Here is a 115,343-nt window from a genome sequence, read left to right as displayed (position 1 = left end):
TACAACACCCTCTCCGCCTCGGTGCCGGTCTCCCAGAACGTCATCAGCGGCGGCGGCGCCGGCAGCGACAACACCTCCATCTGGCTGGTGGTGTGGGGCGAGAACTCCATCTTCGGCATCTACCCCAAGGGGAGCAAGGCCGGGCTCCAGCACGACGACCTGGGGCTCCAGGACGTGACCGACGCCAACGGCGGCTTCTACCGGGCCTACAAGGACTGGTGGCAGTGGAAGAACGGCCTGGTGGTCAAGGACTGGCGCTATGCCGTGCGCATCTGCAACGTGGACGTGTCCAACCTGGTCACCGAATCCTCGGCCGCCGACGTGATCAAGCTGATGATCAAGGCGACCCACCGCATCCCGTTTTTGACCATGGGCCGGCCGGTGTTCTACGCCAACCGCACCGTGCGGGAGATGCTGGACATCCAGGCCCTGGCCAAGTCGTCCAACGTCCTGGCCATCCGGGAGGCGGCGGAACAGTTCAAGACCACCTTCATGGGCATCCCTATCAAGACCTGCGACCAGTTGTCGCTCTCCGAGGCTGCGGTGGCGTAACCGGAGAAAGCAGAAGGACCAACATCCGCCACAGAGGCACAGAGGTTCACAGAGAAAGGCAAAAACATTTTTAGGTAAAACCATCATCAATAGTCGTTGATTTTGTGTGCCTTACTTCTGGTTTTCTCTGTGGCTCTGTGTCTCTGTGGCAGATTTTCATTTTCCCGAAAGGAGCTTCACATGATTCTCGACAAGACCCTTGAACTCAGCCTGGCCCAGGCCGTGACCGCCACTGCCCTGTCCACCAATGTCATCGACATGGCCTCGGCCCGCAATATCGGCGGCGGGGAGGGCCTGTTCCTCTACATCCGGGTCGGCGCGGCCGCTGCCGCCGCCGGGGCCGCCACGGTCAATTTCCAGCTCCAGACCGACAGCAGTCCCGCCATGGGCGCGGCCGTCACCGTGCTGGATTCCGGCGCCATCCCCAAGGCCGCCCTGGCGGCCAACACCGCCCTGAAGTTCCGGCTCCCCTCGGCGGCCTTCAAGCAGTTCCTGGCCCTGAACTACCAGGTCGCCACCGGGCCGCTCACCGCCGGGGATTTCTCGGCCTGGATCTGTTCGGACGTGCCGGACAACACCCAGTATTCCGGCGGCTACGTCGTCGGCTAGGTTTTCATGGGACTTATGGGACTTATAGGACTTATGGGTCTCATAAGTCTCATAAGTCCTATTTGTCCCATAGGTCCCATAGAGCCTTTAAAGGAGCCCCCATGCACGACATACAGCTCAACACCGCCACCAGCATCATGGTGCGCATGATCGATTCCATGGATCATGTCTCAGGCCTGACCGGCCTGGCCCCGGAGGTCTCCGTCTCCAAAAACGGCGGCGGCTTCGCGGCCATCTCCCCGGTGGTCACGGAACGGGGCCTGGGCTGGTACAACATCGACCTGGCGGCGGCCGACTGCGACACCCCGGGGGAGTTGGTGGTCATGGCCCAGGCCGTTGGCGCCGATCCGGGCATCAGCATCCTCTACGTGGTGGAATACCTCTCCGCCAGCATCTCCGAGGTGTCGATCTGCAACATGGCCCTGGCGCGCTGCGGGGTGACCCTGTTCATGGAGTCAGCGACGGAGGCGAGCCAGCAGGCGAGCGTGTGCAACCTGTTCTACGTGCCGGTGCGGGACCGGGTCCTCCAGGCCTGGCCCTGGCAGTTCGCCCGCAAATATGTCCTGCTGCAGGAGTTGGGTTCGCCCCCCTCCTGCTGGCAGTACCGCTACCACTACCCGTCCGACTGTCTGAAGGTGCGGCGGCTCGTGCGGGCCGGGGAGCGCGGGCAGGCCGTGGGGGCGCCGGTCCCCTTCGAGATCGGGGAGGCGGAGGCGAGTGCGGCCCGCGCCATCCTCACCGACCTGCCGGGCGCCGAGGCGGAGTACACCGCCCGGATCACCGACGTCGCCCTGTTTCCGCCCTCCTTTGCCTCGGCCCTGGCGTGGGCCCTGGCGGCGGAGATCGCCATCCCCCTGACCACAGACCTGAACCGGGCGCAATTGGCCCAGAGGATGTACGCCCAGGCCCTGCTGGAGGCGGGGGCCGACGCCCTGAACGAGGGGCGGACCGGGGACGAAGCGGAGAGCGATTTCATCAAGGCGAGGAGGTAGGCCATGGGAACCGGTATCCCCCAAACCACCTTTACCGCCGGAGAGCTGGCCCCGTCCCTGTACGGGCGCGTGGACCTGGCCCGCTACCTGACCGGGCTCAAGACCTGCCGCAACTTCCTGGTCATGCAGTACGGAGGCGTGGCCAACCGCCCCGGCACCCGCATGCTGGCCGAGGTCCGGGACAGTTCCAAACGCTCCCGGCTGATCCCCTTCCAGTTCTCCACCACCCAGAGCTATGTGCTGGAGTTCGGGGACCGCTGCATCCGCGTCTTCATGGGGGACAGCGGCGCCCAGGTGGTCTACCCGGCCGGAGCGGCGAACGAAGGGCAGCCGGTGGAGATCGCCGCCCCCTGGGGCGAGGCCGACTTGCCGCTCCTCAAGTACACCCAGTCGGCGGATGTGCTGACCCTGTGCCATCCCGAGTACAAGCCTCGCCAGTTGTCGCGGCTGAGCCACTACGCCTGGACCCTGGAGGAGTTCGCCAACGTCAACGGCCCCTTCGAGGACATCAACGTGGACGACTCCGTCACGCTCTATGTGTCGGCCGCCACCGGCAGCATCAAACTGACCGCCTCGGCCGACCTGTTCACGGCGGCCAACACGGGGCAGCTCCTGTATATCGAGCAGGCCCCCACGGAGTTCATCAAGAAGTGGGAGGTGCAGAAGGCCTACGGACTGAACGAGGTGATCCGGGCCGGAAGCAACTACTACAAATGCGTGGCCGCCGGCACCTCCGGCACCGTCAAACCCTCCACCCTGGAGGGGATCGAGTACGACGGCAGCCCCGGCGCGGGGTGGCAGTACCAGCACTCAGGCTTCGGCATCGTCAGGATCACCGGGGTGACCTCGGCCACCGTAGCCACCGCCACGGTGGTCAAGCAGCTGCCCAGCCAGATCGTGACCACCACCCTGACCAAGGCCGTGACCTCCGTGACCCTGGCGACCGGCTCCGGGTCGGACCACCTGGACGTGGGCTGCGCCAACCACGGCTTCGCCAACGCCGACACCATCACCGTATCCGGGGTCACGGGCATACCGGAAGCCAACGGCACCTTCCAGATCACCGTGGTGAACGGCAACACCTTCACCATCCCGGACACCACCACCACGGGGAGCTACAGCGGCGGCGGCACGGCGGTCAAGGCGCTGACGGCGGTGCCCACCTACAAGTGGGCCTTCGAGGCGTGGAGCGGCGACAACGGCTATCCCGGCGCCACCGCCTACTACCAGCAGCGCCAGATCTTCGCCGGCAGCGGCGGCAGGCCCCAGACCCTGTGGGGGAGCCGGACCCAGGGGTACAAGGATTTCGGGGCCGGGGTGCCGATCCTGGACGACGACGCCTTTTCCTTCACCATCGCCAGCCGCCAGGTGAACGAGATCCGCCACATCGTGGAGTTGACCGAACTGTTGCTCATGACCTCCGACGGGGTCTGGACCCTCAAGGGGTCCCAGGACGGGGTGCTGACCCCGGCCAGCGCCAACACCAAGCGCCAGGGGGCCTACGGCTCGTCCCACGTCCCGCCCGTGGCCATCGGCCCCAGCGCCCTGTACGTGCAGACCGGCGGCTCCCAGATCCGGGGCATCGGCTATTCCTTCCAGGACGACGCCTATATCGGCAAGGATCTGACCGTCATGTCGGCCCACCTCTTCCGGGGCAAAGAGGTGCGGGAGTGGGCCTACCAGTGCCTTCCCTTCTCCTGCGTCTGGGTGGTGCAGGACGACGGCAGCCTGCTGGGCTTCACCTATATGCAGGAGCAGGAGATCGCGGGGTGGCACCGCCACGATTCCGGCAACGGCGTCTTCGAGTCGGTCTGCTCCGTGGCCGGGGGGGCGGAGGATTCGGTGTTCTTCATCGTGCGCCGCACCGTGGGCGGGGTCGCCAAACGCTACATCGAGAAACTGGCCACCCGGACCTTCGGGGGGATCGAGGACGCCTTTTTCGTGGATTCCGGCCTGAGCTACGACGGCCGCAATTCATCCGCAACCACCCTGACCATCTCCGGCGGGGTAGGGTGGAACGAAACGGAAAGCCTGTCGCTCACCGCATCGACGGCGCTCTTCACCGCCGGGGACGTGGGGGACAAGGTTTCCTTCACCTGGCAGGATACGGTGTACAAACTGACGATCACCGCCCTCACCGGTCCCAACCTGGTGTCGGTGGCGCCGGACCGCACCATCCCCGCCCCGTTCCGGGCTACGCCCTTCACGTCGTGGTCCCTGGAGCGCAACGTGTTCGCCGGGCTTTCGCACCTGGAGGGGGAGACGGTCGCCATCCTGGCCGACGGCAACGTGCACGCCCCGCGCACGGTCCGCATGGGCGGCGTCACCCTGGATTACCACGCCGCGGTGGTGCACGCGGGGCTCCCTATAACCGCCGAGGTCGCCACCCTCAACCTCACGGTGCCGGGGCAGAACATCCTGGACAACAAGAAACTCATCACCAAGGTATCCCTCATCTGCGAGGCCTCCCGCGGGATCATGGTCGGCCCGGATGCGGCCCACCTGCGGGAGCACAAGGGCACGGTCCCCCTGGACGGGAAGGCCGCCCCCGCCGCCACCGGCACCTTCGAGGTGCTGATCCCGGCGGCCTGGGACAAGAACGGCACCATCACGGTGCGCCAGGCCGACCCGTTGCCCCTCGCCATCCTGGCGTTGATACCCGATGTCGTCATAGGGGGGAGTTGATGGAGCTACCGGCGGAAGTGTGGGAGATCGTCAAGATCTGTCTCAGCGTGGGCGGCGGGTACGTGCTGTTCAAGATCGACCGGAATCAGTCGGAACTGTTTTCCCGGTTGCGGGAAATCGAAACGAGTTTCGCCAAATTGCAGGGGAGGTGCGATGCGACCCATGTCAAAGCCAAAGCCTGAGATCGTCCCGGCCACAGACGGCCATATTCCGACCATAGCGGCCCACGTGCGCGACGCCGACCGGGCGGAGCTGTGGGGGGTCGGCTGCGTGACCCCCCTGGAGTGCCTGCGCTACGGCCTGGAGTATTCGAGGATGGCCCGGACCGGTCTCATGGACGGGGTGCCGGTCTGCATGTTCGGCGTGGTGCCGTCGTCCATCCTGGGCAACGTGGGGCGACCCTGGATGGTGGGGACGCACCACCTGGACGTGCATCCCTTCGTGTTCCTCCGCCGCTGCCGCGGGTGCGTCGCGGAGATGCGGGAGGGCTTCGAGCGGCTTGAGAATTATGTGGATGCGCGGAACCGGCGGGCGATCCAGTGGCTGACCTGGCTCGGGTTCGAGATAGACCCGGCGGCTGAAAAGCTCGGGCCGTTCGGGCTGCCGTTCTTTCGCTTCGGCATGGGGGGGTGCGATGATTATCAAGGCTAGTAGCGAACATATCGACATACTGACGAATGTGGCCGCCGATGTCCTGGCCGACCTGCCCAACTATGCGGGGGTGGAGTTCGACCGGGAGCACACGCGGCGCATGTTGGGGATCTATCTGGACCTGCCCGGCCTGGGCTGTTTCTTCGAGGCGGTGGACGGGGAGGTGGTCGGGCTGTTCATGGGCATGATCCACCCCCAATGGTTCACGCCCACTCTGGAGATGTCCGAGCTGATGTTCTGGGTCCGCGCCGATTACCGCGCCACCCCCCTGGCCCGGCAGCTCATGCGGGCCATGGAGACGTGGGCCGTGCCCAGGGGGGCCAGGAAACTCCTGGTCGCAGCGGCCTCCGGCTACGAAACGGCCAGGGTGGAAAAATTTTACAACCGCATGGGCTACAGGACCTGTGCGCTGATTACCTGCAAGGAGGCGTGACATGGCATCTATATCGGCCACAACGGCGGCAATCGTGGCGGCGGTGGCCACGGCGGCCTCCACGGCCACGGCGGCGTACAGTTCGGTCGCAGCCGGGGAGAACGCCAAAGAGGTTGCAGACTACAACGCCAAGGTGGCGGAGAACGCGGCCCGTGACGCCAACGAGCGGGGCGCGATAGCCGCTGCCGAGCAGCGTACCAAGGCGCGTCAGGTGATCGCCCGCCAGAACGCGGCCATGTCGGCGGGAGGGGTGGACGCCTCCACCGGCACCCCCCTGGACCTCCAGACCGAAACGGCCGGCGTCGGCGAGCTGGACGCCCTCAGGGTCGTCAACAACGCCCAGCGCCAGGCGGCGGGCTACAAGGCCCAGGCCGGGCTGGAGCAGTTCCGGGGAAACGCGGCCCGGACCGCCGGATATTTCGGCGCGGCGGGTTCGATCCTGGGCGGGGTGGGGAGCGCGGGGTATTACGGATCGAAGATGCAGTAATACCTGGAGGACCCTCTGGGACCTATAGGACCCAGGGGGTGGTTAAGGATTGTATGTGAAATGGGTCGCCACCAGAGAGCAGGAAAGGAGTGAAACCATGAACGACACCAGCCTTGCGGAACGCCTCTACGGAGCGACCGTGCCGACGGCCCCGGATGAGGGGAACGCCTCGATCCTGGGCGAGGCCGCGGTGGAGAAACCGCCCGTGGCGTCGCACGATGACGATACCGGCCGGATGACCGGTGCTGCGGACCGGGCCGACGCCCTGTTCCCCGAGGGGGGCGACGTGCCGGACAGCTTCGAGCCCATCGTCAACCCGGCCCTGGAGCCGCTGGCCCGTGAGGCCCGCATGAACGGGGACCATGAAGAGGCCCGGGCAATCGACCGCGCCATGAGGGAGTTGGGCAGCGTCTTCGGCGAGTACGCCGTGGGAGGGCAGCACGCCGCCGAAGTCATGGCCGAGGCGGGCGGCTTCCTGTGCCGGCAAAAGCCGGATGAGGCGATCCTCCGGGAACGGGCGGACACGGAGACCGCTCTCCGGGCGCGGTACGGCGCCGATTACGACGGGAACATCGCCGGGGCCCGGCGGGTGGTGGCCGAGATGGGCGCGCGGGTCCCCAACCTGCTGGACGCCCTGGGCCGGAGCGGCCTGGGCAATTCCCGAAAGGTCGTGGAGGCGGCCGTGGCTGCGGCCCGGCGCAAGGGGTACCTCCCATGATCTCCCTTCCCGAGGCTGCCCGTTGTTTCCCCTTCACCCCGGTGGCGCCGGAGGACGCGCCGCTTTCGGTCATGCGCTGCCACCCCGCCCCGGAAGGACGGCATGACCGCGACTACGACCCCTTCAGGGGGCATGGACAGGGTCTTACGGCGGGCGGTGCGCCGGAGACCGGGAGGGTAACCTGATGCAGGTGCCGAGATACGATAATCCCACGGTCCCCATCGGGCCGGTGGCCACTCCCCAGGCAACGCCGCTGGGGGCCGAGGCGTATGGGGCCGGGCTGACGAGGGGGATGGAGGCGCTCTCCCGGTCGGCATGGGATCTGGCCGACGGGATGCGGCGCACGGTGGACCAGAACTTCAGGATCGATGTCGCGTCGGATGCGCTGAGGACGAAGAACGATCTGCTGCTGGGCGACGACGGGGCACTGAAGACGCAAGGCACCGCCGCCCGCGACGTGGAGACCGGGGACGGCGGCAGGGTGCCGCTCGTGGATCATGTCCTCGGCAGCTATCGGGCCAAGAGGGACGAATGGCTGGAAAAGGCGGCCACGGAGAGCCAGAAACGGATCGTGGGGCAGGTATTCGACGAACATCTGCCCGACCTGGAATACCGGGTCATGAGCCATTCGGCCGCCCAGGAGGTGCAGGCCGCGGAGCAGAAGATGGCGGCGTTCACGGCGCAGCAATACGGGTTTGTGGCGGACAACCCCACCATGGACTCCATCCGGGAGGCCGCAAAGAACATACGCGGGGTGCTCGCCACGGACCCGACGTACCAGGGCATGGAGGAGACGGCGCAACGGGAATACGTCAAGGCCGTGGTGTCCCGGCTCCACGCCACGGCCATCAGGTCGTTATTGACGCAGGCCGGGACCGCCGACAACGGTGCGGTGGAGCAGGGGAGGCTGGCCGCGGCCGTGGGCATGTACCAGTCGTACTACGATGTGCTGGACGAGAGGGAGCGGGAAGAACTGGCCCCCCAAATGGCCCTTGCGGACAATTCCCTCCAGGCCGGCGGCATTGCCCGGAAGGTGTGGGACGCATACGCCCCCCAATCCCCCAACGATGCTTTCGATGCGGCTGCCGCCGCCGCGCGGGTCGATACGTTCGGGGCGAGCGGCGAAGCCACCCGGTTGGCAAAGGCGAAGATCGACCAGGAATTGCGGGACTACCGGGCCCGGATCGAACAGCGGACCCAGGCGGCGGCCGACGCGGTAAACGGCCTGATCCTGGACGGCAGGACCTACTCCCAGGTCTACGGCAAGGTGCTGGAACAGCGCGGCTCCATCCCGGACGACGCGGTGGAGAATATGGTCGGCTACGCCCAACGCCACTTCAAGATCGGCGAAGGGAAACCGAAGGCGAATATGACTGATTATGTCGTAAAGCTGGGCAGGCTGAAGGACTTTCAGGATGACTATCTGGCTGGAAAGTACGGACGTCTCACCCCTCAGCAGGCCGCGGCGCGGATGATGCCGACGCTCGGTGCACAGACGGACGGTGCAGTACGGTTCGTGGCAAGCGCCAACGCCGATCTCCCGAACGCCGCGTCGGCGGCCGGAAAACTGCGGGAGAAGCTTCAGTCGTTGCGGACTCTGGACCCGGACGGCACGGTCTATCCGGCATTGCGGGGCCTGGTCGGGGAGACCCCCGAGGCAAAGGGTAACCGGGCGCTGCTCCTGCAAAACATTATCGGCGACCTGGGTCTGGCGCGCGACAACCCCAAACCGGCGGACCTGGACGGGGTCATCGCGAAGAGCATCGCCGATTTCGTCGCAGCGCCCGGCTACTCCGGGGTAACGGAGAAGTCGCCCGGCGCGATCACCGACAAGGAGATACGGATTATGGACGATGCGGCACTGCGGGCCTTTGTGCGGCGGAAACTCACCATAGGGGGCGTTCCTCCCACGGAAGCGCAGCTTGCCGAGGGTATCCGGCAGGCACGGACGCCGAAGGGGAAGAGATAATGGCTCTCGACGATCTGAATGCATTTGCCGATCAGGTAAGCGACGGTAACCGGGACAAAACCCTGGCGCTGCTCAACCTGCAAAACGTTGCGGGCGCCAATGCGGACGCCTACGCCGGCTCCCTGGGGCTGTCCCGGCATACGCAGGTCCCGCCCGCGTGGTCCACCCCGGAGCTTCGGGCCGACGCCGAACGGAGGGCGGTGGCCTTCGACCCCGCCGTGGCGGATATGCCGCCCGTTACCGCCCGGTTCTTCGCCAACCCCGGCCATGCCGCCCTGGCCCATGACGATGTGGGAACGTTCCGGCAGATCGAGGAGTTGGCCCGGAACGGGTTCGGTTCCCGTAACGACGCCCCTTTGAGCCCCGGAGGGTCCCGGTCCACGTTGCAGTTCGGCACCGACCGCGACCGGGCCGAGGCGAATTACTTTGGGCGGGAATACGGGACCAAGCCCTTCCGGGCCATCCAGGGGGGCCTGGGCAAGCTGGCGACCAGGCTGGCCTTCCCGGCGGCGGCTGCGGTGGATGCGGTCAACGGCGACGACTATTACAAGGAGTTCGCCTCGCAACTCTATGACCGGTTCAGCCGGATTCAAGAGGGCTCCGCCGCCGACCCGTCCCAGACCTTCGGCGGCAGGGTGGTGCGCTCGGTCGAGGAACTGGTCCCCCTGGTGTTGTCCGGCGGGTTCGGCTTGGCCGGGGTCGTGGGGCAGGCCACCAACGACACGTACGACGGTCTGACCGCCAGGGGCGTTGATCCGGATACCTCTCTGGCCCTGGCCATGAAGTCCGGCATGACCGCCTATGCCATGACCAAGCTGCCGTTCGGCGGCGCTTCCCTTTCCAGCAGCCTGGTCAGGGGGGCGACGCTCAATCCGCTCTTCGGGGCCCTGGACCGGGGCCTGGAGAAGGCGGGGCTGAACTATGCGGGTTATGGCAAGCAGGCCGATGATATCGATCCGCTCGACCCAGGGACCATGGCCCACGACCTTGCCATGGGGCTCCTCTTCGGCGCTCATCACGCGCTCCAGACCGGGCGACCGATGGTCGGCGACAGCCTGATGGAGTCGCTGGTCCCGTTCTACGACCACTACCGGGCCGGGCGGCGGGCGGACGCGCTTGCCGGGATCGGCGCGGCCGTCCGGGACAGCAAGGCCAATAACCGCGCGCCTGAACTGGTGCGGCGGCATCTGGACGGCGTGGCCGCGGAACACGCCGGCATCGACAACGCCTATGTCCCGGTGGAGCGGTGGAACGATTTGTTTCGCTCGGCCGGGCTCGACCCATCCCGGGTGGCGGCAGAAAACCTCGCCAATCCCGAGGCGTACCGTGAGGCGCTCGCCACCGGCTCCGACATCGTGATTCCCTTCGGGGAGTTCACCGGAACGTTATCCCGGCTGGAACAGTACGGCGAATTGGTGAAGGATACCCGGCTGTCGCCGGGGGATAGCACCCAGCGCGAGGCCTCTGCCCGCGTTCAGGCGGTGAAGGAGAACGCCCACAAAAGCGGCGGTTTCGTGGACGCGCTGAAAAACATGATTGCCCGGTCGCAGGAGGCGGTCAAGGGTAACGAATCGTACAACAAGGTCTATGACGATCTGGTGAGCCAGCAGATGGGCATTGGTATGGAGCGCAGCACGGCGGAGCACAATGCCAGCTTGGTTGCCAACGCTTTCCGGGTTATGGGGGAGCGTGCCGGTGTCGATCCTTATGAGCTGTACTCGCATTACAATCTCAAGTTGGCCCGGCCTCTAGGCTCGGACCTTGCCGGCCGGATCGGCGCGGACGCGTCAATCGACCAGATGCTGGAACACTTGCGGGAAGGGGATATACCGAAGCAATCGGACGACCACCTGGAATTGATACGGTTGAAAGACCACTTGGATCGGTCGGGGATTGATCTCAACAGCATGGACAACCGGCAGGTGCGTGATCGCCTGAAAGGCCAGCAGGAGTTGTGGCAGAGCGAAGAACACCAGGAAAAAGTGCGCACTGTTCAGTCCGCAATAGATAAAATATTGAATGGAAGCGAGGAGGGCACAGCCTACGGATTACGGCCTGATCTTGAACAATATGGTGGTTCAAGCGATGTGTCTTTTTTATGGGGCGACGAGAAAAAAGGCATCCGGCATATTGGAGAAAAGCGAGGTGCTGATGTTGTTTGGCAGGTTATTCAAACTGTGATTAGTGGGAAAGTCACAAAATTTGTGAAAGGCAAAAAAAACGTTCACATAGTTGATGGAGATAGAGAGGCCGTGCTCTCTCTGGAAGAACACGGCCAGCAAAAGACGTGGCTATTAACCGGGTGGAAAATTGGAGAACCCGATGCCTCCGGCGAGGTTAGTACTCAATCCGGCGCTACGCAAGCCAGACCTACGTTTAGTCGTTCTGACCTGGGAGCGGGTTCTTTTAAATATCCCGCCACGTCGCGTGCAGAAAGTATTCTTTCCACCTTGGACTCAACGGCCAAAACCGATGGGGGGAATGGTTTAAGTATAGTTGGGGCCCCGGAAGATGTCAAGAAGCTGTATCAGGCCGGGCATAAGCCGGTTGCCGTGCTTACGGGCAAGGAACTGGGAGAGTTCGGGGATATCAAGGAGCTTCGTAAAGCCGCTTTCCAATGGTATCGGGACAATCTGCACGGCAAGCCAGTGGAACGTAACGACTTGGGCAGCATTGCCTTTACGCGCAAGGGCATTGAAGAGTTTAGCCATTTTGGGGCCGACCCGGCAAAAATCAAAATGGTTACCGCCCTGCGCGATATTATCCGGAACGGGGATTATATAGAGACTCAGAATTTGGACCATCCACGCCGGGACGGCATAATCAAGTTTCATGTCATTGAAGCGGATGTACGTCTTGAAGGAGAGATTAGAAGGTCAAGGGTGTTTGTCGGAGAAGACCGCAGGGGGAACAAATTCTATGAACTTTTCCCTGATGCAAAAGAGAATGATCGAAATAGAAACCGCCACAGGGGGCCCGAGATCAAGTCGGACGTTGCGGCGGCTTCTCTTGAGGGTGAAACCACCCTCAATCAAAGTATCTCAGATACTGCTAATGGTGTCAATATTCAATTTGTGCAGCCCGGTAAGGACAATGTCAAGCGCGGACTCACGTTGGCCCGCCCCATGGACTCGGCGCTGGACGGGGATAAAAGTGCACATGAATTCTGGCAGACAAAATATGGGGCCGACGGGGTTTCGAGTTTCGGTCCTGTCTGGCGCGACCTGAAACATGATGCCCTAAGGGCTGTCGAGAGATTGGCGAAGTACCGGACCGGCGAAGCGATCGCGGCCTTACATCATCCCGAGGTTGGGGATATCGATCTTGTGTGGGGGAAAGAAGGTTCCCTGGAAAAAGAATACGAGGATGGGTTTGGTTTTGCAAAAATCAGGATCAAACATCCCGAAGTTGCCGGCGACCTGCAAAACATTTTAGATACGACGTCGGTTGTGAGCAGGGGCAAAAACAGAATCCGTCTCGAATCGGACCAACATCGGGCCGTCGTCCGTCTGGATTGGGATGGAGAAGGAAAACAGTGGTTATTGACAGAGTTTGAAAAAGAAAAAGAGCCTGGCACTGGAAAGAGGACGGGCGCTTCCAGTAGTGACGAACCGGACTCTCCGATTCACCAGGCCCTAACTGATTTTATTATCGATTCAAAATCACGTGCTGTCAATGCACTTTTCCAGTCAGCCGTCAACCGCCTTGCCGCAGATGAGGTCAGGGAGTTGTATCAGTCGGATAAGCATCTGATCGAGCCGGCCGGTAATGAATCGGAGCGGTTTGGAGACGATAGCGCGTCATTGAGGAAGAAATCCTCCAAACGGGGTGCCGCGAGCAAAGTCACGGGCCGTTCGGAAGCCCCGGGCGAGGATGCAACCGCCCGCGGCCGGGGTGCGGCGCCAACGTCCGGTGATGCGGATATTCGGGCCTTGAATGACGCTGTCGGCCGGGAAGAAACCAGCGCATCGGGTACGCCCGCCAACAACGATTATATAAAAAAGGTCGTTACCGGTGTCCTTCATTCCGCGATTACGAGGATAAAAACCCCAGCCGACGCTGCCCACATAGCCTTTCCCCTTACCAAGCGGGCCCAAGAGGCGGCCATCGCCATCGTTACCGATGCAAAAGGCAACGTGCTCGGGATTATCCAGCATTCCACCGGCGCGATGGACAGCACCTCCATATCGCCGAGGGACCTGTTGGGGGTCGTACACGATTTCCCCGGCGCCGCCGAAGTCTGGTTCGCCCACAATCACCCGAACGGCGACCCCACACCGTCGCCTCCCGACCATGGTGCAATCTCGCTGCTGACCACGTTGCTGGACGGATCGGGGATCAAGTCGAGGGGCATGGTTGTCGTCGGCCAGACGGAAGGGGCGGTCTGGATGGAGGGGAAAGACAACAGGAGTGAGAAAATCCCGCTCAGCTCGTTGCAGACGGACAAAGAGCGCACGCAGAAAATAAAGACCTACGACAGGGAGATTGTCGCGTTACCGACATCGGAACAATTTGCCTATATCGAACACGTGATCGAGTACGCCCGATCGCACGGTGAAGGCGTTTCCGGGGTCATTGTCGTTGACTCCAGCGCCAGGCCGGTTTCTCTTGTCCCCATGTCCGTGTCTGAAATGGCCAAATTGAAGACCGGCAACCCCGCATCGGGTTCATCGGCAATCATGTCCGCCTTCCACAAGGGCAACGGCGTGGCGATGGTCCTGGTTATTCCCGGCCTTCCCGGCAGCCTTGCCGCGGCACGGAACATGATCTCGTTCGGCTCTCTGTTCGGTGCCCCGTTACTGGATGTCATCGAAATGAAGAACGGGATTTCATTCGTGGAAAGCGGCCGCATGCCAGAGGGTGTGGGCCACTTTTTCCAGAGCGCGGATGCCCCGGCATCCCACGATTTTGTTCCAGCGCCCGATGGAAGGTATGTTTTCGGTGAAATCACTCCCGAAATCGGAGCGGTTATCGGGAGACAGTCGGCACCTATACTTTTGCGCAACGGAGACGAGAAAGAAGGGAAGATCCACATAGAACGTCCCGAGAGGTTAAAAGAGTTACAGGCCGAGGGATATGATTCGGCGGAAAGCATGGTTGATGCGGTTGTTTCAGGCTGTGATGCCATCTACAAGGGACAGAGGGGAAATCTGTTACTGGTAAGAAAGGGAAGTAAGGATTCGGTTCTCTATATCCGGCTTGCCCCTTCGGCACACGGAGATTATTACGATGTCAAGACTGCCGTTGTAGCCAGGGATGACTTTTTTAAAAATAAAAACCCACTCTGGGAAAGGGCGCAGACCAATCAACCCGGTAACGGGTCCCCTTTGCGCGGTCTATCGGGCCAGAGTGGATCTATGGAAGCAATTCTCCACCAAAACAGCCCGATTGTCAAGCGCGGCTACATCCGTTTCGACAGCGACCGGAATTTCGAGATCGGTCTGCTGAAAGACGCCAACCTCTCCACGTTCATCCACGAATCGGGGCACTTCTTCACCGAGATCCTGGGCGACCTGGCCGAACGACCCGATGCCCCCCGGCAGATCAAGGAGGATTATGCCGCCCTGCTCACGTTTGCCGGAGTGGATTCCCGCGCCCATATCCGGACGGAACACCACGAGAAGCTCGCCCAGGCCTTCGAGGCGTACATCATGGAGGGCCGCGCCCCGAGTGTGGAGACGCGGTCCCTGTTCCGGCGCATGAAAGACTGGATGGTCGGCATCTACAAGGACCTGACCGCGCTGAACGTCCGATTGACCCCGGAGGTTCGGGAGGTGTTCGACCGCATGTCGGCAACCGACGCCGAGATCGGGCGGATACGCCGCATGCAGGAGATGAAACCGCTCTTTGCCACGGCCGGAGATGCCGGGATGCACCCTGCGGAGTTTGACCGGTACCGGGAGGATGCCGGGCAGGCGGGCGAACTGGCGAAGGAGGGGTTGCTTCGCACGTTGATGGCCGAGAAACGCCGGGAGCGGAAACCCTGGTGGCGGGACGAACAGGCCGCGCTCCGGGACGAGGCGACGGCAGAGGCCCAGGCCGGCCCGGTATATCGGGCGCTTCAGGAGATCCTCAAGGGCAGGGACTTTGCCGGGAACGTCACGCCGGGATTAAAGCTGGACCGGTCCGTTCTGGTGCGGATGTACGGCGAGGAATTCCTGAAACGGCTGCCGAAGGGGAGCGCCACGGACTACCTCTACGCAGTTGAGGGCGGGGCGCACCCGGAACTGGTGGCGGAGCGCTACGGCTTCAGTTCGGCCGACGAGATGATCCGCGCCATGTTGGCGGCACCGCCCTTGGGCAATGCCGTTGCCGCCGAGGCCGAGGCACGCATGAAGGATCGCCACGGCGACCTGCTGCGGGATGGCCGTATGGCCGGCGAGGCCATGAAAACTGTACACAACGACCAATGGGCCGAGGTGCTGCGGACCGAGATTTCGGCTCTGCACGGAAAGGGGAACAGGGATGGTGACGACGTTGCCGCCCCGCCGGTGGCGGTCTTTCGGCAGGCGGCACGGGAACAGGTCGGCGCAAAACCGGTCAGAACTATCGATCCGTTGCTGTACCTGGACGGTGGGCGCACGGCGGCGCGCGAGGCTCTCGACCTGTTCAGCAGGGGGGATTTCAGCGGAGCGGCGGCAGCCAGGACCCGCCAGTTGTTGAATCATTTTCTGTACAGCGAAGCGGTTGCGGCCCTGGATGAGGTTGACGCGATCCGGGCGGAGGCCGGGCGGATGTCTGCCGACGCCGGATCATTGTCAGTTGATGGCGTGCGGGAAATGTATCAGGCGGCCAAGCCGCCTGTCAGATTAACCGGCAAAGAGCTTGGAGATCATGGCGATGATCTCGCGGCGCTGCGTAAGGCAGCGGTTGATTGGTACCGGGAACATTTGCAAGTTAAAGAGCCAGCGCACCGGGATGATCTCGGAGAGATCGCATTTACCCGGAAGGGACGTAAAGAGGTTGAGCATTTCAGTGCTGATCCCAACAAGTTGAAGATGGTTCCGCTCCTGAGAGAAATCATTGAGTCAGGAGATTATGTAAGAGAAGAACAACCCGATCATCCACGAAAGGATGGCATTGTCAAATTTCACCTGATTGATGCTGATGTTGAGATGGCGGGAAAACTCTATCGGGTGCAGGTAGAAGTCGGAGAGGATAAGGCTGGCAATAAATTCTATGATCTTTTTCCTGATGCGGAAGAACATGAGCAAAAGAAAGCCTCCAAGCAGCGTAGCGGGAGAAAGAGTCCCGGTGAGCCTGGAGGCGATCCCGAAGGTGTTACCACCCTCTTTCAAAGTATTGCACCATCCTTCGGAGATGTCAATATCCGGATAGTACATCAGACCAGTGTAACCGTGGCGGAGACCGGCCCCATGGCCGACGCCGGGCTTGTCGTGCCGGGGCTGGCGGGAAGCCCCTTCCGGGAACAAATAGACGCGCTCCTTGCCCGCTTCGGCCTGGCCGACGCGCCGCTTGACGGACCACCCGCCCGGCGGGAAGGCCTGCGGCGGTTTCTTGACCACCTGCGGCGGGACGAGGGGATCGACCTGCCGGTCCCGGCCGCCGTTTTGGACGAGGGGCGCGGGGTGGTGAGTTACCGGGACCTGCCCATGGACGGACTGCGGGCCGTCTCCGCAACGCTGCACATGATCGGACATGCGGCGGGTGTGGTCAATACGGTTCGCAATGGTGGGGCCGGGATTGCACTGGGGGAGGCGAAACGCCAACTGGTGGAGCAGCTGAATGCCTCAATCCCCGCCGGGAATGCGGGCATCGTCGATGATCGCGCTCTGTTGTTTCTCGATCGGGTCGCGGAGCGTGCCCCGGAGATCCACATCCCCATTATCAGGATTGAAGCCCTTTTCGAGCGTATTGACGGGCACGCCGTTTCCGGGCCGTGGCACGACCTCTTCCGGAAGCCTTATGACACGGCCGCCAATCACCTGAACCGGGTCCGGGAGTCGATCTTTCCGGCTATCTTCGATCTGATAAAGGGTAAAGGCGTGGACCGGAGCCATGGCAAGATCTTTATGGAGAGACTGGGAAGCAGTCTGACCAAGGACGAGATCGTGGCCATCGCCCTGAACTGCGGCAATGAGCGCAACCTGGACCTGCTGATGCGGGGCGGTATCCGTTTTTCCCACGGCGGCGGCGCTCCCGGGCTGTCCCCGGACACGCTCCGGGAAATCCTGGGGCATTTGAGCGCCGATGAGATCGCGGTGGTGAACGGTGTCTGGAAGGCCATTGAGACGCTGAAGCCCGAGATGGAAGCGCTCGTGCGTCGGCAGGCCGGCACGGAGCCGGTCTGGATTGAAACCAGGCCGATCAGGATTGCCAACGGCATCCTGGAGGGTGGGTATTATCCGATCGTATTCGATCCGCACTACTCCGGCGATGGGGATTCGATACCCGATGCCGCGCTGCCGGGCCGGATGTTCCTCCGTGATGGGATGGAAGAGGTGGGTGTGGGGCCCCTCTCCCTTGATCTGGAGAGCGTCGTGGTCCGGCATCTGGACCGGGTCGCCATCCAGATCACCTTCGGGGAATTCGCCGCCCAGTCGAAGCGGTTGTTGAAGAACGCGGTAGTGAAGGAGGCAATCGTGGGCCGACTGGGGGGCCCGGCCCACAAGAATATGTTGGACTGGGTTGCTTACATGATCGAACAGGACACCCTGGGCCGCGATTCGTCCCGTTGGCTCGAGAATACCCGCAGGGCGCTGCTCACCAGCGTTTTTGCCCGCATCGTCGGCCAGAAGGCGGCCGACGCCGTGTCCGACATCACGACCAGCGCCTGCCGGGCCATGCAGAATATGGATGTGCCCCATGTGGTGCGCGGTGCGTTCGAGTACCTGCGTAATCCCGTGGCCGTGCACCGCTTCGCCGCGGAGGCTTCCGAGCACATGCGGCTCCTGAACCGCGAAATTGAACGTATCAGGGCCGAGGTCCGCGAGGGGGCGACCGGCAAGGGCGCGGTTATGGATGGCGTGCAGCGCTGGATTGTGGAAAGCCGGGCAGGGGCCGCCGGGGTCGCGGCCATGATGGTGTGGATCTCCGGCTACCGGGAAGCCCAGGCCAAGGGTATGGACGGTATGGAGGCGGTGCGCCGTGCCGACGAGGCGTTCCACATGATCCCTGACGCCTGCCGGGTCGGCGATCTGTCGACGAGCGCGCTCATCGCGAAAGCGCGGGAGATGGCCATGCTCATCGCCCCGGCCCTGGTTCGCTACGGCAATGATGTATCGGTCGGCCGACGTATCGCCAATCAAGGGGTGCTTGGCGCAAACCCTGCCGACGGTGTCGAGGCCTTCCTGTTCGGCATCGTGGCTGCCGGGATACTGAAGGAATCTCTGCATAGCCGCCAGCCTGATGCCGGCGACGCATTCCTGCCATGGTTTCTGGCGCACCTGCCTCCGATGGTCTTGGACACACATGTGGGTGAACCGGCCGGCCATGTGGAAGGGCAGATCATGGGGGAAGCGTCCGGCCAGCCCATAGCCGAAGCGGAAAAGGCCTTCTGTGAAGCTGCACGGTTTATGTCGAACGCCAGCCGCGGCAAAGGTGCCCCGGCAACAATCACTGCCCAATATCTTCACGATCTACTGACCGGGGACTACAACCCTGCCATATCCCGGAACCCGGCTACGGGTATTCTCTCCTACAGGAGGCACCAGTAATGACGGTATCCAGCACGGCCTGCACAGCGACGTTCACCGGCAAGGGCACGGCAGGGCCATTTTCCTTCGGGTTCAGGTTCCTGACCAACTCCGATATCACGGTGACCAAAACCAATTCCCAGGGTGCCTCGCTGGTCCTGATCGAGGATGCAAACTATACGCTGACCGGAGCGGCCGGATACGCCGGTGGGACGATCACGCTCAAGTCTCCCTTGGCTGTGGGCGAAACCTTGCAATTGGTGCGTACGGTGTCGGAGTTGCAACCGATAGACCTGCGCAACCAGGGCGGTTATTTCCCGGAGATCGTGGAAACCGCCCTGGATCGATTGACGATGGTAGTACAACAGCGAGGCGGCGGCAATGGGGGAAGCGGTTCGGATTCCGTTGTCTACCCCGATGTGTTCTATCCTTATGTCCTGTCCGGCATGGCCTTGAACTGGACGGCCGGAGGAACGGAACTCACCATCGGTGCGGGACGTTATTACTCTGACGGTCGGCTTATCGAGTTCACGGGAGCAATCATCGCCATCCAATCAGCGGGGTACATGGATATCTACCTTGATTCCGCCGGCGGTGTGGTGATCGAATCCGGGGACAATTACTGGAAGTTGGCCGGGTACGTGGACAAACTGAAGATCGCCCGGATCATCAACAGCGGCGTCAATACCATCCAGGGGGTTCTTGACTGGCGGGTGACCTCTCCCACACCAAAGCAGCCGGTGCAGGGGGCGTTTAACGCCGATTCGGTCATGCAGACCTTCGACATCCCGGCAACCATCGCCCCGTGGACGGCGAACGAAACCATCTTTTACGGCAACCTGCGCGAGAACAACGGCCGTATCTACCAGGCCTTCACCTACGGCGTGACCGGCGACAGCGCTCCAACGGGCATGCCCACATTTTGGGATGCAGGCCTTGGAGTCTTTGTCATCAACGATGGCGGTGTAAAGTGGGCTTATTTTGCCGACTCACCGTACAAGGGAGCTTTCCGCTACGGGCAGAACAACGGTGTCCTCTGGTACTTCGTTTTCAGCGGCCTCCTCTCCATTGCCGACTATAACCCCTCCAGGATCAAGGCCCTGCTCAACTGTGCGACAAAGCATATAGTCGTGCCGTGGCTTAGCGGAGTGGCCGTTGTTGTGGGCAGCAAGCGGATCGCGAACCACGGTGTTTATGAGTGCACCACGGCTGGCACCACGGGGGTAACGGCTCCCAACTGGACCGGTACCGGGATCAGCGACGGCACGGCGGTCTGGAAGTATCTTTTTAAGAATCCGGGCGATTACCCAAACTTTACCGGCGGGGAGATGATTGCAAGCGGAGATCTGCGCGTCGCCAACGGCGATATCTGGAAGGCGACAACGGCGGTCACCCGGGCGTGTGGCAGCACCTTGCCCAACAGATCGACCAACGCCACCAGCGGGACGTTCACGGATAGCGGGATAACGTGGACATGGTTGCGGGCGAACGCAGCCGGATGGAAATATTACTGGTATGACACCCATGCGGATATGAGCCAGTACCGCAACCCGGATTCCAATGATTCCTATGCCGCCATGTTCGTGGCCCTGGCCTGCGCCTATGTCAACAACACCATGGACTTTGCGTGGTTCGATGCGACGAACGCGGCCGGGGAGACCAATTACGCCACCATGAAGAACCTGATGTATTACAACGTCCTTACCCAGGTCAAGGGCTATACACCCTGGACGGCGACGGCCGCGGTAAAGGTCGGCGACGAATACACCGCCAACGGTAACACCTACCGCTGCATCCTGTCGGGGACCACCGGGGCGGCAGCGCCGTCGGGCACGATCTACGGGGCGATCATCGTGGACGGCAGCGCGCAATGGATGTACGTCAACCCGACCTACACCGGACTGACCAAAACCTTTCAGAACGATTTCACCGGGGATCATGCCATCTGGGGCACGTCCTACCTGATGGACAACTGCGAGGTGTACGCCGGGCTCCGGGCGTTGCTTGCCGAGATGACGGCGCGGGGCGATGCGGACACGGCCTATTATACCGCCTTCCTCGCTCCCCTGGCCGTGGGGATCGGTCTCTTTTACCAGACCTCAAGCAAGGAATGGAACTGGTCAACGACCAACCTGATACCCGATGAGATTGGCAGCGAATGGTATCCGTCATGTATGGCCGGGCTCTTCCCCGAGCTGTACCAGGTGCCGGTGGGCACCACCCCGGAGATCTACCGGGTGAAGTGGAACCACGGCTGGGAGAAGTTGGACCGGGATCAACCCTCCTGGTGGGGCCGCAACATCGATGCCTTTCCCACGCTCATGCCCGCCTACCTGGCGGTGCGCTACCGTGGTGAGGTCGGCAAGGCCCTGGAGGCGGTGGAGAAGGCAAAGCGCCTGCATCTGCGTCAGGGCTTCTCGCCTCTGGGCACCATGTTCATTGTGGATGCCGCCTTCATGATCGCCATCCAGCGTTTGGCAACCAATTCGGCCTATGCGACCGAGCAGGCCCCGGCCATCCTAGAGGCGCAACAGATGTTGAAGCTCGGGAGTTATTATCTGTGGATCGACAGCAGCGGCAACCTGCGTAAAAAGAACGGAAAACCGTCGGGATTGACGGATGGGACAATTATTTAAGGAGGCACACTATGGCAGATTTCAACGCAGCACACGCAAAGGCAATGGAGAACGAAGGCGGTTACGCCAACAACCCGGCCGACGCTGGCGGGGAGACCTATAAGGGTATTGCTCGCAAGTTCTGGCCGTCATGGAGCGGTTGGAGGTTTGTTGACGGCATAAAAAGTAAAGTCACAGCACAACCACATTTTGGGACTAGTGGATATTACGAGTGGGTAAAGCTTTTTAACTCGCTTCTAATACAGATCAACCAACTTCAGCGGTATGTTGTTGATTTCTACAAAGTCAATTTTTGGGACAAATACCGCCTGTCCGAGATCAACGATCAGGCCGTGGCTACCTGGCTCTATGACCACGTGGTTAATGGTGCGGCGCGGGGAATCCAGTGGCTACAGGAGGCCGCCGGCGTGGCGGCGGACGGCAAGATCGGTCCGGCCACCATCGCCGCGATCAACGCCGCCGACCCAGCGACGCTCCTTCAGGAGGCCGAGGACGTGGCCGCCTTTTACCGGCTGGACAAGGCCGCCGCAAACCCATCGCAGATCCAGTTCCTCCCATCGTGGCTTCGGCGTGATGGGGTATCAACGGAAGAGATCAACCAGGTTATGCAGGCAGTCCAAGGTGGTCTGACCTATGCAGAGGTCGCCGAGCTCAAGGAGATGATCAAAGCACGCGCATAAAGCGCATATCAATGCCGTGAGGCGTAACGGAGGCCATTATGAAATTTATCAGGGACATTCTGACCGGCATCGATGGCCGGACATATGACAATATCAGGGTGGGGATTGCCGCCGCTCTGGCAACTGTTATCGGGGCCGTTATCACTCAGTTATGGAAGGGTCAGCCGGTGGACCTGCTGGCTTTCGGCGGCGCGGTGGCCGCGATCCTGGGGGCCGGGGGCTTCGGCATTGGGCAGAAAGCCCGCACTGAGCCGGGAGGTGCGTCGTGACAGTAGCCACTATAGCCGCCTGGTTGTGGGAGAACAGGAAGGTTGTGGCCGAGGCGGCGGGGATCGCTGCGATAGTGAGTCTCATATGGTGGTTCGGCTTCCACGTGCCGGCCGAACGTGACCGGCTTCAAACGCAAAACCACGATCTCAAGGTGCAGGTTCAGGCCGCGCAGGGCTCGATAACATTACTGGGGGACATCCAAAATGGGAAACAAGCTGTCGACAAGGCCACGCAACAATGTATCAGTTCTATTCGTGCTCAACCGCGCCCTGCTCATCATGGCGTGCTCGTACCTGCTGGCCGGCTGCCAGACCTGCCCGCCGTGCGTCCGGCCCATACTGCCCACTGAACCGCAACCGGTCTTGACCGAGGTGGAAACCCTCGATCCTTCGGAGCCGGGGGCGGAATATTGCCTGTCCGATCAGGGGCGCATCGGCATCCTGACCAACCTGGAACTGTACCGGGGAGCCCTGGAGAAGTGCAACGCCACCATCGAACGCTACAATGCCATCATTACGCCAACGCAAGGGAAGGAAAAATGATTCAGAACTCGGCGTGGCGCGGCGTGCGCGGGAAGGGGATCACGTCCCGGATGTTGTCCATCCCGGTGAGGTACATGACCAACCGCTCGAAGCCCAGGCCAAAACCGGCGTGGGGGCAACTCCCCCAACGGCGGCTGTCCAGATACCACCAGAGCGGCTCCTGGGAGATGTCCATCTCGGTCATGCGCGCCGTCAGCCGGTCCAGCCGCTCCTCGCGCTGGCTGCCGCCGATGATCTCGCCCACCTTGGGCACCAAGAGGTCCATGGCGGCCACGGTGCGGCCGTCGCTGTTCTGGCGCATGTAGAAGGCCTTGATATCCTTGGGGTAGTTGAGGATGAACACCGGCCCTCCCACCACCTGCTCGCTCAGATAGCGTTCGTGCTCGGTCTGTAGGTCCAGCCCCCATTCCACCGGGAATGAAAAGTTTGTGCCCGACCGTTGGAGCCGTTCGATGGCGTCGCCGTAGTCCATGCGCACGAAGTCGGCCTCGGCCACCTGCCGGATGCGTTCCAACAGCCCCTTTTCAATATGCCGGTCGAAGAACGCCATGTCGTCGGCGCACTCCTCCAGGCTGAAACGGCACAGATAGCGGATGAACTCCTCGGCCAGTTCGGCGTCGTCGGCCAGGTCGGCAAAGGCCATCTCCGGCTCGATCATCCAGAATTCGGCCGCGTGACGCGGCGTGTTGGAGTTCTCGGCGCGGAAGGTGGGGCCGAAGGTGTAGATGTCGGAAAAGGCCAGGGCCAGGAGTTCTCCCTCCAGTTGGCCGCTGACGGTCAGACCGGTCCGCTGGCCGAAAAAATCCTGATCGAAATCGGGCGCTGCCCCGGCATCCAGGGTAGTCACCCGGAACAGCTCACCCGCGCCTTCGCAATCGCTGGCCGTGATGATCGGCGTGTGGGCGTAGAGGAAATCCCGCTCGGCAAAGAACCGGTGCACGGCCTGGGCCAGGCGCGAACGGAGGCGGAACACGGCCCCCAGGGTATTGGTTCTGGGCCGCAGGTGGGCGATGGTGCGCAGGTATTCGAAGGTGTGGCGTTTCTTCTGGAGCGGATAGGTGTCGTCAGCCTCGCCGACGATCTCGATGGCGGTGGCGTGCAATTCCCACTGCTGCCCGGCCGCCGGGGATTCCACCAGCGTGCCGTGCACCCGCAGGGCCGCGCCGGTGCCGAGGCGGCAGACCGCGTCGAAGTTTGCCAGATCCTTCCCGGCCACTACCTGGAGCCCGGCCATGTCGGAGCCGTCGTTCAGGGTTACAAAGGCCACCTCCCTGGAGGCGCGCACCGAGCGCACCCATCCCGCAACCGCGCATTCCCGGCCGTTTGCGCCGCCCGCCAGAAGTGTCCGTATCCGAGTCTTCATAGTTTATCGTTCCCCGTGTCATGTAAGTGCTTGTGTAGGATGATACGTGCAATCGGACACAGGTTCAAGCCCCTTGTTCGTTTGACCTGCCTGACCGCCCTGTGCTACATTGAAACCATGAAAACCGTGCTGATTATCCTGTTTGTAATGATGACGGCGCTTACCGTATCGGCGGCCAACAGCGAGAAAAACTTCGGCGGCGTCGGCATCGACGGCGTGGCCGCGCCCGACGGCGAGATTACGGTCAGGCAACTGGTGGCCGGTGGGCCGGCCAACATTGCCGGGATCAGGGTGGGGGACGTAATCACCCATATCGACGGCAAACCGACCCGGGGCAGCGATTTCCGGCAGATGGTTTACAAACGGCTGCGGGGGATCGCCGGAACCCCGGTCGTTTTAAAGGTACGGCGGTCGGGCGAGGAGAAGGAGTTGACCTTTACCTTGCAGCGACAGCAACTAATGGTCAACTCACCCAAGGAGAACAAACGATGATCAGGAAGATTGTAGCCGCTGTCGTGCTTACGCTGGCGGTGGCGTCCGGGGCGGTGGCCGCCGGACCGGCGACCCAGAGCAAGCTCAACCCCGTCAAGGCCCAGGAGGCCCGGAAGTACCCAGTGATCGTGCTCTATTCGGTATCCTGGTGTCCCCATTGCCGCGAGGCCAAGGAATACTTTGCCAAGAACAACATCCCCTTCACCAACCGCGATGTGGAGCAGGATGCCCAGGCTATGACGCTTCTGACCGGCAAGTACAAGAGCCAGTCCATTCCGGTGATTGTCCTGGGGGCAGGGCCGAACGAGGTCGTCATGCACGGTTTTTCCCCCGAGACGTTCCAGGCCAATCTCAGGAAGGCGCTGGCGAAGAAGTAGCAATAACGGAGAGAAGAATGATTTCGTCCGGGACGGGGTCTTTCATCTGGAGGACAAAGGCCGTGGCGGTCAACGTTGGTTGACCGTGCGGCCTTTTTTTGTGGAAAAAATGAAAAGACCGCCCGTCCGCTTTGCTCTCTCCGTCATGCCACTGACAAAAAGGTGATCTCATGAACCTGATTCAGCTTTTGCTCCCCCTGTGCGACAACGATGGGCACCCTTTCCCGCAATCGATGTATCTTCAGGTCAGGGACGGACTCGCCGAACAGTTCGGGGGGATAACTGCCTATGTCAGGTCTCCCGCCGAAGGGTTGTGGAAAGAGGGACTAAGCGACGCGGTAAAGGATGAAATCGTTATCTACGAAGTCATGGTAAGGGAAGTGGACCGCGAATGGTGGAAAGGGTTCAGGGAGAGGTTGGAGCGCCTTTTCAGGCAGGAGTCCATAGTCGTCAGGGCAATCCCCATAGAAATGCTTTGAGAATCCTGGCTCCATAGGGGGAGGGCACGCCGCCCCGGCGGAACGTAAGAACGGGGCACCTTATCGGTGGCGCGGGCGCGGCGATTCTCCGGGCTTCGTGCGGGAGGGCTGCCTTTTCGTCTGCTTATCGGTCGTCCGGGCGAGGGGGCGTCCTGCCGCCTCTGCGACTTTTTTTGTCGTACTGCGTGGTTTCCGGGGATGTCCGGTCGCCGCCAGGTCAGCCTTTGTCGTGCTGCGGGAAGGGTGTGGCTTCCTTATCTTCTGCGGTTCCGGCTGTGGTGCCTGCCCCGGATGGAGCAGCGCCTGCACCTCGGCCTCGGTCAGGTAGCGGAACTGGCCCGGCTTCAGCGCCCCGATCTCCAGGGAGCCGTAGCGCACCCGCTTGAGGCGCACCACGGAGAGGCTGACCACCTCGCACATGCGTCGCACCTGGCGGTTTCTTCCCTCATGGATGGTCACCGAGATCCAGTCGTTCTGGTCGCTGCTCTTCACCAACCGCACCACCGCCGGCGCGGTGACGCCGTCCTCCAGTTCAACCCCGCCCGCCATCCGTTTCAACTGCTGTTCCAACACTTTGCCGCGCACCCGGACGTGGTACTCCTTCTCCACCTCGTGGCGCGGGTGCATCAGGCGGTTGGCCCAATCACCATCGTTGGTCAGGAGCAGAAGCCCCTCGGTGTTGTAATCCAGTCTGCCCACAGGATAGACTCGTTCCTCCACACCCTTCAGCAGGTCGGTCACCAGGGGGCGGTCCTGGGAGTCCTTCAGGGCGGTGATGTAGCCGGTCGGCTTGTTGAGCAGGATATACAGATGCTTGGCGCTGAACTGGAGCGGCTTGCCGTCCACGGCGACGCGGTCCGCAGCCGGATCGGCCTTGCTCCCCAGTTCGGTAACCACCACCCCGTTGACCGTCACCCGGCCGCTTACGATCAGTTCCTCGGCGGCCCGGCGGGAGGTGATGCCGGCCTGTGAGATGAGTTTTTGCAGGCGTTCCAACATAGTCGTACCTCTTTAACGAAAACGGGGCGGTCAAGCCGCCCCTGTTAATCTTGCAAAATGCCTTTGCCGTGGAGGTTCACGGAAATAACTGGGACGAATGGGACTGATAGGACTTATGAAATCTCATCCCTTCAAGATTCGCCTTTCTCCGTGTCACCGTGTCTCTGTGGCGGATTCTGTTTTTCCCTGATCTACTCTATTCCACGCAGCGCGTCATGGCGCGGAATTTCCGGTAGCGCTGCTCCACCAGGTCGGAGGTAGTGAGCTTGTTCAACTCCGCCAGGTTGCGGGCAATGGCTTCTTTCAGGGTGGCGGCCATGGCTTTGTGGTCCCGGTGGGCGCCGCCGATAGGTTCGGTGATGATCTCGTCGATGACCCCCAGGCCGATGATGTCCTTGGCGGTTGGCTTGAGCGCCTCGGCGGCCTGCTCGCCCTTGGTGCCGTCGGACCAGAGGATGGCGGCGCATCCTTCCGGGGAGATGACGGCGTAGACGGAGTGTTCCAGCATCAGGATGCGGTCGCCCACGGCAATGGCAAGAGCTCCGCCCGAACCGCCCTCGCCGGTGATGCAGACGATGATCGGGGTGCGCAGGCTGGCCATCTCGCGCAGGTTGCGGGCAATGGCCTCGGCCTGGCCGCGTTCCTCGGCGCCGATGCCGGGGTAGGCGCCGGGCGTATCCACGAAGGTGATGACCGGCAGCTTGAACTGTTCCGCCATCTGCATCAGGCGCAGGGCCTTGCGGTACCCTTCCGGGTTGGGCATGCCGAAGTTGCGGTAGACCTTCTCCTTGGTGTCGCGTCCCTTCTGGTGGCCGATCACCACGACCGGCTGTCCGTCGAAGCGGGCCAGGCCGCCCACAATGGCGTGGTCGTCGCCGAAGTTGCGGTCGCCGTGCAGCTCCACGAATTCGGTAAACATGTTACCGATATAGTCGAGGGTGAAGGGGCGGTTGATATGGCGCGCCACCTGGGCGGTCTGCCAGCGGGAGAGGTTGGAGAAGATCTCCTTGCGCATCTCCTCCACGCGCCCCTCCAGGGTGGACACGTCGGCGCCGATATCCAGGCCGTCGGCGGCCAGGGCGTTCAACTCCTCGATCTTCTTCTCAAGTTCAACGATCGGTTTTTCGAATTCCAGATGAAACGGGGTTGCCATAATGACACCTCAATTGATTTTGCTTATAGGACCCATGAGTCCCATAGGTCCTATAAGTCCTATAAGGCCTTACTCGAAAGTGGCGGCATTATAGCCGAACAGTCGCTCCACTTCCAGCCTTAATTCATCAATGGCCATGACGCTCAAATCCGGCGGGAGCGGCATGGTCGCGCGGCTTCGCTCCGGTATGAGGAACTGGATGCAGGCCGGCACGCTTCCGTGGTAGCGCTGGATGATCGTCTTGAGGGCGTCCAGCCGCTCCACCGGCAGCTCATCCGTGCGCAGGGTGAAGCAGACCCGCTTGGTGGTCTGGGCGCGGGCCTCCTGGAGCAGCTTGATGTCGCCCGCCGGGCCGGGGTCGCGTTGGTGGCCTCCTCTGCGCCCGTTGTCGGCGCTGGGGCGGCTGACCAGGATCTTGGCGCCCTTCTCGGTCTTTTCCAGCTTGCCGGTCACCAGCAGCGGGTCATCGGATTTGAGCAGGCTGGAGGTTTCCACATAGGTGTCGGGGAACACGGTTATCTCCACCGAACCGGTCAGGTCCTCGATGGTGGCGAAACACATGCGATCTCCTTTTTTGGTGGGAATCTCGCGGAAGGCGGAGACAATGCCGCAGATCCGTACCTCGCAGCCGTCGGGCAGCTCGCACAGGTTGGCGATCTCCGAGTTGGCCAGGCGCTTGATGTCGTCCACGTAGCGATCCAGGGGATGGCCGGTGATGAGGAAGCCCAGGGCTTCCTTCTCGTAGGCCAGCTTTTCCTTGTCCGGCCACTCCGGGAGGTCGGGGAGGCGCATGCCGCCGTTGCCGTTGTTCTTCACCACCTCGGCGGTGTCGAACAGGGAAACCTGCGCGCTGGACTTCTCCTCCTGGATCTTCTGGCCGTAGGCCATGGCCTGTTCCAATCCCTCCATCAGGGGCATGCGGAAGGCGCCGGTGGAGTCGAAGGCGCCGCACTTGACGAGGGCCTCCAGCACCTTCTTGTTGGCGCGCCGCATATCCACCCGTTCGCAGAAATCGTAGATATCCCTGAAGGGGCCTTCGGCCCGCGCCTCCAGGATCGCCTCCACGGCGCCGGTGCCGATCCCCTTGACCGCTCCCAGGCCGAAGCGCATGGAGTTGCCCACCACGGTGAAGGAGAGGCCCGACTTGTTCACGTCCGGCGGCAGCACCTCGATCCCCTGCTCGCGGCAGTCGCCGATGCTCTTGACCACCTTGTCCGTGTTGTCCATGTCGCAGGTGAGGAGCGCGGCCATGAACTCCACCGGGTAGTAGGACTTGAGGTAGGCGGTCTGGTAGGCGATCAGGGCGTAGGCGGCCGAGTGGGATTTGTTGAAGCCGTATTCGGCGAATTTGGCCATGAGGTCGAAGATCGCCTCGGCTTTTTTCAGGTCCAGCCCCTGGGCCTTGGCCCCGGCCAGGAACGGCTCCTTTTCCTTGGCCATGACCGCCGGGTCCTTCTTGCCCATGGCGCGGCGCAGCAGGTCGGCGCGGCCCAGGGAATAGCCGGCCAGGGTGCGGGAGATCTGCATGACCTGTTCCTGGTAGACGATGACCCCGTAGGTATCCTTCAAGATCGGCTCCAGTTGGGGCAGGTCGTAGACCACCTTCTGGCGGCCGTGCTTGCGGTCGATGAACTCGTCCACCATGCCCGATCCCAGGGGGCCCGGCCGGTACAGGGCGCAGGCGGCGATCACGTCCTCGAAGCAGGAGGGCTTGAGCTTGACCAGCATCTCCTTCATGCCGCTGGACTCGAGCTGGAAGATGCCGGTGGTGTTGCCCGAGGAGATGAGGTCGTAGCTGGCCTGGTCGTCGTCCCGCAGGCGGGTGATGTCGAAGTTCGGGTCTTTACCCTCCCGCACCAGCTTGACGGCGTTCTGGATCACGGTAAGGTTCTTGAGCCCCAGGAAGTCGAACTTCACCAGGCCGACCATCTCCACGTACTTCATGGAGTACTGGGTGTTGATGGAACCGGTCTTCTGGTCCTTGTACACCGGCAGGAACTCCTCCAACTGCTGGGGGGCCACCACCACCCCGGCGGCGTGGGTGCCGGCGTGGCGGGCCAGGCCTTCCAGGCAGACGGCGGTCTCCAGCAGGTCCTTCACCTGGGGGTCGGCCGCCGCCATCTCCTTCAACTGCGGTTCCAGCTTCAGGGCCTTGTCCAGGGTCATGTTCAGATCGTCCGGCACCAGCTTGGCGATCCGGTCCACGTCCCCGTAGGTCATGTTCAGCGCCCGCCCCACGTCCCGCACCACGGCCTTGGCCTTCATGGTCCCGAAGGTGATGATCTGGCAGACCCGTTCCCGCCCGTATTTCTCCACCACGTACTGGATGACCTCTTCCCGGCGGTCCATGCAGAAGTCCACGTCGATATCGGGCATGGAGATGCGTTCCGGGTTGAGGAACCGTTCGAACAGCAGGTTGTAGGGCATGGGGTCCAGGTCGGTGATCTTGATGGAGTAGGCCACCAGCGAACCGGCGGCCGAACCCCTGCCCGGTCCGACCGGGATACCCTGGTTTTTGGCCCAGTTGATGAAGTCGGACACGATCAGGAAGTAGGCCGGGAACTGCATCTGCCGGATGCAGTCCAGCTCGATGCGCAGGCGGTCGAAGTAGGCCTGCTGCCGCTCCAGGGGCATGTCCGGGTACTTGTCCAGGATGGTGACCATGCGCTCCTTGAGCCCTTCCGTGGCCAACTGCTCCAGCATCTCGTCGTGGGTCTTGCCGGCGGGCGGCTCGAAGTGGGGGAAGAAGTATTCCTTGTTCAGGGGGAGTTCCAGGTTGCAGCGTTCGGCGATGGCCACGGTGTTGGCAACGGCCTCGGGTGCGTAGGAAAAGGCCTTGGCCATCTCCTCCGGCGACTTGACGTAGAACTCGTCCGCCGTGAACTTCATGTGGGTCGGGTCGCTCATGGTCTTGCCGGTCTGGATGCAGAGCAGCACCTCGTGGGCGCGGGCATCCTCCCGGTTCAGGTAGTGGCAGTCGTTGGTGGCCACGAGCGGCAGCGAAAGCTCGCTCGCCACCTCCAGCAGGCGCTTGTTGACCACATCCTGCTCGGCCAGGGTGTTTTCCTGCAACTCGATGTAGTAGCGGTCCTCGAAGACCTCGCCGTACCAGCGGGCCGTGGCCACGGCGTCTTCCATCCGGTTCCGGCCGCACTGCATGGCCACCTCGCCCTTGAGGCAGGCCGACAGGGCGATGAGCCCGCCGCTGTGTTCCTTCAGGATCTCCCGGTCGATGCGGGGGCGGTAGTAGAACCCCTCCTTGTAGCCGGCCGAGGTGAGGTAGGAGAGGTTCTTGTACCCCTCCATGTTCTGGCAGAGCAGGATCAGGTGGTAGGCCGCGTCGGAGATTCCCCGTGCCTCCTTGGAGAAGCGGGACTCGGGCGCCAGGTAGACCTCGCAGCCGATGATCGGTTTGATGTGGGCCTTCTGGCACTTGAGATAGAACTCCACCGCGCCGAACATGTTGCCGTGGTCCGTGATGGCCAGGGCCGGCATGTGATAATCCTCGGCCTTGTGGACCAGGTCTTCGACGCGGATGGCGCCGTCCAGCAGGGAATACTGGGTATGGAGGTGGAGATGGACGAAGGGCGGTGTTTCCATGGCAAGACCTTTTGAGAGCGAACAAGCGTTATTGACGAAGGGGAAGCGGAGCCGGATGCAAAAAAGAACGGGACCTCTCAAGAGTTCCCGTCCGGTGGTATGTGCGGATAGTATGCCCGGTTTTGGCCGGTACGTCAATCGGCAGTTAGTGCTTTTATTACAAGTAGATATGTGTAACTGGCCGGAATGCGGGCGTTATTTTTTGTTTTGTGTGGAACCTTGGCCTCAGGGCATGTTTTGTCGACGTATGGCCCCGCCCCGATTGGGTGCTGCATCAGAGGACGAACTTGTCCACCATCCCCCGGAGATTTTGTGATTCCTGGGCCAACTGCGCGGCGGTCGAGGTTGTCTCTTCCGAGCTGCGCACCATCAGTTTCGCGGCAGTGGTGATCTGATAGATGCTGCCGGAGATTTCGCCTGAAGTGGCCGCCTGCTCCTCGGCTGCCGTGGCGATCTGGGCGATCTGCGTGGAAACCGATGTCACCTTCTCGAGGATGGTCCCCAGGGATTGTTCCGCTTTTTTGACCGATGCCCCGCCACTCTCCGTCTCCTTGCCCCCGCTCTCCATAACCCTGACCGCCTGGGATGTTTCCGTTTGTATGGCCTTGATCATATCGCCAATCTCTTTTGTCGCCTTGGTCGTCCTTTCGGCCAGGGCGCGCACCTCGTCGGCCACCACGGCGAAACCGCGCCCCTGCTCGCCGGCCCGTGCGGCTTCGATGGCCGCATTCAGGGCCAGCAGGTTCGTTTGGTCGGCAATGTCCTCAATAGTGCCTATTATCGCGCCGATCTGCTCGGACTTGGCGCCGAGATTGCGGATGGAGAGAGCGGCATTGTTGACGATGTCCGTTATTGCAACCATCCCGGCGACCGCCTCATTGAAAACCGTGACCCCTTCCTGGGCTACATTCCCGGAATGTATCGCATCCTCCGCCGCCGAATAGCAACTTCTTGAAATCTCGTTGCTTGTCGCCGACATCTCCTCGGTCGATGTCGCCATGGTCGTGACGCGTTCCGTAATATCGCTGGAAATGTCCGTAACCTGGTTGGCTGTTGCGTGCAATTGCGCCGAAGCCGTGGCAACGTGTACGGCCGACGCCGCTATGGCATCGACCATGAGCCGCAAATCCGCCGACATATTGGACAGACTGCGGGAAATATCCCCGAAATCGTCCTTGGACGCCACCGTGATCTCCGCTTTGAAATTTCCGGCGGCCACGGCGCTTATTCCTTCATGGATGGCACCGACCGCCCTGCGGGTCGCGAAATAGAAGCCCGAGGCGATCCAGAGCGCCACAAGAAATATTACACTCACGATAACGAGGCGTGTGGTCATCCTGGAGCTGTACTTGTGTATTCTCGCCTCCAACAGGGAGTCGAGTTCGTTGCCGAGCGGTGCGTACGTCGCCGCCCCGTGCTGGATGACTGCGAGGCCCGGCGCAAGAACGGATTCGTCGAAAACAACCGAAGGGGCCAGCAAGGTCTTGTTGATCGCTTCCTCGAACTGCGCCGATGGGGATATGATCGATTGGATGGCGCTGTCCAGCTTGGTTTTGATGGCGGGCGTGACCTTGTACACCTTGGCCACATCCCCGGAAATGGCGTTCCTGAGTGCCGCAATCTGGCCGAGATAGACAATGAGCTGGGTTTTGTCGTCGGCGGAGAGGGTTTTGGCTGCCTCTATCCTGCGGACCAGGACGGTCACCCTCGATGTCGTATCCATAATGGCCGGCAGTCTGGTGGTGAGTATGTCCATCAGGTAGTAGCTGTCTATGTCCGGGTCCAACGTCAGGTTGGAATTGTCGGCAATATCCGCTATGGCCGCCACAACCGCATCGCCGATGGCGTCGATATTCCCGGTTTGCGCACCGCCGGCCTTTTGCAGCGCATCCAGCGCATCCTTCGAGAGCAGGCCGCCGTCAATCCCTTTGACGGAACCTTCGAATGCGGCGATATCCGTCTTGCCGCTGCCGTTCTGTCTCAGGCTTATCACGGAATCGAGCAGGCCGTATCCAAAGGGCATGCATTTCATGCCAAGCCGTTCTTTTCCCGAGAAATTGATATTCTCCCGTGTCTCCGCCACGAGGTAATACGACATCATGGCCAACGGTATTGTCATGATGACGATAAGAAGAAGTACCTTCTGGCTGATCCTCAACTGGGTCATCAAGTGAATTACCGGGGAAAATAACATGGCTGCGTACTCCTTCTCCCTTGGAATGACGACATTATGCCTATGACAGGTGGAAGCGTTCTTTCCGAATAGATTGTGTCCCATAGCCGGCTTCCGCGACATTACTACCGCGGGAGTTTTTGGACTCATGCACCGCCGCCAGCGGACAAAAAAAGAAAAAGGCGCCGTGGATTTGTAGTTGTCCGCGGCGCCTTTGCCAAAACTATAGGATTTTAATTTGCTTCAAAATAGCACGGAGATTTTAAGTGTCAAGAATGAAACGGATATACCTCAAAATAAATGGGCTAACAACTATTGCAAACTATTTTAGTAGGTTATAAACCTTATTAATATAATAAAGATTACTGTAAACTAGCAAAACGTATCCTGTGTACTCTCCGGCGCGCTTCTCCATCTTGTCGGGGAAGGCGTGGGGTCCGGTCACCTCACCTCCCACCGCCCGCCGGACACCTCCAGAAAGGCCGCCAACAGGGGCGAACAGTGACTCTCTCGCCGTTTGAGCAGGGAAAGGGAACGTTTGAGCATCAGCGGGCTTGCCACTTCCACAAGCAGGCCATACTCAAGCTCGCGGCGCACGGCTATACGCGACAGGCAGCTTACCCCGAGCCCCGAGGCGACGCCGTTCTTGATGGCCTCGGTATGGCCGAATTCCAGCGATATGGAATAGCCGATCCCTGCCTTCTCCATGGCGTCCTCGAAGATCTCGCGGGTGCCGGAACCTTTTTCGCGCATGATCCAGGGGGCCGATGCGAGCATGTCCGGCGTGACGGCCCGAACCCCGGCCCAGGAATGTTCCGGGCCCGTCACCACCACAAGTTCGTCGTCCTGCCAATGGACGGAGACCAGCCCCCTGCTGTGGCACGGTCCCTCGACGAACGCGATATCGAGGGAGCCGTTTTCCAGCCACTCCGCCACCTGGTGCGTGTTGCCCACCTGTAATTCCACCCTGGTCTTCGGATAGCGTTTGGCAAAGATTCCCAGCAGTGCCGGCAGCAGGTAATTCCCGATCGTGGTGCTCCCCCCCACCAGCAATTCACCCACCATTTCCTGGTCGCCATCGCCCTGGAGTTGGCGCTCGATGCGCTTGACGGCCAGAAGGACCTCGCGGGCGTCTTTCAGCAGCAAGCGCCCGCTGTCGTTCAGGAGGAGACGTCTTCCGGCCCGTTCGAACAGAGGGGTCGCGCTCATCTGTTCCAACTGCGACAAGGCCATGCTGACCGCCGATTGGGTCAGGAACAATTCCTCGCCCGCTCGTGTGACGCTGCCGGTGGCGGCAATCTTTTCGAATATCTCCAACTGTCGGAGGGATAATGACATTGTTCAATCCAATTGATGCTAAATATAAATATTATTCATTTTTATTTATATTCGGCTTTGTCTATAGTGTCAATATCTTCGTAGCAAAGGAGCCCGGTGTGAAAAACGGTAATCTCTTGAAAGCGGTGTTCTGGGTGCTGTTGGCGGTTTGTTGCTGGCCGGGGGTAAGCGCCCCCATTGCGCTGGTGGCAGGGATCACCTTCGGGATCGCGATCGGCAATCCCTGGAGCGCGACCACGTCCACCTGGAGCAGGCGCTTGCTGCAAGCCTCGGTGGTCGGCCTGGGATTCGGCATGAATCTGCCGGAGCTTCTTAAAACCGGCAAGGATGCCTTCCTGTACACCGCCGTCAGCATCAGCTTCACCATGATCGTAGGGTATCTGCTGGGCAGGTCGTTCAAAATCCCCCGGCGCACCTCAACCTTGATATGTTTCGGGTCCGCCATCTGCGGCGGCAGCGCCATAGCGGCCATGGCCCCGGTTATCAAGGCGGAGGCCGAGGAAACGGGCGTTGCCCTGGCCACGGTCTTCACCCTCAATTCCATTGCCTTGATCCTGTTTCCTCCCCTGGGGCACCTTCTCGGCATGGGGCAACGCCAATTCGGGCTCTGGTCCGCCTTGGCCATCCACGACACCAGCAGCGTGGTGGGGGCCGCGGCGGCCTACGGCGGGCTTGCCCTGGCCATCGGCACAACGGTCAAACTGACCCGGGCATTGTGGATCATGCCTTCCGCCCTGGTCGCCGCCTGGTTTACCAAGTCGGAGGGAAAGGTGAAGGTTCCGCTCTTCATCATCGGCTTCATAGCAGCCGCGGCCATCAAAACAGCGCTGCCCCAGTTCAATCAGGTCTGGAACCCGCTGAACGGCGTGGCGAAGCAGAGCCTGGTGGTTACGCTCTTCCTGATCGGCTGCGGCCTGACCAGGGAGGTCCTGGGCAGAACGGGCGTAAAACCGCTGGCTCAAGGCGTCATACTCTGGGCGATTGTGTCGGTAACGAGTGCAACGGCCATACTCATTGGCTGGATTAGCTGAAGCAGGCTACAACGGAAAGGGACATGCCATGAAAACCATCGACACCATCCTGTTTGCCACGGATTTTTCCGAAGTATCGGATTATGCCTTCGATTACGCCGCGACCCTGGCCACGACCTACGGCGCCCGCCTGGTCATCGTTCATGTGGTTGCCCATCAGGTGGATTTGCGGAATTTCTACGTGCCCGACGTCTCCTTCGACGAGTTGGACAAGCAGGTTGAGGAAGGGGCAAAAAGCAGAATGGCGGATTTTTGCGGAGGATTGACGGAGCGGTTTCCCGATGCAACGGCATGCGTGGTAATCGGGATACCCCACGAGGAGATTCTCAGGAAGGCCGCCGAGGAAAAAGCATCCCTGATCGTCATGGGCACTCACGGCCGGCAGGGGTTTGACCACTTCATCTTCGGCAGCACCGCGGAGCGGGTGGTGAAAACCTCTCCCTGTCCGGTGCTGACCGTGCGTCCGGTGCCCGCGTGAGAAGATTCCGGTAGTCCGCTGGGCGCGGACGGGTCGCGACCATCCCCGTGGTTGCGACCCGTGGCGCCGGAAGAACGGCCGACACCGTACCGTGCGTCATTTTTCCTGGGGGAGCCCGGCCCTCCGCCAACCGGCCATCTGCCCGGCGAGAAGCACCACGTTCCGGTAGCCGTACAGATTGAGCAATCCCTTTGCTATCTGGGCGCGGGGGCCAAGCTCGCAGGTCACCACCATCTCGGTGTCCCTGTCGGAAGGGAGGCGTGCCAGCTTCAGCAGGATCTTCCAGGTCGGGGCGTGGACTACTCCGGGGATGTGACCTTTGCGGAACTCGAAGATCGTGCGGACATCCACCACCGTCGGCGCTTTTTTCGTTTTCATGCGTTTCAGCAGTTCTTGCGGTTCCATTACCTCTCCTTTGTTGAAAATGTCTGTTTCAAACTGTTGCGTCACCCGGCCTGGCGCCCCAGGTCCCGGATTATCCGGTAGGCAAGCAGGGCAAAGGGCCAGGCGTGCCAGAACAGGTCGAAGATATCGATGGGCCGTTTCAGGGTTCCGGCCAGCAGCATCCTGATCTTCTCCACGATATGCGGCTGGGGATAGAACGGCGCAAAGCCGAGCAGCAGGACCAGCGGGATGAGAAACTGGTAGTCGAGCAATCTATTCATGATATCTCCCGCCCGTGAGGCCGTCAGGCCGGTCCGGCATCGTCCCCGCTGGTGATGTAATCCGGCGGCAATTCGCATTCCGCGGGGATCTGGAACGGTACCGGGTAACGGATTCCCGCCTTGTGGGTCGCCGCCAGCCCTTTTGCGGTGCGGCCCAGCCATTCGAAGGGGATGCCGACGATCAACTCGTGATCCTGGGTCATGGCAAAGCGCCGGTCTCCCATGCAGGGTATCTCCACCGTCGGCTCATTGGTCAGTTTTACCTGGGCAACGGTCCGGGAACAGACCCCCGCGTCCCCGGACGATTTCATGACGAACTCCCCGCCCTCCTGGTACAGGAAGGCCTGCACGAAGCGCATCGCCTGGGCCGAGTTCACATAGACCACGACCATATCGGGGGGCAATCCCTCGAAAGGGCGGGCCAGCGGGTAGGTCAGGACACCCGCGACGCCGGGTTCGACCCGCGGCATCAGTCTTTGCATGGCCGCCGCCGCCTCTTTGGTCTCCTGATAGATGCCCGCATTGACCGAACCGTCCAGGACCCGCTCCGGCGGGGGTATCATGCCGGCACAGGACGCTCCCAGCACACAATGTCCCGTCTCCGCCTCGGTCCAGGTCGACCAGGAATACATGCGGCTGTAGGCGATTTGCTGGCAAATCGCCAGACGCTTGCCGCGCACCTTGATCTTCAATCCTTCGACCTGCGCGGCATCACGTACCAGGTTGACGCCCACGGGGTGGGTGGCGGGGTTGACGGTTTCCTTTACCGTTGCCAGAAACTGTTCCATAGCGTCTCCGTTAGTTTGTTATGGGCACGTGCGTTTGCCGCTGCCGCAACGGCTCCGGTCAAGGCTGTTGCGTGGCAAATGCCGACTGCCTGACCACCATGTCAACCACGGGAAGGGGCGGCACCACCTTGAGCCCGTAGATTTTCTCCAGGTCGATGTCCTTGGGCACGGCGGCCAACAACGCCTCGGCAACCTTCTGGTCCGCCTGCCGGTAACGGAGTTTTACTTCCAGGGACAGCGATTTCGCATTTTCAGGGGCGGCAATCCCGTAATAGACGTCTTTGTAGCCCCGGGGTGGAATGGTGTCGTGCCGGGAGAAGGCGGTAACCACCCACGGGTCCACGGCAAAGTGAAAATTATCCCCCATGCCGTCGGAGTTGAAGATGCGGGTATCGTCGGGCAACGTGCCGTCGCTTTTGACCGCGCCGCTGGTCATGACGACCTTTCCCGTTTCGTCCTTTGCCGTGATCTCCAGCCACATCTGCCTGACATTGGTGAGCGATGTGGGCAGATTATGCCCCGCCCGGATGTTTTTGACGCGCACCCGGACCTCCGCCAGCCGTCCGTTCCGATACACCGGGGACAGCTCCAGGTCCCCTGCCGACTGCAAACGTTCCACCGCCATCTCGTACTGCTTCATCAGGATTTTCGCCTGATCGTTATCCCCTGCTTTCCTGGCGGCTCCGGCGGCAAGATAGGTCAACAGGTAGTTGGCCCCGCTGAAATAATGCCGGTACTCGCTCCGCTCCGGTTTTTTGAATTCTTCGGCGGAACGTTTGAATCCCTGGATATCCACCATATGGCAGTCCTGGCACATGATGTTCTTCTGGGCGTAGGGACCGTGTTTCCATTCGATGTACGTCGCTTCCAGGGGGAAGTGGGCGTCGTAGTGATAGACCTGGTGGCATGAGGCGCAGAGGTCGGCCTGAAGATGGAGCCCGGACTCGGCGCATTCATGGAACCCGCCGCCGCATCCGTCGTATGGCTTGATCGGGCCGCGTTTGACCAGTTGCACCCCTTCCTTGGTCTCAATGCCCGGCGTGAGGATGAAGGAGCCGTTTTCCGGTTCATGGGAGGGGGTCTGCCAGTGGGTGACCCCGCTGATGGAATGGCAGATGTCGCAGGAAACCCCGGCCAGGGCCATTTCACTCAGTCCGGCATTCCCCGGCCCCTTGATCTCACCCGTTACCATGCCGGCCGGGGAGTGGCACCCTTCGCACTGCCGCGTGATCTCGTGGCCGACCGCCTTTTTCGCTTTGTTGAGTTCTCCCAGGTAGACCGGGTCCCGGAACGCGAGGCTATGAACCGAACCGGTCCATTCCTTGTACTGCTTGACGTGGCAATCCTTGCAGACGCTTGGCGGGGTGAATTCGGCCCTGGATTTATTCCACGTGATGAGTGACGGATAGTAAGGATACAACGTCCGGTCAACATCGAAGACCGGCGAGGCGGCCAGCGCCGTCCCGGCGAACATGCCGAGCGCGAGGATCGCGACAAATGCTGCGGGGGCTTTCTTCTTCAGGTGCATGCTGGTCTCCTGGGCTGTGGTTCGCTGTGGTATGTTTCCGCTTCTCGCGTCGGCACCGGTATGGCTATGCCATTTTGGCGGTGATCTCGAACTCCGGCGGGTCCATGAGCACCCTTTTCACCGTGCAGAGGCTCGCCGCCTTGATGACGGCGTTCTGGTATTTTTCCGGGAAGCCGGGGGGGAGGTCGATCCCGATGGTTACTTTGGAGAGCCTCTTCTTTCCTTCCGCAGACGTGGAGAACTCCATCTTCTGGGTCAGCGCCAACCCCTCCGTGGCGATCTGCCGCTGTTGGCAGAAGCTGAGAACATAAATGCCGGCGCAGGTTCCGAGAGAGGCAAGGAAATAGTCGAAAGGGCTCGGCGCCGAGCCTTCTCCGCCGTCTTCCACCGGCTGGTCCGTGGGAACAAACCTGCCGTCGATCTCCGCAGTAACTTTCTTCCCGCCGGGGAAGGTGATCTTCAGTTCCATAACGACTCCTCGATGTTCACAATGATCCTCCGGGTTGAACCGGATATCTTTTCAGCGTCTCCATCCGGCCCATATGGGAACCCCGTTGTCGTCGCGGAGTTTGAGAAGCGCATCCCCTTTTTTGATCTCCGCCGCAATGATGGCCGGTTTTCCGGCAACCGTCACCTGCGAGCCTTTGACTTCGATCTTGTCACCTTTTCTGATCCCGGTCTCCAGCCGATCGATGAACCATGCCGGGCCCAGGTGGATTGAAACGGTTTCCTTGTCGGTCTTGAGCTTGAGGTGGATTCCGGTGCCCATCCCCTTCATAGGGGTCATCCGGTCCACGGAGACCACCTCGCCGCTCACGGTCTCCACGGTCGCCGGGTTGTACATCCGCTGGAATGAGCCCCCCATGCCCCAGCCGCCGCTGCCGCGCCCGCCCATGCCGGGCGCTGCGAAGGCCGTCATTGCCGCCGAAATCGAAACCGCCACCATAACGATCAGGAACGTACTAATGCGATTGGCTTTCATGGTATCCTCCTGTGCTGTTTTTGACTTTCACTCGCGTCCGTTGCGCCTCGCGCCGATGTTCTCCCCCGCCCCGGCGAATCCCTGCCCCATCGTATTCCGTCCGGCTAATATATTTACATATTGATATTTGAATATTGTTCTGGGTATACTAAAAAGCAGAGTAAATCAACCACTAAAATTCGCTTTCCCGTGCGCTGCCCGGCGCCGCCGTCTTCCGCGCTTTCACTGGCTTTGCCGTAACCGCGCGTCAGCGCCACGCCCGGTCGCTGGCGGCGGCGACATTACCTGCGACAAAGGAGGGACCCACCATGGAAACTGAAAGAAAGTGTCCCGAATGTCAGGGCACCATGTTCCTGCTGCCCGGTTGAGGCGGCCTCTTCTGGCGGTGCCAGAAGTGCGGATTCAGGCTTATGTACGAAAAAGGACAGGATGGCGAGTGCCGTTGTTCCTAGTTTTACCTCCGGAAGGTGACGGCGGTACGCGATCCCTTTGTTGATTATACCGCAAAAAATCGACTAAAGAGCGGACCCCTGAAGATCGTTCGGAATTAACGGCGAGGAGGTCGCCTTGACCTATGTGGATCTGAAAACGTCGCTCCAACTCTTCGGCCTTGGCGAACGCGCCTCCCTGAAAGAGATCAAGGCCCGGCACCGGGGTCTGGTAAAGCGCTACCACCCGGATACGGGCAAGGACAGCGACCCGGAGATGATACGCAACGTGAACGCCGCATATCAGGTGCTGCTGGATTACGTCAAGGAGTACCGTTTCTCCTTTGCCGAGGAGGAGTTTTACGAGCAGAACCCGGAAGAGCGCATCTGGCAGCAGTTCAAGACCGATCCGCTGTGGGGGGGAGGGTAGGGGCCGGGAAGAAGCCCCGGTGTTTCGAGGTTTGCCGGCCCGCCCCCATGCATGACGACCCGATGTGCGTCAGGGGCGCTCTATCAATTCGATGAACTCTTCCCGCTTGATTTCGTCCACGATCCAGGAGCAGGCGGCAAAGCAGCGATCACGGGTTTTGCCGGAAACAATCGCCAGCAGCACCGAATCACCGGCGCCGATTGTTCCGAGCCGGTGCACCACAAGAGCCTGGTTGAGCTGAAATTGCTCCTCCGCCTGGCGGGCAAGGGCGGCCAAACGGTCGTCACTGTCCGGAACAAGCGGTTTCAACTCGACGGTGGAAAAGTCCGGCACCTGCTTTCCCGGACGTTTCACCCGGCCGTGGTGCAGTACCACGGTGCCGGTGGTATCGGTCTCCCGCTCAAGAAAAGTGCGGTAAAGCTCCAGGTGGTCAAACGCCTCGGTCGTACAAAACGCGGTAATCACTTCAATGCTCTCCTCTCCCCGGTTTGTTGTCAACGGTGCGGAACGGACGCTGCCCTGTTCCTCATCCGGTGTCTCCGCAAAATATCATGTATTGCCGCAAAAATCCTTTCTAAAAGTCATCCGTCCCACACCATCCCCGTTTTGCGGCATCCCTGCCGTTACTGCAACTTGAAGAGCACGGGCATTATTATCTCGGCGGCCACCGGCGGGCGGGGAAAGGGAACGCACTGCCGGACCGTGTCCACGGCGCGGGCATCCAGAACCGGATAGCCGCTGCTCACCTTGACCTGCAGGGAGCGGACACTGCCGTTTTCGGCAACGACGAACGACAGCACCACCCTGCCGCTCCACCCCATGCGCAGGGCGGCCTGCGGGTAGACAAGCCTCCTGACGATCAGGTCGTGGATATAGGTATACTGCTCCTTCACATAGCGCTGTTGCGCCTTCTCCGCGGTGATCCGGCCATCCTCGCTTCCGGCGCCGTGCATGGCGGGGGTAGCCGAGGGTTCCAGGACGGTAACGACCTGATGCGGCGCTTCGACCACCGCCTGCGCCGTTACGGGGGCGGCGGGCGCCGGAGCCGCCTGGCGGCTGACAACCGGCGCCGGTTGCACCTGCGGCTCCGGCCTGACGCGAACCGGCCGTGCCGGAGATGCCGGTGGTGGAGCGGCCTGCAGGGGTGGGACGACCTGCCGTGCCCGGCTTTTCACCGCGGGCCGCTCGGGGGCCCGGTAGTTATTGAGCGTGAGATCAATAACTACCGGGGTGGTAGGCTTCGCGCTGTGCGCGCTGAAACTTACCAAAAACGCCACGAGCCCCACATGGGCTGCGAGCGAAATGATCAATTCCTTAAACGGCCTACTCATTGGGCTCCTCCGTCTGCATGCGGATTGCTGTTCCTCCCTTGCAGGCACCACCGCCGGCACGCGGCACACCTCTCTGCCGCCAAAGAACTCAGAATTTGGCGGTCAATCCGGCATAGAACGAGCGCCCCATACCGGGGACCGGAATGTTTGCCGGGATTGCGGTTCCCGACATGGTTGCGCCCTGACCGGTATAGACCCCTCCCAACGGCAGGTTGTAGAACCTGTCGAAGAGGTTGGTTATGCCCACGTCGAGCCGCGCATATTTCCATTCGTAGCTGCTGCGGAGGTTGAACAGGCTGTAGCCTCCGGTTTTCAGTTCGTCCCGCACCTGGGACACCTCGGTCTTGTCCGCGACGAATTCGCCTTCCGCGGTGGTGGTCCAGCCCCAGATCTTGTGAATGAGGGCCAGTTTCGCGTTTGGCGGCATGATGTTGTACAGGTTGTCGCCGGTTGTCTCGTTGGTGCCCCGGACGTAACTGAACACGCCGGTCGCGGTAACCTTGCCGTAATCATCGGTTGAGACCACCGGCACGGCCCCGGAGACGTCGACCCCGTAAAGCTGGGCCGACTGGTTGACAAACTGGAGATAGACGAAACCGCTGGTGGCGGTCAGGCTGCTCTGCACGGCGGCGCTGGTGCCGCATACGCCGGTCGGGCAGCGGCGGGCGTCGATGTAATCCTGGACATACGTGTAGTAGGGGGTGATCTTGAGCCCCCACCGCTCTCTCGCGGCGTCGTGCCAGTCGGCGGTTGCGCTTATGGTATGCGCCACCTCCGGTTTCAGGTCGAGATTGCCGATGTAATAGTTGCCGTCGCCGGCAAAGTTGACCATCTCCATGGCCATGCGGTTCGACGACCAGGCGTAACGCTCATAGAGGTTGGGCGACCGGCTCTTTATGGCGTACCCGGTTTCGAACGACCACAGGGCATTCGGGGTATAGCGGACCAGGGCGGTCAGATCCCCGTTGTAATCGGAACGGTGGTGATCGAGGGCGTTGAAGGTGGTGACCGGGTACAACGGCGCGCCGTTGTATGCGGAGCCGTCATTGTATCCCTGCACCGGGCCGGTATTCATTTCCACCCACTCGCCGCGCACGCCGAAAAGGGTCAGCCATTCCGGATTCCATTGCGCCTCCCATTCGGCGAAGAGGGCCAGGCGGTCCCGCTGGCCGTCGTTGATATTCTTGAACGTGTTGGGGGCCATGCCACCCGTGGTGTATCCCGCGGGCAAGACCGACGGCGAGGGCGGCCACCAGTCGTTCAGGCGATAGCGTTGGTATTCCGTTCCCACGCGGAGAAGGTCCCGTTCCGAAAGCATGATGTCCGCTTTGAGGACGGTTCCCAGGTTGTTGCCCTCGGTCTCCATGGGCATGCCGGGTGCTATGAATGTGGCGGCGCTGCCGTAATAATATTGCTTGTCGTCGGCGAAATTCATGCTGTGCCGCGTGTGCTCGTCGTAAAAACGGGCTTCCAGGGTTCCCCAGAGAAAGTTCCCGGTATATTTGAGATTGCCCTGAAAACTTTCGTTGAGCGTCATGTCCATGCGCTGGTTGGGGAAGCCCTGGTAGGGGATGTGCTGATAGCCGAAGTTCAGGCCCAGCAGGTGGTTGTCATGGCGCAGTGCGACACCCAGTTGATGGTTTTCGGCCCGGTAGCTGGACGAACCGACTTCGTCGCCGGCGATCCAATGGTCGCCGTCAACGGTCCCGGTGGCCAGAACCCCCGGCTTGAAGTCGCTTGCCGCCTTATAGTTGCCCGATTGGGCGACGGAGCCGTTGTAGCCGATACTCGTATTTTCACTGGCAACCGTTGCGGACAGGTTGGCGCCGAACGCATCGCCGTTGGAACGGTAGAACGCCCCCAGTTCGCCGGTGGTCAGCAGATGTTCGCCGTTACCGGCGAAGCGCGGTTCCCTCGACGTGACGATGATCGCGCCGCCGATGCTGTCTCCGCCGAGGCTGACCGGGCTTATGCCGGGGAATACCGTCAAGCTCCCCACATTGGCCGGGCTGATGTACGAAAGCGGTGAGTTCATGTGGTTGGCGCAGGCCGAGACGAGGTCCATGCCGTCAACCTTGATGCGGATACGGTCGTCGGGCAGCCCGTGAATGACCGGCAGGCCGGAAACGCCGCCGGCGCTGTAGATACTGACACCCGGCACATCGCCTAACAGTTGGGTGGTGTCGCTCACCGCGGGGCGCTTGGCGGCGATCTCCGCGGGTTTAAGGGTTGCGGCATTGACCGGTCCGGCGGCGGGCCTGGTTGCCGTTACCACCGCATCGTCAAGTACCTGTTGTTGCTGTATCGACTCTTCGGCCTGGGCCAGGCAGGCCGCCACGGCCCAGACCATGATGGTCGCTGTGATCGTTGTGCGCATGAGATATTCTCCTATAGTTTCATTGCAGGCGTGCGGCCGGACGCAGAACTGTTCCGTTCCGCCGAAATCCGCTGCGGGGCCGGTGGCACGACCGGCCTGAGGTCTCCGCTGTCGTTTGAAAAAGCTCGACCGGCGGGGCCTGTTATCGCAAGACGGCTCAGATGTGCAGGTCATCCCCCGGATGTCGCGACGTTCGGCATTACCCTTCCGGAGCATGCACGTGGAGACGTGCCCCGCATATACGTATGCCGGACCAGCCCCCGGAAGAGGGCGGCAATGCCCCGAACGGGCAAAGGGGATTACACGATGGTATCAGGAGAAAAGGGCGAGTTTGGGAGGCGGTTCGGGCGGTTCCGCATGGCGGGAGTTCATGAGGTGGGTGATGGTCAGTTGTTCCGAAGAATAATCGTGGGGAGGTATGCTGCCCGGTGCTGAGCCGGGGAGGATCTCGAAGGATACCCCGCTCATGGCGAACACTTTACCGCTGCCGCAGGGGCAGCCGCATTTGAGTACGGTGACCGCATGGTCGGGGGCCTGCTCCGGCTCCTTATGCCCATCGTACCGGTGATTTTTGCCCTTGCCGGTGCAGCAGGGGGGAAGGGCGGCGCTGTCTTCAGGCGGTTCGGGTGGCGCAGGTTTGGTCGAACAGCAGGTGGGTTTCCTGGCGGCAGGTTCGGCATGGGGTGTGGACTTGGTGGCGCAACAGCCCTGCTTCGCGGCCGCCGCACGGTCTTCCAGAAACCGGTGTTTTCTGACGCAACAACAGGTTTTACCCCGCGTTTCCGGCGAACACCCGCAGATGGCGCAGTCGCCGGAACATTCTCCCGTCACGGCATGGGCGACCGTCTTGAAATGCAGCGCCATGGGCGCAAGCGGCGCCAGGACGATGACAATATATATCGCCCCCAGCACCAGAGCGCTGAGATGACGAAAACAATTCCTACGCCTATGCGGGGATTTGCACACCATTTGCTCATTCTATTATAACGTAACGTCTTGTCAAGCAAAGACCATCTGGAACGGGCGGGGACATGAAGAAGCCCCGTCGCTTCATCGAAAAATCTTGATTGTAATGTTATATATGATACTATCAAAGCATGACGACAGCGGACAAGACACTTGAACGGATGAGGAACAATCCTCGTGACTGGCGTATTGACGATCTGTTGTCCGTGGCCGAGCGTTATGGGATAGAAGTACGTAACAATGGGGGGAGCCATCACGTTTTCTCCGCGAAGGGGATTGCGGAAAGCCTGTGCGTCCCTGCGCATCGTCCCATCAAGCCGGTTTATGTCAAAAATTTCATAGCAATGATTGACGCTATCAAGGAGCATACGCCATGAGCATAAAACAAATCGAGCCTGTTACCCCACCAGCTCCTTTCGAGGCATACGGCCATATCGTATCGCCCCTTTCCTCCGAGGATGGAGGCGGGTACATGATCACGTTTCCTGATCTCCCCGGCTGCATATCGGACGGCGAGACGCTGGAAGAGGTCCTTGCCAACGGCCGCGATGCTTTCGATAGCTGGATGGCGGCCCAGGTGGACATGGGGAGGCAGATACCGGCCCCAACCCATTACGACGAGGAAGGCAAGCCGGTGAAGTTCGTCCAGAGGCTTCCCCGCTCGCTCCATGCTTCGTTGCAGGCACGGGCGAAAGCGGAAGGTGTCAGCATCAATACCCTCGTGCTCGCGCTCATTGCAGAAGGGCTCGGCAGGCGCGCAGCTGCGGCGCAAAACTCCCCGGCCAAGCGAGCGGCGTGAGGGGAGGAAGTTTGTGTGAATGGCCACATACAATTCACAATAACAAAGCCCCGCCTCCCTCACGGGAAACGGGGCCAGTTCACACCCTTGTTGTGTAGTCCTACTTCTTCGCTTTTTTCGCCGCCGGTTTCGGGGCGGGTTTAGCCACGGCCTTCAGCGCCTCCTTCATGGCATGCCCCATCTTGGTCGGGCTTTCGGCCACCACCACCCCACACTCGTTCAGGGTACGGATCTTGTCCTCGGCCTTGCCCTTGCCGCCGGTGATGATGGCCCCGGCATGGCCCATGCGCTTGCCCGGGGGGGCCGTGATCCCGGCGATGAAGGCCGCCACCGGTTTCTTCATGTTCTCCCTGATCCAGTAGGCCGCCTCTTCCTCGGCCCCGCCGCCGATCTCGCCGATCATGAAGACCGCCTCGGTATTGGGATCGTTGTTGAACTGCTCCAGCACGTCGATGAACTTCATGCCGATGATCGGGTCGCCGCCGATGCCGACGCAGGTGGATTGACCCAAGCCCATGTCGGTCAACTGCTTGACCGCCTCGTAGGTCAGGGTGCCGCTGCGGGACACCACGCCCACCTTGCCCGGTTTGTGGATGTAGCCCGGCATGATGCCCAGCTTGCACTGGCCGGGGGTGATGACGCCGGGGCAGTTGGGGCCCACCAGGAGGGTATTGCTTCGCTCCTGCACCGACCGGGCCAGGACCATGTCCCGCACCGGAATCCCCTCGGTGATGCACACCGCCAGGTCCAGCTCGGCGGCGCAGGCCTCCAGGATGGCATCGGCCGCCGCGGGGGGCGGGACGAAGATCATGGAGACGTTGGCCTGGGTGTAGCGCACCGCCTCTTCCACGGTATTGAACACCGGGATGCCGTCGATGTGGATGCCCCCCTTGCCGGGGGTGACGCCGGCCACGATGTTGGTGCCGTAGGCGCGGCACTGCTGGGTGTGGAACAGGCCGCTGCGGCCGGTGATTCCCTGTACGACGATCTTGGAGTTTTTATCGATCAATATAGACATGGCCTATTTGCCCCCCTGTCCCAGCATCTTGACGATCCGTTCGGCGCCGTCTCCCAGGTTGTCGCCCACCTGCACGTTCAGCCCCGATTCCATGAGGAGGCGTTTTCCTTCCTCCACGTTGCTGCCGTCCATGCGTACCACGATGGGGAGGTGGCACTGCACCTCGCTGGCCGCCTCGATGATCCCCTGGGCGATGACGTCGCAGCGCATGATGCCGCCGAAGATGTTGACGAAGACCGCTTTTACGTCGCAGTCCTCCAGGATGATCTTGAACGCCTCGGCCACCTTTTCCCGCGTTGCCCCGCCGCCCACGTCCAGGAAGTTGGCCGGCTCGCCGCCGAACTCCTTCAGCACGTCCAGGGTGGCCATGGCCAGGCCCGCGCCGTTGACCATGCAGCCGATGGAGCCGTTCAGCTTGATGTAGGCCAGGTCGTACTTGCCGGCGTTGATCTCCAGCGGGTCGAGCTGGGAGTAGTCCACCATGTCCGGGTATTCCCGGTGCCGGTACACGGCGTTATCGTCGAAGGACACCTTGCCGTCCATGGCCAGCAGCCATCCGGCCTTGGTGACCACCAGGGGGTTGATCTCCACCAGGAAACAGTCCTTTTCCAGGCAGCAGCGGTACAGGTTGAGGATCAGTTCCACGCAGTCCTCGCACACCACGCCGGTCAGCCCCAGGGCCAGGGCGATCTTGCGGGCCTGGTAGGGGCGCAGCCCCATGAGCGGGTCGATGGTCAGGACATAGATCTTCTCCGGGGACTTGTGGGCCACCTCCTCGATGTCCATGCCGCCTTCCGGCGAGGCGATGAGGCAGTAACGCGCAGTGGCCCGGTCCAGGGTGATGGAGAGGTAGAACTCCCGGGCGATCTCCACCGCCTCCTCCACCAGGATGCGGCGGACCTTGAGCCCCTCCGGCCCGGTCTGGGGAGTGACGAGCTTTTTGCCGAACAGCTCCTTGGCCACGTCGTTGGCCTGCTCCGGATGGTGGACGACCTTGACGCCCCCCGCCTTGCCGCGCCCGCCCGCATAAATCTGGGCCTTGACCACGCAGTGGCCCCCCATCTCCTTGGCGGCCCGTTCCACCTGGTCCGCGGTCAGGGCCACCCTGCTGCGGGGGACCGGGATGCCGAACGTGGTGAATATCTCCTTGGCCTGGTACTCATGAATGTTCATGGCAAGCTCCGTCCGTTAGGATTTTGGGGGAGTATATCAGGAAAAAGGGTGTAGACAAGAAAATTTTACTTTAGATGAAATATTTTATTTTAGATAAAATTTATTTGGCGGACAGTGCCTTCTGCCGGTCCAGTTTGGCGTATTCCGCCTCGGAGGGGCGCAGGTAGACCGGCAGCAACCGGGCCGGTTCCAAGGTGGCATTGTTGTGCCAGGCGTGGAGGGCAAGGAGCGCGCCGTTTCCGGCATGGCCCACGTTGTGGCGGGTGGAGGCGAAGCGGGCGCGTTCACCCAGGTGCGCGGCGATGACCTCGCGGTAGCGGACAGCGCCGTCCCCGGCAAAGATCACCGGACCCTGGGTGGCGGCGGAGAGTTGGTCCAGGAACGCTTCCGGTCCCATGACGCAGTCGGCCATGATGGCGGAGGGGAGGGGGGAGGAACAGTCGTACAGGGCGGCGTAGACCTCGTTCTTGCGGGCGTCCAGGAGGGGGCAAACCGGCAGGGAGGCCAGGGGGAAGTTCATGGCAACCAGAGCCAGGGTGGAGAAGCCGAAGCAGGGCTTGCCGGTGGTCAGGGCCAGCCCCTGGATCGTGGCGACGCCGGCCCGCACGCCGGTGAAGGAACCGGGGCCCACGGCGCAGGCGAACAGGTCGATCGCGTTCACCGTAAGTCCCGTTGCGGCCAGCATGTGTTCGATCTCCGGCAGGACCCGGGCCGAAAGGGCCTTGTCGGAGCGGAACAGAGATTCGGCGACGATGGTGTCGTCGGCTGCAATGGCGATGCTGGCCAGGTTGGTGGAGGAGTCGATGCTGAGGATATTCATGGTGGTTCCTGGGAGTGGATTTGGCTTTGTGGCTTGGTCTTTGTGGCTTTGGGCTTGGTCTTTGGCCTCCGGCCTCTGGGACTTATAGGACCAATGGGACGTATGGGATTATAAGTCTCATAAGTCCTATAAGTCCCATAAGTCCCATAAGTCCCATAAGTCCCATAAGTCCCATAAGTCCCATAAGTCCCATTGATCCCACAGACCTTTTTCTGCCGCCTAGTCCTCTTCCGGCGGGACCCTGCCGGTCCTCTGGATGAATTCGAGCTGTTCGGCCTTGCGGCTCAGGGCATCCCGGCAGAAACTCCAGATGCGGTAGCTCTCCACCGCCAGGATGGTGGTCCCGGCGCCGAAAACGGCCCAGAAGTTGTCGTCCAGGGCTTTGGCGAAGTGGTAGAAGAGCAGGAAACCGGTCAGATAGCCCACGTGGCAGAAGCTGCTTTTGTGCTCGATGCCGGCCGTCATGCGCGAGAGGCTTAAGATGATGGCGGAGAAGGTGTAGAACAAAAGGACGATGCTGATGATATGGGCCGGCGGCGGCGGGCCGAGGGCCGCAATGACCGTGTCGGGCAGGGGGAGCATGGGGAAGTCGCGCCATGCCGTCAGGCAGACCAGTATGAACAGGGAGAAAGCCCACAGCCCCCTGCTGGAGAAGCGGTTGAGGTGCTTGACGTCAGCCCTGAGTTGTTGCTCGACCAACTCGACCTGGCTCTGCTGCGGCGCCATGCCGGTCGCCGGCTGATTGTCAATGGTCTGTGTCATGGCATGACCCGGTGTGCGCGAAACCGGAAGCATGTTCCGGATGAGAGAGTTCAGTTGCACCTATGAATCCTTCGGGACATTTCCTTTTTCCCTGGCGGCCGGGTCCCCATCGGTGGCGTAATCCTTCTGGCTCAGGTTATAGAGGGATTGGGCGATTCTGTCAAGCTCGCGGGGAAAGTGGGAAGGATGGGCTTCGGGATGTTCACCCGCCTCCACCTGTTCGGCCAGGCGGCGCAGTTTCTGCAACGGCAGGAAGACGCTCCTGCGCAGGAGCGCCGTGACCCCGCCGACGGTCAGGACGAGGATCATGATCGTGAAGATGATCATCTGGTTGCGGATGGACGCCAGGGATTTGAGCAGCATCTCCCGTGAGAGCCCGATGTCCAGGGTCCCCAGCACCTTCTGCGCCGGCGGGTGGACATGGCAGGGGGCATTGAAGCATTCCGGCTCGTTGTAGATGGGGGCCATGACGGCCATGACCTCCCGGCCGTCGCCGTTGGTGAAGGTGCGCGTCTGTTCCATCCGGCCCAGGGAGGCGGAGGGGATGGCGCCGGCATGGCAACCGACGCACCCCTCGGCTTTCTTGTCCACCTGACGGTCCAACTCCTCCGCCCGGTTGGAAAAGTTGACGATCCCCTTCTTGTTGAAGACCCTGATGTGCTCGACCCCCTTCTGCTGGCCGATGTTCTGGATCATCGTCGTGAGCATCTCCCGGTCGGACTTGAGCATGGCGTACCGGGTCGATTTGAGGATCGTGTCGGCCAGGTTGGTGGCACATCCGACCGTGTCACGGTTGACGACGTTCCTGATGACCGAGTAGAGGAGCAGGAAGCATACGATGACGAATCCCGTGACTGCTATCCCGACCGGAACGAGGGCTCGGCCTGCAAGGGTTTTGAACATGGTTTATCTCTCCCTGGTGGTAGTTGCTCCAATCTGTTGTATCCGGGACTTGCAGGACTTATAGGCCCCAGGAAATTTATCTGGATCAGCCGGCCTTGTGGCAGGTGGCGCAGTTGGCCTTGACACTGAAGGCCGCCTTGCCATTATGGCAGGCGCCACATGATTTTCCCTTTTCCATGGCCTTCATGGAAACCTTCGCCTTGCTGTGGGCGATGGCGTAGAGCTTGGTATGGCAACTGCCGCACTGGTAGTGGCCGGTATGGGTCGCATGGCTGAAGGTGACGTTGCCGGCACCCTTGATGGCGTATTTCTGGTCCTTGGTCGGGTGGCACGAAGCGCAACTGTCGATGCTGAAGGCCGCTTTGCCGTCATGACAGGCACCGCACGATTTCCCCTGCTTCATCTCCGCCATGGTGGTCGGCTTGTTGTGGCCGGCGGCGAACAGCGCCGGGTGACAGGTGGTGCAGTTGGGGTTGGCGACCAGGTGTTTCTGGTGGCTGAAACGGGTCGTGCCGGTGGCTTTCACCGTGTAGGTGATCTCTTTCACCCGGTGGCAACGGGCGCATTCCTTCAGGGCAAAAGCGCTTTTGCCGTCATGGCAGGCGCCGCACGATTTCCCCTGCTCCATATCGGCCATGGTGTAGGTGGCCTTTTTCTTGAACGGGTAGAGGGTGTCGTGACAGGCCTTGCAATTGTTGGCCATCTGTTTTTGCCGGATATGGTTCTTGTGGCTGAAGACGACCTTGCCGGCATGTTCGGTGGCAAAGGTGATGTCCTTTATGTCCACGGCTTGGGCGATCAGACCGGAGACCAGAAACGTCAGGATGATGGAAAAGATGAGATTGCGACGCATGAAGTCCTCCTGAGGATGTTGTCACTACCGCGCAGCGCAAGGGTTCCCGATGGAACCTCTTTACGCCGCTTCCGTGCCGGAATGATGGCCGACCGCGTGGGCCGGTGCTGCCGTCTCCGTTCCGGCCGCCTGCTCGGGAACGCCGTCTTCCACCTCCTCCTCTTCCCAGCCGTTCCACATCGGTTTGAAGTGGGCAAACGGGGTGTGGCCGAGGGTCGCCAGATAGATGTGCACGAACAGGAAGGCGCAGAAGCAGCAGGCGATCAGGTAGTGGGCGCTTACCAGGGTCTTGATCCCCCCCACCACGACGAAGATCTCCCGCAACGGGGCGACGTACATCAGGAAATAGCCCGAAATGACCACCAGCGGCAGGAGGATGAACATGATCACCAGGTATGCAGCCTTCTGCATCGGGTTGAACTTGCTGTCCGGGGTGCTGTGGTGCGGGTTGGGACGCCCCAGGAAGTAATAGAAGAAGTAAAAGAACGCCTGGCGGAACAGGCCGTGCTTGATGTCCTCAAGGGTGGGGACGTAGAGTTTGATCATGGTGCGGGCCACGAACATGTAGTAGATGAGCCAGAGGGCGTAGGATATGGAGACCACGACTCCGGCGGTATTGTGGAGGCGGATGGCCGCCTTGTAGGTGCCGAAGATGTTCACATAGTCGGGGAACCTGATCTGCAGGGCGGTTACGCAGAGAGTCACGATCCCGAAGGCATTCAGCCAGTGCCAGATCCTGACCGGCATGGGGGTGAGGTAGATCTGTTCGGTGTGTTTCATGGCTCAATGGTCCTTTCTGTTTTTTCTGGTCAAAAACCGCAAGGTGCCGTGCCCGATCGGCATCATCATCCCCCCGGCGATGATCAGCGCGCCGACGATGTTGAGGGTGGTGCTGCGGGTGGTTCCCAGCATATAGAAGTCGGGCGTGCCGTAGAGGATGTCGAGGATGGCGCCCTTTTCAACCGCCACCCTGGTCACGCCGCCGTTTCGGTCGGGAAATTCCACATAGCTGGTCTGCATCGCCTTGGGACCCGAAGCGTGGCAGAAGGAACAGTCCCAGCATTTTTCGTTGATCTGATAGGTGTGGGTTACCGTCTCCGGGGTCATCATGCCCCACAGCCGCATCCCCTTGCCGCGCGCTTCATGGTTGAACTCCCTCAGTTCAATCAGGGAGATGAGGCCGTCGCCGTTTTTGTCGACCAGTCGGCTGATATCCCCGTTTATGGGCCGAAGAGCGATGAGTTCGCCATAGCCGGCGGTCTTGAAATCGCCGTGGGGCTCGCCCGGCTTCTTGTTTTCGATGGTCATGTTGATGACGTAATTCTTGGAGCCGGTGTGGCAGGTGATGCAGGGAAGGGAATCCAGGTGCAGATCCGCCTGGGTGAGCCATTTGGAATGACTTTTGACGGTCTTTTCCTTGTCATGGCATTTGGCGCACTTGCCATTCAGGTACTCGCCGGATACGGCGATGCTCGGCTTGACCTCGTGGGGGTTGTGGCAGTCGTTGCAGGTCGCCTTGCTGCCGTGGAGGCTTGCGGCGTATTCCGTCTGGATGGGGGCGTGGCATTCCTTGCACCGGGCCTTATTGGGCCGGGAGCCGTCATGGGGATGCTTCGCGGTTACCGAGTCATGGCATGAGGTGCAGCCGATCAGGGCGTGGGACGTGGAGGCGAACTTGCCCGCCTCCAGATAAAGCCGCTCGCCCCCGTTTTTGACAACCTCCCGGTTGCCGTGGCAGGCGAGACAGGCGTCATTGCCCGCGTCGGCCGCAAGCGCGGCGGCGGGCAGCATGAAAATCGCCAGGCACAGTATCACTTTGCAGACATCCGTCTTCACGTGAGCTCTCCTTCTCCCTGGCCCCGTCTCGTGCGGGGCAAGAGGATAGTGTTGCTGTCAGGTGCGCAATGTTCCGTTGACGTGTTTCCGGTTCCGGTCCTTGATGTGAAACCGGCATAAAGTGCTTGATCTGTGCCGCGCTATTTGTGGGTTACGGTCTGCGGTTCAGCCACCTTCTCCTTGCCCATGGCCTTGGCAAAGCCGAGCATCATCAGTACCGCCGGCATGAGCTGGGCAACGACGATCAGGGCGCAGAACCCCAGGAAGATCCAGACGAAGAGCCCGCTGTTGTCTTCCCGCGCGCCGTTTGCCGCAAAGGCGCTCGATGCGGAGCCGATGGTGATCATGAGAGCGTTTTTCAAAGCTGTGGTTTTCATGGTAGCCTCCTCGGATTGTAGTATAGCACTCGCAGGTTGTTTTAAAAGTTACACCGGGCCTTTTTAGGCTATTTGTTGACGTTGTGCGCTTTTTTCTCGTTTGCCGAGAAGATCCCCTTGAGCATTCCGACCAGCAGCATGATGCCGGGGATAAACTGGAACAGGACGATCAGGATACCGAATGCGATGAAGAGCGCGCCGAACATGCTCAGGCCTTCCCCTTCTGCTCCGCCTCCCGCCGCCAGCGCGCTGCCGGCAGTGATCATCAGTGAAAATAACGTTGCTGATACGGTTCTCATGGCTCTCTCCTTTCTTGTTTCGACTGTCTGCATTGTTCTCTTGCTTACTGATAAAGCATCGACCGTGCCATAGCCTGCCGACTGTGGAAAAATCAGGGATAACATGCTTGAATCAGTTGCTATTTTTACAATTGCGCCGGAGTTCATCCGGCTGGATGAACCGGCCGCATGTATAGCAAAGGCATACAGTCAAAAAAACGCGAGCAAAAACATGTGCGTTGCTAGTTGCTCGGAATGATTTTGATTTTACGCTGAGGCGGGTGATGGAACAGCCGTATAGCAAAATTATACATATTGAAGTTTTCGTGAATTAAAGTATTGTCTTGCTAAAAGAAAAAAGTAATTATCAATCGGCTGACATATTCTGAAACCTGGTGGGAGGGGGAACAGGATGGCACAGTTCCGGGTGCTCGTGGTGGATGACGAGGCAGTGATCAGGGACGCGCTGAAGCGCATTCTTGAGGGCGAACGATTCAGTGTTGAAACGTGCGTGAGCGGCCACAGCGCCATCGAGTCCCTGCATGAGCGGGATTTCGACCTGATCGTCACCGATCTGAAGATGCCGGGCATGAACGGCATCGAGGTGCTCAAGGCGGTCAAGGCGCTCCAACCCGAGGCACCGGTCATCATGATCACCGGCTACGCCTCCGTGGATACCGCTGTGGAGGCCATGAAGAACGGGGCGGTGGACTACATTGCCAAGCCCTTTTCCCCCGAACAGTTTCTCGAAAAGGTCGAACGGGCCCTGGAGCAGCGGGTCCTGTTGCTGGAAGAGTTCAGTCAGAAGAAGGATGCGATCTCCCACCAGGGATTCGACCTGTTCGTGGGCCAGAGCAAGGAAATGCAGAAGGTCTACCACCGCATCATGCAGGTGGCCATGACCGACAGTACGGTGCTGGTTACCGGTGAAAGCGGCACCGGCAAGGAGCTGGTCGCCCGCGCCATCCACAAGAACAGCCCGCGGAGCGACAAGGCGTTTGTGGCCGTGGATTGCAGCTCCCTGGCGGAGAATCTCCTGGAGAGCGAGCTGTTCGGTCACGTCAAGGGGTCGTTTACCGGGGCCATCCAGGCCAAGACCGGGCTCTTCAAGGTGGCGGACGGCGGCACCCTGTTCCTGGACGAGGTCTCCAACATCAGCATGGCGACCCAGGCCAAGCTGCTGCGGGTCCTTCAGGAGCGCATGGTGACCCCCATCGGGGGGACCCAACCGGTCCCCATCAATATCCATCTGGTGGCGGCCACCAACCGGAGCCTCAGGACCATGGTCGCCGAAGGAACCTTCCGCGAAGACCTGTTCTTCCGCCTCAACATCATCCCCATCGAACTGCCCCCCCTGCGTGAGCGCAAAGGGGACATTCCGCTTCTCATCAACCACTTCCTGAAGAAGTTCACCGCCATGATCGGCAAGAATATCCGGGGAATCTCGCCGGATGCCATGGCGCTTCTGGAATCCTACGATTATCCCGGCAACGTGAGGGAGCTGGAGAACACCATTGAGCGCGCGGTGGTGCTGGCGGCGGGGGAGGTCATCCACAAGGAGGATCTGGAACTGCTGGCGGAGGATGACGGCGGTGCGCCGCCCGACGAGACGGAAGAATATGTTCCCCACACGGCGGACGAACTGAAGGAGATGAAGCGCCACATCCGGGACCATGCGGTGGAATCCATCGAAAAGGCCTTTGTCATGAGCGCCCTGGAGCGGAACAACTGGAATATCACCCGGGCCGCCGAGGAGACCGGCATCCTGCGCCCCAACTTCCAGGGGATGCTCAAGCGGCTGGGGATCTCGGTGAAGGCGCAGATGGAGAAGTGAAAGATATTGGGCTTATGGGATCAATAGGGCTTATAGGATCAATAGGACTTATAGGATCAATAGGACTTATAAGACTATGAACTTAAGTCCTATAAGTCCCATAAATCCTATAAATCCTATAAGTCCTATAAAACCTATCAATCATGTCGCCCCCTGCTCTTCCTCTCCGCCCTCCTGAAGCGGCAGCAGGATGGTAAAGGTCGTTCCCACCCCTACCTTGCTTGTTACCTCGATTTTCCCCGAATTGTTTTCCACGAACCCGTATGAAATGGAGAGCCCCAGCCCGGTTCCTTCCGCCTTGGTGGTGAAGAAGGGGTCGAAGATGCGCTGCAGGTCCTCCTCGGAGATGCCGCAGCCGCTGTCCCCGATGTCCACCCGGGCGAAGCCGCCGTTATCCGTTTTTGAGGTTGTGATGCTGATCAGCCCGCCTTTGGGCATGGCATGGCTGGCGTTGATGAACAGGTTGACGAACACCTGTTGCATCTGGTTGGCATCCACAAACACCGGGCCCAGGCTGGGGTCGTAGGACCGTTCGATACGGATGTTTTGGAAGCTGGGCTGGTGCTGGAGCAGGCCGGTAACCTTGTCGAGAAGCTCGTTGAGCGACACCGGTCCCTTGTGGGGCAAGGCCTCGCGGGAGAACTCCAGAAGTTGCTTGACGATATCGGCGCAGCGGCGGCACTCGGCTATGACCCGTTCCAGGTCCGGTTTGAGGAGCGGGTCGAGGCGCTTGTCGTTATCCACGATGGAGGCGTAGAGCAGGATGCCGCTCAGGGGGTTGTTGATCTCGTGGGCGATACCCGCCACCAGGTTACCCAGGGAAGCCAGCTTCTCGGAGCGGTTGAGCTGGGCCTGCATCTGCCTGATCTCCAGGCTGCGCTCCTCAACCTTGTGCTCCAGGCTGTCGGCCCAGTCCTTCAACTCCTCTTGGGCCTTGGCCAGGCTCTCGGTCATGTCGTTGACCGCCTCCGCCAGGTCGCCCAGTTCATCGGCGCTGGTGATGGGGATGCGGGCGTCCATGTTCCCCGCCGACACCTGGGCGGTGTGCTGCACCAGGCGCTGCACCGGGCGGTCAACGAGCCGCTGGGTCATGAAGGTGATCAGGACCCCGATGAGCAGGAGCAGCAGGCAGGTCATGACGATGAACTCCATGCGGTACTCGTGGGACTGTTGCCGCAGGTTTTCCAGGGACACGGTGATGTCCAGCACGCCGAGGATATGGTGGTCCTTGTCGTGGAAATGGCAGGCGCCGGTAGAGCATTCCGGCTGGTTGTAGATGGCCTTGGTGTAGCCGAGCACTTCGGCGCCGCCGACGATCCGGTACACCCGGCTGCTGTTGCTGGTCGGGGAATAGAGCCGGGTGTTGTTCGGCTGATGGCAGAAGATGCAGGCCTCGTTCTTCTGGTCGATGACCGTGCCGACCTCGCTCCTGTGGCTGGAGTAGACGACCGTGCCGGTGCGATCGATGAGGCTGATATGTTCGATGCTCCTGCTCTGGGCGATCCGGTCGATCATCTGGTACAGACTGGCCTTGTCGTTCTTCATCATGGCGTCGTAGGTACTCTGGTTGATGATCTCCGTCAACTGGTCGGCATTGGAGGCGGCGTACTCGATGGTCGCCCGCTTGAAGTTTTTGAGGTTGACGTAGTCCAGAAGGCTCATGAAGCCGACCAGGATCAGCGAGGTCGCGAGGGTGAGTTTGACGATGAGGGAGAGACGCAGGTGCATGGATGACCTTTGCGTGCGGGAACGGTTAACCTTAATCCTACTTGGCTACATACTGCGTTTGACGTCGCAAGTCAAGCGGCAGGTGCGAATGTCGGGAAAATTGCCCGCCGGTCGCTTGCTTTTACTTCAGGTGCAGGTATAAGGAAAACATCCGAGCCTGTGAAAGGAATCTCATGTCCCTTATTCTGTCATCCTACAGCGACCACGTGGGCACCGCGACCTTCAATCACGCGGAAACCCGCAACAGCCTCTCCAACGAACTGCTTCACGAGTTGATCGAAGCCCTGCAACTCTTTGCCCGGCGCAAGGCGAGGGCCGTGATCATCAGAGCCCATCCGGGGGTCAAGGTCTGGTCGTCCGGCTTCGACATCAATGAACTGCCGGTGCCGGGACGCGACCCGCTTTCCTACAACGACCCCCTGGAGCAGGCACTGCGGGAGATCCAGCTCTTCCCGGCGCCGGTGATCGCCATGATCGAGGGGAGCGTCTGGGGCGGGGCTTGCGATCTGGCCTTTATCTGCGACATGGCCGTCGGCTGTCCCGCCTGTTCCTTTGCCATTACCCCGGCCAAGATCGGGGTCCCCTACAACTCCACCGGTATTCTGCATTTCATCAATGTGGTCGGGCCGCGCATGGCCCGCGAGATGTTCTTCACCGCCAGGCCGATCGACGCGGAACGGGCCCTCCAGATCGGCATCCTCAACCACCTGGTGCCCACGGAGGAGTTGGAGCGCTACTGCTACGGCCTGGCGCACCAGATCGCCGAGAACTCGCCCCTGGCCATCGCCGTCATCAAAGAGCAGTTGCGCCTGTTGGGCAATTCCCACCCCCTGAGCCCCGAGACCTTTGAACGTATTCAGGGACTGCGCCGCAAGGTTTACGACAGCTACGACTACCTGGAGGGGAAGAACGCCTTCAACGAGAAACGCAAACCGGATTTCAAGGGGGAGTAAGGGGTGATTGAAAAGAAATAGGACAAATGGGACTTATGGGAACTCTGGGACTTATAGGTCTTATAAGTCCTATGCCGTTAAAGCCTTTCACGCCGATAGTCCAGGACCCTTTGGATGAACTCTTCGCGGCAGCCTGGGTCGCTCAGGCGTCCCTCTTCCTCCACCGGCATGAGGGGGAAGCGCCGGGTCAAGGCCGTCGCAAACAGGCCGGCGCCGTTCCTGACCGCTCCGCCGTCGTGGATCGGCACCTGGTACAGACCGCAGCTGGGCGAACCCTTCTTGAAGATGAAACCGCACAGATTCTCGCCTTCCAAATCCACAACCCGCCTTGCACACCAAGTCAGCATCCGGTCGGTCAGGTCGATCCGGCTCATGTTCGCCACAAGGCGGGGAGCGGCCGGGTCCCCCTCCAGGCTCATGGGTTCCCGGGGCGTGGGCAGGCCGCATCCCACCTCGGGGCAGACCGGCACGAGCCGGAACAGACGCCCCAGACAGCCGGTTATGGAACGGTCATGCTTGTGGCCGCCGTCGTAGCGGACCCGCTCCCCCAAAAGGCAGGAACTGACGCCCACGGCGATGGGTACGGGCGCGGGGTCAGGGCTGGAGTTCGGCATCTTCGATGATCAACTCGTACTTGTAGCCGGCGCCGAAATCCCGATCCTTGTGGAGTATCCCCACCGCCGTGACCGTCGACCCCTCGTTGGGTAACGCCCGGGTGGTGACGGTCAGATCGTTGGTCCGCTTCTTGGCGCTGCCGCTGCCGTCCCTCAGATGGACCCAGTTTTTCCCCATGATCCCCGTGGCAACCTTGACGACCTTGCCTCGTACCGCAACCTTTTTCTTGTTGAGCGTATTCTTGTTTTTATAAAGTTCCGCCACCGTGCCGGAAAGGGCCGGCTGCTTTTGGGAAACCGTTTTGTTTGCGGAGTGGTTGCCGAAGCCGTCTTTGGGGAATGCAAGGGCGGCCTGCGCCGTTGCGGACAGCGACAGTGCCACCGTGATGCCGATCAGTGTTGTGTTTCGTGTCATGCACAACTCCTTTTGGGTGCTTTAGGGGAAATCATATTGTTTTCCGGGTGGATGCACAAGCATATTCGCCGTGCCGTCGCCCTCTGTCGCGAGCAGGGCCTTCAGTTCCTTCAAATCTGAAGCATTGAGGGGCACCGGCGGCATGAGGGCGAAGGTGGAAACCTGCCGGGGATTGTGCAGGCGCTTCGTCAGACGCTCCGCGGTCCAGGGCTTTCCGCCCGCAAAGGTGGGAGGGTAGAAAGGTGAGAAGAGGCCCGACAGGTTCGGGCCTATGGTCCCCGACCCGAGCAGGCCCCGCCCCATGGTGAGCATGCGGTGGCAGGGGCCGCATGTGCGGCTGAACACATCCTTCGCGGCCGGTCCGCTCTTCTCGAAAAAGACCACCAGCGGCCGTTCCCGTTCCCGCCGTTCCCCCTTCCGGGCTCCGGCAAACAGGGCATTGACGACGGTCACCACCTGGGCCTCGTCCAATTTGAAGTCGGGCATGCCCAGGGCCGGCGACATGACGGAGGCTGCAATCTCCCCCGGCACCCTGGTCGCGGGCAGGGTGTCCAGGGAGGTGGCCAGGCGATTTCCTTTGCCGCCGCTCACATGGCAGCGCCGGCAGGCAAGCTGTTCCAGCAGGCGGTTTCCCTGTACAACCTCCGTGGTGTCCCCCAGGGTGAAGCGGGCGTAGCGTCCGGGAATCAGCAGGTGATGGGCGACGTTCTTCCGTTTGGACAGGGGGTTGCCCCGGTGACAGTCGGTGCAGGCGCCCCGGTCCCCGTAATGGGAGGGGTGGCAGTTCAGGCACCTTTGCCCCTGTCCGGCCCAGGCGGGCGGGGAGAGCAGGCAAAGGAGAACGGTCAGGGATGAAAGGAGAGCGACCAATTTGTCCCCCGGAAGAACAGGGCGATGACGGTAAGCGCCACGATGACGATGAAAGCGCCGCACGCCAGCAGGTTGACGGCCCGTTGTTCCCGTGGGAACCAGGCGGCCTGATACGGACGCCCTCCGCAGGGGAGCCAGGGGAGGAGCAGGAACAGGCCTCCCAGCGCCATGACCGGGTAGATCATGAAGCGGGAATAGCTGACCAGTTCCTGGATCCAGAGCAGAAACCAGGCCGATTTGACCGGGTTGGGGGTCAGGGCCGGGTTGGCCGCCTCCTGGAGCGGCGCCGGGACGACCATCGCCGCCGCCAGCAGCGCCGCCGCGAAGAAGAGCCCCGACCGGGCGATGAGCCGGAAAAAAACGGGAGAGCTTTTGACGAATCCCTGTTTCATAGGTAGGGGAGCACCCCCTTGTTTTTTCGTACCCGGTAGAAATGCAGCATGGAGAGGGCACCGAGGGTCAGCGGTATGATGACGATGTGCAAGGCGTAGAAACGGAGCAGGGACAGGGGTTGGCCGACGCCGTCCGGCACCAGCATGGCCCGCAGGTGTTCGCCCAGGGGGGCGGTTGTCAGGAGTTCCATGCCGGTCTGGGTCGCCCAGTAGGCCAACTGGTCCAGGGGGAGCAGATAGCCGGTATAGGCCTCGAAAAGGCCCAGGCAGAGGAGCAGGAATCCGATCACCCAATTGAGCTGGCGCGGCCGGTGATAGGCTCCGGTGAGGATGACCCGCAGGGTATGGAGGAAGATCAGGATCAGGAAGGCGTGGGAACAGAGCCGGTGCAGGCTGCGCAGGTAGGCGCCCCCCCACACCGACGACTCCAGGAAGAGGATGGAGGTGAAGGCCCGCTCCGGGGTCGGCTGGTAATAGACGATGAGCAACAGGCCGCTGGCGGCCATCAGCAGGAAGGCGGTGAAGGCCAGTCCGCCCAGGCAGAGGGTGTAACTGATCGCCAGATTGCGCTCCAGCACCACCCGCGGGAACAGGTGTTTGACGAACTCCCGGATCATACGGCGGTCACCTCGATCATGCCCTCTCTTTCCTCAACCCTCATCCGCCGGAGCGGCCGGTCCGCGGGCCCCTGCGTCACCATTCCCCTGCGGTCGAACCGGCTGCCGTGGCAGGGGCAGGACAATCCGTCAGGGGCGACGTTCACGGTGCAGCCCAGGTGGGTGCACACCAGGCTCAGGGCGTAGATATCGTCGCCGGAGCGCATGAGCGCAACCCGCGCCTCGCGGAAGACCAGGGCTCCCTGTGCGGGGATCTCGGTCTTGGCCACGCTGGCCAGTGCCTTACCGCCGGCCGCCTTGCGCGGCGTGAGGTACCGCCGGAGCAGCAGTGCGGAACAGAAAAGCGCGGTCAGGGACGCGATGAAGGTTCGACGCGATTGAGGAACGTTTTCCATTTTTCGATGTACGCCTTTGTGTAGGCAGGTCCCTTGCCGGCCATGCGCCGGTAGCGGGAAGCTGTCATGAAAGTGCCGTTCACGATCTTCTGCCCCTCCTGGGACCAGAAGGAGTCAAGCTGCATGCCGTCCCGCCTCAGTTGATAGATGCGCTCCGAGGGACGCTCCAGCAGGAACCGGCGCGGGTTGTCGTGGCACCCCTCGCAGGTGACGGTCCCCCGCTGTACCGTGTGGGGGAAGAAGGCCCGCCACTCCGCGGCCAGGAGGATATTCTCGGGACCGCTGTTCCGGGCCGACTGGATATCGGTGTAATAGGCGATGAACTGCGGCCGGATCGGGCTCAGCCGCCCCGCCGCGTTGAACCCCAGGGGCGGAGCGTCCTGTTTTCTCAGGTACGCGCTCCGCAGGTATTCACCGCTTTCCCCCGGCCTCAGGTCGAAATCCTCCTTCTGCCGCGGGTCTCGGAAACGGAGGAAGAAGGTGCCGTACTCCTGGGGTGCCCAGGCCGAATGGCAGGCATAACATTCCAGCCGCTCCAGATGGGCGGCGATGCGGTGCTCAACGACCTTCGGGCTCGGACGGTGGCACTCCCGGCATCCCTTGGCCGCCTTCTTCCCCTGGGCCAGGCTGGCCATGGTGTGGCAGGTGGAGCAGGTCATGCCGGCCCGGTAATGCACGTCCGGCAGCATCTTGAGGAAGGTTTCGCCGTTGACCGCCAGGCCCCGCTGATAGCGCATGTTATCCTCACGCGGCGCCCGCCCCGCATAGTCCCACCCGGTGTAGTACCCCTTGTGGCAGGTCTGGCAGGCGGCCATGCCCGGCCTGACCATGGCGTGGGCGTTGCCGTGGCAGTCCAGGCATCCCCGCACATGGCAGGAGGAGCAGTTTTTGGCAAAGAAGCCGCTGTCCCATTTGGCATAGCTGCGCTGGACGAACTGCTGTTCCCCGAGCCGGGTCGCCATGGGCCGGTCGAAGATGGCGTCGTACCCCCGGTGGCAGGTAATGCACCCCGCGGCGCGGTTCCCTCTGGACGCGGGATCGCTGTATCTCCCCCCGAGCCTGTGGCAGGCGACGCAAGGCAGGGCGCTGTGGGGTGCGGACCGGGCGGTTTTTCCCGGTGTCGCCGGGAGCCCCCCGGAGGCGGCCGCCGCCAGTGCCAGACTAGCGGTCAGACAGCAGGCGGCGATGAAGCGTGTCATCCAGGGCACGGTAGTCCAGTCCTTTCCGGTAGATCGGGTCGTTGGCCCGGACGTGGCAGGGGAGGCAGAGGTTGACCGAGAGCGCCCGCTTGATCTCGCCGCCGTTCAGGGGCCGGGCGTTCTCCCTGGTTATGGCCGAGAAGGCCTTGACCCGCCCGTTCTCCAGGGTCAGGAACCCGTCCAGCGGTTTGCCGTCCGAACGCTCGCAGATCAGGGTGCCGCGGATGGCGTTCCCCTCCACCACATGCTGGCCGAACCCCAGGAAGGCGGGGTTGCCGTGACATTCGGCGCAGCCGATCGCCCTTTTCCCGGTATTGTGGGAGTAAAACGGCGCAAAGCGCAACTGCTGCCGCCCCTTGAAGCGCGACACGTACTCGGTCCGGGAGTTCCGGCCGTCCGCCTCCACCACGGTCACAAAGGTCTGGCATCCGGGCGTCACCGGCGAGATGCGGCCCCGCTGGTTGAGCGCCAGAGGGAAGGGGTAGGGGGTGCGGTAGTCCTCGGTTTCGCTGAAGGCGCCCGGCGTGTCCGCACCCTTGATGAAATCCCTGCCCGCGACCGTTTTGTCGTATTTCGTATGGCAGCCGTAACACTGCACCGAGGTGCGGGAGTGGCAGGCATAGCACTCCAGGCGGCCGTGCCCGGCGATGGTATGCTCCGGGGTGCCGGTGATCACCTTGCTGCGGTGCAGTTTTCCGCTCCGCTTGCCCAGCACCCAGACCTGGTTGTCCCGGAAAAACACGTTGGAATAGCTGCGTCCCTTTGCGGTCAGGATCATCTTCATGCCGGGACGCATCTGTATCTTGTAGCTCTTCGATTCCCGCAGCGCCTCGTCGTTCTCCCGGGCGATCTCCCGGTAGCGGGGCGGCCGGGTGGCGCTGCCGTGGCAATCCTCGCAGGCGGTTTCGGTCTGGAGATACATGTTGCGGTACGAATAGCTGTCCCCCATCACGTCCCGCGAGGTGTGGCAGTCGATGCACTCCATGCCGGCGCTGAAGTGGACGTCGGGGGCGATGTGCACCAGATTCCGCGCCCCGCTGGCCATCTCCGGCCCCCCTTCGCCCCCCCTGGTGGGGACCAGGCCGTTGTTGCCGTCGTACAACCCCTGGTAGGAGAGGGCGATCCTGCCGCTCCGGTTGTGGCAGCGGGAGCAGGTGCGGGTGTCGGGCAGGGCGCTTAAGGCATGGCTGGCGGAATGCCCTCCCTTGCCCCGCATGGTTTTGTCGCCCCCCTCGTAGGTGCCGGCGTCGTTCCAGGGAAAGTGGCAGGCGGCGCAGCCGGAGCCGTGGCTGGCGGCATAGACGCCGGAGGTCTGTGCCCCCACATGGCATCGGGCGCAGAATTTACGGTACAGTTCACCGGACAGGTTATTCAGGTTCGCCACCGGCTTGGGGGAAATCGGCATGCCTTCGGCATCGTACTGTTTTTCGCCATGGGCGGTGTAGCGGTTGCCGTCCTCTCCCTCCCAGGTCAACTGGATGTTACGGATCATCCCGGCGGCAGTGTACATCAGGTTACTCTTCATCCGCTCGAACTGGTAACGGTGGCAAGGGGCGCAGCCGTTCTCCCAACGTCCGATGTACTCCGGGCTGGAGATGCCGAAAATACCCTGGTGCGCCTTTTTCTTATCCATTTCCCTGGGCTTGCCGCCATGGCACGAAACACACTCCCCATGGCTCTTCGAGACATCCTCGATACCTTTGTGGCATTGCACGCAGGAGGATGTCTTCTCTGCTCCCCGGCATCCGGCGAACATCACCGGAAACCAGCACAACAGCAGAAGCAGGGCAGGGACTCTGCCGTGGGTCGTAAATGGAATCGGCATGTGCTGAGAAGGGACCTTTAACTTCTTAAAATTGATACACTATAGCACGTCATCACGCCTGTTTTGAATATAAAAAACCTGGCAGGTTGCGAGACCTGCCAGGTTGAACGGCGTTTGATCGGTCCAGGCTAGAAAATAACCTGGAGCTGGGTGATGAAGGTGTTGTAGTCCTTGGTCGATGCGTTGGTCTTGTCGAAATCGGTGTTGCTGTACTCGAAGGTGAGCTTCAGGTTCTGATCGCGGAAATAGTAGTTGGCGCCGACCCCGAACCAGTCCACCCGCTGGTCGTAGATGGTGTCCGTGGTGAGGCCGCTGCTGCTCAGGTTGAGGGCGGCGAACTTCCACTTCTCATAGCGGCCGAAGATCTGGAGCGGCACGGTGGGAAGCATGTAGCCGGCCTTGACGTACCAGCCGTTTTTCTGTCCCGTAATGCCGATGGTGCCGGCATCGGGGTTGGCTCCCTTGTAGGCGTCGCCCAGGTCGATGTCCTCGTATGCCCCGGAAAAGGTGACCGTTCCCATGCCCTCAAGCGGGTATTCGAAGAACAGGTCGGTCGTCCACCCTTTGTAATCCACCGAGCCGGTCTTGTTGACCGCGTCGGAATAGGCGACATCCGGTTCGAACTGATAGGCCCCGCCGATGGTGAGGACCTTTTTCTTGCCCAGGTAGGTCCCTTTGTAGCCGTAGGTGTTTTCGGGGTCGAGGAGCGACACGTGGCCGCGGAAGGAATAGCGGAAATTGGATTTCGGCGTGACGTCGCCGCTGGCGCTGCGGCCGTTCATGACATCGGCCCGGTACTGGAACATGTCGTTAAAGAGGTTGCCCCAGATGGCGACCCCCTTGTCGCGGGTACTGACATACGGTGCGCGGATGAAGAGCGAGCGGTCGAGGGTCAGCGGGTTCTCGCAGGCGTCCAGATTCTCGCGGGTCAGGTTGTATTTGAACTTGCCGGCATACACGTTGAAGGCATTGTTGAAGTCGAAACGCGCCACCGCATCGAGCAGCGAGAAATCGGTGCCGGCATCGCCATCGGTGACGGTCAGCGGCGTGACGTTCTGGTTCTCCGTGAATTCCGTCTGCACATAGAGGCCCATGATGTCGCCGTAACGCCCCATCAACGCCAGGCGGTTGCGCCTGAAGTTGAAGTCGGTGGTGGTATTCGACTTGTCCGCTCCGGTGCCGGTGTCACGCACCACCATCTGGAATTGTCCCTTGTAATCCAATTGCAGCAGGCCCTCGTCATTCGGCCCAAAGGTCATTTGGGGGCCCGCAAGGGCCGTGCCGGCAAAACCTAATATCAGGGCAGTCGCCGTACTGATTTTACTGATTATAGACATGGAGTTATCTCCTTCGCTCGAAATATAATTACCGAAAAGCCGGAACACATGATTCTACGACGCTAACAACCGCTGCCGGTGCCGCCACCGCCGGTAGTAGGCGTTGTCGACGAGGTGGTCCCGCTGGTGAAATACGCCTTGTCTTCAAGCAATTGCTGATTGGCGCGGGAGTCGGTGACGGAGGTGTACATGGCGTTGGAAGCAGCATCCAGGGTTACGGACGTGCCGGGGGTAAGGGCTGCGCCGGAGCCGTTATAGGTCCGGCTGATGGTCGTTCCCGAAGTCAGCGCATCCGTTTGCCAGGCTGCCGCAACCTTGTTTGCGGTAGCGGTGGACAAATAGGAAGACCACTGCTGCCAGGAACCGTCATAAAGGGTCACCGGCCAATTGAGCATGCCGTCAAGCACAAAGTAGGGGACGGACGCCCGGTGTCCTGAGGCGCAGTAAACGTAATTCATGCTTTTGGCTGCGGTCACGCCTTCAGCGGTAAGATAGGCGGTCTGGTCGGCGACGCTGTTCAGTACCCCTGTTTTCCCTGCTGCAGCGGTCCAATAGCTGGCGTAATTGTCTTCTATGGAGTTTTGAATATAAACACCTGTCGTCGCGTTAACCCCACCGCGGGCATCGATGAGTGATACGCCGGTGGTGCCGGTCGTAAGCGTGCCGGCGTTTATCTTGTCCACAAGCGTCAGCATTTCGCCGATGGAATAACGAACGTTGAAGTTGCTGGTGCTTCCGGCATAGAGGTCACGTACGCTGAACGTGGAGGCCGTGACGGTCGGTACGGTTGTCGTCAAAGCGTATGCGGTGTCCCAGGAGTTGGCGGTTGCCGCATCGTTCCAGGCATCGTCTCCACCATTCAGCACCTTCAGGCGCTCCTTGGGGAAACCCCAGTAACGGAAGGTATAATAGGCTCTGGTTGCGTTCATCAGGCTCTGCCCTTTGCTCACCGTGAACACCAGGGTGGTGTTTTTGGTGACGCCGAAGCGCTGGATCATGCCATCCATCAAAGGACCGGTCGGTATCTCGCTGGTGTTGGTGGCGACCGCTTCCAGCCGGGTTATGGCAAGCTCGGAGCTTGAGTTGAGGAGTTGAGCGCCAGGGATGTGCAGCGCAGTATAATTGGTCGAGGGGCTTACGGTTATGATTACGACTTTGTCCAGGCTGGCAGCGTCGCTGTTGTTAACCTTGCCTTCGTCCATCCACTGTTTGAGGGTGGCCGGCTCGATGAGCGCATTGGCTGTCTTGGTTGTCGTTATCGATGCCGCCTGCTGGGCCGTTACGTCCGTGTACCCCTTCGTGCCGGAGTCTCCGCAGCCCCATATGGTAAGAGCGGCGACCACCAGGGTCCCAAGTAGCGTGGTAATGAGCACTCTGCTTTTTTTAATCATTTTTTCCGACATAACTCCTCCTTGTAATTACTGTGTACTCTGTACCAGCGTATCAAAACAAAGCATTGCCGAACTCGTGCTCACCTCCTCCCGATCCCTCAATTTCGTGCCCTTTGTGCGACAACCGGACAAAAAAAACCGACGTAATGACGTCGGTATGACATGAAAAATGTTGATCCGCCCGCTCCGGTAGAAGCGAAACAGGGCGGTATCGCCCGTCCATCCCGTAACCTGAAGTCCCAAAAATGTCATAGGTCCGTTTCTCCCAAAAACTCTATTGCTCTGTAGCCGGGTCCGCCCATTTGATCCGGAAAGCGGGTTTTTGCGCCTTTTCCCTGGATTCCTGCGCCTGTGCCTCGGGTTTGTCCTGAACACCCGGCGCATCATGCGGCTTGGGAATAACGGGTTTGTTTATCGAGGCCGGAGCATCGGCCGGCAGATAGTGCAGAGACTGTATGGAGGAGCTTTTCTCGTCGAGGGGAACGGTTTGCGTGTTTCCGTTTCGATAGGTAATAATCAGGGAATCGGCATAGGCGGGGCCTGTGAGGCAGAGGCATGTCAAACAGAGCATCGCGCTGCACAAGCGATTCATCGTACCCTCCCGGTCACATCCCTCAAGAATTCTTCAATGCAATTTAACGCTCAACCACCTGGATTGCGGTTGTATTCTAGCCTCGACATGCTTTATAGTTAAAACGAAAGTTTTTCATGTACCCATGCGTATTGCGCACAACGATGTCCTGCAAAAGGGAGTGGGAATGAAATCGGAGTATTTACATACACTTGTCGAATCTATAGCCACGGGCAGTTTCTCAAAGGCCGCGGAAAATCTTTGCGTCACCCAGTCCGCCGTCTCCCGGCGTATCAAATTCATCGAGGACCAGTACGGTTTTCCGCTGATCGACCGCAGCGGCCCCGTGCTGGTGCCCACCGAGGCGGGCCGGATCGTGCTTGAAAAGGCCGAGAAGATGCTCTCCCTGGAAAAGGAATTGCTTCACGACCTTCAGGGCATTTCCTCCAAGCCCGGCATCATGTTCTGCTGCACCCCGGCGTTCGGCGTTGTGTACCTCACCGATATCCTGAAGGACTTTATGCTGTCGAACCCCGACACGACGCAATTGAGGTTCTTTTTCGACATGCCGGACAAGGTTGTGGACGGCATGCGGGAAGGGCTGTACCAGGTAGGGGTCATCGAACATAACGAGAATTTCGACCTGACGGAATTTGACACCTTCGAGATGCCGGGGGATGAGGTGGTTTTTGTCAGTGCGCCCGAACTCGGGCTGGCGGATGGGGATGTGAGCATCGACCAGTTGATGCACCACGACCTGTACACCAGGAAAGAGGGCTGCTGCTCAAGCAAGCTGCTGGACTACAACATGAAAAAGCTTGGCAGGGATTATGGGGAGTTCAGCAGGGTGCTCTACTACGATGACCTGCACCTCATCATCGATTCGGTCCGCACGGGAGGAGGCATCGCCTTTATCTCGCGTCCGGTGGTGCAGGGACTGGTGAAGGAAGGTCTGCTCCGGCAGCACCGGGTTCCCGGATTCGAGCACGCTTACCGGCGCACGTTGATAGTCAACAGGGCGGTCCCCGCGGCCGAATCCCTCCTGCTTGACAACTTCATCTCCAGTATTCTCGCGGCTCTTGACACCAGCGATACGGATCTGGCCGCTTCCCGGGCCACGCAGTTCTGCACCGTTTATCGACCCGCCGCGTAGGGCGTAAGCTCCTCTCGGCCGCCAGGCCGCTGAAAAACTATTGCGGAGCACCATCTGCGGCCCCGGGGCCATACGGGGGCGGTATGGCCCCGGTTGCTCCATTCCGGGTGTTTCGTCACCCGTGTCTTGCAGAGGCAATCTTCACCGTGCCAGCCGGAAACGGCTCACCACCGCCGTAAGCTCATCGGCCAGGTTCAGTAACCGCGTGGCCGCCTCGGCTGTTGTCTGGGAACTGTCGGCCGTTTCCTTGACTACATCGGTTATGCGTTGGATATTGTTGCTGATTTCGTTGGTGGTCGCCGTCTGTTCCTCGGCGGCGGTGGCGATTTGGTCGATCTGGCCGGTGACCTCGGTAATCTGCTTGAGTATCTCCGTCAAAGCCCCTCCCGAGCGGGCGGCATCCTCGGTGCCGTTTTCGACCTCCAAAACCCCCTCTTCCATGGCAGCCACAGCACCCTTGGTCTCGTTTTGCACGGCCTTGATCATCTCGCCGATCTCGCGGGTCGCCCGTGTCGTCCGTTCGGCCAGCGCCCGGACTTCGTCGGCCACAACGGCAAATCCCCGCCCCTGCTCGCCGGCACGGGCCGCTTCAATGGCTGCGTTCAACGCCAGCAGGTTGGTCTGGTCTGCGATATCTTCGATGGTTCCTATGATGTTCCCGATCTGGTCGGAACGCACCCCCAGATTCTCCACGGCTCGCGCCGTATCCTGAACCTTGGCGGCTATGCGATTCATGCCGTCGACGGTCTTTTGCACGATGGCTGTCCCGTTTGTAGCCGTGGTGCAGGCGCGGTTGGCATTTTCCGCCGCCTTGCCGCATGTCGCCGCTATTCCCATGGACGTGGCCGCCATCTCCTCGCCGGCGGCCGCAACGGTTACCGCCTGACCGGCGACGTGTTCGGAGCCCGAGGCGATTTGTTCGGCATTTGCCCTGAGGGAACCTGCTGCGTCCGATACGGCGTGAGCGCTTGATTCGACCTGTTCCACCAACGCCTGGAAGGTGTCGGCGATCTGGTTGAAACATTGGCTGATCTCGCCCAATTCGTCGCGCGACAGGATTGCGGCGCGCGCCGACAGGTTGCCGCCGGCCAGGTGGGAGGCGACATCCCTGAGCATGGCCGATGACGCGCTGATGGAGCGGATCGTCAAAAATCCGAGGGCTCCGCCGCAAATGAGCGCTATGACGATGGATACGAGGATGATGTTCCGGTACCATGCCATATGCGCAACAGCCGTTTCATGGGCTGTCTGGGCCAGGGCGACCTCATGCTTCATCAAGGCGTCCATGGCCTGGTTGGCTTTCTTGACGGACGGGTTTATGGCGTCGAAGGTAATGCGGTAGGCCTCGGTGAAGTCATTCGCCAGGACCGCTTTCATGGCGGGCTCCAGCCCCTCTTTCTCGTAGGCTGTCAACTCCTTGGAAAAGGCATCGGCCAACTGCCGGGTCTCTTCCGATTTTTGATGTGCGTAGAACTCGGACCACGTCCGGCTGATTTCATCAATGTTTTTTTGAGCCAACTCGGTGTGGGCACCGGTAGGGTGGTCGTGAAGCGCGCTGAACTCGTTTTGGGGATCGTGCTGGAGTGCAAGGAGCATCTGGATACGGCTGGCTCTGATCAAGCCATCGATCCTGGTAAGCTGGCTCGACCCCTTCATGTTGTCCTCATAGATGTTTTTCAGGGAAAGGTTGTTTTCCCGAAAACCGGCAAGGCCGATACCGCCGATAACAACCATCAGCACCGACATAATCACCAACAAACAAAGCAGTTTTGCTTTAATTCCGAGGTTCATAACGTCTCCTGGGACATTGAATGTGGACTATTCCACCAGTGGCCAAACAGGCGCCGTACCTGTTGGCATGGCGGGAAATTCACGCAGTATACAAAAAAAGAGGCATGCCTTCGCATGCCTCCGGAGCTGATTCCCGGCGAAGATTAGCAACCGGATACTTCCTTTTTACCCTTTTTGGCGGGTTTTGCGTCGTCTTTTTTGGTCTCTTTCTTCGCTTTTTTCTCTTTTTTGTCCTTTTTGGCATCCTTCTTTTCAACCTTTTCCATAGCTGCTTTTTCTTCTTTCTTTTCCTCCGCCAGGACAACCGTTGCAAAGCTCAGGGCCATCAATGCCGCTACCATGACTGCTGCGATTCTTTTCATCTAATCTCTCCTTTTTTGGGGGAATAAGCTCCGGCGTGCCGGTCGCTTTAAAGTGAAGCACCAGTCCTGCAATACTTCCGGCGGGACCGCTTACGACAGGTGGCTGAGTTGGCCGGCATAGACAAAGGACAATCGTATGATGAGCCCTCCCACCAGCACCATGATGGCGCTCAAATTCATCTTCAGCAGGGCGTCGGCGCTCAATTCCTCTCCATGCTCCTCCTTCACCTCAAGATACTTGAGGACCAGGGCCACCGGAAAGATGACCAAGAGCAGGATCATGCCCAGACCGTACCAAAAGTAACCATGGGAAAACGTGAAAAAGGGCATTATGGATTCGCGGTGCGCCCCTGACGAGGTGTACTGGCCGTAGAAGAATAACGGGAGTATGACCATTTCGGCCAGTATCAGCCAGATATCCACCTTGGTGAAGAACAGCTTCACCTTCTTTTTCCCTGCGATCATGATCATGAACGCCGCTCCGGCCGACATGGCCGAGGTCAGGAAGAGGACCGGCAGGATCGCCGAGTTCCACAACGGGCGGGCGACGAACGAGCTTAACAGCACTCCCGTATAAACGCCGATGAAGATTCCCATGGCAAAATTGGCAGCGGCAAGCTGCAACCTGAACCTGCCTAGCCGTTCGGCGAGGTTCACCAGCACCGGAAATCTGAGATAGTGCCGTTTCGACTCCGGGAGCGTGGCCAGGGCGTACATGATGCTGACGGGATAGAAGACGATCAACCCCCAGGAACCCCAGGACATGGGGGAGAGTGGTTGAATGGTCAGGTAGAACCAGAATACGTTAAGTTTGCGTTCCAGGTCGAGAAAAATGAAGAGCATGCCGACGCTGAGGATGAGGGGGACGTAGAGGGGCGCACTGATGGCGGCCCGGTCTCCTTCCGCCAGTGCTCCTCCCTTTCGGACATGCAGGATCGAGGTCATGATGGCCAGTCCCGCGGAAAGCCCTCCGAGGAAAAGGTAGAGAGACACCCGCCAGTCCCAGACATGGAGGTGTGGCGTGGTGACAGCGTTTACTCCTGTTATGGTCAGTTCCATGCCGTCCGCTCCTATTCCGGTTTCCCGAACCGTTTGATGTAGTAGACCCGCGGTTTGGTGCCTGCCGCTTGCAGCAGGACCTCGGCGTGATTCTCCCGCAGCGCGATGCTGACGGAACTTTTGGGATCGTCCAGGTCGCCGAACATCCTCGATCTCCCGATGCAGGTTGCAACACAGGCCGGTTCTTTGCCCTCCTTGATCCGGTGCTCACAGAACGTACATTTGTCGGCATAACCCTTTTCTTCGTTTATGTAACGGGCATCGTAGGGGCATGCGGCCAGACACGACTTGCATCCGACGCAGCGATATTTCTTCAGCAGGACGAGCCCGTCTTCCTTGCGCTTGTAGGATGCCCCGGTGGGGCAGTTGTAGACGCAGGGAGGGTTGTCGCAGTGGTTGCAGAGTTCCGAACGCAGTTCCATGCGGAGCAGGGGAAACTCACCCTCGGTTTTTTCGACGACCCGCGTACGGTACTGTTCGGGCGGCACCTCGTTTTCCTTCTTGCAGGCGACGACGCACGCCATACAGGCCACGCAGCGGCGCTGGTCGATTACCATGGCGTATTTAGGCATGGGTGGCCTCCTTCTCGATCCGGACGAAATTCACCCGCATGCCGGTCCCGCCGCAGATCGGGTCAACTTCATAACGGGTAATGAGTCCCTGGTCATCCGCTCCCTTGCCGAAGGCTTTTTTCAAGGCAGGGCTTGAGGAGTTGAACCCGTGGACCAGGTAGGCGCAGTCCTTGCGGATACGCTCCGTGACCTTGATCTTGACCGGTTTGCTCCTTACGCCGTCCTGGTTCACCAGGGTGACGTATGTCCCGTTGACAAGGCCCATCTCGCGGGCCTTGGGTGCATTGACCCATACCTCGTTTTCCGGGTAGAGCTCGTGCAGTTCCGGGTTGTTGGTCGTCCGGCTGAAGGTGTGGACCGGGCTGCGGCCGTAGATGAGCCGGAACTCGCCGTCAGCCGGCTGCGGATGCTGTTTGTAACGCGGCACGGGATCGAACCCCTTTTCCTTGAGCTCGTTGCTGGAGAGTTCGATCTTGCCGGATGCGGTCTTGAATTTGGGCGGATTGTCGGCGGTGATGAAGGGAGCGGCGGTGTCGGGAATCATGATGGTCCCCGCCTTTTTCAACTCTTCGAAGTTGATCCCCCAATGGTCGCACTGGGCCTTGATCTTCTCCTCGTAGGTGGTCCAGGGAAAGTATTCGTCGAGGCCCAGGCGCTTTGCCAGTTCCTTGGCGATCCACCATCCCGGTTTCGATTCGTACATAGGCTCGATGACCGGTTGCCGCAGCGAGACGGTCAGCGACTTGCCCTTGCCGACAGCCAGGGCATCGTGCCGTTCCAGGTAGGTGCATTCCGGCAGGATCACATCGGCCAGCATGGCCGTGTCAAAGGGCATGACATCCACCACGACCAGCAGGTCGAGCTTTTTGACGGCTTCCAGGGTTTCTTTCTCGTTCGGAATAGCCTTCATGAGGTTTGTGCCGCTCACGAACCATCCCTTGATCGGGTAGGGTTTTCCGTTGATGGTCGAGGTGCGGATCGCCTGGGTTATTCCCTCGCCCCCGGCAAACGGGTAGCCCCCGTCGTTCAGGGTAGCCCTGGCCGGCTCCGGGAATGGTTTCGACTCCATCTTGGGGAGGGAGGCGGTAGTGGCGAAGAATGTTCCCCCCTGTTTCCCCCAGGTCCCCAGGAGCGCCATGAGAATGCCCAGGCAGCGCGTGCGCTGGACATCGTCCCCGTACCAGGTGGCATGCCGGCCGGGGTGGATGCAGACCGCCGGGGCGTTTTTCCCCATGAGCCGGGCGGTTTCCACAATCGTGGCGGCGGGGATATCGGTCTCCTTTTCCGCCCACTCCGGGGTGCAGTCCATGACCGCCTCCGCAAGCTCATCAAAGCCGTTGGCATAGGCGCCGATGTATTCCTTGTCGTACAGCCCTTCACGGATGATGACGTTGATCCAGGCCAAAAGAAGCGCCATGTCCGTTGCCGGACGGATCGGCAGCCAGGCGTGGGCCTTGCCGGCGGCAATGGAGTAGCGCGGATCGACCACGATGAATTTGGCGCCCCTTCCCACCGCCTCGGCATAGTCCTGAACCTGGGAGTTGTGCATGTTTTCGCCGAGATGGGAGCCGAGCAGGACCACGACCTTGCTGTTGACCATGTCCAGGCGTTCGGGAGAGCCGATGCTTTCCCCGAAGGTCAGCTCCAGGCCGACATCACGGGGGCCGCGGCATTGGGCGAAGGAGGGCATTCCCACATTGGGGGACCCGAATGCCGACAGGAGCGGCAGGAAGTGGTCGGTCGGCGTGCCGTGGGTAAACAGGGCAACCGCTTCCGGGCCGTACTGCTGCTTGATCCGGGTCAGTTTCTCCGCGACGAGGTTCAGCGCCTCATCCCAGGACGCCTTCTTGAACTTGCCCTCGCCACGCGCCCCGGTGTTGATGAGCGGGGTCTTGAGGCGGTCGGGATCGTACAGGAGTCCGGCGCCGCCGTTTCCCCTGCCGCAGAGCTTGCCGCGCGCGCCGGGATGGCGCGGGTTGCCCTCCAGCTTGACGACCCTGCCATTGATGACCTTGGCCATGACGCCGCATTTCCAGAAACAGATCTCACAGAACGTGGGAACGTAGGTGGCCTTCAGCATCCCCTGTTCTTCAGCCCACAGCAGAAACTTGTCCGGCAGCGTCGCTGCCATGGATAACCCGACAGTGGTTGCGCCACTGATTTTTAGAAAGGACCTGCGAGAGATTGATGTAGCCACGTCCTGTCACCTCGTTGGAGTATTCCGGAAGAAGGTTTCCGGTGTCGTTGCGTTACAGGGGACATCGCCACTGATCTTGCCGCCATGCCTGTTTATAGTATGTTTCTCCCTCAGGAGTGAAATGAAAACTTGGCATGGCTTCATGCGCTTTGCGCAAAAGAAAACCCAGACGAAATGTCGCTCATGGAACCCGGGATGACGAAGTCATTCGGAACTGATACGGGCACAACGTAAGGGTCTCTCGGCCAGAACGGTCTTTTTGTGGTCCGTCCAACCGGTAATGAAACAATTTTGCCCGGTTACGGCGTCGACAGGGTGTAACTGCCGTCTTTGCCGAACGTGACCGTGGCATTCAGGAATCCGACCGAGGGGAATCCCAGATTCTTCAAGGCATGATAGGCCATCTCGGCGCGTACGCCGGTCGAACACTGGGTAATAAGCAACTTGTCCTTCGAAAGCCCGGAGGCGCGTTCCCTGAGTTCTTCCACCGGGATGTTGACGGCGCCCGCGATCATGCCTTTCTTCACCTCGTCGGCATTGCGGACATCGATGATCGTTACGTTTGGCGGAAGTTCAGCCGCGTATTTCCTGAACGCCGCCACATCAATCTCGCCGGGGCGGGGCTTGGCTACATAGACGGCTCTGGCGGCCGGTGTGCCGTTTGCCGCGGCGTATCCGGCGGCGCGCCACCCCGAAAAGCCCCCCTGCAGGACCTTCACGTCGCCGTAACCGGCCTTGAGCAACTGCCGGGCCACCTTCACGGCCTGCCCGGCACCCGGGCCGTCATAGACGATGATCGGCGGTTTCCTTTTCGCAGGCGGCAGTTCCTTGACCAGGCTTGCGAACCGGGCGGCCGGGAAGGCGACCGCACCGCTGATGAAGCCCCTGCCCATCTCTTTGGGAGAACGGACATCAAGAAGAACATGGGGGGTGCCCGTGTCCAGCCAGGCCTCTTTCAGGGATTGGGACGAGAGGACGGTGTAGTTTTTTTCGGACCAGGCCGGGATACCGTCCCTGAATACCTTGAGGTTTGTGTAGCCCAGTTTACGGGCCTTGGCGGCAGACCCGGGACTCATGTTGCAGGTCGGGCCTGAGCAGTAAAAGATGATCAGGGCGTTCTTGTTCGCGGGCAATTCGCCCGCCTGTTTGTCGAAGGATACGAAGGGGAGGCTGACGGCGGTGGGGATGGAGCCTTCCCGGAAGCGGGGCAGCGGCCGGGAGTCGAACAGGAAGTACCCGCCCTTTTTCGGGCCAAGGGCCACAAGCCTTTCAACCTCGGCCGTGGCCATGAGCATCCCGGGAGAAACGGCTACGGGCGGTTTTTCTATCAGCCGGGTCGCCGTCTTGACCCCGTTCGCTTCCGTGTACTCGATCTTGATTTCCTGGCCTTTTTTCGTCTGGCGCAGCGCCTCGCCATCCATTGCCTTGCCTGCGGCGGTCACCACCTTGATCTCGTCTTCGTCGAACCTGACCAATTCCACCGAATCGTCGATCTTTACCTGGATGGTCCTGGCCTTGAAGGCGACGCTATCAAAATAGCCCCGAAGGGTGTTGGCTTCCGCTTTGTGGCAATTGGTACAAATCTTGGGAATGAGAGATTTTGCCTGGGGCGCACTTTCTGCGCCTGCCGGCGTCCCTGCCGCCAGGCTGAGGGCTACAGCCGTGACGGCGAGGATGCGGGGGAGAACTGGATTTCCGGTCATGGGACTTATCCTCCTTAAGAGGTTTCGTTGACCCGAAGACGGGAGGCAGGGCGATAGGGGCGGTTCGAACCCGCCCCTTGGAGAGCTTGTTAAAAAACGAATGTAAAGAGCCGTCTGCGGCGTTGCGCGGCATCCGGGCTTCTTTACGGCTTTTTCAACAACCTGTTAGCACCCGGCCGTTTTCTTGAAGATCTTGCTGTTGTTCTTGTCGTTTACCTTTTCGAACTTGCAGCGGATCTCATCACCTTCCACGATGCGCTTGTCCTTGAATTTGTCGAGGGTCAGGTCGTCGGTAATGAGAATGGGCACGCTTTCCCCGGTCTTGTTGTCCTTGAGGGTTGCCGTTGCCGACTTGCCGTCCTTGGCCATTTCGATCTTGGAGATGACGCCGATCATCTTGACGTCTTCTGCGCTGGCGTTTGTAACGACCGTCAGAGAGGTGAATGCCAACAGGGCCGTCAGGACAACGAGTGAGAGAATCTTTTTCATCGGTTTGCTCCTTTTCATACTATGTATGTTGTGTACTGTGCCTCCCGCCGAGTGGGGGGGATGATCCTGGGCGGCAAAAAAAACCGGGGAAGCGGGAGGCACGGTTCCACTCCCCCGGTGTGCTGCCCGCTGAGAGCGGGCATTTTCAACCTTGCTTAGAAATGGACCTCGAAGGTCGCATACACGTCATGTGCGGATTCCAGCGGGGTGGTCGTCATCATTTGCCCGTTCACCTCGGACATCTTGACCGGTGCGCCGACCCAGTTGTTGCTGCCGGTGTATTCGAAATCGTAATACTGGTAACCGACGCGGAAGAAGGTCTTGCTGAAGTAGGAAGAGATCGGTTTCAGGTTGAGTTCCTGAATGACGTACCCTTCATACACATTGCCGCGGGTACCGACCTTGGACGTCCACATGTCGTCGGCGGCAGGGGCAAAGGTGATCCAGTTTTTGGAACCGTGGTTGTACTCGAAGCCCAGCTTGGTCTTGGACGGCAGGTCGTAGCGGACCCCGGCGGATACGGCCCAGCCGGTTTTGCTGGTCGGGGCTTCCGGGTTGAAGAAGGCCCCGGTCATGAGTCCCTGGAAGCCGAACTGAGCGGAGACGTTGTTGTTGGGATGGGTTACGCTCAGGGCGGCGTCGGTGAAGAAGTTCAGGTCGCCGGGGCCGACCTTCTTGAGCGTGCTCATGTAACCGGCGCCCCACCAGTCGATATCGCCCAGGTTGACCTTGGGTGCGGTGTTGCCGAAGTAGGTGTTGTTCATGGTCGGGGCGTCGAAGATATTGAAACCGCGGTTCCATTGCAGCCAGACGCGCAGCGGATCGGTATCGATCGGAATCACGGCGACGCCGAGCATATCGGTGTCGGCGATGGAGTTGGCGGGGGTCGAGCGAAAGCCGCTCTCAAAGCCGCGGCCGTAGCAAACCTTGGCATAGGCGCCGGGCAGCATCTCGATGTCCGGGGCGTAACCGATGGTCATACCGTCAAAGGCGTAATCGACCAGAAGCGACGGGGTACCGCCGTTGCCGGGGCGCTCATTGTTGAGGCGCAGGTTGCTGGGAGCGCCGTTGGTGGAGGGACGGCGGCCGACCGAGAACCAGAGAGGCTGGTCGGCGATGTTGCTCCAGGTGGCGTAGGCCCGGTCCACGTCCAGATAGCTGGTGGAGGGAACATGGCCAAGGGTGCCGTCGAATACGCCGACGCGGTCGGCGAAATAGGGGGCGGCGTCGCCGTTGGTGACGGCCTGATCGTCCTGGGAGCCGAACACCTTGTACATGACGAGACGGGTGTTGACGGTGACATCCTGGGTGGCCTTGGCATGCAGGTCAAGGCCAAGCTTGTTGGTATAGAGGGTGGCGTTTTCCGGTTTATATGCGGGAACGGTCACGGCGTAGTTTTGCAAGGCGCCCAACATTGCCTGGTTGTTCCCCAGGAAGGTCAAGGCCTGATTATAGGTCTTCACGCCGGTCATTGCTTGAGAGAAAGACGTCATTCCGGCAATGGCCCCGGCAAACTGTTGGGTCGCCGCGGCATCACCTGCCGCCACAGCGTTGAAATACCCCTGCTGCAAAACGTTTTGAGCATTCGTAAAGGTTGCGTTCACATCGGTAAACGGCTTGGTGCTACCCTTCAGATAGTCGTACCGAAAACGGTAATCCCCGCCGATGGTCAGCCATCTGCCGATGGATTTATTCTCCACCTTCTTGACCGAACCCTTCAGGGTTTCAATCTCCTTGTACAGCTTGTCCACCTTTTGCAGCAACTCCTCGTCGGCGGCCTGCGCCGGGTGGGGAAGGTTCATCCCCGCAAGCAACCCGACCAACAGCATAGGCAGTATTCTCTTCTTCACGGTCTCCTCCTTTTATTTGGTATTTCGAACTTGCCCGCACGGAAGCTTCGTGAGGGATCAGCCCTTGGCATGACGACGTGGAACGTGCCGCCATTGTCCCGTTCTATTACCCGGTTCACGGCCAGTTCCGCCTTCACCCCCTTTCAATGTGTCTGGCCTCGATGAATTTTTTTTGACGAAGATATATCATTTAAATAGAAATAGTAAAATATTTCTTTAAGTGAATATATTGAAAGTTGAATAAAGCAAAAAAAGTGCCTATACTCTCCCAATGTCGTAACAATATTGCAACATATTGATTTTTGAATGAATAGTGTGGCCGACGCCATTGTCATTATTATACCGCTGTCCAATGACTTTACGTTAAAACGCGGTAAAATATTTTTTGGTACTGGTTAAATCGCCGACCCGCATCCCTGACCCGCAAAAAGGAGGCTCCATGATCCCGTTGAAGTTTTGCCTGGCGTTTTGCTTGTGTCTGCTGGCCCCGGTAGCGGCTTGGTCTGCGGATAGCTGCCGAGGGTGCCACGAGGATGGTCCGGCGATGAAAAAGCTGGGGTATCCCGGCTTCACGATCACCCAAAAGGAGGTCGAAGCCCAAAGCGGCATGCCGGCCACCTGCAGCGATTGCCATCGCGGCAACCCGGCCGCACGGCTGCCGGACGAGGCCCACCGGGGCATGGGACGCCTTATGCGGGTAGGGAAGGGGTTCGCCGTCATGACCTCCCCGCGCAGGTATCCGCTGGAGTTTGGCGCCAGCCCCGCCGCCCGCCTGCTCGTCAGCGCCGACAAGGGGGGGAAGAAGGTCCGGGATACGGCGGTGACCGCGATCCTGTACCACGATAAACGTGGCGATACCCTCTCTCAGAACTTCACCATGATGGAGCAAACGTGCGGCAGTTGCCATCAGCGGGAATTTGCCGAATTCCTCCGCAGCACCATGGCCCAGAACGGCAAACAGAGCCAGTACAAGGGGTGGCTCGACGAACAGCGCGGGCCGCACAACTGCGGGCCGTGGTTCGAGGGGAACGTGAAGGGGATGCGGGCCGCGACCGCAATCCCGTTGAGCGACCGGGCTGCCGCCCAGGGACAGAAGAGTTGCAGCATCTGTCATGTGGGGTGCCTGGACTGCCACTACAATCCCCAGCCCAAAAGCGCGTCCGATCCGACCAAAGGGGCGCACAGTTTTGCGAAGACTCCGCCGCCGCAGAGCTGCTACGGTAACGGGCGCGCCTCGGTCTGCCACGCCGGGCCTGAGGACCGCCGCCGCGGGGCCGGGTACTTCGGCGGCAGTTTTTCCTTCCCCGAGGGGGGGACGCCGGACGTGCACGTGGCCGCCAAGGTGGGGTGTCTCGATTGCCATGAAAGTACCAAAAGCAACCCCGCCATCGGCCACGCCATGGTCAGGCGGCAGGCCGGCGACTCCTGCATCCGCTGCCACGCGGCGATTGTCGGGAGACATAAGGCTTCCCTGCACAGGAACCTGACCTGCGAAGCCTGCCATATCCGCAACGTGGGGGGCTACCAGGGGACCTACTGGGGGCCGGGAAAACTGGCGGGGGTGGCGACCCCCTACTTCAAGTTCAAAGCCTATTACGGGATCATGGCCGAGCCGTTTCTGCTCAAGGATCAGCAGGGGCGGTGGATTCCGGTCAAACCGTTCCCCATGGCGGTCATGAACCAGACTACGTCACCCTTCAGGCCGGGGCTGCACTGGCGGTATCCCGCCGACCTGCCGGGCCTGAAGCGGACGGACGACGCCTGGGCCTACGTGGGGCTTTTCGGCGGCCTGCCGGAGAACAACAAGGCCCTGCTCTGGATCCAGATGGACAAAATGTCCCACAAGTACGGCAAGGGGCGAAGCTGCGACTCCTGCCACGCCGACCCGGAGGGGGCGCAGCGCCAGCAGGTCTCCTGGGAGTATGGCGACCCCGGCGCGCTGCCGTTCAACGGCAGCCACGAGGTGGTGGCCGACAAAAGCGGCCTGTTCATTCGTAATATCCGTTCCGAGAAAATCGAGCTGGAGCCCGGCTACACGCTGTCGGCCCTGGCCCCGTGGGTATATTTGAAGGATGCATGGCAGGTGAAGGGTGATTTCGCCCTGCCTCCCATCCGCGACCGTGGGGGATATGACGCAACGAAGGGGGATCTCGCGGGTGCTGCGAAGGCCCACATCATACATTAATTTGATATATATAAATTTGTATTGACATATATATTGTATTTTGTATATTTAGAAAAATTTCTGTTTCGGAGGCGATCATGAATCTCAAGTTGTTGGTAGCGGCGGCATTACTGTGTGGGTTATCCGGCATCGCCCAGGGCGCGGAACATCCTGGGCGCGAATATATCGAAAAGAACGGATATAAGGGCCCCTCGACCTGCGAAGAATGTCATCCGGGAACCGCGCGCAAGTTTCTTGAAACGGTACACTGGAAGCACGCCTCAAAGGTTGACAACGTCGACAACCTGGAAGCCGGCAAGGAATACGGGATGAAAAACCGTATCTACACCATGTGCAACGGCAACGACATCGTCAACAACTTGAAGGAGATTCCGCTTAACGCCGCCGGCAAAACGAAGTATTCTGGCTGCAATACCTGCCATCCGGGCAACCACGTGAGCGACGTGGGGAGCACGGGTCCCGAGGCCGAAGCCGCCATTGACTGCCTGATCTGCCATTCGTCGGCCTACGACTTCAGTCACCGCAAGCCGTACAAAGACGAGAAGGGCCGGATCGTCATGGGCCAGGACCGCACTACCAAGGCGGCATTGGCCATTGACAAGCCCAAGACCAAAAACTGCATGGTCTGCCACGAAGCGGCAGGCGGTGGTGTTTACATCAAGCGCGGTTTCGCTTTTACCCCGGCAAACGATGTGCACGCCGCCAAGCAGATGGGATGCTCGGACTGTCATAAAGCCAAGGATCACCTTTTCCCCAGTGGTTATGACCCCAATAACTGGGCGAACGACGGCATCCGGCTGACCTGTACCACCTCGGGCTGCCACCCGGAAAACCCCCACAAGGATCAAGCCTACAATCGCCATACGGCCCGGATAGCTTGCCAGACCTGCCATATTCCCAAGACCGGCGGGGCGAGCGCGAAAAATTTCACGAAATGGGAAAAACAGGCGAACGGCTTTTATGAGCCGTCAACCCTGAAGAGGGAAGCCAACGAAAGTACCCCCGTGTATGCCTGGTATAACAAAACCGTCCGTAACGAACCGCATTTTATCGGTCCCAAGGGGAGCCGTGGGGATAAGACCAGCAAGATCTACCCCTTCAAGATCTTCCAGGGCAAGGCTTACTACGATAAGTTGACCGGAAACCTGCTCTCCATGGACTTTGCCCAACCCATGGCCACCGGCGATGCGCTGGCCGGTGTCGCTTCGGCGGCCAAGACGCTGGGAATAAAGAAGTACCAAGCTGAGCCGGGATGGCAGACCATCTATTTCTCCAGCAGTCACCTCGTTACGAAGGCAAAGGCGCTGACCTGCGTGAATTGCCATAACGTCAACGGCGTGTTGAACTTCCGCGCCCTCGGATACAGCGAAGCTGAGGTAGCGAAGTTGACGTCCCCGGAATTGTATTTTGACGACATGCTCAAGAAACAGCGCGAAAACGATGACTTTTAGGATGGGCGGGCACGGCGATGCCGTGCCTGGGGTGGTGCAGGGGTAGGGGCGGGACGCTCCACCGTTCACCTGGCCCCCGTTCATCGGACAGCAAAAAGGCCGCCATTCATGGCGGCCTTTTTGCGTCTCCGGCATCCGCCGCCGGCCTGGACTCTAAGAGTCGCGAACCGCGACGCACCGAAAATACCGGTCATCTTCTTTCCCTATTTCGGGGGTTGTGGAGACGGTGAAAGTTTGGTAGAAAGGGCCTATGAAGATTCCGGTTATTTTTATAGACGGGACGCCGGGTGTCGTCGGTGCCGAAGAGCTCGATTCGTTTGTGCAGAAGCGGCGGATTCTCTCCTTCCGCCGTTCGGACGGCTGGGTTCGGGTCAGCAGGGACCCCGTGCGGGAACCATCCAGCAAAAACACCTATGAAGGAAAAGATCGAAGAAAGGCATAAGGGCTCTCACCATGCGATTCATCGTCACCGTGCTGTTGCTTCTTCTCCTCTTCCCCCTTGCCGCTACAAGCCGTGCCGACGAGAAATCCGACTGTCTCGCCGCCTGTACGACCGATAAACGCTCCGTCGACATGTACTGCCCGCCGGCAGGCGGATTTTCGGATGAAGACCATAAACAGTGCATGGATAAAAATGACGCCGCATACAACGACTGCATCAAGGCCTGTTCTCCCGCCCCGACAATACCCGAACCGCCGGCTTCTGCCGTAACCGACCACGAACCGGTCCCACCGGTTCCGACTGAACAGCCTGCTGTAACCGACCACGAACCGGTTCCGCCGGCTCCGACCGAACAGCCTGTCGTAACCAATCCCGAGCCGGTTCCATCTGAACCCGCCGAGCCGTCTGCCGCACCGCCTGAGAGCCCCCCCACCGCGGATAAACAGCAATAAGAGAAAGCCGGTTCAGGGGGGCATCCCCGTGTCCTCCCCCGGCACGCACTCAAAATTTGTACGTAAGCCACGTGCTCAGGTAATCAACATCCTCTCCCGGCCCCGATTCCTTGATGAAGCGCCCGGCAAAAAAATGTCCGTATATTACGGCAAAGGACAGGTGCCGGTCTATGCTCCAGAGCAATTGCCCCTGGGACATGCTGCCGATGTAGCCGGCATCGCTCGTCCTGCCGGAGCGGACGAGGGCCACGGCGTTGTTGTACAGTCCGTCGTGGGTACTCTCCCGCCAGAAAAAATCCCAATCGAAGATCAGGGTGAGGTGGTCGGCCGGGTGGAGGTCGATGCAGGGGTTCAGGTCGATGAAGTTGGCCGGCCCGATCAGTCCCGCCTCGCTGAAATAGGCCCCCTTGGGGAAGAGTGGGTTGAAGGTTTGCAGGTCATGGCTGGCCGGGTCGTCATCGCCGCTGGCGATATCCGCCCGCAGGCCGAACCGTGGACGGAGCGGAAGAGACGATACGGTGTAGCCGGTGTCCGAAGCGACCGTCCAGGCCTGAATCGTGCCGGTGCCGAAACTCCCCCACTGGTAGAGGGCTTCGAAGTTGTAATCGAGAGGCGCCGCTGTGCGCCAGAGCCGTGCCCCCACGGAATGCCGCGTTTCCCTGGCAGCCCCCTGATCGAAGCCGGCCTTGCCTCGATAGACTCCCATATAATACAGGTCCATGTTTCCCCCGGGAAGAAGAGGGAACGGCAGTACCGCGTATGCCCCCCAGAGGGCCTTGGTGTTGTCCGGCCCGTCGTCGAAGACCTGCCGTTTGGTCTGGACGGGCTTGGCGGCAAAGCCGTCGATCCTGACCTCTCCCGAACGGTACATGAGCCGGAAACCGTCGAAACTCTGGCGCACGTTCGGCCCTTCCCGCACCGAGATGATCCGCTGTGAGCCGTAGGCCAGTTCCTGCCGTCCGGAGCGCAAGGTCAGGGAGGCCGCGTCGGTCAGGTTGAGCTTCAGATCCAAAAAAGCCTGGTGCAGGTCCAATTCGTCCCGGTCGGCCGGCCGCGGCCCCCCTTTGCGGCCGTTTTCCAGGCTGCTCTGGAACTGGCTGAAGAAACGTATGTTCTCGCCCATCCTGAGGTCGCCGTGCAGGAAGTATCTCTGGAGGAAGTAGCCGGAATCTTGCGGGTCCTTGCCCCAGTTGGGATGATTGAAGTATTCGTAGCGTTCCCGCGCCTCCCCACCCAGGGAGAGATACCAGGAGCCGGTCCGGTTGAGCGGAATGTATTTTACCGGGTCCCAGATGTCGGCGCGCAGAGCCGGATCACGCAGGTAACCGTAGTCCTCGTCGGCGCGGTTCAAGGCATAGCCCTGGAAACCGTCCGGCGACTTCCCGGAGCCGGCAGAGGAGAGTACCGGAAAAGCAAGCAACAGCCCGCCGGTAATAATCGCCCAAAGCGCTTGAGAAAACTTCATCGCATCCACCCCCCATTCGAAACGCTCAGAAGTGCTCGTCCCTGCCTTTCCGCGCCGATGTCCTCTCTTTGGCCGAGCGTTCCCGGAAACCTCCCCGCCAGTTGTCCACCCACGCCTCATCGGCGATCCAGGGAGGAAGGGCGATCTGGAAGTGGCCGGCAAGCTCGTGGACGTACGGCTCGTACAAAAGACGCAGCTCCCGCAGTTTCCGGTCGAAGGCCTCGCCTTGCCGCAGGTTCTGGCCGCTGCCGGCCAGAAGGAGGCGCAACTCCTCCAGCCGTTCCGGCGGCAGCCGGTCGGTGATCGACTCCCGCGGGGCGGTCCTGAAGATCAGGGACAGGTCGATGACCGCGTGGCGGGCCATGGCGAAGGTCAGTTCGGCCTGGCGCTCGCAAGCCCCCTCAAGGCCGGCCATGACCAGCGCGCAGGTGTCCAGGATCGCGGTCAGGGCCGCCAGCCATGATTGATTGTCGTGCTGGGAGCGAAAATAGGCGAGGACCGGGTAGGAGAGGTGCCCCTCCAGAAACTCCGCCGACCAGCGCTCCCACTCGTGCAGGAGTTGGCGTAGCGCTTCCTTGCCGTGTTCGTAGCCGTGGCGGCGGAGCATCTCCGAGGCGGTGGGGGGCGAGCCGGCCCGGGCGTCCAGAAGAGAGATGCTTACCTCCCGGCGGGCAAAAGACTGGTTGAGGGCCGGCAGGTAACCGATCACCAGGGCAAGAAAGGCGAATCCCATGCCCGACTCCACCACCACCAGGATGTGAGCAAGAGAGGTGCGGGGGATAACGTCCCCCAGCCCCAAGGTGAAGAAGGTGGTACCGCTCAGGTACAGGTCGGTGAGGAAACCGCTGGCCCCGTCCCTGGCCACCACCGCCGAGCCGAGGGCCCAGTGGATGAGGGCGAAACCGCAGATCAGGCCGAACGCCCAGAAACTCAGGAGCAGCAGGAGCGACAACGGGCCGAAATAGCTGAGCCAGGTTTCCTGCCGCCGGGGCGGGATCAGGAGCGTAACCATCCTTACCCAGGGGCGCCAACTGCTCCGGTAGAAAAAACGGGTCAGGCGGAACCGGCGCGTCACCCGGCGCGGCAGGACGATGGTCTCGAACCCCTCCCAGAGGACCAGGAGGATCAGGGCGATGCCGGTTATGATCGCAATGATCGTCACCCTACGTGCCCTTGATAAAGGTGCCGTTCTGGTATTCCTCGAAGGCCACCCGCAACTCCTCCTGGGTGTTCATGACGATCGGGCCATACCAGGCCACCGGTTCATGGAGCGGTTTTCCCGAGATGAACAGGAAACGGACCGGCCGTTCTCCCGCTTCTATCAGTACTTCGCTCCCTTCGCGTTTATAAAGGACCACGGTTTCCGGTCCGCAGATGCAGCGCCGGTCCAGGTCCATCCATCCCGAGCCCGCCATCTCGTAGGCAAAGGCGTCCCGTTGCTCGTCGAAATACCCCTCTCCGTCCAGCACGTAGGCTATGGCGGTATGGCCTGCCGTGACCGGGTGGCGGAAGGCGGCGCCGGCCGGGATGCTCACGTCCAGCATCTCCGGATCGATCACGATATCCCGCACCGGTCCCTGAACCCCGTTGATCAGGCCGCTGACGATCTTGATCCTTATCCCCGAATCCAGGGTGACCTCCGGGATGTCGGCCGCCTTCACGTCCCGGTAGCGGGGCGCCATCATCTTCTGGCTGGCGGGCAGGTTGGCCCAGAACTGGAATCCCCACATCATGCCGGTGGGGCTCTTTTGGGGCATCTCCTGGTGGATGATGCCGCTGCCTGCCGTCATCCACTGGACGTCGCCGGCGCCGATGACCCCCTTGTTGCCCATGCTGTCCCCATGTTCCACCATCCCTTCCAGGACATAGGTGATCGTTTCGATGCCCCGGTGCGGGTGCCAGGGGAAACCGGGCAGATACTCGGCCGGGTTGGCGGTGTGAAAGTCGTCCAGCATCAGGAACGGGTCGAACAGCGGTACCTGGGAGTTACCGAAGGCGCGCTTGAGATGGACGCCGGCCCCTTCTACGGTGGGGCGGCTCTTGAACAGCCGGTCAATGGTGCGCGTGGTCATGGGGGGGATTTCCTTTCAGAGGGGATTTGGGGTGTATGGGATCTATAGGACCTATAGGACCCATAAGTCCCATACACCCCACTATCATATCAGAATGCAAAGCATGTACAACCGACCCCCCAAGGACCGTCCTCGCCGAAAACCCGGTGGGTATGCCGGTGGAGCGGGTCGTCGCATGAGACGGCCGCCGCCAGGGCCTGCACCTCGGGTGCGCCATGCTCGTCCCGGTAGGCCCCGCCGTAGACGCCGGTGGGCGACCAGTCGGGAGAAACCGGTGGCAAGGGCGGCGCCAGGGAAGCGAATTCGCCCGCGCCATGCACGATGCGTCCGCCCATGATGGTCAAAAGCGACTCGATCCCCTTGATCTCCTCGTCGGGCACGCTGAAATAATCGGCCGACAGCACCGCCAGATCGGCGAGTTGCCCCACCGCAATGCGTCCCTTTTTCCCGTCGTCCCCGGAAAACCATGAACTACCCTCGGTGTAGAGCTCAAGGGCCGCGGCCCGGTCCAGGCGATTTTCCTCGCCGTACAGGGCAAGACCTCCCACGGTCTTGCCGGTCACCAGCCAGTAGAGCGAGACCCAGGGGTTGTAGCTGGACACCCTGGTGGCGTCCGTGCCCGCGCCCACCGGTATTCCCATGCGGAGCATTGTCGAGATGGGCGGCGCAATGCTGGCCGCTTTTTTCCCGTATCGCTCCACAAAGTATTCGCCCTGGAAGGCCATACGGTCCTGGATGGCAATGCCGCCGCCCAGGCGGCGCACCCGCTCCATGCTCCGCTCCGAGATGGTCTCGGCATGGTCGAAGAACCAGCGCAGCCCGTTGAAGGGAATCTCACGGTCGATGGCCTCGAATACGTCCAGGAACCGGGAGATGGACTCATCGTAGGTGGCGTGCAGTCGAAACGGCCAGCGTTTTTCCACCAGCAGGGCAACCACCTTCTTCAGTTCCGCCTCCAGGACCGGTTGCAGGTCGGGGCGCGGCTCCAGAAAGTCCTCGAAGTCGGCGGCGGAAAAGACCAGCATCTCGCCTGCGCCGTTCACCTTGTAGACATCGTTGCCTTTCCCCGGTTCGGTGATGTCGGCCCAATGGGCAAAGTCGTCGTACTCCTGACCGGGGCGCTGGGTGAACAGGTTGTAGGCGATGCGCAGGGTAAGTTCGTCCCGTCCGGCCAACTCCTCCACCACCCGGTAGTCGTCGGGGTAGTTCTGGAAGCCGCCGCCGGCATCGATACAACTGGTAATCCCCAGCCGGTTCAATTCGCGCATGAAGTGGCGGGTCGAATTGACTTGGTCGTCGAAGGCGAGCTTCGGCCCCTTGGCCAGGCTGGCGTAGAGGATCAGGGCATTGGGCTTTGCGATCAACAAACCTGTGGGATTGCCGAACCGGTCCCGCTGGATCTCTCCGCCCGGTGGATTTGGGGTTTCCTTCGTGTACCCCAGGGCCCGGAGTCCGGCCCGGTTGACGAACGCCCGGTCGTACAGGTGCAGAACAAAGACCGGGGTGTCCGGGGCAGCGGCGTTGATCTCCTCCAGGGTCGGCATGCGCCGCTCGGCGAACTGGAACTCGGTCCAGCCGCCGATGACCCGTACCCACTGGGGCGGGGGGGTGCGGCGGGCCTGGTCGCGCAGCATGCGCAACGCCAGGGCCAGGGACGGGACGCCGTCCCAGCGCAGTTCCATGTTGAAGTTGAGCCCCCCCCGGATCACGTGGATATGGGAATCGTTCAGGCCGGGGATGACGGTCCGCCCCTTGAGGTCGATCCGCCGGGTCCCGGCAGGGGCGCCCGCAAGCAGTTCTTCACCGCCCACGGCGCTGATCCGCCCGTCGCTCAGGGCAATGGCGGAAACAGAAGGATTTGCGCCATCCGGTGTGGCAATGGCGCCGTTATACAGAATCATGTCAGGTGCGTTCATATCGCTACCCCTTATCAGGGCGGTGTTCCAGCCAGGGCCGGAGGGTTCTCGCCAACGCCGGCATGACCGCCCACGTGAGAACAATGACAATGCCCACGGCTATTGCCAAAGCTTGCAGTAGCTGGGGCAGGTTGGTTATGAAAGGGTTCAGCAGCCAGGGGACCAGCATGCTGACCGGCCAGACGCCTATGACCGTGACGACGGCCATCTTCCAGCGTGGCGGGGGGATCAGCGCCTGTTGGCCGGGGAGGGTGAACCAGGTTTCCAGGCCGGACAACTCCTGACGCCGGGGCTCTCCTTCGGTCAACGGCGCGACAATTGATTCCCACTGGCGGAACAGGGGCGAGTCATAAAAACGGTCGCGGAACGCACTTGTGTTGAAGCGGCGCACAATCCCGTATTCATGCGACCCGCTGCCCGGTTCCGGGCGCAGCACGTGCACCCCCAACTGCCCCTCGGTATGCAGGGAGCGCTTGATGAAATCGTGAAGTGCGGCCTCGAACTGTTCTTCGCACCCGGCCTTGACCGTGCGCAATGTCAGCACGGCGATGACCTCTGCCGTTTTCTCAGGTGTTCCGTGGGAGTTCATGATGCTCTCCGCTCCATAGACACGAGGTTTTCCCCTTGGTCGCGTCCATGCTTACTGCATACCTGGACCCGGCGAACCATTGATGAAGTCGATGATCGCGGGAATCACCACGGTGGGAGCCTCCTCCATCAGCCAGTGCCCAGAGCCGGGGACAACCACCCCCCTGACATTCGTAGCCACCAGCTTGGCTTGCTCGATGAGGAAGGTGCCGCTGGCTTTTTCGCCGGTCAGGACCAGCACCGGCATGGGGAGTTTGGTCTGGGAAAGCTGCTCGAAGTCCTTCGCGTCCCGCTCGAAGTTGCGGAAATACTCGAACCCGGCGCGCATGCCGCCGGGCTGGGCGTAGGCCTTGGCATAGAGGCGGCGGTCGGCTTCGGGTACCGAATGTTTGGGATCTGCGGCAAAGTCGTTCCAGAAATGCTCGAAGTAGGTGCGCTCACGTCCCTTGACCAGGGCCAGCGGCACCGCACCGTAGAAATGGAAGTGCCACAGGTCGCGCATCAGCCAGACCTCCTTCCAATTGCCGATGCCGGGCAGGAAAGCATCCATCAGCACGACGCGCTCGGTGCCACGGGGGAACTGGGCGGCGTAGGCGTAGGCCACCATCAGGCCGATATCGTGTCCGACGATGCTCACCCGGTCCAAGCCGAGCGAGGTGACCAATTCGTGGATGTCCACGGCCATGTTCTTCTTGTCGTAACCGGTCTCCGGTTTTGCCGATCCGCCCACGCCGCGCAGGTCGGGAACGATGACGGTATGGTGCCTGGCAAGCGGTTTCATGAGCGGGCGCCACATCAGGCCGGTTTCGGCATAACCGTGCAGCAGGACCACGGGGCTGCCCGTGCCGCCTATGAGGTAGTGCAGCCTGACCCCGTTGACTTGGGCGAAGCGCTCGGCAAAGCCGGCCGGGACCGGCGCTGCAGTAGCGCGGAGAGGTGAAACGATCAGCAGCGCCAGTGCGGCAATGATGGCACAACCGACGGTAAAGCCCCGTCGGGATGATATCGTTTGATCTAACATGGTGTTAACCTCTGCTTTCCTGACGGTTCGCCGGAGGTCGCCGTAGGGACGGCCTCGCGTCCTATGGCACGAGTGTCGCTTCCAGGGTGATCTCGGTATTGAATAACTTGGAAACCGGACATCCGGCCTTGGCTATGGCGGCAAGCCGTTCCAGGGTTGCCTGGTCCGCCCCGGGAACCTTGGCCTCCAGCTTCAGGTGGACGGCGGTAATGGCATAGCCGCCCTCCACCTGTTCCAGGGTGACCGTGGCCGTGGTATCCATCCGTTCGGCGGTGAGGTTCGCCTCGCCCAGGATGAGGGAGAGGGCCATGGTGAAGCATCCGGCGTGGGCCGCCCCGAGCAACTCTTCCGGGTTGGTGCCCGGCACCCCCTCGAAGCGGCTGGAAAAACCGTAGGGATAGGCATGCAGGGCGCCGCTTCCGGTGGAGATGGCCCCCTTGCCGTCCTTGATGCCGCCTTGCCATTGGGCCGATCCGTTGCGATTGATCTTCATAGCTGTTCTCCTTGTTATCGCCGCGTTATTGAACGGAGACTCGTGTACTCTCCGGTTAATTCGTTGTCATAATTCCGGTTATTTTGCCTGCGGCCTCCGTTGCGGCTCCTTGATGCAGACCCTGCTACACCTGCGTCGCGGCGCCTTGGCATCAGACAAAATAACCGGGAATTATTTCCAGCAACTAACCGGACAGCATACTAGTGCCCGGCGCCGGCCCGGCTGGGAGGTGCGCCGTGCACCATGGTGTAGGCGTACTCCACACCCTGTCCATAGGCACCGCACAGTTCCTTGACCACCGCCATGACGTCGTTGTAGGTCTCTTTATGCGCCCAATCCCGCTGGTACTCGAGAAGGACCTGAAGTGCGGTCACCGGAGCCGCGCCCGCCTGCTCCACGCGGCGCATGGCGGCGTTGTGCGCCGTCACCGAAGTGCCCCCCGACGCATCCTCGACGGCATAGACCTCGAACCCCGCCCTCATGGCCTCCAGGGCGGGAAAGGTCAGGCAGACCTCGGTCCAGAGGGCGGCCATGACCAGCTTGCTTCTCCCGGTCGCCTTCACGGCGGCGACGAATTCCTCGCTTTCCCACGAGTTCATGGAACTGCGTTCGATCGGTTCCTGATCGGGGAAAATGTCCAGGAGTTGGGGCCACATATTGCCCGAAAAACTTTTGGTCTCGACGGTGGTGAGGATGGTCGGGACCTTGAAGATCTTTGCCGCTCTGGCGAGCAGCAGAACGTTGTTGAAAAGGGTCTGGCGGTCGATGTTGGCAACCCCGAAGGTCATCTGGGGTTGAAAATCAATGAAGATGACGGCGCTGTTGGCCGGATTGAGTAATTCGGTCTTCATGTAATTGCCTCCTATAGGGTCTTTTTTGTCCTTTATGCTAGTTTAAATACTTTCGAAAAAATGTTGCAACCTTTAAATACGGTTGAGAGGGCGGAGCGGTCCGGGCCGGGCCTTGTTCTCCTGCCACGCCCAATAAAAAGGCCGGGCAGCGCGAAGGGCGTGTCCTTCGGCAGTCCGGCCATCTCCAAAGGGAGAATTCTTGGCAGTCCTCCCCCGTTTCACGGGGGAGGTTTTACGGCATTGCATGTTCGAGGAGATATGGCAGTAATAACCGGCAGGCTTGGACAAACTCTTTGCTGCGGAAGTGACATTCTTGAAGAACAGAGGAAGAGGGCAACCTTTTGCCGCGTCGCCCATGTTCCCCGTAAGGTGAGCCTCGGGAATAATGCCCTCTCGCGGCGGCAATCCCTCCGTCGGACCGGGAGCCGGAATAGGTCGATAAGGCCAGGAACAGTTCGTCGCCGGGCGACCGGTGTCTCGAAATGGTTGAATCCGTCGAGATGACGTAGTATTAATAGGGTGTAATTATATCCTGTCAAGATTGGCAGCCGGGAGCATCTACATGCAACCATGGAAAAAACTTGGTCAGATTCTGGTGGAACGGGGGATTTTGACCGCCCTTTCCGTTGAACGGGTTCTTGCCGTTTCCAAACGGCAACAGAAACGCTTCGGCTGGACCCTGGAGGACCTGGGACTGGTCACGGGGGATGAGCTTGCCGGCGCTCTCGCAGAACAGTACGGGTTGAAACAGGTCTCGAACCTGGCGAACTATTCCTACAGTCAGGAGGCGTTGGGCGCCATCACTGCCGAGTTCGCGCTCCAGAATCTGATCTTTCCCCTGAAGTTGGAGGGAGGTAAGCTGGCTCTTGCAGTTGCCGATCCAACCGATATGAAGGTTGTCGATAATTTTGCGATGAATAGCGGATTGCAGGTCCTGCCGTGCGTTGCCTGCCGCAAGCACATCTACGAAGCCATCAGCAAGTTCTACCTGGGGAAGAATGTTCAGGAGTCAAAGCAGACAACGGTCCTCGTTGTGGACGATGACGTCCTCACCCAGACCGTCCTGAGGGACCTCCTGGCCAAACAGGGATACCGCGTTGTGATTGCCAATGACGGCATGGAGGGTTTCAAGGAGGTTATCGCCAACAAGCCTCACATCATCATTGTCGACAAGGTGATGCCCAAGCTGGATGGGTTTGCCCTGCTGAAATCCCTCAAGGTCATCCCCGAGATACGATCCATCCCGGTCATCCTCGTCAGCGACAAGATGACGGATGAGGACGAGGCCCAGGTCTTCTCCATGGGCTTTTTCGATTATGTCCCCAAACCGATCAAGGAAATAACCCTCGTATCCCGGGTCAAGCGGGCCTTGAACCATGCGGACCAGAGACCTGATACGTGCAGTGTGTAAAGGCCCCGCAGGGGGAGCCGCCCCCTGCGGTTTGCCTCCGGTTGGCGCACGGTCTACTGGATCCGGAACATCCTGACCATATCCTGCAACTCCACGGAAAGCTGGGAAAGGTTCGATGAGGATTGGGAAATGTCCAGGGAACTCTTGGCGCTCATCCCCACAACCTCGGAGATCTGCTGGATGTTGTCGGAGATCTCGCGGGTGGTGGCGGTCTGTTCCTCCGCCGCCGTGGCGATCTGGTTGATCTGCAACGTCACCTCGTTGATCTTCTCCAGGATCTCCTCCAGGGCCTGGCCGGACCGGGCCGCCTCGGTCGTCCCCTGTTCCACCTCCCGAACCCCTTCCTCCATGGCGGAAACAGCCTGGCGGGTTTCTCCCTGGATATTCTTGATCATCTCGCCGATCTCCCGTGTGGCCCGCGCGGTGCGCTCGGCCAGGGCCCGCACCTCGTCGGCGACGACGGCGAACCCGCGCCCCTGTTCTCCGGCCCGGGCTGCCTCGATGGCGGCGTTCAGCGCCAGCAGGTTGGTCTGGTCGGCAATATCCTCGATGGTGGCCACGATTTCGCCGATCTGGTCGGAGCGGGTGCCGAGTTGCTCGACCACGGCAGCGGAACTGCGCACCTTGTCGGCGATGCGGGTCATGCCGTCCACCGTGTTCCTGACGATGGCGGCCCCGGCCTGGGCGGTCTTGCCGGCCTGATTCGAGCTCTCCGCAGCGCGGTGGCAGTTGTTGGCGATATCCATGCTGGTGGCCGACATCTCCTCGCTGGCTGTAGCCACGGTACTGGCCTGGTTCACGACCTCGTGGGACGCACTGGCCGTCTGCTCGGCGTTGCTGTTCAACTCCACCGACGCCGAGGCCACCTCCTGGGAGCTTTTGTTGACCTTGTCCATGACCTGGCGCAACTGTTCCACCATCCGGCGCATGGCCTCATAGACCCCCCCCTTGCCCTGCTCGAAGCGGTAGGTCAGGTCGCCGGCCGCCACCTGCTGGGTGATCTCCTCCAGGTGGGCCGGTTCGGTGCCTATGTGCAGAAGCAGGCGCTTGGTAACGAAGATCGAGATGACGGAGATGAGGATGATCAGGACCACGGTCGCTCCGATGATCAGGTAGATGCCCTGTTTGACGCTTTGCATGCTCTCGCTGGCTGCCTTCTTGACCAGGGCGTCCAGGTCGTCCACGTAGTTTCCGGTGCCTACCACCCAGCCGAAGGGCTTGAATTCCAACGAGTAGCCCCGTTTCGGGGCGGGTTCGGTCGCACCCGCCCGGGGGAACCAGTAGTCGGTGAAGCCGCCCCCCGGCTGCCGCCCCTTTTCGATGATTTCACGGACAAGGTATTTGCCTTTGGCATCCTTGAGGTCGATGCGGCTCTTCCCCTCGGCCGGTTTGCCCAGAAGGACGACGTTAACCCCTTCGGTCGTGTCGGCCCAGAAATAGCCGTCCTTGCCGTACTTCAAGCTGCGCAACAGGTCGGCGCCCTGTTTCCGGGCCTCTTCCGGCGATGTGCCGTCCTTCTGGGAACGGTCGTAGATCGCCTGCAGCATGCTGACGGCCATCTCCACTTCGCTCTTGGCCTGGGTGTCAAAATCGCTGAACAACGATTTCTTGTACATCTCGATGGAGTTGCGGTACGAACCGACATACTCCTTCAGCGCGATGCCGGTCGTCGATAGCGCCAAACCGATGCTGCACGCCAGTACGAGCAAAAGGATCTTGCTTCCGAAACTCAAACCGTTATTTGACGTAGTCATGTTAGTCTCCCCGTATAAGAAATATTCATCGCAATATTAAAAGTATTGCCCATCTTATAAGGTTGATCGAGCTATGTCACGGATTTTTAGTAATTATTTGTTGCGGCACCATAAAGGGGTGCCAAGTGTCTCGCCACGGTTCCGGTCGTTCTGTTCTGCCATACATGCGTCTGGTTGTTTTTTTCAGCCGCCATATCGCCGAGTGCTCGATGCGGTGGGGCTGAAATCGCAAGAAGGGGAGGCCGGTCGCCTCTGAATCAGCAGGAAGGAACCACCCTCGCGGGACATTGGTTTAACCGTCTGCGCCGGGTCAGACCTCTATCCTGAATTCGGCGCCTTCTGCCGAGTTGCATGCCGTAAGGCTTCCGTTCATGCTGCCTTCGATGATGTTCCTGGACATGAAGAGTCCTACCCCGGTCCCTTTGTCGGGGCTCTTGGTGGAAAAGTAGGGGTCGAATATTCTGCCGATGATGCTTTCCGGGATTCCGCCGGCGTTATCGCTGATGGTTACGACGGACTTCCCCTCTTCGGAGCGGATGTCGACCCTGATCTCCGGATTGCGGATATTCCGTTCGGACAGGGCATCCCTGGCGTTGATCAGGACGTTGAGAAGGACCTGGGAGTATTCGTTCGGATAACCGTAGATGACCGGATCGGCCCCATCGCCTGACTTGACGGAGATTCTTGTCTTGCCGTTACTTCCCTCGATAATGGAGATGGTCCTGTTGACCGCCTTTTTGACGCTGAACAGCGACTTTTCCTTATCGGGGAGGAAATAGTTTCTGAAATCGTCGATGGTCTGGGACATGAACTGCAAGGTTTCCATCGCCTTGCCGACATCGGTCCTCATCTGCTCAAAGGTGAGCTCTCCGTGCTCCTGGCTATGCAACATGTTCTGGACGATCAGGCCGATATTGTTGAGCGGTTGACGCCACTGGTGGGCAATGTTGTTGATCATCTCGCCCATGGCTGCCTGCCGCTGCTGCTGGATCAATATCCGGTCCTTCTGGCGAATCTCCGAGACGGCTTGGGAGATACGCTTCTCAAGCTCGCTGTTGGTCCTCTGGAGCAGGCTGTTCAGTGCCTCAAGCTGCTGCTGTTTGACCGAAAGGGCTTCCTGGGCTATCCGCCTCTCCGCGATCTCATTTTCGAGTAAACCCCGCTCATCTTCGATCCTCTGTTTCTGGTCCCGCAATTCATCCTGCTGCCGGTCCAGGGTGTCGATCATGGTGTTGAATGCCGCCGCCAGCACCCCGATCTCATCGGCGGAATCTATCGCGATCTGATGTTCGTGCCGCTGTTTTTCCGGCAGGTGCGCCACATGCCGGGTCATGACGGCGAGCGGCGCCATGAGGCGCTTCATTGTCAGCCAGGTGACCAGCAGGAACAGGACGGTTCCCGTGACTGCGGCCAGGACGAAATAGCGCCCGGCATTGCGGATGGGGGCGTACGCCTCGGCCTGGGGGTAGTCGGCCCCCAGGAACCAGGGAGCCATACGCATCTGCTTGATGGAAACGAGCATGGGCACCCCGCGTGAGGTAACGGTTTCGCCGCTCCCCTCGAACCCAGCGAAGGCTCGGTCCACCATCCTGTTGACGCCCGGGGGCGCCGCCGGTTTCAGGATCCTGTTCCTGTCGGGATGCACCACCAGCATCCTGTTCATGCCGACGATGAAGATGTAACCGGTCGCGCCGATCTTGACCCTGGACAGGATCGCCAGGAAATTTTCACCCAGCAGGTCGAGGCTGCCGACCATCATCCCGGTCATCTCCCCCTTTTGGTCGAAGACCGGCATGGTCATGACGATTGCGGGCCGGCCCGGGGTGTGGGTTGACACGTATGGCTCGGAGATGTACGGTTTCCGGCTTGTGACGGTCTTCTGCACCCATTCCCGGAACCCCAGGTCCCTTCCCCGGCGGTCGGGGCGGTAGGGGCTCTCCACAATCAATCTGCCGTCCTTGTTTATGAAGTAGATGCCGTTATCGAAGATCGAAAGGACGCCGACCCTTTGGTCCAGAAAACGCTGGGCCTTGTCCGGATTGGTAAAGGCATCCGCCGGAGCGCTCTCGGCGGCCGCTTTCAGGGCATTTTGCGCGATCCTGAGTTTGTCGTCTATGCTGTCTGCCAGACTTGAAACGAGGGAAAACTGCTGGGCGGTGATGGTTTGCTTGAAGGAATGCTCGAAATACGAGCGGGTGAGGTATAACGTCGTAATGACAAACAGGACAAACAGGGAGGCGATGGCCAGTGCCATTCTGGTTTTCAGGGTCAGGCTTCTAAAATAACCGGAACGCATAGGGATTACCCCTCCATGCCGTTTTTGATCGCCTTTCGTGGTATAACGGGGGTGCGAGGGTTCCTGCGCCTCGCCCTGTAATTTTTGCATTATCGCACAGTTGCAATGTTTATCAATTAAAAAATACAAATGCCGGTTGCGGGGTGCCGGAGCAGCATGTTATTTGGTGGCGCGCGGGCGAAGAATACCTGTCCCCCCTGAGCAGGGGCAGGCCGCTCCGGTCCGGAATATACCCGGTCTGTGTGGGTGGGGAGGTGGCAATCCGGTTATCTTTGTTGCTTCCGGAATGAAACCGGGTAAAACTATACCCATGAGGAACACAGCGACTTGAGACGATGTCGCGCGCAATCGCGTTGGCCGTTCAGGGTTCCGTGACCGGGGAGACAGTAATGGCACATGCCGCCGCACAGCACAAAGGACGCCGCTTCCCCCTGTTCCAGGGGCTCCTCCCCCTGGACGGCGCCCAGGTTCCGGCCGACATCATTGCGGGCATCACGCTGGCCGCCCTCGCTATCCCCGAGGTCATGGGCTACACCAAGATCTCCGGCACCCCGGTCATCACCGGCCTCTACACCATTCTTATCCCCATGGCCCTGTATGCGCTCTTCGGGTCGTCCCGGCATCTGGTGGTCGGCGCAGACTCGGCCACTGCGGCCATCCTCGCCTCCAGCATCGCAGGCTTCGCCGCCCCCCGGTCCGGCGAGTGGCTCGCCCTGGCAGGCCTGCTCGCGCTCATGTCCGCCGGATTCCTGTTCCTCGCCCGTGTCGCCCGGCTCGGCTTCCTGTCGGACTTCCTGTCGCGCACCGTGCTCGTCGGCTTCCTGTCCGGGGTCGGCATCCAGGTCGCCGTAGGCGAGATATCCGGGATGCTCGATCTGCCCGGCGGGGGGCACGGCACGGTCCAAAAACTCCTCACCACCCTGAAACAGGTCGGGCAGACGAACCCCGTATCCCTTGCGGTGGCGCTCGCCGTCCTCGTGATTATCACCGGATCGCGGAAGATTTCGAAAAAGATTCCGGGCGCCCTGATCGCGGTGATCGGCGCGATCATCGCCAGTTGGGCGCTCAACCTGGAGAACTACGGGGTACGCGTCCTCGGCCCTGTTCCGGGCGGCCTGCCCGGAATCGGTCTGCCCGAAATCGCCATCGACATGAGCCTGATCGAAAAACTCGTTCCCACAGCCTTTGCCATGTCCGTGGTGATACTCGCCCAGAGCGCCGCCACCGCACGAGCCTCTGCCGCCCGTTCCAACGAGGATTTCGACGAGAACACGGACCTGGTGGGGCTGTGTCTGGCCAACATCGGCGCCGGCCTGTCCGGGGCTTTTGTGGTGAACGGCAGCCCGACCAAGACCCGCATGGTGGAAAGCGCGGGCGGGCAGAGCCAGCTCGCCCAGCTCACCACGAGCGCCACGGTCCTCATGGTGCTCCTATTTTTCACCGCACCATTGGCCTACATGCCGGGAGCGGTCCTTTCGGCGGTGGTCTTCCTGATCGGGGCGGAGTTGGTCGATATTCCGGAGATGAAGAGGATCTACGTGGAGCGGCCGTGGGAGTTCTGGGTGGCCCTGATCACGGCCGGGGTGGTCGTCTTCGTGGGGGTGGAGCAAAGCATTCTCCTGGCCATCGTCCTTTCCCTCGTCGTCCATACGCGGCACGGTTATTTCGTGACCAACATGCTGATCGGTCCCGACGAGACGCTGAAGTGGCGGCAGCGGCCGGTCGCCACCGGGGTGCAGGTCCTGCCCGGTCTCATGATCTACCGCTTCATGCACAATATGTATTACGCCAACAGCCAGGTACTTGCCAGAGAGGTCGATGAACTTGTGAGGAGTGCAGACCCGCCCCTGTCGTGGTTCTGTATCGATGCGGCGGCGGTTGACGATGTGGACTTTACGGCGGCAGAAACCCTGCGCGCGCTCCACGCCACCCTGGCGGGCCGGGGCATCAGGCTCGTGGTGTGCGAGGTCATCGACGAGGTCCGCGCCGAACTCGACCGCTCCGGCCTCACCGACCTGTTCGGCCCGGAGGCTTTTTACGAGACGCCCACTGCCGTGGTGACCGCTTACGCCGACAGGAACGCCCCCGGTCCGAAGCCCCCCTGAGGGACGTTGTCTTTCCTTATCCGCGCCGGTGTTCCCGTCCCTCAGGCGAGCTTGAACTTGCCCACAAGCGCCTGTAGCTCGAGGCTCAGTAGCGACAGTCGTTCCGCCTCCTGGGACGAGTCGTGGGCATAGCGGGACGTCTCCTCCACCACCTGGGAGATCTGGAGGATGTGGCTGCTGATCTCATGGGTGGTCGCGGTTTGTTCCTCGGCGGTCGTGGCGATCTGGCTGACATGGTTGACCACCAGGTCGATCTGGCTGAGAATCTCCCGCAATGCTGCATCGGAGCGGGCGGAATCCGTCGTGCCCCGCTCCACCACCGTGACGCCCTCCTCCATGGCCGTGACCGCGTTTCGGGATTCCCGTTGGATGGAGCCGATCATGGCCTCGATCTCCTTGGTTGCCGCAGCCGTACGTCCGGCCAGGGTCCGTACCTCGTCGGCCACGACGGCGAACCCGCGGCCGTGGTCACCGGCCCTGGCTGCTTCGATGGCGGCGTTGAGCGCCAGCAGGTTGGTCTGGTCGGCGATATCCTGGATGGTGGCGACGATCTCGCCGATCTGGTCGGAGCGCGAGCCGAGTTTCTCCACCGTAGCGGCGGACGATTTGACCATGTCGCTGATGACCGTCATCCCTTTGATGGTCTCCTGAACGATGGCGGAACTGGTCGTGACCGTGGTGTTGGCCTGCCGGGACTCGTTGTGGGCGATGTGGCAGCTCTTGGCGATCTCCTGCGCGGTGGCGGCCAATTCTTCGCTGGCCGTGGCCACGGTTCCGGCCTGTTCCGACATCCGTTGCGATGCGTTGGCCGTCTGGGAGGCGCTGTTGGAAACCTCGGCCGAAACCTGGTTGATGGACTCGGAGGCCTGTTTGACCCTGGTGATGAGTTCCTTGAGGCTAATCGACATGCGTTGCATCGCCCCCATCATAACGCCCAACTCGTCCTGCCGGCCCGATGCCACGGACACGGTCAGGTCGCCGTCGGCGATCCTGCTCATTACCGCAACCGAGGCGATCAGGGGGCGGTTGATGGAGACGAAGATCACCCCCCCGAACAGGATGCCCAGTACCGCCGAAGCCAGGCTGATGGCTATGATCAGGAGGGAACTGGTGCGGACCATCCTGTTGACCGATGAAATGGCCTTCTCCTGGTCTCCCTGGGCCAGGCTCACCGTCCGGTTCCCCTTTGCGGCCTCCTGCTCCACCACCGCGCGCAGCCTGGCCGTTGCCGCCTCCGCCCGTTCCTGCATCTCCAGGCTGCGGCGGATCTTGGCGATCACGCCGTTTTGGTCGAACAGCATGGTGCGGGTGGCGGCCAGGTGGCTGGTCACCGTCTGCAGGGTGGCGCGCTCTTTGGCGGCGTTGATCGTTAGCAACGATTCGCCTACGTTTTTCTCGGCCGCGCCCAGTTTGTCGAAGACGCCGCGCAGGGACGCCTCGACCGCGGCAACGTCCTTGGGCGAGGTGAGGGTGAACAGTTTTGTGGTCAGGGCCTCCACGAATATCCCCTGGGCCACCAGGTCGGCGTTGTCGGCAAGCACCCCGGTGGCGAGCTTGGACTGGCTGTACAGGTCGCCCTGCTTGCCCGATTCGCTGCCGTAGTTGGAGTTGGCCGTGGCCACCTCCTGCTCTACCGCCAGTTGCAGCGAGGTGATCTTCTCCCGCAGGTCCTTGTACAACTTCCCGTAAGTGACTTTCGTTGCGCTGTCGGCATGCCCCAGCATGGACTTCCTGAGGTCGGCCAGTTTGATGGAGTTGTCCCGCAACTGGCTTATTGTAGGCGTCAACTCCTGCATGTCCGCCAGATAAGCGCTCTTGTTGATCCTGGCCATGACGGTGTTGAATTTGCCCTGGGCGATCAGCAGTTTTTTGGTGTCGGTGGCGCGGTCGATCAGGCCCACCATCTGGGCCAGTTCCTTGATAACGACCCGGAACGATTCCGCATTGCGCAGGCGGGTCTCGATGTTCCTGGTCTCCACGGTGGAGGTGCTGTAGGAAGCGGAACGGCTGTTCTGGAGATTCCTGATCTTGGCGTCCAGCCCCTTGAGCTGGCCGGTGACATCGCGCAGCCGGGCCTCGATGGCGGTTGCGGCATCCTTCAATTCGGCTTCCGCCGTGATGCGCGCTTCGGTCACGCCGAAAATCTCCGTGCCGATGCGGCCCAGGTCGTCATAGGCCTCGCTCTTTGCCGCTCCCCCCAGGTCGTTCAGCGCTTCCTGGGCGCGCTTCACCTCGGCGACGGCTTTCTCGGCATCCCCTCGCGCGGCGGCGTACTCCGTCTTGGAGCGGACGGAGCCGGTCTTGATCAGGTCGGCCGCTGCCCCTTCGATGGCACGCTGCATCTCTGCCGTGCGGATCTGGTACGGGGTGCTCCGGGTGGTAAGGTAGTTGAGCCGGTCCCGGATGAAACGCATGCCGAACAGGCTGGTGCCCGAGACCATGGCGATCATGATGCTGCTACCGATGATATTGAGGATCAATTTGGTTCTGATGGTCATGGAGATTCCCTGTACGGGCGGATGCCGGGCAGGAATCGGCCTGCCCGTTACGCCAGGATAGTGGTGTCTGTTCCGTTATTCCGTTGCCTTGATGAACTTCCGGCCGTCCGTGTTGATGAATTCAAGAAGTTTCAGCAATGCACCGGGCGGGTTGGCTCGGGAGATCAGGGTGATCTCCCGGGAAAGGAGGGGGGTCTCGGGGGAGGCGACCGAGTCGTCCAGGATGCCGGCAGGTCCGATACCGATGGCCGACGGGTTGGCGGCGATGTTCGCCCGCACATCCTCGGCCGTGGTTGCGTCGAGCACGTCGCTCACCAACGGTTTTCTGGCCAGGAAGGCCGCCAGGAACATGCCGTTGGTGTCCGGCATCAGGCTCCCCCACACCACCATGATCGGCATGTCGGGGCCGCCCACCTGATTCCAGTTTTCGATCTCGCCGCTGAAGATGCCGCGCAACTGATCGGCGCTCAGCTTTTTGACCGGATTTTCCTTGTTGGTAACAACCACGATGTGATCTTTGCCGATTGTTACAGGATGGAAAACAGCGGGGTCCTCAATCTCGACCCCCTCGTGCTTCATTAGCTCAAGCCAGGCCGGGTAGCCGATCCCGGCCGCAGCGGCATCCACCCCGGCCCGTTTCAGGTCGGCAAAGGCCATCTTGGCGCCCGAATCGATCACGATCAACTGGACATTATTGGCGCTCTCGAAGGCTTTTTTGATGGGCTTGAGGATGTTTTCCGCCGCCGCGTCGCCGGCGCCGATCTTGAGTTCTTCCGTGCTGCCCCGGGAGGTGCCTGTCCACAAAGCGATAACAAAAAGGCCAATCAGGAAACCTAACCGCAGCATGTGTCTCTCCGAATACGTACGATATCCAATGTGTCAATAACTACACGCGCCATGCGACAAAACAGTGTCGGCCCTGTTACGACTGTTTAAAGATTTTGCGCGGGGGCTTTCGGGGACGGCCTCCTGGATCTGCGCGATATGACGTGACCGGTATTCCGGCCAAGGTGTGGGTGGGAGGCTGCGGCGGCAAAAAATGACGGGATGCGGAATCCTCTGACTTGTCCGCTTGCGGGGTAGGGGGAGATGACCTTGGGTTACGGGGGAGCCTCACGTTGCAACGGCACTACGCCCTGGCCGGGCGGCACCGGAATGCCGTTCTGCGTTAACCCTTCCCCGGTCGATTGGCGAGACCTCTCAATCGTCCAGTTCGGTCTCGCAATCCAGCACCTTCCCCTGGGCATCGAAGAACACAACGATGAAATAGCAGGAAGGCTTGGCGCTGGGGGCGGCGTTCGCCGTCCCATGATGGCTGTAGGTCCGGTAGGTCCATATTTCCGAAGCAAGATACCTGGCCGGCAGCGGCTCGATCCGGGCCGGCTGGCGTATGGGCACCTGGCGTTCGATATCCTGGGGTGTGCCCAGGAGGGCGTGTACCTGCTGTTTGGTCGTTGTGCCTTTGCGGATGGTCGCGGCGGCCGCCGGGCCGGGGTGCTTCGTGGGATAAACGGGGCGGTAGACGACGAGAAGTAACGTAAAGATAAAGATCATGCAGAGCAGAAGACGTTTCAATCCGGGTACTCCATAACCAGGTGTGCCTGATTCGGCCACGCCACCTCAATCATCCTTGTAGCGGTCGATGAACGTATCCTTGTTGAGCCGGTCGAGGCCGTAGGAGACCAGCCGCAAGCCGAGCATGATCAGCACGAGGCCCGATACGACATACGGCGCCTCCCGGAAGACCAGGCTGACGATACCGACCGTGAGATAAAGGATGCCCAGGTTCCGACACCCTTCCTGTCTCTGGACGCCTTCCAGGGTGACGGCGTAAAAGTATAACTGGGCGCCGAAGGCCCACAGCACCAACAAAAGGAGATACTTCACGAATGATTCCATTGCCTTGACCTCCGTGACCCGGTTGGGCCGCTACGCGACCTCCCGAATGCCTTCCGGTACAAGCATGCGGCAACACGCAATCCCCGTTGCAGGATAGCGTTACTTGTCATGAACATCAAGTGTTTTACCGGGACGTTGCAGAGCCTGACAGGGGAAACCGCGATGTCCGCACCTCGATGGCTACCGCCCTTTGAGAAACGCAAAACGGGAAGAAACCCTTCAGCGCATAACCCCGCAAGCAGGAATCGTCATAGTACCCCTAGATCCTCAGCAGGTGCACTGCGCAGGAAATGCAGGGGTCATAGGCGCGCACCAGCCGCTCAAAGGCCCCGGTCAACTCTTCATCGTCCGCCCCCTCCATGTGCGTGGCCAGGGCGATCAGGTCCCGCTCCATGGCGGCTTGATTGATAACGGTGGGAGTCACTATGTCGGCGCCCCGGCAGATCCCCCGGTCGTCAAAGCTGTAGTTGTGGATGAGCACCCCGCGGGGCGCCTCCACCGCGGCGATTCCCTGCCCCTTTTTCGGAACGATCCCGGTTGTTTCTTCCCGGCTGAAGTCCGCCTCGATCAGTATATCGACAATCTCCAGAGAACGCTCCACCGCAAGGATCAACTCGACGGCCTGGGCCAGATTGTTGGCGCGGATATCGGCGTCCGTCACCAGCATCCTGCATTCTTCAAAAGCCGCAGCCGCCATCGGCGTCAGGTTCATGCCCAGGTTCAGCCTCGCAAGAGCCCCGACGGTCGCGGGTTCCTCATTCACGAGGACGGCCTTGGCATTACCGGTTTCCGGCATCTTCTCGCGAAGCAGGTTCGTGTATAACTCGACAGGTATCGTTTCGGCATTCCCCATGGTCAGGCTGTCTCCGAAAAATGGCGACGCTCCCTCCGGGTGCACGCTCAAATAACGGGGAGTGTCCAGTTTTTCCCCATTCGGGAGGAAGGAGCGGAACAATTCGAATGCCCGGCGCGTTTCGGGCAGAACCCCCTGGAGGGTCTCCTTCAGCTTCAGCAAACCTTCCCTGCTTACCGGTTTCCCCATGCCGCCGGGGACGAGGGTGACCGGGTGAATGGTCCTGCCGCCGACGATTTCCTGGATCAGGTTCCCGGCCGCCTTGATGTGCAGCCCCCTTTTCAATTCCTGCGGGGCCTTGTCGGCCAGGCCGGAGATGCCATCGACAGCGAAACAGTCGGGGAGTACCAGGCAGAAGAGATGGAGGGCGTGGCTTTGAATGTGTCCGCCATGAAGGATGAGTTCCCGGTAGAGTCCGACCTGCTCGGACACCCGGATATCCAAGGCTTTTTCTATGGCGAAGAGTGAACATATGCGGTGGACCGTGGAGCAGAGCGAGCAGATACGGCAGATGATCTCCGGCACCTCTTCATAGCTCTTCCCCTTGAGAAGGGCCTCGAAGAAACGGGGCGCCTCGAAGAACGAGAGCGAGACCATCTCTGCTTTCGTCCCCGCAAAGCGAACTTCGATGCGTCCGTGTCCCTCGACGCGGGTAAGCGGTCGGATCTCAAGAACTCTGTTCATAGTCCCACTCCGGGTAAAAACGCTGCATGCGGCTGACGATCTCGTCTCGTGAGAACCCCTTCTTCAGAAGCAGTTCCATCTCCGCTGCCACATTGGCCTCGGTCACCGGTCCCCGGCACCCCTCGCACCCGATCCCCACAGCCGGGCACCTGGCATTGCACCCGGCCTGAACGAGCGGCCCAAGGCACATTTTGTCCCGTTCGATGAGGAGGCAGAGGTTTTCCCGACTACGACACTCGGAACAGACCGGGTAGCGGGGGAACACGGGGAAGGTGCCACGGAGCAGCGCGGCAAGGGTTGTCAGGAGTTCTCCCTTTTCGGGCGGGCAACCGGTAATGGCAAAGTCGACCTTGACAAAGCGATGTAACGGCTGCGGGTTAAAACTTTTCAGGTCATCGGCGGCAAAGCCGTACACCGTTTTGGCAAGATCTTTTCTCGATTCCTGGTTCTTCATGGCCGCAATCCCGCCCCAAAGGGCGCAGGTGCCCAAGGCCACGAGGCTGCGGCTGCAGTTACGCAATTTCATGAGAATTTCCAGGTCGGACGGAGTGGAAACGGCCCCCTCCACGAAAGCCACGTCGATGGGGCCGGTAATGGCCCGTTCGGTAAGCCCCAGAGGGAAATAATCGATGATGAAACGCTGAGCGATCTCCGGCAACTCCTCCTCGCAGTTCAGGAGGGTCAATTGGCAACCGGAACAGGCGGTCAGCCCGGCTATGGCGATGGCAGGCTTCTTCATATGGCACCGCTGATCCCTTTGAGTTGGCTGTAGCTAAAGACCGGGCCGTCGCTACAGCAGAAGAGATCCCCGACGGCACAGTGGCAACAAAGCCCGACCCCGCATTTCATTCTTCGTTCCAGGGAAAGGTAGATGTGTTCGGCAGGAATGCCAAGTTCCTGCAACTCTTCCAGGATGCATCGATAGAGTGCGGGTGGACCGCAAACGGCGGCAACGGTGTTTGTCGTGCCGAAATTAACCCCCCTGAGAAGCGTCGGCAGAAGGCCGGTGTTGCAGGCCAAGCCGCTGGGGGATTCCTCCTGGGCAAAATCCACGGTCAGAAAGAGGTGCATGTCCCGGCGGCCGCTCAATTCAGCCAGTTCCTCCTTGAACAGAATGGCGGACGGTTCCCGGGCACCGTACATCAGGGTGATTTCTCCGAACCCTTCCCTTTGCATCAGAAGTGCATAAAGCAGCGAGCGGAGGGGGGCAATGCCCAGACCACCGGCGATCAGCAGGATGTTGCGACCGGTCCATTCGCCCAGTGGAAACCCATTGCCGAATGGCCCCCGAACCCCCAGCCGGTCGCCTGGGAGGAGGCGATGCAACATGTCGGTTACGTGCCCGACCCGCCTGACGCACACCTCGAAGCTGTTATGGAGCCGCGGCGGACCGGCGAGGGAGATGGGGACCTCGCCGCCCGAAGGTACCGAGAGCTGGATGAATTGACCGGGGTTGAAGTCGAACCGGTCGCCCTCACTGTTCTCCAGGGTCAGCCTGAACAGTGCCGTATCGGCGGACAAGGTCTTAAGCCCAATTATGGTCGCCGGGAGCGGGGCAATGGTCGGATCACGGTCGTTTCTCATCGTCATGTTCCTTGAATAGCTCCAGCAGGTCGATTCCAACCGGGCAGACTACACGGCAGCGGCCACAGCCGACACAGGATACGATGCCGCGCGTCGGACCGAAACCGAGATATTTGTGCCGATAGCGGTACTGGAACCGTTCCTGGCGGCTCTTGCGGAAATTGAAGCCGCCGGCCACCTCGCCATGGTCCTTGAAGAGGCAGTTGTCCCATTCGCGCAGCCGCATTGTTGTTTCTCCGTCCAGTGCCCCGTATTCCCGAACGTCAAAGCAATAGCAGGTCGGGCAGCAGAGGGAACAGGCGCCGCAGGAGAGGCAGCGTCCGGCAAATTCGTCCCACAGCGCGCTTTCTCCATAGGTCTCGCCCCGGGCTGATGCCTGCTGTATTGCTGCCGCCATGGCGCACGTCCGGGAAGCGGCCTCTGGAGGTTCGCCTTCCGCCAGGATCGGGGTCAGCCTGTTCAGAATTGCCGTGCCTTTTGGGGTGTTGTCCCTGAGACTGAACCCATCGGGGAGCTGACGCATGAACAGGTCGCAGCCATGGGTTTCAGCCGCTGAAAGATCACCGCAAAAACAATTTTCGTCAGGCTCGCAGGAAAGGCCGATTAAGGTCAGTGCCGTCCGTCTGGCATGGTACAGGGGGTCGATCCTGTCGCCCATGAACACCTTGTCCAGATAAGCGATCCCCTGCAGGTCGCAGGGGTGGAGACCGACCAGGATGGTTTCGGAAACCGCGGCGACCGGCAGACGATAGTCCTCGTCCGGGGCAAAAGTAAGAACCGTATCGCGGGGGGGAAGAAGATACTTTTTCGGGGGAATGAGGGTGCGGTCATACGTGAGAAACAGGTCAATCCCAGGGCCGAGCGGTCTGAACGCCGTAACCCCGTCTTCAGTCAGTACCGGGCCGTGCAGTTCACCGAAGGTGGCGAGGATCTCCAGAAAATCCGAAACAGAATCGTGCTTGAGAAGATTCCTTGTCATGGCCTCCTCCGTATAGGGACAATTCAATAGTAGCACGAGAGTCGGAGGAGGCAACCGGACGCCATGACAAAGGCGCCTCGAATCCCTGCGGGAAAGCAACTCGCTATCGGCAGGGTTTCGGTTTCATGGCCCGACATGCCTGTGCATCTTGGCTGGTCATGGCAAGTGGTAACAAACAAGGCCTGCAAAAATATGCAGACCCTTGTTTGTCGTTTGGTTGCGGGGGCAGGATTTGAGCCTGTGATCTTCGGGGTATGAGGGGGCAAAAATTATATATTAAAAGCCAGTCTAATCGGTGAAGTTGCATCCGCGTGTTGCAAGAATGACCGGCACTGCGCTTATAGCCCCGCATAAACGGCAAATCTAGTGAGGGGAGTAAGGAACATACCGGTTAGCGAAGACAGGTTTTTGCTCGGACGGCGCCAGCGCCATGATTCTCTTCAGCAGGTTGCTGCGACAAAAGGAACGGGCAAGTCTTTTTACCAGTGATTCTCCTTCGATCCACAAACCGAATGCCACTATCACGATTCCACACAAGGTAATGGGTTCCATAATATCCCTCCTGAATTTTTGGCCTACAGTTGCCGAAAGACGCCGGTCACCTTGCCGACAATGGTAACTTCGCCATCCTCCGGGCGAACGATGATCGGCTCCATATCCGGATTTTCCGGTTGCAGCCGGATGTAACCTGGCTCCCGAAAGAACCGCTTGACGGTCGCGTCGCCATCGACCATGGCGACCACGATCTCCCGGTTGTCGGCATTTTTTTGCGGGCGTACCAGGACAAGGTCGCCGTCAAGGATACCGGCAGTGATCATTGACTCGCCGCTGACCCTCAAAAAAAAGCATCCCTCTCCCCTGACCGCCACCTGATCGACGGAAAAGTATCCCTGTATGTCCTCGATAGCTGTGGAAAGCTGTCCGGCCCGAACGGTGCCGACGATAGGCAGGGAGACGTTCCGGCTGTGGGGCGTCGTCAAGGTGATTCCCCGGTTCACGCTTTCCCGCTTGATGTAACCCTTGCGCTCCAGCGCATCCAGATGCCGCATAACGGGCAGTGTGCCGGACACGTTCAGGTGCTTGGCGATATCACGCTGGCTGGGCGGGAAGCCTTTGCTGTCGGAATACGACACGATGAACTGGAACACCTGGCGTTGGCGTTGCGTCAGTTCATTCGGGGATTTTGCAGCATACGTAGTCATATGACTACGTATAGCGAATTCGGCCGGTACTGTCAAGGATAGAATGCAGGTGCAAGAGTATTTCGGCATCCAATGCGCTGGGATGCAATAATGAATTGCGCGAGAGCTGATTTCGGTGAGACCGGTTCAGCTACTGGTTGTCAGGAAGGGAAGGGGCGGATGCGCGGTATATAAAAGCGAGGCCCCCTTGAGCTAAAATCATTACATATGTGAGTTGGTCCGAATCGGCCGGGTCCGGTGTGGTGACAAAAGATGATGTGCTATTGGGGGATGTGGTTATTATGTAGGGATTGCATGCTTGGAAAGGTTTGTGCGGGCAGGCGGGGACATCTGTGGCGCTTGTATATACCACCCTGGCAGGATATGTATCGCCACCTGCGCCAGCCTAACAAAAAAGCCAGTTAGCTTTGCAAGCTAACTGGCTGTTATGTTTTGGTTGCGGGGACAGGATTTGAACCTGTGACCTTCGGGTTATGAGCCCGACGAGCTACCAGACTGCTCCACCCCGCGTCAATTGAAGAATCCTATTTATAGTCCAAACTGTTTTATCTGTCAATAAAAAAAGTGATCGATGTCGATAAATAAAGGCAGAGTCACTTAACAAGCTGTTGAAAAATTCAGGTTGTTCAAAAATAGTCAGATCGTCGCACCCGTAGAAAGCCCTGCGGAGGCGTAGCAGCGCTACGCCGCACAAGAGGGCTTTCGAGGATGGCGGCGAGGTGACTGTTTTTCAACAACCTGTCAATCCTTGTCCGGGATGACGATGGCGCCCTTGCCGATCTTGCCGGACAATTCCTTGGCCGCGTCCTGTTCGAGCCTTCTGCCGACGCGCACCCGGTACCAGGTCCCCTTGTCTCCCTGGTTGGACTCGGTCACGAATACGTTGTATCCCTTGCCCGCCAGTTTGCTTCGTACCGCCTCTGCCTCGGATTTCAGGGTATAGGATGCGACCTGGACCGTAAAGCCGTTCGAATCCTGCCGTGCCGGCCTCTCGGCCGTGGCCTTGTCGGTGCCCTGCTTCGCAGCCTCATTGCCGGGTTGTTGGGCCTGCCTGATCACGTTCGACGGCATGGCGGCCTGCAACGGTTGCTTGCCCTTGTCCTCTTTGGTGTTTATGCCGCTCCCCATGACGTTGTTCTTCTGGCCGCTGGGCAGGGTCTTGTAGAAGCTGAGCGGCGGTTCGGGCATGGTCTGGGGCTGACCGTTGGGCGGCACGGCGCCGGGCTGCGGCGGCTGGGTGGGGGTTGGGGCGGCCGGTTGGGGCGGCACGGCCTTCACCGGGACGGCGTTCTGCTGCGGCGAGCTTTCCAGGCTGGTCTGCTCCATGGCGGCCTGGAACGATTTCTTGGCGGCCCGCTGGGAGAGGAACCAGCCTGAGCCGAAACCGGCGGCAAAGGTAGCCAGGCCGGTGACGACAAGGATGACACTGAACCGCGCCGTCGGTTCCTTGCGGGGACGATTGGCGCTCTGGGGTGTGGTGAATGACTTCTTGGGTTCGCTGTAATCGATCCTCATGGGAAACTCCGCTACATCCGTTCAGGTGCTGATATGCCCAGGACCGCGAGGGCGTTCCTCAGGGTCTGGGCGGTGCGTTTGAGCAGGTAGAGGCGCGCAGAGGTCAAGGCGGTGTCTTCGGTGATGACCCGGTTTTTGTTGTAGAAACTGTGGAAACAGCCGGCCAGCTCGGTCAGGTAGTAGGTGAGGCGGTGCGGCTCGAAATGGACGGCGCAGTCGTCGATGGTGTCCGGCAGGGCGCACAGCAGTTTTATAAGCTGCAACTCCTCCGGGGTCGTGAGGAGCGCCAGCGCTTCAGGACCCGGTTGTTCGGGGGCCGTGAAACCCTTTTCGGCGGCGTTTTCGAAGATGCTGCAGATACGGGCATGGGCGTACTGGACATAGTAGACCGGGTTCTCGTTGGTCTGCTGCTTGGCCAGGTCGATGTCGAACACCAGTTGGGCGTCCACCTTGCGCATCAGGAAGAAGAACCGGGTGGCGTCGCGTCCCACCTCATCGATCAGGTCCCGCAGGGTGACGTAGCTGCCGGCCCGCTTGGAGATCTTGACCTCTTCGCCGCCGCGCATGACGGTGACCATCTGGTGCAGCACGTACTCGGGCCATCCCTGGGGGATACCCATATCCAGCGCCTGGAGGCCGGCCCGCACTCTGGTGATGGTGCTGTGGTGGTCGGCGCCCTGTTCGTTGATGACCCGGGTGAAGCCCCGCTTCCATTTGTTCAGGTGATAGGCCACGTCCGGGATGAAGTAGGTGTAGGCGCCGTCGCTCTTGCGCATCACCCGGTCCTTGTCGTCGCCGAAGTCGGTGGTGCGCAGCCAGAGGGCGCCGTCCTGTTCGTAGGCATGCTTGTTGGCGATCAGCCGCTCGACCACTTCGTTCACGCTGCCGTCGGCGTAGAGGGCCGACTCCAGGGAGTAGACGTCGAAGGCCACGTCGAAGGCGGCCAGGTCCAGGTCCTGCTCCCGACGCAGGTAGGCCACGGCAAAGCTGCGGATGGCGTCCAGGTTGTGGGGGTCGCCAGAGGCGGTGGTGTGCTGGTCGCTGGCTTCCACGGTTTCCCTGCCCAGGTAGGCGGTGGCCACGTCCTTGATGTATTCGCCCTGGTAGCCGTCCGTGGGCCAGCGGGGATCGTCCGGTTCGATGCCGAGGCAGCGCGCCTGGACGGAGAGCGCCAGGTTGCTGATCTGCTGGCCGGCGTCGTTGTAGTAGAATTCGCGGGTCACCGCCCAGCCGGCGGCCCCCAGGATACGGCAGAGGGTGTCGCCGATGGCGGCCCCGCGGCCATGGCCTATGTGCAAAGGTCCTGTGGGGTTGGCGCTGACGAATTCGATCTGTACCTTTTTCCCCGCGCCGGTCGCGGTGCGGCCGAAGTCCGTACCCTGGCTCTCGATCTCCGGCAGGGTGGATTGCCAGGCGGATGGGGTGACGAACAGGTTGATGAAGCCGGGTCCGGCGATTTCGGTTTTGGCCAGAAGGCCCTTGCCGTCGCCCAGATGTTTGATGATGATCTCGGCCACCTGGCGTGGCGCCTTGCGTTCGCCCTTGGCCATCTGCATGGCGATATTGCAGGAAAAATCCCCGTGGTCCGGGTTATCCGGGGTTCCGATGATGACGGCGGGGAAGGGGGACGAGAGTAGTTCTTCTTCTGCGGCAGCGGTCTGCAGGGCTGTTTCGACGAGGACGGCAATTCGATTTCGTATCATATTATGGATGGTTCCTTGATCAGCCTGTTAGCAGGCTATTGAAAAACCTCTTAGGGTTGTTTCTTTTCCTGGGGGAACTGGTAGATCACCTCATTGTTGCGCACAAACCCGAAATCCTTGCGGGCTATGCTTTCCAGATAGCGGCGGTCGGACTTGAGGGCGATGATCTCCCGTTTCAGTTTCTCGTTATCCACCCTGGTGGCGTTTAGCCGCTCTTCCGTCCCGGCGATGTCCGCGCGAAGTTCGTAGATGCGCAGAAGCCCCTTGTCGCCGAAGACGGTGAAGAAAAGGATGAATGCAAGGCATCCGGCCGGGAAGAGGTACATCCTTTTCTGGAAGGGCAGCTTCACGTGGTTATCCTTTGCCTATCCGCGCGGCAAAATACTCGGCCGTCTTTGCCAGTCCTGTTTCCAGTCCGATCTGCGGTTGCCACCCCAGCTTCTCCCCGGCCAGCGATATGTCCGGGCGGCGCTGTTTGGGATCGTCCTGGGGCAGGGGCTTGAAGATCACCTTGGATCTTGATCCTGTAATTGTAATGATTTTTTCGGCAAACTCAAGGATTGTGTTTTCAACCGGGTTGCCCAGGTTGACCGGGCCGATGAAATCGTCGCATTCCATCATGCGGCACATCCCCTCCACCAGGTCGGTGACAAAGCAGAACGACCGGGTCTGGGAACCGTCGCCGTAGACCGTGATGTCTTCGTTGCGCAACGCCTGGATGATGAAGTTGGACACCACGCGGCCGTCGTTTTCGGCCATCCGGGGGCCGTAGGTGTTGAAGATGCGGATGATGCGGATGTCCACCTGGTTCTGGCGGTGGTAGTCCATCATCAGGGTTTCGGCCACCCGTTTCCCCTCGTCGTAGCAGCTGCGGATGCCGATGGGGTTGACGTTGCCCCAGTAGGACTCGGTCTGGGGATGCATCTGGGGATCGCCGTAGACCTCCGACGTGGATGCCTGCAGGATGCGGGCCTTGACGCGCTTGGCCATCCCCAGCATGTTGATGGTGCCCATGACGCTGGTCTTGACGGTCTTGACCGGGTTGTACTGGTAGTGCACCGGCGAGGCCGGACAGGCCAGGTTGTAGATGCGGTCCACCTCCAGAAGGATCGGCTCGACGATGTCGTGGCGGACCAGTTCGAAGCGGTGGTTGTCCATCAGGTGGATGATATTGTCCTTGCTGCCGGTGAAAAGGTTGTCCAGGCAGATGACGTCGTGTCCTTCGCCCAGGAGCCGCTCGCACAGGTGCGAACCGATGAATCCTGCGCCGCCGGTGACCAGGATGCGCATTATTTCACCGCCCCGCAGGTCAAGCCGCTACAGCGTCCCAGGGGGATGTAGTTGAACCCGGCGGCCGCCATGCGGTCCGGCTTGTAGAGGTTGCGTCCGTCGACCACGAGCGGTTTTTGCAGAGCGGCCTTGATACGGTCGAAGTCCGGGTTGCGGTACTCGCTCCAGTCGGTGATGACGACCAGGGCGTCGGCGTTTTCCAGGATCGCATACTGGTTGGTGCTGTATTCGATCCGGTCGCCGAAGACCTTCTGGGCCTCCTTGAGCGCTTCCGGGTCATGGGCGCGCACGGTGGCCCCGGCCGCCAGCAGGCGCTCGATGATGGTAATGGAGGGCGCCTCCCGCATGTCGTCGGTACGCGGCTTGAAGGAAAGCCCCCAACAGGCCACGGTGCGTCCGCCGAGCGGCCGTCCCTCCGTGTCCGGTGAGCCCAGAGCCTTGATGAGCTTGTCGGCCAGGACCTCCTTCTGGCGCTCGTTCACATCCTCCACCGCCCTGAGCAGCAGGAAATCGTAGTCGCACTCCTCGGCGGTCTTGATCAGGGCCTTCACGTCCTTGGGAAAACAGGAGCCGCCGTAGCCGGGGCCGGGGAAGAGGAAGTCGTAGCCGATGCGCGTGTCGGAACCGATCCCCTCCCGCA

102 protein-coding genes, 1 tRNA gene and 1 pseudogene (2 of these 104 running past the window's edge) are annotated in these 115,343 nt (G+C 60.6%); 32 read left to right on the top strand and 72 right to left on the bottom strand.

The annotated features are described in order from the left end of the window. The 16 genes from LDN12_RS12800 to LDN12_RS12725 all read left to right on the top strand — a co-directional run. Nucleotides 1-552 carry the 3' portion of a major capsid protein gene (locus LDN12_RS12800; protein ID WP_223923049.1) on the top strand. Its footprint begins 441 nt before the window's first position, so 552 of the gene's 993 nt are visible here — the last part of the coding sequence; its start codon lies off the left edge, out of view; the stop codon is at nt 550-552. A gap of 180 nt (nt 553-732) precedes the next feature. Next, the gene (locus LDN12_RS12795; protein ID WP_223923048.1) at nt 733-1,161 is read left to right on the top strand and encodes a Bbp16 family capsid cement protein; all 429 of its coding nucleotides are present in this window, start codon (nt 733-735) and stop codon (nt 1,159-1,161) included. Between the two features lie 101 nt (nt 1,162-1,262). Next, nucleotides 1,263-2,153, top strand: a complete 891-nt coding sequence (locus LDN12_RS12790) for a hypothetical protein (RefSeq protein ID WP_223923047.1) — start codon at nt 1,263-1,265, stop codon at nt 2,151-2,153. Between the two features lie 3 nt (nt 2,154-2,156). Then, on the top strand, nt 2,157-4,838 hold the full coding sequence (locus LDN12_RS12785; RefSeq protein ID WP_223923046.1) for a ubiquitin-activating E1 FCCH domain-containing protein: 2,682 nt from the start codon (nt 2,157-2,159) through the stop codon (nt 4,836-4,838). Further along, nucleotides 4,838-5,020, top strand: a complete 183-nt coding sequence (locus LDN12_RS12780; RefSeq protein ID WP_223923045.1) for a hypothetical protein — start codon at nt 4,838-4,840, stop codon at nt 5,018-5,020. Before LDN12_RS12785 ends, LDN12_RS12780 begins: the two co-directional genes overlap by 1 nt. After that, nucleotides 5,001-5,489 (top strand): hypothetical protein, encoded by a 489-nt coding sequence (locus tag LDN12_RS12775; protein WP_223923044.1) that lies wholly within the window; start codon nt 5,001-5,003, stop codon nt 5,487-5,489. The genes LDN12_RS12780 and LDN12_RS12775 overlap by 20 nt, the downstream gene beginning before the upstream one ends. Then, nucleotides 5,473-5,922, top strand: coding sequence for a GNAT family N-acetyltransferase (locus LDN12_RS12770; protein ID WP_223923043.1), 450 nt, complete (start codon nt 5,473-5,475; stop codon nt 5,920-5,922). Before LDN12_RS12775 ends, LDN12_RS12770 begins: the two co-directional genes overlap by 17 nt. A 1-nt stretch (nt 5,923) precedes the next feature. After that, nucleotides 5,924-6,409: a hypothetical protein gene (locus tag LDN12_RS12765; RefSeq protein WP_223923042.1), complete on the top strand. Its 486-nt coding sequence runs from the start codon at nt 5,924-5,926 to the stop codon at nt 6,407-6,409. 97 nt (nt 6,410-6,506) lie between these two features. After that, entirely contained in the window at nt 6,507-7,127 is a 621-nt protein-coding gene (locus LDN12_RS12760) for a hypothetical protein (protein WP_223923041.1), read from the top strand. Continuing rightward, nucleotides 7,124-7,312 carry a hypothetical protein gene (locus tag LDN12_RS12755; RefSeq protein ID WP_223923040.1) on the top strand — a complete coding sequence of 63 codons (189 nt, stop codon included), beginning with the start codon at nt 7,124-7,126 and terminating at the stop codon, nt 7,310-7,312. Before LDN12_RS12760 ends, LDN12_RS12755 begins: the two co-directional genes overlap by 4 nt. After that, a complete protein-coding gene (locus tag LDN12_RS12750) occupies nt 7,312-9,096 on the top strand; it encodes a hypothetical protein (RefSeq protein ID WP_223923039.1) in 1,785 nt (594 codons plus the stop codon). The genes LDN12_RS12755 and LDN12_RS12750 overlap by 1 nt, the downstream gene beginning before the upstream one ends. Next, on the top strand, nt 9,096-18,773 hold the full coding sequence (locus LDN12_RS12745) for a JAB domain-containing protein (RefSeq protein WP_223923038.1): 9,678 nt from the start codon (nt 9,096-9,098) through the stop codon (nt 18,771-18,773). The genes LDN12_RS12750 and LDN12_RS12745 overlap by 1 nt, the downstream gene beginning before the upstream one ends. Further along, a complete protein-coding gene (locus LDN12_RS12740) occupies nt 18,773-21,388 on the top strand; it encodes a hypothetical protein (protein ID WP_223923037.1) in 2,616 nt (871 codons plus the stop codon). Before LDN12_RS12745 ends, LDN12_RS12740 begins: the two co-directional genes overlap by 1 nt. An 11-nt stretch (nt 21,389-21,399) precedes the next feature. Further along, nucleotides 21,400-22,068 (top strand): glycoside hydrolase family 108 protein, encoded by a 669-nt coding sequence (locus tag LDN12_RS12735; protein WP_223923036.1) that lies wholly within the window; start codon nt 21,400-21,402, stop codon nt 22,066-22,068. Nucleotides 22,069-22,106: 38 nt separating this feature from the next. Beyond that, on the top strand, nt 22,107-22,337 hold the full coding sequence (locus tag LDN12_RS12730; RefSeq protein ID WP_223923035.1) for a hypothetical protein: 231 nt from the start codon (nt 22,107-22,109) through the stop codon (nt 22,335-22,337). A 204-nt stretch (nt 22,338-22,541) separates the two neighbouring features. Beyond that, entirely contained in the window at nt 22,542-22,880 is a 339-nt protein-coding gene (locus LDN12_RS12725) for a hypothetical protein (protein WP_223923034.1), read from the top strand. A gap of 1 nt (nt 22,881) precedes the next feature. On the opposite strand, the gene asnS is transcribed toward LDN12_RS12725, so the two are convergent. Continuing rightward, on the bottom strand, nt 22,882-24,243 hold the full coding sequence (gene asnS / locus LDN12_RS12720; protein ID WP_223923033.1) for an asparagine--tRNA ligase: 1,362 nt from the start codon (nt 24,241-24,243) through the stop codon (nt 22,882-22,884). A 39-nt stretch (nt 24,244-24,282) separates the two neighbouring features. Here asnS and LDN12_RS12715 point away from each other — a divergent pair, with 39 nt between their 5' ends. The 3 genes from LDN12_RS12715 to LDN12_RS12705 all read left to right on the top strand — a co-directional run bounded on the left by LDN12_RS12715 (nt 24,283) and on the right by LDN12_RS12705 (nt 25,591). Continuing rightward, nucleotides 24,283-24,735 carry a PDZ domain-containing protein gene (locus tag LDN12_RS12715; RefSeq protein ID WP_223923032.1) on the top strand — a complete coding sequence of 151 codons (453 nt, stop codon included), beginning with the start codon at nt 24,283-24,285 and terminating at the stop codon, nt 24,733-24,735. Further along, nucleotides 24,732-25,112, top strand: a complete 381-nt coding sequence (locus LDN12_RS12710) for a glutaredoxin domain-containing protein (protein WP_223923031.1) — start codon at nt 24,732-24,734, stop codon at nt 25,110-25,112. Before LDN12_RS12715 ends, LDN12_RS12710 begins: the two co-directional genes overlap by 4 nt. Nucleotides 25,113-25,282: 170 nt before the next feature. Next, nucleotides 25,283-25,591, top strand: coding sequence for a hypothetical protein (locus LDN12_RS12705; RefSeq protein WP_223923030.1), 309 nt, complete (start codon nt 25,283-25,285; stop codon nt 25,589-25,591). 297 nt (nt 25,592-25,888) lie between these two features. On the opposite strand, the pseudogene LDN12_RS12700 reads toward LDN12_RS12705, so the two are convergent. From LDN12_RS12700 to LDN12_RS12680, 5 genes and pseudogenes are all read right to left on the bottom strand, one after another. Beyond that, nucleotides 25,889-26,590 (bottom strand): annotated as a pseudogene (locus tag LDN12_RS12700) (pseudouridine synthase); the annotation flags it as partial. Nucleotides 26,591-26,786: 196 nt separating this feature from the next. After that, nucleotides 26,787-27,743 (bottom strand): acetyl-CoA carboxylase carboxyltransferase subunit alpha, encoded by a 957-nt coding sequence (locus LDN12_RS12695; RefSeq protein ID WP_223923029.1) that lies wholly within the window; start codon nt 27,741-27,743, stop codon nt 26,787-26,789. Nucleotides 27,744-27,812: 69 nt separating this feature from the next. Continuing rightward, nucleotides 27,813-31,343 carry a DNA polymerase III subunit alpha gene (gene dnaE / locus LDN12_RS12690; protein ID WP_223923028.1) on the bottom strand — a complete coding sequence of 1,177 codons (3,531 nt, stop codon included), beginning with the start codon at nt 31,341-31,343 and terminating at the stop codon, nt 27,813-27,815. 274 nt (nt 31,344-31,617) lie between these two features. Further along, the gene (locus LDN12_RS12685) at nt 31,618-33,537 is read right to left on the bottom strand and encodes a methyl-accepting chemotaxis protein (RefSeq protein WP_223923027.1); all 1,920 of its coding nucleotides are present in this window, start codon (nt 33,535-33,537) and stop codon (nt 31,618-31,620) included. A 420-nt stretch (nt 33,538-33,957) separates the two neighbouring features. Next, nucleotides 33,958-34,854: a LysR substrate-binding domain-containing protein gene (locus LDN12_RS12680; protein ID WP_223923026.1), complete on the bottom strand. Its 897-nt coding sequence runs from the start codon at nt 34,852-34,854 to the stop codon at nt 33,958-33,960. A gap of 98 nt (nt 34,855-34,952) precedes the next feature. On the opposite strand from LDN12_RS12680, the gene LDN12_RS12675 reads away from it, so the two are divergent. Together LDN12_RS12675 and LDN12_RS12670 are read left to right on the top strand one after the other, a co-directional pair. Further along, the gene (locus LDN12_RS12675; RefSeq protein ID WP_223923025.1) at nt 34,953-35,885 is read left to right on the top strand and encodes a YeiH family protein; all 933 of its coding nucleotides are present in this window, start codon (nt 34,953-34,955) and stop codon (nt 35,883-35,885) included. Between the two features lie 28 nt (nt 35,886-35,913). Further along, nucleotides 35,914-36,363, top strand: coding sequence for a universal stress protein (locus LDN12_RS12670; RefSeq protein ID WP_223923024.1), 450 nt, complete (start codon nt 35,914-35,916; stop codon nt 36,361-36,363). Between the two features lie 96 nt (nt 36,364-36,459). Here the strand turns inward: LDN12_RS12670 and LDN12_RS12665 are convergent, their stop codons facing one another. The 6 genes from LDN12_RS12665 to LDN12_RS12640 form a co-directional block, all read right to left on the bottom strand. Continuing rightward, nucleotides 36,460-36,768, bottom strand: a complete 309-nt coding sequence (locus LDN12_RS12665) for a rhodanese-like domain-containing protein (RefSeq protein WP_223923023.1) — start codon at nt 36,766-36,768, stop codon at nt 36,460-36,462. Between the two features lie 41 nt (nt 36,769-36,809). Beyond that, the gene (locus LDN12_RS12660) at nt 36,810-37,028 is read right to left on the bottom strand and encodes a hypothetical protein (RefSeq protein ID WP_223923022.1); all 219 of its coding nucleotides are present in this window, start codon (nt 37,026-37,028) and stop codon (nt 36,810-36,812) included. Between the two features lie 23 nt (nt 37,029-37,051). Then, nucleotides 37,052-37,816, bottom strand: coding sequence for a DUF169 domain-containing protein (locus LDN12_RS12655; protein ID WP_223923021.1), 765 nt, complete (start codon nt 37,814-37,816; stop codon nt 37,052-37,054). A 58-nt stretch (nt 37,817-37,874) separates the two neighbouring features. Beyond that, entirely contained in the window at nt 37,875-39,344 is a 1,470-nt protein-coding gene (locus tag LDN12_RS12650; RefSeq protein WP_223923020.1) for a cytochrome c family protein, read from the bottom strand. Nucleotides 39,345-39,408: 64 nt separating this feature from the next. Further along, nucleotides 39,409-39,813 (bottom strand): OsmC family protein, encoded by a 405-nt coding sequence (locus tag LDN12_RS12645; protein ID WP_223923019.1) that lies wholly within the window; start codon nt 39,811-39,813, stop codon nt 39,409-39,411. A gap of 51 nt (nt 39,814-39,864) precedes the next feature. Further along, nucleotides 39,865-40,326, bottom strand: coding sequence for a DNA-binding protein (locus LDN12_RS12640; RefSeq protein ID WP_223923018.1), 462 nt, complete (start codon nt 40,324-40,326; stop codon nt 39,865-39,867). A 567-nt stretch (nt 40,327-40,893) separates the two neighbouring features. Between LDN12_RS12640 and LDN12_RS12635 the strand changes: the two genes are divergently transcribed. Beyond that, complete coding sequence (locus tag LDN12_RS12635; RefSeq protein WP_223923017.1) at nt 40,894-41,184, top strand: J domain-containing protein; 291 nt, start codon at nt 40,894-40,896, stop codon at nt 41,182-41,184. Between the two features lie 69 nt (nt 41,185-41,253). Here LDN12_RS12635 and LDN12_RS12630 read toward each other — a convergent pair whose 3' ends face one another. The 4 genes from LDN12_RS12630 to LDN12_RS12615 form a co-directional block, all read right to left on the bottom strand. Beyond that, the gene (locus LDN12_RS12630; RefSeq protein WP_223923016.1) at nt 41,254-41,649 is read right to left on the bottom strand and encodes a molybdenum cofactor biosynthesis protein MoaE; all 396 of its coding nucleotides are present in this window, start codon (nt 41,647-41,649) and stop codon (nt 41,254-41,256) included. 158 nt (nt 41,650-41,807) lie between these two features. Then, nucleotides 41,808-42,515, bottom strand: a complete 708-nt coding sequence (locus LDN12_RS12625; RefSeq protein ID WP_223923015.1) for an energy transducer TonB — start codon at nt 42,513-42,515, stop codon at nt 41,808-41,810. A gap of 88 nt (nt 42,516-42,603) precedes the next feature. Next, the gene (locus LDN12_RS12620; RefSeq protein ID WP_223923014.1) at nt 42,604-44,892 is read right to left on the bottom strand and encodes a TonB-dependent receptor; all 2,289 of its coding nucleotides are present in this window, start codon (nt 44,890-44,892) and stop codon (nt 42,604-42,606) included. A gap of 312 nt (nt 44,893-45,204) precedes the next feature. Beyond that, a complete protein-coding gene (locus LDN12_RS12615; RefSeq protein ID WP_223923013.1) occupies nt 45,205-45,804 on the bottom strand; it encodes a hypothetical protein in 600 nt (199 codons plus the stop codon). 427 nt (nt 45,805-46,231) lie between these two features. On the opposite strand from LDN12_RS12615, the gene LDN12_RS12610 reads away from it, so the two are divergent. After that, nucleotides 46,232-46,657, top strand: coding sequence for a type II toxin-antitoxin system HicB family antitoxin (locus LDN12_RS12610; RefSeq protein WP_223923012.1), 426 nt, complete (start codon nt 46,232-46,234; stop codon nt 46,655-46,657). A 100-nt stretch (nt 46,658-46,757) separates the two neighbouring features. On the opposite strand, the gene sucD is transcribed toward LDN12_RS12610, so the two are convergent. From sucD to LDN12_RS12560, 10 genes are all read right to left on the bottom strand, one after another. Then, the gene (sucD, locus tag LDN12_RS12605) at nt 46,758-47,675 is read right to left on the bottom strand and encodes a succinate--CoA ligase subunit alpha (protein WP_223923011.1); all 918 of its coding nucleotides are present in this window, start codon (nt 47,673-47,675) and stop codon (nt 46,758-46,760) included. A 3-nt stretch (nt 47,676-47,678) separates the two neighbouring features. Further along, entirely contained in the window at nt 47,679-48,848 is a 1,170-nt protein-coding gene (sucC, locus tag LDN12_RS12600; RefSeq protein ID WP_223923010.1) for an ADP-forming succinate--CoA ligase subunit beta, read from the bottom strand. 100 nt (nt 48,849-48,948) lie between these two features. Further along, complete coding sequence (gene tsaB, locus LDN12_RS12595; RefSeq protein ID WP_223923009.1) at nt 48,949-49,668, bottom strand: tRNA (adenosine(37)-N6)-threonylcarbamoyltransferase complex dimerization subunit type 1 TsaB; 720 nt, start codon at nt 49,666-49,668, stop codon at nt 48,949-48,951. Between the two features lie 219 nt (nt 49,669-49,887). Beyond that, entirely contained in the window at nt 49,888-50,430 is a 543-nt protein-coding gene (locus tag LDN12_RS12590) for a menaquinol oxidoreductase (RefSeq protein WP_223923008.1), read from the bottom strand. A 60-nt stretch (nt 50,431-50,490) separates the two neighbouring features. Further along, nucleotides 50,491-51,333 (bottom strand): cytochrome C, encoded by an 843-nt coding sequence (locus LDN12_RS12585; RefSeq protein WP_223923007.1) that lies wholly within the window; start codon nt 51,331-51,333, stop codon nt 50,491-50,493. An 85-nt stretch (nt 51,334-51,418) separates the two neighbouring features. Further along, nucleotides 51,419-52,186: a cytochrome c3 family protein gene (locus LDN12_RS12580; RefSeq protein ID WP_223923006.1), complete on the bottom strand. Its 768-nt coding sequence runs from the start codon at nt 52,184-52,186 to the stop codon at nt 51,419-51,421. A gap of 60 nt (nt 52,187-52,246) precedes the next feature. After that, nucleotides 52,247-52,966 carry a cytochrome b/b6 domain-containing protein gene (locus LDN12_RS12575; RefSeq protein WP_223923005.1) on the bottom strand — a complete coding sequence of 240 codons (720 nt, stop codon included), beginning with the start codon at nt 52,964-52,966 and terminating at the stop codon, nt 52,247-52,249. Nucleotides 52,967-52,969: 3 nt separating this feature from the next. Next, nucleotides 52,970-54,022 (bottom strand): cytochrome C, encoded by a 1,053-nt coding sequence (locus LDN12_RS12570; protein WP_223923004.1) that lies wholly within the window; start codon nt 54,020-54,022, stop codon nt 52,970-52,972. A gap of 140 nt (nt 54,023-54,162) precedes the next feature. Further along, complete coding sequence (locus LDN12_RS12565) at nt 54,163-54,399, bottom strand: hypothetical protein (RefSeq protein WP_223923003.1); 237 nt, start codon at nt 54,397-54,399, stop codon at nt 54,163-54,165. A 68-nt stretch (nt 54,400-54,467) separates the two neighbouring features. Next, complete coding sequence (locus tag LDN12_RS12560) at nt 54,468-54,698, bottom strand: hypothetical protein (RefSeq protein WP_223923002.1); 231 nt, start codon at nt 54,696-54,698, stop codon at nt 54,468-54,470. A 391-nt stretch (nt 54,699-55,089) separates the two neighbouring features. On the opposite strand from LDN12_RS12560, the gene LDN12_RS12555 reads away from it, so the two are divergent. After that, complete coding sequence (locus LDN12_RS12555) at nt 55,090-56,511, top strand: sigma-54 dependent transcriptional regulator (RefSeq protein WP_223923001.1); 1,422 nt, start codon at nt 55,090-55,092, stop codon at nt 56,509-56,511. Nucleotides 56,512-56,652: 141 nt separating this feature from the next. Here LDN12_RS12555 and LDN12_RS12550 read toward each other — a convergent pair whose 3' ends face one another. After that, entirely contained in the window at nt 56,653-58,239 is a 1,587-nt protein-coding gene (locus LDN12_RS12550; RefSeq protein ID WP_223923000.1) for an ATP-binding protein, read from the bottom strand. A 173-nt stretch (nt 58,240-58,412) separates the two neighbouring features. On the opposite strand from LDN12_RS12550, the gene scpB reads away from it, so the two are divergent. Beyond that, nucleotides 58,413-59,192: a methylmalonyl-CoA decarboxylase gene (gene scpB, locus LDN12_RS12545; RefSeq protein WP_223922999.1), complete on the top strand. Its 780-nt coding sequence runs from the start codon at nt 58,413-58,415 to the stop codon at nt 59,190-59,192. A 77-nt stretch (nt 59,193-59,269) separates the two neighbouring features. Here the strand turns inward: scpB and LDN12_RS12540 are convergent, their stop codons facing one another. The 11 genes from LDN12_RS12540 to LDN12_RS12490 form a co-directional block, all read right to left on the bottom strand. Continuing rightward, nucleotides 59,270-59,806 carry a DUF523 domain-containing protein gene (locus tag LDN12_RS12540; RefSeq protein ID WP_223922998.1) on the bottom strand — a complete coding sequence of 179 codons (537 nt, stop codon included), beginning with the start codon at nt 59,804-59,806 and terminating at the stop codon, nt 59,270-59,272. After that, nucleotides 59,787-60,221 (bottom strand): hypothetical protein, encoded by a 435-nt coding sequence (locus tag LDN12_RS12535; protein ID WP_223922997.1) that lies wholly within the window; start codon nt 60,219-60,221, stop codon nt 59,787-59,789. Before LDN12_RS12535 ends, LDN12_RS12540 begins: the two co-directional genes overlap by 20 nt. 21 nt (nt 60,222-60,242) lie before the next feature. Further along, entirely contained in the window at nt 60,243-61,091 is an 849-nt protein-coding gene (gene extS / locus LDN12_RS12530) for a selenite/tellurite reduction operon c-type cytochrome lipoprotein ExtS (RefSeq protein ID WP_223922996.1), read from the bottom strand. Continuing rightward, nucleotides 61,067-61,483, bottom strand: a complete 417-nt coding sequence (extQ, locus tag LDN12_RS12525) for a selenite/tellurite reduction operon b-type cytochrome membrane protein ExtQ (RefSeq protein ID WP_223922995.1) — start codon at nt 61,481-61,483, stop codon at nt 61,067-61,069. Before extQ ends, extS begins: the two co-directional genes overlap by 25 nt. Next, nucleotides 61,480-62,100, bottom strand: a complete 621-nt coding sequence (locus tag LDN12_RS12520) for a cytochrome b N-terminal domain-containing protein (RefSeq protein WP_223922994.1) — start codon at nt 62,098-62,100, stop codon at nt 61,480-61,482. Before LDN12_RS12520 ends, extQ begins: the two co-directional genes overlap by 4 nt. After that, on the bottom strand, nt 62,097-62,495 hold the full coding sequence (locus LDN12_RS12515; RefSeq protein ID WP_223922993.1) for a ubiquinol-cytochrome c reductase iron-sulfur subunit: 399 nt from the start codon (nt 62,493-62,495) through the stop codon (nt 62,097-62,099). The genes LDN12_RS12520 and LDN12_RS12515 overlap by 4 nt, the downstream gene beginning before the upstream one ends. After that, nucleotides 62,450-63,694: a selenite/tellurite reduction operon b-type cytochrome iron-sulfur cluster-binding subunit ExtO gene (gene extO, locus LDN12_RS12510; protein WP_308464326.1), complete on the bottom strand. Its 1,245-nt coding sequence runs from the start codon at nt 63,692-63,694 to the stop codon at nt 62,450-62,452. The genes LDN12_RS12515 and extO overlap by 46 nt, the downstream gene beginning before the upstream one ends. Then, nucleotides 63,657-65,519, bottom strand: a complete 1,863-nt coding sequence (gene extM / locus LDN12_RS12505) for a selenite/tellurite reduction operon c-type cytochrome ExtM (protein ID WP_374045056.1) — start codon at nt 65,517-65,519, stop codon at nt 63,657-63,659. Before extM ends, extO begins: the two co-directional genes overlap by 38 nt. 128 nt (nt 65,520-65,647) lie before the next feature. After that, nucleotides 65,648-66,856: a selenite/tellurite reduction operon porin ExtI gene (extI, locus tag LDN12_RS12500; RefSeq protein ID WP_223922991.1), complete on the bottom strand. Its 1,209-nt coding sequence runs from the start codon at nt 66,854-66,856 to the stop codon at nt 65,648-65,650. Nucleotides 66,857-66,918: 62 nt separating this feature from the next. After that, nucleotides 66,919-68,259 (bottom strand): selenite/tellurite reduction operon rhodanese-like protein ExtH, encoded by a 1,341-nt coding sequence (gene extH / locus LDN12_RS12495; RefSeq protein WP_223922990.1) that lies wholly within the window; start codon nt 68,257-68,259, stop codon nt 66,919-66,921. A 262-nt stretch (nt 68,260-68,521) separates the two neighbouring features. Then, the gene (locus tag LDN12_RS12490) at nt 68,522-68,839 is read right to left on the bottom strand and encodes a hypothetical protein (RefSeq protein WP_223922989.1); all 318 of its coding nucleotides are present in this window, start codon (nt 68,837-68,839) and stop codon (nt 68,522-68,524) included. A gap of 166 nt (nt 68,840-69,005) precedes the next feature. On the opposite strand from LDN12_RS12490, the gene LDN12_RS12485 reads away from it, so the two are divergent. Continuing rightward, nucleotides 69,006-69,971 carry a LysR family transcriptional regulator gene (locus LDN12_RS12485; RefSeq protein ID WP_223922988.1) on the top strand — a complete coding sequence of 322 codons (966 nt, stop codon included), beginning with the start codon at nt 69,006-69,008 and terminating at the stop codon, nt 69,969-69,971. 141 nt (nt 69,972-70,112) lie between these two features. Here LDN12_RS12485 and LDN12_RS12480 read toward each other — a convergent pair whose 3' ends face one another. From LDN12_RS12480 to LDN12_RS12445, 8 genes are all read right to left on the bottom strand, one after another. Further along, a complete protein-coding gene (locus LDN12_RS12480) occupies nt 70,113-71,762 on the bottom strand; it encodes a methyl-accepting chemotaxis protein (RefSeq protein WP_223922987.1) in 1,650 nt (549 codons plus the stop codon). A gap of 143 nt (nt 71,763-71,905) precedes the next feature. Continuing rightward, nucleotides 71,906-72,124: a hypothetical protein gene (locus LDN12_RS12475; protein ID WP_223922986.1), complete on the bottom strand. Its 219-nt coding sequence runs from the start codon at nt 72,122-72,124 to the stop codon at nt 71,906-71,908. 90 nt (nt 72,125-72,214) lie between these two features. Then, the gene (nrfD, locus tag LDN12_RS12470) at nt 72,215-73,183 is read right to left on the bottom strand and encodes an NrfD/PsrC family molybdoenzyme membrane anchor subunit (RefSeq protein ID WP_223922985.1); all 969 of its coding nucleotides are present in this window, start codon (nt 73,181-73,183) and stop codon (nt 72,215-72,217) included. A gap of 11 nt (nt 73,184-73,194) precedes the next feature. Continuing rightward, on the bottom strand, nt 73,195-73,755 hold the full coding sequence (locus LDN12_RS12465) for a 4Fe-4S dicluster domain-containing protein (RefSeq protein ID WP_223922984.1): 561 nt from the start codon (nt 73,753-73,755) through the stop codon (nt 73,195-73,197). After that, on the bottom strand, nt 73,748-75,886 hold the full coding sequence (locus LDN12_RS12460; protein WP_223922983.1) for a molybdopterin-dependent oxidoreductase: 2,139 nt from the start codon (nt 75,884-75,886) through the stop codon (nt 73,748-73,750). Before LDN12_RS12460 ends, LDN12_RS12465 begins: the two co-directional genes overlap by 8 nt. A 365-nt stretch (nt 75,887-76,251) precedes the next feature. Continuing rightward, a complete protein-coding gene (locus LDN12_RS12455; RefSeq protein ID WP_223922982.1) occupies nt 76,252-77,655 on the bottom strand; it encodes a rhodanese-like domain-containing protein in 1,404 nt (467 codons plus the stop codon). Nucleotides 77,656-77,820: 165 nt separating this feature from the next. Then, a complete protein-coding gene (locus LDN12_RS12450; RefSeq protein ID WP_223922981.1) occupies nt 77,821-78,144 on the bottom strand; it encodes a hypothetical protein in 324 nt (107 codons plus the stop codon). Nucleotides 78,145-78,299: 155 nt separating this feature from the next. Beyond that, on the bottom strand, nt 78,300-79,973 hold the full coding sequence (locus tag LDN12_RS12445; RefSeq protein ID WP_223924065.1) for a DUF3373 domain-containing protein: 1,674 nt from the start codon (nt 79,971-79,973) through the stop codon (nt 78,300-78,302). A 460-nt stretch (nt 79,974-80,433) separates the two neighbouring features. Between LDN12_RS12445 and LDN12_RS12440 the strand changes: the two genes are divergently transcribed. The 4 genes from LDN12_RS12440 to LDN12_RS12425 all read left to right on the top strand — a co-directional run bounded on the left by LDN12_RS12440 (nt 80,434) and on the right by LDN12_RS12425 (nt 84,524). Further along, complete coding sequence (locus tag LDN12_RS12440; protein ID WP_223922980.1) at nt 80,434-82,179, top strand: cytochrome c3 family protein; 1,746 nt, start codon at nt 80,434-80,436, stop codon at nt 82,177-82,179. Nucleotides 82,180-82,256: 77 nt separating this feature from the next. Continuing rightward, nucleotides 82,257-83,630, top strand: a complete 1,374-nt coding sequence (locus LDN12_RS12435) for a cytochrome C (RefSeq protein ID WP_223922979.1) — start codon at nt 82,257-82,259, stop codon at nt 83,628-83,630. A gap of 250 nt (nt 83,631-83,880) precedes the next feature. After that, complete coding sequence (locus LDN12_RS12430) at nt 83,881-84,072, top strand: GSU3473 family protein (protein WP_223922978.1); 192 nt, start codon at nt 83,881-83,883, stop codon at nt 84,070-84,072. An 11-nt stretch (nt 84,073-84,083) separates the two neighbouring features. Continuing rightward, nucleotides 84,084-84,524, top strand: coding sequence for a hypothetical protein (locus tag LDN12_RS12425; protein ID WP_223922977.1), 441 nt, complete (start codon nt 84,084-84,086; stop codon nt 84,522-84,524). A gap of 49 nt (nt 84,525-84,573) precedes the next feature. On the opposite strand, the gene LDN12_RS12420 is transcribed toward LDN12_RS12425, so the two are convergent. The 8 genes from LDN12_RS12420 to LDN12_RS12385 all read right to left on the bottom strand — a co-directional run bounded on the left by LDN12_RS12420 (nt 84,574) and on the right by LDN12_RS12385 (nt 92,930). Beyond that, the gene (locus LDN12_RS12420) at nt 84,574-85,989 is read right to left on the bottom strand and encodes an alginate export family protein (protein WP_223922976.1); all 1,416 of its coding nucleotides are present in this window, start codon (nt 85,987-85,989) and stop codon (nt 84,574-84,576) included. A gap of 25 nt (nt 85,990-86,014) precedes the next feature. Beyond that, nucleotides 86,015-87,151: a potassium channel family protein gene (locus LDN12_RS12415; protein WP_223922975.1), complete on the bottom strand. Its 1,137-nt coding sequence runs from the start codon at nt 87,149-87,151 to the stop codon at nt 86,015-86,017. 1 nt (nt 87,152) lies between these two features. Next, entirely contained in the window at nt 87,153-88,061 is a 909-nt protein-coding gene (locus LDN12_RS12410) for a pirin family protein (RefSeq protein WP_223922974.1), read from the bottom strand. Nucleotides 88,062-88,150: 89 nt separating this feature from the next. Continuing rightward, nucleotides 88,151-89,977 (bottom strand): amidohydrolase, encoded by a 1,827-nt coding sequence (locus LDN12_RS12405; protein ID WP_223922973.1) that lies wholly within the window; start codon nt 89,975-89,977, stop codon nt 88,151-88,153. 4 nt (nt 89,978-89,981) lie between these two features. After that, nucleotides 89,982-90,566: an antibiotic biosynthesis monooxygenase gene (locus tag LDN12_RS12400; protein WP_223922972.1), complete on the bottom strand. Its 585-nt coding sequence runs from the start codon at nt 90,564-90,566 to the stop codon at nt 89,982-89,984. 51 nt (nt 90,567-90,617) lie between these two features. After that, nucleotides 90,618-91,586 carry an alpha/beta fold hydrolase gene (locus tag LDN12_RS12395; protein ID WP_223922971.1) on the bottom strand — a complete coding sequence of 323 codons (969 nt, stop codon included), beginning with the start codon at nt 91,584-91,586 and terminating at the stop codon, nt 90,618-90,620. Nucleotides 91,587-91,647: 61 nt separating this feature from the next. Then, a complete protein-coding gene (locus tag LDN12_RS12390; RefSeq protein ID WP_223922970.1) occupies nt 91,648-92,079 on the bottom strand; it encodes an OsmC family protein in 432 nt (143 codons plus the stop codon). Nucleotides 92,080-92,279: 200 nt separating this feature from the next. Then, complete coding sequence (locus tag LDN12_RS12385; protein ID WP_223922969.1) at nt 92,280-92,930, bottom strand: hydrolase; 651 nt, start codon at nt 92,928-92,930, stop codon at nt 92,280-92,282. Between the two features lie 562 nt (nt 92,931-93,492). Between LDN12_RS12385 and LDN12_RS12380 the strand changes: the two genes are divergently transcribed. Beyond that, nucleotides 93,493-94,341: a response regulator gene (locus LDN12_RS12380; RefSeq protein WP_223922968.1), complete on the top strand. Its 849-nt coding sequence runs from the start codon at nt 93,493-93,495 to the stop codon at nt 94,339-94,341. 53 nt (nt 94,342-94,394) lie between these two features. Here LDN12_RS12380 and LDN12_RS12375 read toward each other — a convergent pair whose 3' ends face one another. After that, nucleotides 94,395-96,095, bottom strand: a complete 1,701-nt coding sequence (locus LDN12_RS12375) for a methyl-accepting chemotaxis protein (RefSeq protein ID WP_223922967.1) — start codon at nt 96,093-96,095, stop codon at nt 94,395-94,397. Nucleotides 96,096-96,405: 310 nt separating this feature from the next. Continuing rightward, nucleotides 96,406-98,391 carry a cache domain-containing protein gene (locus LDN12_RS12370; protein WP_223922966.1) on the bottom strand — a complete coding sequence of 662 codons (1,986 nt, stop codon included), beginning with the start codon at nt 98,389-98,391 and terminating at the stop codon, nt 96,406-96,408. A 389-nt stretch (nt 98,392-98,780) separates the two neighbouring features. On the opposite strand from LDN12_RS12370, the gene LDN12_RS12365 reads away from it, so the two are divergent. Then, entirely contained in the window at nt 98,781-100,496 is a 1,716-nt protein-coding gene (locus tag LDN12_RS12365; RefSeq protein WP_223922965.1) for a SulP family inorganic anion transporter, read from the top strand. A 41-nt stretch (nt 100,497-100,537) separates the two neighbouring features. Here LDN12_RS12365 and LDN12_RS12360 read toward each other — a convergent pair whose 3' ends face one another. From LDN12_RS12360 to LDN12_RS12285, 16 genes are all read right to left on the bottom strand, one after another. Beyond that, nucleotides 100,538-102,994 carry a methyl-accepting chemotaxis protein gene (locus tag LDN12_RS12360; RefSeq protein ID WP_223922964.1) on the bottom strand — a complete coding sequence of 819 codons (2,457 nt, stop codon included), beginning with the start codon at nt 102,992-102,994 and terminating at the stop codon, nt 100,538-100,540. Nucleotides 102,995-103,069: 75 nt separating this feature from the next. Next, nucleotides 103,070-103,840, bottom strand: a complete 771-nt coding sequence (locus LDN12_RS12355) for a substrate-binding domain-containing protein (RefSeq protein WP_223922963.1) — start codon at nt 103,838-103,840, stop codon at nt 103,070-103,072. Between the two features lie 354 nt (nt 103,841-104,194). Further along, nucleotides 104,195-104,569 carry a hypothetical protein gene (locus tag LDN12_RS12350; RefSeq protein ID WP_223922962.1) on the bottom strand — a complete coding sequence of 125 codons (375 nt, stop codon included), beginning with the start codon at nt 104,567-104,569 and terminating at the stop codon, nt 104,195-104,197. 45 nt (nt 104,570-104,614) lie between these two features. Then, nucleotides 104,615-104,893 (bottom strand): hypothetical protein, encoded by a 279-nt coding sequence (locus tag LDN12_RS12345; protein WP_223922961.1) that lies wholly within the window; start codon nt 104,891-104,893, stop codon nt 104,615-104,617. Nucleotides 104,894-105,152: 259 nt separating this feature from the next. Then, complete coding sequence (locus tag LDN12_RS12340; protein ID WP_223922960.1) at nt 105,153-106,430, bottom strand: Ni/Fe hydrogenase subunit alpha; 1,278 nt, start codon at nt 106,428-106,430, stop codon at nt 105,153-105,155. Then, nucleotides 106,414-107,169 carry an NADH:ubiquinone oxidoreductase gene (locus LDN12_RS12335; RefSeq protein WP_223922959.1) on the bottom strand — a complete coding sequence of 252 codons (756 nt, stop codon included), beginning with the start codon at nt 107,167-107,169 and terminating at the stop codon, nt 106,414-106,416. Before LDN12_RS12335 ends, LDN12_RS12340 begins: the two co-directional genes overlap by 17 nt. Further along, on the bottom strand, nt 107,166-108,014 hold the full coding sequence (locus LDN12_RS12330) for an FAD/NAD(P)-binding protein (protein ID WP_223922958.1): 849 nt from the start codon (nt 108,012-108,014) through the stop codon (nt 107,166-107,168). The genes LDN12_RS12335 and LDN12_RS12330 overlap by 4 nt, the downstream gene beginning before the upstream one ends. Beyond that, a complete protein-coding gene (locus LDN12_RS12325; protein WP_223922957.1) occupies nt 107,998-108,993 on the bottom strand; it encodes a 4Fe-4S dicluster domain-containing protein in 996 nt (331 codons plus the stop codon). Before LDN12_RS12325 ends, LDN12_RS12330 begins: the two co-directional genes overlap by 17 nt. A 363-nt stretch (nt 108,994-109,356) precedes the next feature. Further along, a complete protein-coding gene (locus tag LDN12_RS12320; RefSeq protein WP_223922956.1) occupies nt 109,357-109,545 on the bottom strand; it encodes a hypothetical protein in 189 nt (62 codons plus the stop codon). 23 nt (nt 109,546-109,568) lie between these two features. After that, complete coding sequence (gene lexA / locus LDN12_RS12315; protein WP_223922955.1) at nt 109,569-110,195, bottom strand: transcriptional repressor LexA; 627 nt, start codon at nt 110,193-110,195, stop codon at nt 109,569-109,571. Nucleotides 110,196-110,628: 433 nt separating this feature from the next. After that, nucleotides 110,629-110,705: transfer RNA gene (locus LDN12_RS12310), tRNA-Met, on the bottom strand. Nucleotides 110,706-110,936: 231 nt separating this feature from the next. Further along, nucleotides 110,937-111,710 carry an SPOR domain-containing protein gene (locus tag LDN12_RS12305; protein ID WP_223922954.1) on the bottom strand — a complete coding sequence of 258 codons (774 nt, stop codon included), beginning with the start codon at nt 111,708-111,710 and terminating at the stop codon, nt 110,937-110,939. Nucleotides 111,711-111,721: 11 nt separating this feature from the next. Then, nucleotides 111,722-113,413 (bottom strand): arginine--tRNA ligase, encoded by a 1,692-nt coding sequence (gene argS, locus LDN12_RS12300; RefSeq protein ID WP_223922953.1) that lies wholly within the window; start codon nt 113,411-113,413, stop codon nt 111,722-111,724. 50 nt (nt 113,414-113,463) lie between these two features. Next, a complete protein-coding gene (locus tag LDN12_RS12295; RefSeq protein WP_275951779.1) occupies nt 113,464-113,763 on the bottom strand; it encodes a septum formation initiator family protein in 300 nt (99 codons plus the stop codon). Nucleotides 113,764-113,767: 4 nt separating this feature from the next. Then, nucleotides 113,768-114,703 carry a UDP-glucuronic acid decarboxylase family protein gene (locus LDN12_RS12290; protein WP_223922952.1) on the bottom strand — a complete coding sequence of 312 codons (936 nt, stop codon included), beginning with the start codon at nt 114,701-114,703 and terminating at the stop codon, nt 113,768-113,770. Continuing rightward, a protein-coding gene (locus tag LDN12_RS12285) for a UDP-glucose/GDP-mannose dehydrogenase family protein (protein WP_223922951.1) crosses the window boundary here: on the bottom strand, nt 114,703-115,343 show its final stretch. The gene runs 721 nt beyond the window's last position; the window shows 641 of its 1,362 coding nt (coding positions 722-1,362); its start codon lies beyond the right edge, outside the window; it ends in the stop codon at nt 114,703-114,705. Before LDN12_RS12285 ends, LDN12_RS12290 begins: the two co-directional genes overlap by 1 nt.

The sequence above is a fragment of the Geobacter sp. AOG2 genome (assembly GCF_019972295.1).
Taxonomy (GTDB): Bacteria; Desulfobacterota; Desulfuromonadia; order Geobacterales; family Pseudopelobacteraceae; genus Oryzomonas.
Note: the sequence above shows the minus strand (reverse complement) of the source record. Positions and strands in the feature narration are given on the sequence as shown.

Coding starts and splice junctions, on each gene's coding strand:
- LDN12_RS12795 (WP_223923048.1), top strand. CDS start 733: ATGATTCTCGACAAGACCCTTGAACTCAGCCTGGCCCAGGCCGTGACC.
- LDN12_RS12790 (WP_223923047.1), top strand. CDS start 1,263: ATGCACGACATACAGCTCAACACCGCCACCAGCATCATGGTGCGCATG.
- LDN12_RS12785 (WP_223923046.1), top strand. CDS start 2,157: ATGGGAACCGGTATCCCCCAAACCACCTTTACCGCCGGAGAGCTGGCC.
- LDN12_RS12780 (WP_223923045.1), top strand. CDS start 4,838: ATGGAGCTACCGGCGGAAGTGTGGGAGATCGTCAAGATCTGTCTCAGC.
- LDN12_RS12775 (WP_223923044.1), top strand. CDS start 5,001: ATGTCAAAGCCAAAGCCTGAGATCGTCCCGGCCACAGACGGCCATATT.
- LDN12_RS12770 (WP_223923043.1), top strand. CDS start 5,473: ATGATTATCAAGGCTAGTAGCGAACATATCGACATACTGACGAATGTG.
- LDN12_RS12765 (WP_223923042.1), top strand. CDS start 5,924: ATGGCATCTATATCGGCCACAACGGCGGCAATCGTGGCGGCGGTGGCC.
- LDN12_RS12760 (WP_223923041.1), top strand. CDS start 6,507: ATGAACGACACCAGCCTTGCGGAACGCCTCTACGGAGCGACCGTGCCG.
- LDN12_RS12755 (WP_223923040.1), top strand. CDS start 7,124: ATGATCTCCCTTCCCGAGGCTGCCCGTTGTTTCCCCTTCACCCCGGTG.
- LDN12_RS12750 (WP_223923039.1), top strand. CDS start 7,312: ATGCAGGTGCCGAGATACGATAATCCCACGGTCCCCATCGGGCCGGTG.
- LDN12_RS12745 (WP_223923038.1), top strand. CDS start 9,096: ATGGCTCTCGACGATCTGAATGCATTTGCCGATCAGGTAAGCGACGGT.
- LDN12_RS12740 (WP_223923037.1), top strand. CDS start 18,773: ATGACGGTATCCAGCACGGCCTGCACAGCGACGTTCACCGGCAAGGGC.
- LDN12_RS12735 (WP_223923036.1), top strand. CDS start 21,400: ATGGCAGATTTCAACGCAGCACACGCAAAGGCAATGGAGAACGAAGGC.
- LDN12_RS12730 (WP_223923035.1), top strand. CDS start 22,107: ATGAAATTTATCAGGGACATTCTGACCGGCATCGATGGCCGGACATAT.
- LDN12_RS12725 (WP_223923034.1), top strand. CDS start 22,542: ATGGGAAACAAGCTGTCGACAAGGCCACGCAACAATGTATCAGTTCTA.
- asnS (WP_223923033.1), bottom strand. CDS start 24,243: ATGAAGACTCGGATACGGACACTTCTGGCGGGCGGCGCAAACGGCCGG.
- LDN12_RS12715 (WP_223923032.1), top strand. CDS start 24,283: ATGATACGTGCAATCGGACACAGGTTCAAGCCCCTTGTTCGTTTGACC.
- LDN12_RS12710 (WP_223923031.1), top strand. CDS start 24,732: ATGATCAGGAAGATTGTAGCCGCTGTCGTGCTTACGCTGGCGGTGGCG.
- LDN12_RS12705 (WP_223923030.1), top strand. CDS start 25,283: ATGAACCTGATTCAGCTTTTGCTCCCCCTGTGCGACAACGATGGGCAC.
- LDN12_RS12695 (WP_223923029.1), bottom strand. CDS start 27,743: ATGGCAACCCCGTTTCATCTGGAATTCGAAAAACCGATCGTTGAACTT.
- dnaE (WP_223923028.1), bottom strand. CDS start 31,343: ATGGAAACACCGCCCTTCGTCCATCTCCACCTCCATACCCAGTATTCC.
- LDN12_RS12685 (WP_223923027.1), bottom strand. CDS start 33,537: ATGTTATTTTCCCCGGTAATTCACTTGATGACCCAGTTGAGGATCAGC.
- LDN12_RS12680 (WP_223923026.1), bottom strand. CDS start 34,854: ATGTCATTATCCCTCCGACAGTTGGAGATATTCGAAAAGATTGCCGCC.
- LDN12_RS12670 (WP_223923024.1), top strand. CDS start 35,914: ATGAAAACCATCGACACCATCCTGTTTGCCACGGATTTTTCCGAAGTA.
- LDN12_RS12665 (WP_223923023.1), bottom strand. CDS start 36,768: ATGGAACCGCAAGAACTGCTGAAACGCATGAAAACGAAAAAAGCGCCG.
- LDN12_RS12660 (WP_223923022.1), bottom strand. CDS start 37,028: ATGAATAGATTGCTCGACTACCAGTTTCTCATCCCGCTGGTCCTGCTG.
- LDN12_RS12655 (WP_223923021.1), bottom strand. CDS start 37,816: ATGGAACAGTTTCTGGCAACGGTAAAGGAAACCGTCAACCCCGCCACC.
- LDN12_RS12650 (WP_223923020.1), bottom strand. CDS start 39,344: ATGCACCTGAAGAAGAAAGCCCCCGCAGCATTTGTCGCGATCCTCGCG.
- LDN12_RS12645 (WP_223923019.1), bottom strand. CDS start 39,813: ATGGAACTGAAGATCACCTTCCCCGGCGGGAAGAAAGTTACTGCGGAG.
- LDN12_RS12640 (WP_223923018.1), bottom strand. CDS start 40,326: ATGAAAGCCAATCGCATTAGTACGTTCCTGATCGTTATGGTGGCGGTT.
- LDN12_RS12625 (WP_223923015.1), bottom strand. CDS start 42,515: ATGAGTAGGCCGTTTAAGGAATTGATCATTTCGCTCGCAGCCCATGTG.
- LDN12_RS12620 (WP_223923014.1), bottom strand. CDS start 44,892: ATGCGCACAACGATCACAGCGACCATCATGGTCTGGGCCGTGGCGGCC.
- LDN12_RS12610 (WP_223923012.1), top strand. CDS start 46,232: ATGAGCATAAAACAAATCGAGCCTGTTACCCCACCAGCTCCTTTCGAG.
- sucD (WP_223923011.1), bottom strand. CDS start 47,675: ATGTCTATATTGATCGATAAAAACTCCAAGATCGTCGTACAGGGAATC.
- sucC (WP_223923010.1), bottom strand. CDS start 48,848: ATGAACATTCATGAGTACCAGGCCAAGGAGATATTCACCACGTTCGGC.
- tsaB (WP_223923009.1), bottom strand. CDS start 49,668: ATGAATATCCTCAGCATCGACTCCTCCACCAACCTGGCCAGCATCGCC.
- LDN12_RS12590 (WP_223923008.1), bottom strand. CDS start 50,430: ATGACACAGACCATTGACAATCAGCCGGCGACCGGCATGGCGCCGCAG.
- LDN12_RS12585 (WP_223923007.1), bottom strand. CDS start 51,333: ATGTTCAAAACCCTTGCAGGCCGAGCCCTCGTTCCGGTCGGGATAGCA.
- LDN12_RS12580 (WP_223923006.1), bottom strand. CDS start 52,186: ATGCGTCGCAATCTCATCTTTTCCATCATCCTGACGTTTCTGGTCTCC.
- LDN12_RS12575 (WP_223923005.1), bottom strand. CDS start 52,966: ATGAAACACACCGAACAGATCTACCTCACCCCCATGCCGGTCAGGATC.
- LDN12_RS12565 (WP_223923003.1), bottom strand. CDS start 54,399: ATGAAAACCACAGCTTTGAAAAACGCTCTCATGATCACCATCGGCTCC.
- LDN12_RS12560 (WP_223923002.1), bottom strand. CDS start 54,698: ATGAGAACCGTATCAGCAACGTTATTTTCACTGATGATCACTGCCGGC.
- LDN12_RS12555 (WP_223923001.1), top strand. CDS start 55,090: ATGGCACAGTTCCGGGTGCTCGTGGTGGATGACGAGGCAGTGATCAGG.
- LDN12_RS12550 (WP_223923000.1), bottom strand. CDS start 58,239: ATGCACCTGCGTCTCTCCCTCATCGTCAAACTCACCCTCGCGACCTCG.
- scpB (WP_223922999.1), top strand. CDS start 58,413: ATGTCCCTTATTCTGTCATCCTACAGCGACCACGTGGGCACCGCGACC.
- LDN12_RS12540 (WP_223922998.1), bottom strand. CDS start 59,806: ATGCCGAACTCCAGCCCTGACCCCGCGCCCGTACCCATCGCCGTGGGC.
- LDN12_RS12535 (WP_223922997.1), bottom strand. CDS start 60,221: ATGACACGAAACACAACACTGATCGGCATCACGGTGGCACTGTCGCTG.
- extQ (WP_223922995.1), bottom strand. CDS start 61,483: ATGAAACAGGGATTCGTCAAAAGCTCTCCCGTTTTTTTCCGGCTCATC.
- LDN12_RS12520 (WP_223922994.1), bottom strand. CDS start 62,100: ATGATCCGGGAGTTCGTCAAACACCTGTTCCCGCGGGTGGTGCTGGAG.
- LDN12_RS12515 (WP_223922993.1), bottom strand. CDS start 62,495: ATGGAAAACGTTCCTCAATCGCGTCGAACCTTCATCGCGTCCCTGACC.
- extO (WP_308464326.1), bottom strand. CDS start 63,694: ATGACACGCTTCATCGCCGCCTGCTGTCTGACCGCTAGTCTGGCACTG.
- extM (WP_374045056.1), bottom strand. CDS start 65,519: ATGCCGATTCCATTTACGACCCACGGCAGAGTCCCTGCCCTGCTTCTG.
- extI (WP_223922991.1), bottom strand. CDS start 66,856: ATGTCTATAATCAGTAAAATCAGTACGGCGACTGCCCTGATATTAGGT.
- extH (WP_223922990.1), bottom strand. CDS start 68,259: ATGTCGGAAAAAATGATTAAAAAAAGCAGAGTGCTCATTACCACGCTA.
- LDN12_RS12490 (WP_223922989.1), bottom strand. CDS start 68,839: ATGAATCGCTTGTGCAGCGCGATGCTCTGTTTGACATGCCTCTGCCTC.
- LDN12_RS12485 (WP_223922988.1), top strand. CDS start 69,006: ATGAAATCGGAGTATTTACATACACTTGTCGAATCTATAGCCACGGGC.
- LDN12_RS12480 (WP_223922987.1), bottom strand. CDS start 71,762: ATGAACCTCGGAATTAAAGCAAAACTGCTTTGTTTGTTGGTGATTATG.
- LDN12_RS12475 (WP_223922986.1), bottom strand. CDS start 72,124: ATGAAAAGAATCGCAGCAGTCATGGTAGCGGCATTGATGGCCCTGAGC.
- nrfD (WP_223922985.1), bottom strand. CDS start 73,183: ATGGAACTGACCATAACAGGAGTAAACGCTGTCACCACGCCACACCTC.
- LDN12_RS12465 (WP_223922984.1), bottom strand. CDS start 73,755: ATGCCTAAATACGCCATGGTAATCGACCAGCGCCGCTGCGTGGCCTGT.
- LDN12_RS12460 (WP_223922983.1), bottom strand. CDS start 75,886: ATGGCAGCGACGCTGCCGGACAAGTTTCTGCTGTGGGCTGAAGAACAG.
- LDN12_RS12455 (WP_223922982.1), bottom strand. CDS start 77,655: ATGACCGGAAATCCAGTTCTCCCCCGCATCCTCGCCGTCACGGCTGTA.
- LDN12_RS12450 (WP_223922981.1), bottom strand. CDS start 78,144: ATGAAAAAGATTCTCTCACTCGTTGTCCTGACGGCCCTGTTGGCATTC.
- LDN12_RS12445 (WP_223924065.1), bottom strand. CDS start 79,973: ATGCTGTTGGTCGGGTTGCTTGCGGGGATGAACCTTCCCCACCCGGCG.
- LDN12_RS12440 (WP_223922980.1), top strand. CDS start 80,434: ATGATCCCGTTGAAGTTTTGCCTGGCGTTTTGCTTGTGTCTGCTGGCC.
- LDN12_RS12435 (WP_223922979.1), top strand. CDS start 82,257: ATGAATCTCAAGTTGTTGGTAGCGGCGGCATTACTGTGTGGGTTATCC.
- LDN12_RS12430 (WP_223922978.1), top strand. CDS start 83,881: ATGAAGATTCCGGTTATTTTTATAGACGGGACGCCGGGTGTCGTCGGT.
- LDN12_RS12425 (WP_223922977.1), top strand. CDS start 84,084: ATGCGATTCATCGTCACCGTGCTGTTGCTTCTTCTCCTCTTCCCCCTT.
- LDN12_RS12420 (WP_223922976.1), bottom strand. CDS start 85,989: ATGAAGTTTTCTCAAGCGCTTTGGGCGATTATTACCGGCGGGCTGTTG.
- LDN12_RS12410 (WP_223922974.1), bottom strand. CDS start 88,061: ATGACCACGCGCACCATTGACCGGCTGTTCAAGAGCCGCCCCACCGTA.
- LDN12_RS12405 (WP_223922973.1), bottom strand. CDS start 89,977: ATGAACGCACCTGACATGATTCTGTATAACGGCGCCATTGCCACACCG.
- LDN12_RS12400 (WP_223922972.1), bottom strand. CDS start 90,566: ATGAACTCCCACGGAACACCTGAGAAAACGGCAGAGGTCATCGCCGTG.
- LDN12_RS12395 (WP_223922971.1), bottom strand. CDS start 91,586: ATGTTAGATCAAACGATATCATCCCGACGGGGCTTTACCGTCGGTTGT.
- LDN12_RS12390 (WP_223922970.1), bottom strand. CDS start 92,079: ATGAAGATCAATCGCAACGGATCGGCCCAATGGCAAGGCGGCATCAAG.
- LDN12_RS12385 (WP_223922969.1), bottom strand. CDS start 92,930: ATGAAGACCGAATTACTCAATCCGGCCAACAGCGCCGTCATCTTCATT.
- LDN12_RS12380 (WP_223922968.1), top strand. CDS start 93,493: ATGCAACCATGGAAAAAACTTGGTCAGATTCTGGTGGAACGGGGGATT.
- LDN12_RS12375 (WP_223922967.1), bottom strand. CDS start 96,095: ATGACTACGTCAAATAACGGTTTGAGTTTCGGAAGCAAGATCCTTTTG.
- LDN12_RS12370 (WP_223922966.1), bottom strand. CDS start 98,391: ATGCGTTCCGGTTATTTTAGAAGCCTGACCCTGAAAACCAGAATGGCA.
- LDN12_RS12365 (WP_223922965.1), top strand. CDS start 98,781: ATGGCACATGCCGCCGCACAGCACAAAGGACGCCGCTTCCCCCTGTTC.
- LDN12_RS12360 (WP_223922964.1), bottom strand. CDS start 102,994: ATGACCATCAGAACCAAATTGATCCTCAATATCATCGGTAGCAGCATC.
- LDN12_RS12355 (WP_223922963.1), bottom strand. CDS start 103,840: ATGCTGCGGTTAGGTTTCCTGATTGGCCTTTTTGTTATCGCTTTGTGG.
- LDN12_RS12345 (WP_223922961.1), bottom strand. CDS start 104,893: ATGGAATCATTCGTGAAGTATCTCCTTTTGTTGGTGCTGTGGGCCTTC.
- LDN12_RS12340 (WP_223922960.1), bottom strand. CDS start 106,430: ATGAACAGAGTTCTTGAGATCCGACCGCTTACCCGCGTCGAGGGACAC.
- LDN12_RS12335 (WP_223922959.1), bottom strand. CDS start 107,169: ATGAAGAAGCCTGCCATCGCCATAGCCGGGCTGACCGCCTGTTCCGGT.
- LDN12_RS12330 (WP_223922958.1), bottom strand. CDS start 108,014: ATGAGAAACGACCGTGATCCGACCATTGCCCCGCTCCCGGCGACCATA.
- LDN12_RS12325 (WP_223922957.1), bottom strand. CDS start 108,993: ATGACAAGGAATCTTCTCAAGCACGATTCTGTTTCGGATTTTCTGGAG.
- LDN12_RS12320 (WP_223922956.1), bottom strand. CDS start 109,545: ATGGAACCCATTACCTTGTGTGGAATCGTGATAGTGGCATTCGGTTTG.
- lexA (WP_223922955.1), bottom strand. CDS start 110,195: ATGACTACGTATGCTGCAAAATCCCCGAATGAACTGACGCAACGCCAA.
- LDN12_RS12305 (WP_223922954.1), bottom strand. CDS start 111,710: ATGAGGATCGATTACAGCGAACCCAAGAAGTCATTCACCACACCCCAG.
- argS (WP_223922953.1), bottom strand. CDS start 113,413: ATGATACGAAATCGAATTGCCGTCCTCGTCGAAACAGCCCTGCAGACC.
- LDN12_RS12290 (WP_223922952.1), bottom strand. CDS start 114,703: ATGCGCATCCTGGTCACCGGCGGCGCAGGATTCATCGGTTCGCACCTG.